This window comes from Streptomonospora nanhaiensis (assembly GCF_013410565.1).
GTDB classification, from domain to species: Bacteria; Actinomycetota; Actinomycetes; order Streptosporangiales; family Streptosporangiaceae; genus Streptomonospora; species Streptomonospora nanhaiensis.
This window is the reverse complement of record NZ_JACCFO010000001.1, coordinates 5069801-5180594: the sequence shown is the minus strand read 5'-3', so window position 1 is coordinate 5180594 and position 110794 is coordinate 5069801. Positions and strand designations below refer to the sequence as shown.

General features: G+C 72.8%; 114 protein-coding genes, 1 tRNA gene, 5 pseudogenes and 1 CRISPR repeat array (1 of these 121 only partly in view). Of the genes and pseudogenes, 38 read left to right on the top strand and 82 right to left on the bottom strand.

Going from position 1 to position 110794, the window contains the following annotated elements:
• Nucleotides 1–52: 52 nt before the first annotated feature.
• Nucleotides 53–2680 carry an FtsX-like permease family protein gene (locus tag HNR12_RS23040; RefSeq protein WP_179769520.1) on the bottom strand — a complete coding sequence of 876 codons (2628 nt, stop codon included), beginning with the start codon at nucleotides 2678–2680 and terminating at the stop codon, nucleotides 53–55.
• A 4-nt stretch (nucleotides 2681–2684) separates the two neighbouring features.
• Nucleotides 2685–3461 (bottom strand): ABC transporter ATP-binding protein, encoded by a 777-nt coding sequence (locus HNR12_RS23035; RefSeq protein ID WP_394353922.1) that lies wholly within the window; start codon nucleotides 3459–3461, stop codon nucleotides 2685–2687.
• Between the two features lie 419 nt (nucleotides 3462–3880).
• Here HNR12_RS23035 and HNR12_RS23030 point away from each other — a divergent pair, with 419 nt between their 5' ends.
• Nucleotides 3881–5404: a histidine kinase gene (locus tag HNR12_RS23030; RefSeq protein ID WP_179769519.1), complete on the top strand. Its 1524-nt coding sequence runs from the start codon at nucleotides 3881–3883 to the stop codon at nucleotides 5402–5404.
• On the top strand, nucleotides 5401–6060 hold the full coding sequence (locus HNR12_RS23025) for a response regulator (RefSeq protein WP_179770847.1): 660 nt from the start codon (nucleotides 5401–5403) through the stop codon (nucleotides 6058–6060). Before HNR12_RS23030 ends, HNR12_RS23025 begins: the two co-directional genes overlap by 4 nt.
• 17 nt (nucleotides 6061–6077) lie before the next feature.
• Here HNR12_RS23025 and HNR12_RS23020 read toward each other — a convergent pair whose 3' ends face one another.
• On the bottom strand, nucleotides 6078–7358 hold the full coding sequence (locus tag HNR12_RS23020; protein WP_179769518.1) for a nucleotide disphospho-sugar-binding domain-containing protein: 1281 nt from the start codon (nucleotides 7356–7358) through the stop codon (nucleotides 6078–6080).
• On the bottom strand, nucleotides 7355–7612 hold the full coding sequence (locus HNR12_RS28725; protein WP_179769517.1) for a hypothetical protein: 258 nt from the start codon (nucleotides 7610–7612) through the stop codon (nucleotides 7355–7357). The genes HNR12_RS23020 and HNR12_RS28725 overlap by 4 nt, the downstream gene beginning before the upstream one ends.
• Nucleotides 7613–7644: 32 nt before the next feature.
• On the opposite strand from HNR12_RS28725, the gene HNR12_RS23010 reads away from it, so the two are divergent.
• The 4 genes from HNR12_RS23010 to HNR12_RS22995 all read left to right on the top strand — a co-directional run bounded on the left by HNR12_RS23010 (nucleotide 7645) and on the right by HNR12_RS22995 (nucleotide 10675).
• Complete coding sequence (locus tag HNR12_RS23010) at nucleotides 7645–8202, top strand: MFS transporter (RefSeq protein ID WP_179770846.1); 558 nt, start codon at nucleotides 7645–7647, stop codon at nucleotides 8200–8202.
• A 73-nt stretch (nucleotides 8203–8275) separates the two neighbouring features.
• Entirely contained in the window at nucleotides 8276–9652 is a 1377-nt protein-coding gene (locus tag HNR12_RS23005) for an acyclic terpene utilization AtuA family protein (protein ID WP_179769516.1), read from the top strand.
• Nucleotides 9645–10007 (top strand): DUF4387 domain-containing protein, encoded by a 363-nt coding sequence (locus HNR12_RS23000; protein WP_179769515.1) that lies wholly within the window; start codon nucleotides 9645–9647, stop codon nucleotides 10005–10007. Before HNR12_RS23005 ends, HNR12_RS23000 begins: the two co-directional genes overlap by 8 nt.
• Nucleotides 10004–10675: an RraA family protein gene (locus HNR12_RS22995; RefSeq protein WP_179769514.1), complete on the top strand. Its 672-nt coding sequence runs from the start codon at nucleotides 10004–10006 to the stop codon at nucleotides 10673–10675. The genes HNR12_RS23000 and HNR12_RS22995 overlap by 4 nt, the downstream gene beginning before the upstream one ends.
• 65 nt (nucleotides 10676–10740) lie before the next feature.
• Here HNR12_RS22995 and HNR12_RS22990 read toward each other — a convergent pair whose 3' ends face one another.
• The 6 genes from HNR12_RS22990 to HNR12_RS22965 form a co-directional block, all read right to left on the bottom strand.
• Entirely contained in the window at nucleotides 10741–11709 is a 969-nt protein-coding gene (locus HNR12_RS22990) for a formylglycine-generating enzyme family protein (RefSeq protein WP_179769513.1), read from the bottom strand.
• Nucleotides 11710–11861: 152 nt separating this feature from the next.
• Nucleotides 11862–12461 (bottom strand): DUF7691 family protein, encoded by a 600-nt coding sequence (locus HNR12_RS22985; protein ID WP_179769512.1) that lies wholly within the window; start codon nucleotides 12459–12461, stop codon nucleotides 11862–11864.
• Nucleotides 12462–12502: 41 nt separating this feature from the next.
• Nucleotides 12503–13300 (bottom strand): alpha/beta fold hydrolase, encoded by a 798-nt coding sequence (locus HNR12_RS22980; RefSeq protein WP_179769511.1) that lies wholly within the window; start codon nucleotides 13298–13300, stop codon nucleotides 12503–12505.
• Between the two features lie 145 nt (nucleotides 13301–13445).
• Nucleotides 13446–14741 (bottom strand): erythromycin esterase family protein, encoded by a 1296-nt coding sequence (locus HNR12_RS22975; RefSeq protein WP_179769510.1) that lies wholly within the window; start codon nucleotides 14739–14741, stop codon nucleotides 13446–13448.
• Nucleotides 14742–14888: 147 nt separating this feature from the next.
• Nucleotides 14889–15548, bottom strand: a complete 660-nt coding sequence (locus tag HNR12_RS22970) for a CatB-related O-acetyltransferase (protein WP_179769509.1) — start codon at nucleotides 15546–15548, stop codon at nucleotides 14889–14891.
• Nucleotides 15549–15589: 41 nt separating this feature from the next.
• Complete coding sequence (locus tag HNR12_RS22965) at nucleotides 15590–17209, bottom strand: ABC-F family ATP-binding cassette domain-containing protein (protein WP_179769508.1); 1620 nt, start codon at nucleotides 17207–17209, stop codon at nucleotides 15590–15592.
• A gap of 153 nt (nucleotides 17210–17362) precedes the next feature.
• On the opposite strand from HNR12_RS22965, the gene HNR12_RS22960 reads away from it, so the two are divergent.
• The 4 genes from HNR12_RS22960 (at nucleotide 17363) to HNR12_RS22945 (ending at nucleotide 21010) form a co-directional block, all read left to right on the top strand.
• Nucleotides 17363–18007 (top strand): TetR/AcrR family transcriptional regulator, encoded by a 645-nt coding sequence (locus HNR12_RS22960; protein WP_179769507.1) that lies wholly within the window; start codon nucleotides 17363–17365, stop codon nucleotides 18005–18007.
• Nucleotides 18008–18134: 127 nt separating this feature from the next.
• Nucleotides 18135–18731: a dihydrofolate reductase family protein gene (locus HNR12_RS22955; protein ID WP_179769506.1), complete on the top strand. Its 597-nt coding sequence runs from the start codon at nucleotides 18135–18137 to the stop codon at nucleotides 18729–18731.
• A gap of 103 nt (nucleotides 18732–18834) precedes the next feature.
• Nucleotides 18835–19593 carry a hypothetical protein gene (locus tag HNR12_RS22950; protein WP_179769505.1) on the top strand — a complete coding sequence of 253 codons (759 nt, stop codon included), beginning with the start codon at nucleotides 18835–18837 and terminating at the stop codon, nucleotides 19591–19593.
• Between the two features lie 406 nt (nucleotides 19594–19999).
• Nucleotides 20000–21010, top strand: coding sequence for a hypothetical protein (locus HNR12_RS22945; RefSeq protein WP_218902022.1), 1011 nt, complete (start codon nucleotides 20000–20002; stop codon nucleotides 21008–21010).
• 37 nt (nucleotides 21011–21047) lie between these two features.
• Here the strand turns inward: HNR12_RS22945 and HNR12_RS22940 are convergent, their stop codons facing one another.
• Nucleotides 21048–21890, bottom strand: coding sequence for a TetR/AcrR family transcriptional regulator (locus HNR12_RS22940; protein ID WP_308251341.1), 843 nt, complete (start codon nucleotides 21888–21890; stop codon nucleotides 21048–21050).
• A gap of 195 nt (nucleotides 21891–22085) precedes the next feature.
• Between HNR12_RS22940 and HNR12_RS22935 the strand changes: the two genes are divergently transcribed.
• Genes HNR12_RS22935 through HNR12_RS22925 form a run of 3 tightly spaced genes read left to right on the top strand, consistent with a single transcriptional unit; the run spans nucleotide 22086 to nucleotide 24059 of the window.
• Nucleotides 22086–22580, top strand: coding sequence for a MarR family transcriptional regulator (locus HNR12_RS22935; RefSeq protein WP_179769504.1), 495 nt, complete (start codon nucleotides 22086–22088; stop codon nucleotides 22578–22580).
• Nucleotides 22581–22622: 42 nt separating this feature from the next.
• Nucleotides 22623–23861 (top strand): cytochrome P450, encoded by a 1239-nt coding sequence (locus HNR12_RS22930; protein ID WP_179769503.1) that lies wholly within the window; start codon nucleotides 22623–22625, stop codon nucleotides 23859–23861.
• A gap of 6 nt (nucleotides 23862–23867) precedes the next feature.
• Complete coding sequence (locus tag HNR12_RS22925) at nucleotides 23868–24059, top strand: ferredoxin (RefSeq protein WP_179770843.1); 192 nt, start codon at nucleotides 23868–23870, stop codon at nucleotides 24057–24059.
• A gap of 54 nt (nucleotides 24060–24113) precedes the next feature.
• Here the strand turns inward: HNR12_RS22925 and HNR12_RS22920 are convergent, their stop codons facing one another.
• The gene (locus tag HNR12_RS22920) at nucleotides 24114–25637 is read right to left on the bottom strand and encodes a peptide ligase PGM1-related protein (protein ID WP_218902021.1); all 1524 of its coding nucleotides are present in this window, start codon (nucleotides 25635–25637) and stop codon (nucleotides 24114–24116) included.
• 381 nt (nucleotides 25638–26018) lie between these two features.
• Between HNR12_RS22920 and HNR12_RS29245 the strand changes: the two genes are divergently transcribed.
• From HNR12_RS29245 to HNR12_RS22905, 3 genes are all read left to right on the top strand, one after another.
• Nucleotides 26019–26504, top strand: coding sequence for a MarR family winged helix-turn-helix transcriptional regulator (locus HNR12_RS29245; protein WP_308118970.1), 486 nt, complete (start codon nucleotides 26019–26021; stop codon nucleotides 26502–26504).
• Nucleotides 26505–26567: 63 nt separating this feature from the next.
• Nucleotides 26568–27212 (top strand): LysE family translocator, encoded by a 645-nt coding sequence (locus HNR12_RS22910; RefSeq protein ID WP_179769501.1) that lies wholly within the window; start codon nucleotides 26568–26570, stop codon nucleotides 27210–27212.
• Nucleotides 27213–27216: 4 nt separating this feature from the next.
• The gene (locus HNR12_RS22905; protein ID WP_179769500.1) at nucleotides 27217–27858 is read left to right on the top strand and encodes a hypothetical protein; all 642 of its coding nucleotides are present in this window, start codon (nucleotides 27217–27219) and stop codon (nucleotides 27856–27858) included.
• 43 nt (nucleotides 27859–27901) lie between these two features.
• On the opposite strand, the gene HNR12_RS22900 is transcribed toward HNR12_RS22905, so the two are convergent.
• Entirely contained in the window at nucleotides 27902–29104 is a 1203-nt protein-coding gene (locus tag HNR12_RS22900) for an FAD-dependent oxidoreductase (protein WP_179769499.1), read from the bottom strand.
• Nucleotides 29105–29250: 146 nt separating this feature from the next.
• Nucleotides 29251–30315, bottom strand: a complete 1065-nt coding sequence (locus tag HNR12_RS27930; RefSeq protein ID WP_218903188.1) for a serine hydrolase domain-containing protein — start codon at nucleotides 30313–30315, stop codon at nucleotides 29251–29253.
• A 299-nt stretch (nucleotides 30316–30614) separates the two neighbouring features.
• Here HNR12_RS27930 and HNR12_RS22890 point away from each other — a divergent pair, with 299 nt between their 5' ends.
• From HNR12_RS22890 to HNR12_RS22865, 6 genes are all read left to right on the top strand, one after another.
• Complete coding sequence (locus tag HNR12_RS22890; RefSeq protein ID WP_179769498.1) at nucleotides 30615–31220, top strand: helix-turn-helix domain-containing protein; 606 nt, start codon at nucleotides 30615–30617, stop codon at nucleotides 31218–31220.
• A 130-nt stretch (nucleotides 31221–31350) separates the two neighbouring features.
• The gene (locus tag HNR12_RS22885) at nucleotides 31351–32208 is read left to right on the top strand and encodes a class I SAM-dependent methyltransferase (protein ID WP_179769497.1); all 858 of its coding nucleotides are present in this window, start codon (nucleotides 31351–31353) and stop codon (nucleotides 32206–32208) included.
• A gap of 65 nt (nucleotides 32209–32273) precedes the next feature.
• The gene (locus tag HNR12_RS22880) at nucleotides 32274–33080 is read left to right on the top strand and encodes a DUF1684 domain-containing protein (protein WP_179769496.1); all 807 of its coding nucleotides are present in this window, start codon (nucleotides 32274–32276) and stop codon (nucleotides 33078–33080) included.
• Nucleotides 33081–33134: 54 nt separating this feature from the next.
• Nucleotides 33135–33509 carry a nuclear transport factor 2 family protein gene (locus tag HNR12_RS22875; RefSeq protein WP_179769495.1) on the top strand — a complete coding sequence of 125 codons (375 nt, stop codon included), beginning with the start codon at nucleotides 33135–33137 and terminating at the stop codon, nucleotides 33507–33509.
• Nucleotides 33510–34085: 576 nt separating this feature from the next.
• Nucleotides 34086–35177 carry a fatty acid desaturase family protein gene (locus HNR12_RS22870; RefSeq protein ID WP_179769494.1) on the top strand — a complete coding sequence of 364 codons (1092 nt, stop codon included), beginning with the start codon at nucleotides 34086–34088 and terminating at the stop codon, nucleotides 35175–35177.
• Nucleotides 35178–35732: 555 nt separating this feature from the next.
• Nucleotides 35733–35805, top strand: a tRNA-Arg gene (locus tag HNR12_RS22865).
• 260 nt (nucleotides 35806–36065) lie between these two features.
• Here HNR12_RS22865 and HNR12_RS22860 read toward each other — a convergent pair.
• From HNR12_RS22860 to HNR12_RS22750, 24 genes and pseudogenes are all read right to left on the bottom strand, one after another.
• Nucleotides 36066–37550 (bottom strand): tyrosine-type recombinase/integrase, encoded by a 1485-nt coding sequence (locus HNR12_RS22860; protein ID WP_179769493.1) that lies wholly within the window; start codon nucleotides 37548–37550, stop codon nucleotides 36066–36068.
• 5 nt (nucleotides 37551–37555) lie between these two features.
• Nucleotides 37556–37837: a helix-turn-helix domain-containing protein gene (locus HNR12_RS22855; protein WP_338119818.1), complete on the bottom strand. Its 282-nt coding sequence runs from the start codon at nucleotides 37835–37837 to the stop codon at nucleotides 37556–37558.
• 286 nt (nucleotides 37838–38123) lie between these two features.
• The gene (locus HNR12_RS22850) at nucleotides 38124–38453 is read right to left on the bottom strand and encodes a hypothetical protein (protein ID WP_179769492.1); all 330 of its coding nucleotides are present in this window, start codon (nucleotides 38451–38453) and stop codon (nucleotides 38124–38126) included.
• On the bottom strand, nucleotides 38450–39442 hold the full coding sequence (locus tag HNR12_RS22845; protein ID WP_338119817.1) for a DNA cytosine methyltransferase: 993 nt from the start codon (nucleotides 39440–39442) through the stop codon (nucleotides 38450–38452). Before HNR12_RS22845 ends, HNR12_RS22850 begins: the two co-directional genes overlap by 4 nt.
• Entirely contained in the window at nucleotides 39439–40302 is an 864-nt protein-coding gene (locus HNR12_RS22840) for a TRM11 family SAM-dependent methyltransferase (RefSeq protein WP_179769491.1), read from the bottom strand. The genes HNR12_RS22845 and HNR12_RS22840 overlap by 4 nt, the downstream gene beginning before the upstream one ends.
• Nucleotides 40299–41120 carry a site-specific DNA-methyltransferase gene (locus HNR12_RS22835; RefSeq protein WP_179769490.1) on the bottom strand — a complete coding sequence of 274 codons (822 nt, stop codon included), beginning with the start codon at nucleotides 41118–41120 and terminating at the stop codon, nucleotides 40299–40301. The genes HNR12_RS22840 and HNR12_RS22835 overlap by 4 nt, the downstream gene beginning before the upstream one ends.
• 182 nt (nucleotides 41121–41302) lie before the next feature.
• On the bottom strand, nucleotides 41303–42007 hold the full coding sequence (locus HNR12_RS22830) for a MarR family transcriptional regulator (RefSeq protein WP_179769489.1): 705 nt from the start codon (nucleotides 42005–42007) through the stop codon (nucleotides 41303–41305).
• 94 nt (nucleotides 42008–42101) lie between these two features.
• A complete protein-coding gene (locus HNR12_RS22825) occupies nucleotides 42102–42737 on the bottom strand; it encodes a hypothetical protein (RefSeq protein WP_179769488.1) in 636 nt (211 codons plus the stop codon).
• Nucleotides 42738–42815: 78 nt separating this feature from the next.
• Nucleotides 42816–43436 (bottom strand): hypothetical protein, encoded by a 621-nt coding sequence (locus HNR12_RS22820; RefSeq protein WP_179769487.1) that lies wholly within the window; start codon nucleotides 43434–43436, stop codon nucleotides 42816–42818.
• Between the two features lie 129 nt (nucleotides 43437–43565).
• Entirely contained in the window at nucleotides 43566–43757 is a 192-nt protein-coding gene (locus tag HNR12_RS22815; protein ID WP_179769486.1) for a hypothetical protein, read from the bottom strand.
• A gap of 658 nt (nucleotides 43758–44415) precedes the next feature.
• Nucleotides 44416–46914: an OmpA family protein gene (locus HNR12_RS22810; RefSeq protein ID WP_179769485.1), complete on the bottom strand. Its 2499-nt coding sequence runs from the start codon at nucleotides 46912–46914 to the stop codon at nucleotides 44416–44418.
• Between the two features lie 25 nt (nucleotides 46915–46939).
• The gene (locus HNR12_RS22805; protein WP_179769484.1) at nucleotides 46940–47347 is read right to left on the bottom strand and encodes a pilus assembly protein TadG-related protein; all 408 of its coding nucleotides are present in this window, start codon (nucleotides 47345–47347) and stop codon (nucleotides 46940–46942) included.
• The gene (locus HNR12_RS22800) at nucleotides 47344–47769 is read right to left on the bottom strand and encodes a TadE/TadG family type IV pilus assembly protein (protein WP_179769483.1); all 426 of its coding nucleotides are present in this window, start codon (nucleotides 47767–47769) and stop codon (nucleotides 47344–47346) included. Before HNR12_RS22800 ends, HNR12_RS22805 begins: the two co-directional genes overlap by 4 nt.
• Nucleotides 47769–48101, bottom strand: a complete 333-nt coding sequence (locus HNR12_RS22795; protein WP_179769482.1) for a TadE family protein — start codon at nucleotides 48099–48101, stop codon at nucleotides 47769–47771. The genes HNR12_RS22800 and HNR12_RS22795 overlap by 1 nt, the downstream gene beginning before the upstream one ends.
• A gap of 38 nt (nucleotides 48102–48139) precedes the next feature.
• Entirely contained in the window at nucleotides 48140–48331 is a 192-nt protein-coding gene (locus tag HNR12_RS22790; protein ID WP_179769481.1) for a hypothetical protein, read from the bottom strand.
• A 30-nt stretch (nucleotides 48332–48361) separates the two neighbouring features.
• A complete protein-coding gene (locus HNR12_RS22785; RefSeq protein ID WP_179769480.1) occupies nucleotides 48362–49237 on the bottom strand; it encodes a type II secretion system F family protein in 876 nt (291 codons plus the stop codon).
• Entirely contained in the window at nucleotides 49234–50076 is an 843-nt protein-coding gene (locus HNR12_RS22780) for a type II secretion system F family protein (RefSeq protein WP_179769479.1), read from the bottom strand. Before HNR12_RS22780 ends, HNR12_RS22785 begins: the two co-directional genes overlap by 4 nt.
• Nucleotides 50073–51419, bottom strand: a complete 1347-nt coding sequence (locus HNR12_RS22775) for a CpaF family protein (RefSeq protein WP_179769478.1) — start codon at nucleotides 51417–51419, stop codon at nucleotides 50073–50075. The genes HNR12_RS22780 and HNR12_RS22775 overlap by 4 nt, the downstream gene beginning before the upstream one ends.
• Nucleotides 51416–52321 carry a hypothetical protein gene (locus tag HNR12_RS29605; protein WP_179769477.1) on the bottom strand — a complete coding sequence of 302 codons (906 nt, stop codon included), beginning with the start codon at nucleotides 52319–52321 and terminating at the stop codon, nucleotides 51416–51418. The genes HNR12_RS22775 and HNR12_RS29605 overlap by 4 nt, the downstream gene beginning before the upstream one ends.
• Before the next feature lie 35 nt (nucleotides 52322–52356).
• Nucleotides 52357–52509 (bottom strand): hypothetical protein, encoded by a 153-nt coding sequence (locus HNR12_RS29600; RefSeq protein ID WP_246425848.1) that lies wholly within the window; start codon nucleotides 52507–52509, stop codon nucleotides 52357–52359.
• 236 nt (nucleotides 52510–52745) lie between these two features.
• A pseudogene (locus HNR12_RS29595) lies at nucleotides 52746–52925 on the bottom strand (SAF domain-containing protein); the annotation flags it as partial.
• 153 nt (nucleotides 52926–53078) lie between these two features.
• Nucleotides 53079–53492, bottom strand: a complete 414-nt coding sequence (locus HNR12_RS22760; RefSeq protein WP_218902019.1) for a hypothetical protein — start codon at nucleotides 53490–53492, stop codon at nucleotides 53079–53081.
• 373 nt (nucleotides 53493–53865) lie between these two features.
• Nucleotides 53866–54225: a hypothetical protein gene (locus tag HNR12_RS22755; protein ID WP_246425154.1), complete on the bottom strand. Its 360-nt coding sequence runs from the start codon at nucleotides 54223–54225 to the stop codon at nucleotides 53866–53868.
• A 349-nt stretch (nucleotides 54226–54574) separates the two neighbouring features.
• Nucleotides 54575–55684 (bottom strand): serine hydrolase, encoded by a 1110-nt coding sequence (locus tag HNR12_RS22750; protein ID WP_218902018.1) that lies wholly within the window; start codon nucleotides 55682–55684, stop codon nucleotides 54575–54577.
• Between the two features lie 183 nt (nucleotides 55685–55867).
• Between HNR12_RS22750 and HNR12_RS22745 the strand changes: the two genes are divergently transcribed.
• From HNR12_RS22745 to HNR12_RS22705, 9 genes are all read left to right on the top strand, one after another.
• Nucleotides 55868–56386 carry a flavoprotein gene (locus HNR12_RS22745; RefSeq protein ID WP_179769475.1) on the top strand — a complete coding sequence of 173 codons (519 nt, stop codon included), beginning with the start codon at nucleotides 55868–55870 and terminating at the stop codon, nucleotides 56384–56386.
• A gap of 14 nt (nucleotides 56387–56400) precedes the next feature.
• Nucleotides 56401–57612 (top strand): helix-turn-helix domain-containing protein, encoded by a 1212-nt coding sequence (locus tag HNR12_RS22740; protein ID WP_179769474.1) that lies wholly within the window; start codon nucleotides 56401–56403, stop codon nucleotides 57610–57612.
• 150 nt (nucleotides 57613–57762) lie between these two features.
• The gene (locus HNR12_RS22735) at nucleotides 57763–57996 is read left to right on the top strand and encodes a hypothetical protein (RefSeq protein ID WP_179769473.1); all 234 of its coding nucleotides are present in this window, start codon (nucleotides 57763–57765) and stop codon (nucleotides 57994–57996) included.
• Between the two features lie 244 nt (nucleotides 57997–58240).
• Nucleotides 58241–58798 carry an ATP-binding protein gene (locus HNR12_RS22730; protein WP_308118557.1) on the top strand — a complete coding sequence of 186 codons (558 nt, stop codon included), beginning with the start codon at nucleotides 58241–58243 and terminating at the stop codon, nucleotides 58796–58798.
• A 187-nt stretch (nucleotides 58799–58985) separates the two neighbouring features.
• Nucleotides 58986–59777 (top strand): DNA-3-methyladenine glycosylase family protein, encoded by a 792-nt coding sequence (locus tag HNR12_RS22725; RefSeq protein ID WP_179769472.1) that lies wholly within the window; start codon nucleotides 58986–58988, stop codon nucleotides 59775–59777.
• On the top strand, nucleotides 59743–61218 hold the full coding sequence (locus tag HNR12_RS22720; protein WP_179769471.1) for a B12-binding domain-containing radical SAM protein: 1476 nt from the start codon (nucleotides 59743–59745) through the stop codon (nucleotides 61216–61218). Before HNR12_RS22725 ends, HNR12_RS22720 begins: the two co-directional genes overlap by 35 nt.
• The gene (gene tmk, locus HNR12_RS22715) at nucleotides 61215–61850 is read left to right on the top strand and encodes a dTMP kinase (RefSeq protein WP_179769470.1); all 636 of its coding nucleotides are present in this window, start codon (nucleotides 61215–61217) and stop codon (nucleotides 61848–61850) included. The genes HNR12_RS22720 and tmk overlap by 4 nt, the downstream gene beginning before the upstream one ends.
• 12 nt (nucleotides 61851–61862) lie before the next feature.
• Nucleotides 61863–62309 carry an NUDIX hydrolase gene (locus HNR12_RS22710; RefSeq protein ID WP_179769469.1) on the top strand — a complete coding sequence of 149 codons (447 nt, stop codon included), beginning with the start codon at nucleotides 61863–61865 and terminating at the stop codon, nucleotides 62307–62309.
• A 78-nt stretch (nucleotides 62310–62387) separates the two neighbouring features.
• A complete protein-coding gene (locus tag HNR12_RS22705; protein WP_218901818.1) occupies nucleotides 62388–63620 on the top strand; it encodes an IS30 family transposase in 1233 nt (410 codons plus the stop codon).
• Between the two features lie 311 nt (nucleotides 63621–63931).
• Here HNR12_RS22705 and HNR12_RS22700 read toward each other — a convergent pair whose 3' ends face one another.
• The 7 genes from HNR12_RS22700 to HNR12_RS22670 form a co-directional block, all read right to left on the bottom strand.
• Entirely contained in the window at nucleotides 63932–64813 is an 882-nt protein-coding gene (locus HNR12_RS22700) for an endonuclease/exonuclease/phosphatase family protein (protein WP_179769468.1), read from the bottom strand.
• A gap of 566 nt (nucleotides 64814–65379) precedes the next feature.
• On the bottom strand, nucleotides 65380–65664 hold the full coding sequence (locus HNR12_RS22695; protein WP_179769467.1) for a hypothetical protein: 285 nt from the start codon (nucleotides 65662–65664) through the stop codon (nucleotides 65380–65382).
• On the bottom strand, nucleotides 65664–65921 hold the full coding sequence (locus tag HNR12_RS22690) for a hypothetical protein (RefSeq protein WP_179769466.1): 258 nt from the start codon (nucleotides 65919–65921) through the stop codon (nucleotides 65664–65666). Before HNR12_RS22690 ends, HNR12_RS22695 begins: the two co-directional genes overlap by 1 nt.
• The gene (locus HNR12_RS22685; RefSeq protein WP_179769465.1) at nucleotides 65918–66268 is read right to left on the bottom strand and encodes a hypothetical protein; all 351 of its coding nucleotides are present in this window, start codon (nucleotides 66266–66268) and stop codon (nucleotides 65918–65920) included. Before HNR12_RS22685 ends, HNR12_RS22690 begins: the two co-directional genes overlap by 4 nt.
• Nucleotides 66269–66350: 82 nt before the next feature.
• Complete coding sequence (locus tag HNR12_RS22680) at nucleotides 66351–66563, bottom strand: hypothetical protein (protein ID WP_179769464.1); 213 nt, start codon at nucleotides 66561–66563, stop codon at nucleotides 66351–66353.
• A gap of 139 nt (nucleotides 66564–66702) precedes the next feature.
• Nucleotides 66703–67959, bottom strand: a complete 1257-nt coding sequence (locus HNR12_RS22675; protein WP_179769463.1) for a helix-turn-helix domain-containing protein — start codon at nucleotides 67957–67959, stop codon at nucleotides 66703–66705.
• Between the two features lie 58 nt (nucleotides 67960–68017).
• Nucleotides 68018–69190 (bottom strand): methyltransferase domain-containing protein, encoded by a 1173-nt coding sequence (locus HNR12_RS22670; RefSeq protein WP_179769462.1) that lies wholly within the window; start codon nucleotides 69188–69190, stop codon nucleotides 68018–68020.
• A 505-nt stretch (nucleotides 69191–69695) separates the two neighbouring features.
• Between HNR12_RS22670 and HNR12_RS22665 the strand changes: the two genes are divergently transcribed.
• Nucleotides 69696–70385 (top strand): hypothetical protein, encoded by a 690-nt coding sequence (locus tag HNR12_RS22665; protein WP_179769461.1) that lies wholly within the window; start codon nucleotides 69696–69698, stop codon nucleotides 70383–70385.
• A 263-nt stretch (nucleotides 70386–70648) separates the two neighbouring features.
• Here HNR12_RS22665 and HNR12_RS22660 read toward each other — a convergent pair whose 3' ends face one another.
• From HNR12_RS22660 to HNR12_RS22625, 8 genes are read right to left on the bottom strand one after another with little or no spacing between them, the layout of a single operon-like run.
• Nucleotides 70649–71116, bottom strand: a complete 468-nt coding sequence (locus HNR12_RS22660; protein ID WP_179769460.1) for an NUDIX hydrolase — start codon at nucleotides 71114–71116, stop codon at nucleotides 70649–70651.
• A complete protein-coding gene (locus HNR12_RS22655) occupies nucleotides 71103–72761 on the bottom strand; it encodes a carbamoyltransferase C-terminal domain-containing protein (protein ID WP_179769459.1) in 1659 nt (552 codons plus the stop codon). Before HNR12_RS22655 ends, HNR12_RS22660 begins: the two co-directional genes overlap by 14 nt.
• On the bottom strand, nucleotides 72758–73609 hold the full coding sequence (locus HNR12_RS22650) for a hypothetical protein (RefSeq protein ID WP_179769458.1): 852 nt from the start codon (nucleotides 73607–73609) through the stop codon (nucleotides 72758–72760). Before HNR12_RS22650 ends, HNR12_RS22655 begins: the two co-directional genes overlap by 4 nt.
• A gap of 11 nt (nucleotides 73610–73620) precedes the next feature.
• Nucleotides 73621–74571, bottom strand: a complete 951-nt coding sequence (locus tag HNR12_RS22645; RefSeq protein WP_217782709.1) for a Gfo/Idh/MocA family oxidoreductase — start codon at nucleotides 74569–74571, stop codon at nucleotides 73621–73623.
• Nucleotides 74568–75446 carry a sugar phosphate isomerase/epimerase family protein gene (locus HNR12_RS22640; protein ID WP_179769457.1) on the bottom strand — a complete coding sequence of 293 codons (879 nt, stop codon included), beginning with the start codon at nucleotides 75444–75446 and terminating at the stop codon, nucleotides 74568–74570. Before HNR12_RS22640 ends, HNR12_RS22645 begins: the two co-directional genes overlap by 4 nt.
• Nucleotides 75443–76681 (bottom strand): methionine adenosyltransferase, encoded by a 1239-nt coding sequence (locus HNR12_RS22635; RefSeq protein WP_179769456.1) that lies wholly within the window; start codon nucleotides 76679–76681, stop codon nucleotides 75443–75445. Before HNR12_RS22635 ends, HNR12_RS22640 begins: the two co-directional genes overlap by 4 nt.
• Before the next feature lie 2 nt (nucleotides 76682–76683).
• Nucleotides 76684–77658 (bottom strand): glycosyltransferase family 2 protein, encoded by a 975-nt coding sequence (locus HNR12_RS22630; protein ID WP_179769455.1) that lies wholly within the window; start codon nucleotides 77656–77658, stop codon nucleotides 76684–76686.
• A complete protein-coding gene (locus tag HNR12_RS22625) occupies nucleotides 77655–78089 on the bottom strand; it encodes an ATP-binding protein (RefSeq protein WP_179769454.1) in 435 nt (144 codons plus the stop codon). Before HNR12_RS22625 ends, HNR12_RS22630 begins: the two co-directional genes overlap by 4 nt.
• A 382-nt stretch (nucleotides 78090–78471) precedes the next feature.
• On the opposite strand from HNR12_RS22625, the gene HNR12_RS22620 reads away from it, so the two are divergent.
• Together HNR12_RS22620 and HNR12_RS22615 are read left to right on the top strand one after the other, a co-directional pair.
• Nucleotides 78472–79698 carry a hypothetical protein gene (locus HNR12_RS22620; RefSeq protein WP_179769453.1) on the top strand — a complete coding sequence of 409 codons (1227 nt, stop codon included), beginning with the start codon at nucleotides 78472–78474 and terminating at the stop codon, nucleotides 79696–79698.
• Nucleotides 79695–80201: a GNAT family N-acetyltransferase gene (locus HNR12_RS22615; protein ID WP_179769452.1), complete on the top strand. Its 507-nt coding sequence runs from the start codon at nucleotides 79695–79697 to the stop codon at nucleotides 80199–80201. The genes HNR12_RS22620 and HNR12_RS22615 overlap by 4 nt, the downstream gene beginning before the upstream one ends.
• Before the next feature lie 42 nt (nucleotides 80202–80243).
• Here HNR12_RS22615 and HNR12_RS22610 read toward each other — a convergent pair whose 3' ends face one another.
• Nucleotides 80244–80936, bottom strand: a complete 693-nt coding sequence (locus HNR12_RS22610; RefSeq protein ID WP_179769451.1) for a hypothetical protein — start codon at nucleotides 80934–80936, stop codon at nucleotides 80244–80246.
• Between the two features lie 601 nt (nucleotides 80937–81537).
• Here HNR12_RS22610 and HNR12_RS29825 point away from each other — a divergent pair.
• Nucleotides 81538–81867: pseudogene (locus tag HNR12_RS29825) on the top strand (methyltransferase, FxLD system); the annotation flags it as partial.
• Here the strand turns inward: HNR12_RS29825 and HNR12_RS29820 are convergent.
• From HNR12_RS29820 to HNR12_RS29585, 4 genes and pseudogenes are all read right to left on the bottom strand, one after another.
• Nucleotides 81844–82560: pseudogene (locus tag HNR12_RS29820) on the bottom strand (serine hydrolase domain-containing protein); the annotation flags it as partial. The pseudogenes HNR12_RS29825 and HNR12_RS29820 sit on opposite strands and share 24 nt — an antisense overlap.
• A gap of 6 nt (nucleotides 82561–82566) precedes the next feature.
• Nucleotides 82567–83394: an aminoglycoside phosphotransferase family protein gene (locus HNR12_RS28700; RefSeq protein WP_246425153.1), complete on the bottom strand. Its 828-nt coding sequence runs from the start codon at nucleotides 83392–83394 to the stop codon at nucleotides 82567–82569.
• Nucleotides 83395–83398: 4 nt separating this feature from the next.
• Complete coding sequence (locus tag HNR12_RS29590) at nucleotides 83399–83647, bottom strand: hypothetical protein (protein ID WP_218903487.1); 249 nt, start codon at nucleotides 83645–83647, stop codon at nucleotides 83399–83401.
• A gap of 172 nt (nucleotides 83648–83819) precedes the next feature.
• Nucleotides 83820–83999, bottom strand: a pseudogene (locus HNR12_RS29585) (JmjC domain-containing protein); the annotation flags it as partial.
• A gap of 85 nt (nucleotides 84000–84084) precedes the next feature.
• On the opposite strand from HNR12_RS29585, the gene HNR12_RS22590 reads away from it, so the two are divergent.
• A complete protein-coding gene (locus tag HNR12_RS22590) occupies nucleotides 84085–84561 on the top strand; it encodes an NUDIX hydrolase (protein ID WP_179769447.1) in 477 nt (158 codons plus the stop codon).
• A 38-nt stretch (nucleotides 84562–84599) separates the two neighbouring features.
• Here HNR12_RS22590 and HNR12_RS29815 read toward each other — a convergent pair whose 3' ends face one another.
• From HNR12_RS29815 to HNR12_RS22540, 10 genes are all read right to left on the bottom strand, one after another.
• Nucleotides 84600–85199, bottom strand: coding sequence for a histidine phosphatase family protein (locus HNR12_RS29815; RefSeq protein WP_394353928.1), 600 nt, complete (start codon nucleotides 85197–85199; stop codon nucleotides 84600–84602).
• A 17-nt stretch (nucleotides 85200–85216) separates the two neighbouring features.
• On the bottom strand, nucleotides 85217–85963 hold the full coding sequence (locus HNR12_RS22580; protein ID WP_179769445.1) for an SDR family NAD(P)-dependent oxidoreductase: 747 nt from the start codon (nucleotides 85961–85963) through the stop codon (nucleotides 85217–85219).
• Nucleotide 85964: 1 nt separating this feature from the next.
• Nucleotides 85965–87104: a hypothetical protein gene (locus HNR12_RS22575; protein ID WP_179769444.1), complete on the bottom strand. Its 1140-nt coding sequence runs from the start codon at nucleotides 87102–87104 to the stop codon at nucleotides 85965–85967.
• A 4-nt stretch (nucleotides 87105–87108) separates the two neighbouring features.
• Nucleotides 87109–88152: a glycosyltransferase family 9 protein gene (locus HNR12_RS29580; RefSeq protein ID WP_218902017.1), complete on the bottom strand. Its 1044-nt coding sequence runs from the start codon at nucleotides 88150–88152 to the stop codon at nucleotides 87109–87111.
• Nucleotides 88153–88172: 20 nt separating this feature from the next.
• Nucleotides 88173–88733 carry a phosphoribosyltransferase gene (locus tag HNR12_RS22565; RefSeq protein ID WP_179769442.1) on the bottom strand — a complete coding sequence of 187 codons (561 nt, stop codon included), beginning with the start codon at nucleotides 88731–88733 and terminating at the stop codon, nucleotides 88173–88175.
• Nucleotides 88730–90610, bottom strand: a complete 1881-nt coding sequence (locus HNR12_RS22560; RefSeq protein ID WP_218902016.1) for a hypothetical protein — start codon at nucleotides 90608–90610, stop codon at nucleotides 88730–88732. Before HNR12_RS22560 ends, HNR12_RS22565 begins: the two co-directional genes overlap by 4 nt.
• Complete coding sequence (locus HNR12_RS22555; RefSeq protein WP_179769441.1) at nucleotides 90610–91167, bottom strand: DUF4254 domain-containing protein; 558 nt, start codon at nucleotides 91165–91167, stop codon at nucleotides 90610–90612. Before HNR12_RS22555 ends, HNR12_RS22560 begins: the two co-directional genes overlap by 1 nt.
• 610 nt (nucleotides 91168–91777) lie before the next feature.
• Complete coding sequence (locus HNR12_RS22550) at nucleotides 91778–92107, bottom strand: hypothetical protein (RefSeq protein ID WP_179769440.1); 330 nt, start codon at nucleotides 92105–92107, stop codon at nucleotides 91778–91780.
• A 16-nt stretch (nucleotides 92108–92123) separates the two neighbouring features.
• Nucleotides 92124–92390, bottom strand: coding sequence for a hypothetical protein (locus HNR12_RS22545; protein ID WP_179769439.1), 267 nt, complete (start codon nucleotides 92388–92390; stop codon nucleotides 92124–92126).
• Between the two features lie 15 nt (nucleotides 92391–92405).
• Entirely contained in the window at nucleotides 92406–92948 is a 543-nt protein-coding gene (locus HNR12_RS22540; RefSeq protein WP_308118385.1) for an ATP-binding protein, read from the bottom strand.
• A gap of 226 nt (nucleotides 92949–93174) precedes the next feature.
• On the opposite strand from HNR12_RS22540, the gene HNR12_RS22535 reads away from it, so the two are divergent.
• Both HNR12_RS22535 and HNR12_RS22530 read left to right on the top strand, forming a co-directional pair.
• Nucleotides 93175–93993, top strand: a complete 819-nt coding sequence (locus HNR12_RS22535; protein ID WP_179769438.1) for a helix-turn-helix domain-containing protein — start codon at nucleotides 93175–93177, stop codon at nucleotides 93991–93993.
• The gene (locus HNR12_RS22530) at nucleotides 93990–94187 is read left to right on the top strand and encodes a DUF397 domain-containing protein (RefSeq protein ID WP_372451139.1); all 198 of its coding nucleotides are present in this window, start codon (nucleotides 93990–93992) and stop codon (nucleotides 94185–94187) included. The genes HNR12_RS22535 and HNR12_RS22530 overlap by 4 nt, the downstream gene beginning before the upstream one ends.
• A 95-nt stretch (nucleotides 94188–94282) precedes the next feature.
• On the opposite strand, the gene HNR12_RS22525 is transcribed toward HNR12_RS22530, so the two are convergent.
• The 14 genes and pseudogenes from HNR12_RS22525 to cas8c all read right to left on the bottom strand — a co-directional run.
• Nucleotides 94283–94744 (bottom strand): C40 family peptidase, encoded by a 462-nt coding sequence (locus tag HNR12_RS22525; protein WP_246425152.1) that lies wholly within the window; start codon nucleotides 94742–94744, stop codon nucleotides 94283–94285.
• 68 nt (nucleotides 94745–94812) lie between these two features.
• On the bottom strand, nucleotides 94813–95649 hold the full coding sequence (locus tag HNR12_RS22520; RefSeq protein WP_179769437.1) for a replication-relaxation family protein: 837 nt from the start codon (nucleotides 95647–95649) through the stop codon (nucleotides 94813–94815).
• Nucleotides 95646–97961 carry a type IV secretory system conjugative DNA transfer family protein gene (locus HNR12_RS22515; RefSeq protein ID WP_179769436.1) on the bottom strand — a complete coding sequence of 772 codons (2316 nt, stop codon included), beginning with the start codon at nucleotides 97959–97961 and terminating at the stop codon, nucleotides 95646–95648. The genes HNR12_RS22520 and HNR12_RS22515 overlap by 4 nt, the downstream gene beginning before the upstream one ends.
• A gap of 239 nt (nucleotides 97962–98200) precedes the next feature.
• A pseudogene (locus tag HNR12_RS29810) lies at nucleotides 98201–98704 on the bottom strand (TraG/VirB4 family ATPase); the annotation flags it as partial.
• A gap of 1085 nt (nucleotides 98705–99789) precedes the next feature.
• On the bottom strand, nucleotides 99790–100713 hold the full coding sequence (locus HNR12_RS22505; protein WP_338119815.1) for a PrgI family protein: 924 nt from the start codon (nucleotides 100711–100713) through the stop codon (nucleotides 99790–99792).
• Nucleotides 100703–102385: a hypothetical protein gene (locus tag HNR12_RS22500; protein WP_179769435.1), complete on the bottom strand. Its 1683-nt coding sequence runs from the start codon at nucleotides 102383–102385 to the stop codon at nucleotides 100703–100705. The genes HNR12_RS22505 and HNR12_RS22500 overlap by 11 nt, the downstream gene beginning before the upstream one ends.
• A 151-nt stretch (nucleotides 102386–102536) precedes the next feature.
• Nucleotides 102537–102854 carry a pilin gene (locus tag HNR12_RS22495; protein WP_308251350.1) on the bottom strand — a complete coding sequence of 106 codons (318 nt, stop codon included), beginning with the start codon at nucleotides 102852–102854 and terminating at the stop codon, nucleotides 102537–102539.
• A gap of 242 nt (nucleotides 102855–103096) precedes the next feature.
• Nucleotides 103097–103945 carry a sigma-70 family RNA polymerase sigma factor gene (locus HNR12_RS22490; protein WP_179769434.1) on the bottom strand — a complete coding sequence of 283 codons (849 nt, stop codon included), beginning with the start codon at nucleotides 103943–103945 and terminating at the stop codon, nucleotides 103097–103099.
• 334 nt (nucleotides 103946–104279) lie between these two features.
• Entirely contained in the window at nucleotides 104280–104441 is a 162-nt protein-coding gene (locus HNR12_RS28685; protein ID WP_246425151.1) for a hypothetical protein, read from the bottom strand.
• A gap of 487 nt (nucleotides 104442–104928) precedes the next feature.
• Nucleotides 104929–106498: a CRISPR direct-repeat array (repeat unit 37 nt; unit sequence GTTGCGATCCTCGGCCGCCACAGACGGCGGCCGCCAC).
• 130 nt (nucleotides 106499–106628) lie between these two features.
• Nucleotides 106629–106919, bottom strand: coding sequence for a CRISPR-associated endonuclease Cas2 (cas2, locus tag HNR12_RS22480; RefSeq protein ID WP_179769433.1), 291 nt, complete (start codon nucleotides 106917–106919; stop codon nucleotides 106629–106631).
• The gene (gene cas1c, locus HNR12_RS22475; protein ID WP_179769432.1) at nucleotides 106920–107945 is read right to left on the bottom strand and encodes a type I-C CRISPR-associated endonuclease Cas1c; all 1026 of its coding nucleotides are present in this window, start codon (nucleotides 107943–107945) and stop codon (nucleotides 106920–106922) included.
• The gene (gene cas4 / locus HNR12_RS22470) at nucleotides 107938–108558 is read right to left on the bottom strand and encodes a CRISPR-associated protein Cas4 (RefSeq protein ID WP_338119813.1); all 621 of its coding nucleotides are present in this window, start codon (nucleotides 108556–108558) and stop codon (nucleotides 107938–107940) included. Before cas4 ends, cas1c begins: the two co-directional genes overlap by 8 nt.
• 29 nt (nucleotides 108559–108587) lie before the next feature.
• The gene (gene cas7c / locus HNR12_RS22465) at nucleotides 108588–109475 is read right to left on the bottom strand and encodes a type I-C CRISPR-associated protein Cas7/Csd2 (protein ID WP_179769430.1); all 888 of its coding nucleotides are present in this window, start codon (nucleotides 109473–109475) and stop codon (nucleotides 108588–108590) included.
• Nucleotides 109472–110794, bottom strand: partial view of a type I-C CRISPR-associated protein Cas8c/Csd1 gene (gene cas8c, locus HNR12_RS22460; RefSeq protein WP_179769429.1) — the 3' portion only. 498 nt of this gene lie beyond the right edge of the window; 1323 of the gene's 1821 nt are visible here — the last part of the coding sequence; its start codon lies off the right edge, out of view; the stop codon is at nucleotides 109472–109474. The genes cas7c and cas8c overlap by 4 nt, the downstream gene beginning before the upstream one ends.

Sequence of the window (110794 nt, the reverse complement as noted above, 5' to 3'; positions counted from 1 at the left end):
GCCGCCCGGCGGCCCGCCGCGCTCGGCCCGCGACCGCCGGGCGCGCCCGGCGCTACCCCCCTCCCCCGCCGGCCGAGGTCAGCGACGACACGCGGATACGCGACGCCGACCGGGCGGGCGGCAGCGCCGCGAGCAGGCCGGCGGGGACCGCCGCGGCGAGGAGCAGCGCCACCCGCCCCAGCGGGATGTCGGGCACCATGTCCGGCATGGCCGCGTCCGCCGCGGCCAGGCCGAACGCCGTGCCCAGGCCCGCGCCGACGGCCGTGCCCAGCACCGCGACCAGCAGCGCCTCCGCCGCCAGCGTCAGCAGCAGCCCGCCGCGGGTCAGGCCCAGGGCCCGCAGCAGCGCGATCTCGCGCCCGCGCTCCAGCACCGACAGCGCCAGCGTGTTGCCGACACCCACCACCGCGATCGCGACCGCCACCCCCAGCAGCGCGGCCACCACCAGGAAGACGCCGTCGAACATCCGCCCGTACTGGTCCCGCTGCGCGGCCGCGCTGGAGACCTCCACTCCCGGGTGGTCGGCCGCCACCCGCTCCACCGCCGCGCGCACCTCCGCGGCGTCCGCGTCCTCGGCGCCGGTGACCAGCAGTGAACTGTCGCCTACCGCGTCGGGGAACAGCCGGGCGAAGTCGGCGGGGTCGAGGGTGAGGCCCGCGGGGAAGTCCACCGCCACCGCCGCCACCCGCAACTGGGCCCGGGCCGGCGCGCCCGGTCCGTCCCCGCCGAGGGCGACGGAGTCGCCGACGCCCAGGCCCAGCCGCCGGGCGGTGTCCTCGGCGACCGCCACCCGGCCCGGCGCGACGTCGGCCAGGTCTCCCGCCGCCGTGTCCGCGGCGAGGTCGACACCCAGCCGCGCGCCGGGATAGGCGGTCACCGCCACCGTGCCGCCCGGACCGGTTCCCGCGGCCGCCGCACCGCCCCCTGCGCCCTCCGCGCCGCCGGGGCCCGCCCCGAGCCGGGCCTGCGCCCGGCGCACCCGCACGACCTCGCCGACCGCCGGGCTCTCCCGGAGTTCGGCGGCCAGCCCGGGGGGAAGCCGCCGATCGCCGGCCAGCCCGGCGCCCGACCCGGCGGGCACGAGGGCGTAGTCCGCCGGCATCTCGCGGGCCATCACGTGGGCGAGCGTGGCCTGCACCGACGCGCTCACCACCGTGTATCCGGTGATCAGCCCGGCGCCCACGGCCAGGGCGACCACGGCGGCCGCGGTCCGGCGCGGTGCGCGCCGCGCGTTCTCCGCGCCCAGGCGCGCGGCCGTACCCAGGCCGCCGAGCGCCGCCGCCGCCAGGCGGGCGGCCGCCGACACCAGCAACGGCGCCACCGGAAGCACCGCGCCGAACGCCACCAGGCCCCCGCCCGCGACCACCGCCATCGCGGCGGGGCCGGGCTCGGCGGCCGTTCCCACCGCTGTGACGGCCGCCGCCACCGCCGCGAGAGCCCCGGAGGCCGCCAGACGGCCGCGAGCGCCCCGGCGGCTCCCCACCGCGTCGGCGTCGGCTGTGGCGGCCTCGCGCAGCGCGGCCAGCGGTGCGGTGCGGGTGGCCAGGTAGGCGGGCCGCAGGGCGGCGGCGAGCGTTGCCACCACGCCCGCCGCCAGCCCGAGCAGCACCGCGCCGGGCCGCACGACCGGGACCAGTGCGCCCGCGCCCGGCCCGAACACCGCGGCGGCGCCGGGCAGGGCCGCGCCGATGCGCACCGCGCCCACGGCCGCGCCGATCCCCGCGAGCACGCCGGCGCCCGCCGACACCGCGCCCACCACCAGGGCCTCGGCCACCACGCCCGCGAACACCTGCCCGCGGGTCGCCCCCAGGCAGCGCAGCAGCGCCGTCTCGGCCCGCCCGCGGCTCACCAGCACCGCGAAGGTGTTGCCGATGACGAGCGCCGCGACGAACAGCGCCACCGCGGCGAAGAGCAGCAGCGCGGTGCCGATGGTGCGCGTCCGCACCCCGGCGTCCTCGGCGGTGGCCCGGCCGAACTCCGCGCCGGTCATCGTCTCGGCCCGCGCGCCGAGCGCGTGGGCGAGAGCCGCGCGCGCCCGCTCCGGCGCGACCCCCTCCGCTGCGCGCACGGAGATCTCACCGAACCCCTCGGCACCGGTGACCCGGCGCGCGGTCGGCGGCGCGAACACCACCGCGCCGCGCTGGGCCACCTCCAAGTCCAGGCCGAAGTCCACCAGCCCGGTGACGGTGAAGTCGTGTTCGGCGCCGTCGTGGCCGACCACGGTCACCGTGTCGCCGACGGCGTACCCGGCGGCCTCTGCGCTGGTGGTGGCCAGCGCCGCCTCAGCGGGCGCGGCCGGCAGCCGGCCCTCGTCGGCGACCAGGCGCGACGCCGCGCCGCCGGCCGACAGCGCCAGCGCGGGCACGCCGCCCAGCGCCCGGCCGCCGCGGTCGAGCAGCACGGCCTCGCCCCGCACGGTGCCGGCGGCCGCGGCCACCTCCGGCAGTTCCCGCACCTTCGCCAGTCCGTCGGCGGGCAGGGGCCGGGCGGGGTCGGCGGGCAGGGCCACGGCGTCCACCCGGTCGGCGCGGCCCTCGGCCTGGGCCGCGAAGCGCGCGTCGAGGCTGTCGGTGAACACCAGGGTCGCCGTCACGAAGGCGACGCCGAGGACGATGGCCAGGGCCGTCGCCGCGAAGCGGCCCGCGCGCGGCCGCGGACGGGCCTGTGTGATGCGCCGCATCGGCTCAGCCCTCCAGTCCCAGAAGGCGGGCGGACACGGCCTCGGCCGTTGGCGCGGCCACGTCGTCGGCCACGCGGCCGTCCCGCAGGAAGACGACGCGGTCGGCGTAGGAGGCGGCGACGGGGTCGTGGGTCACCATGACGACCGTCTGGCCGAGTCCGCGCGCGGACTCGGCGAGGAAGTCCAGCACCTCCGCTCCCGAACGGGAGTCGAGGTTGCCGGTCGGCTCGTCGGCGTAGACGACGTCCGGCGCGCCCAGCAGGGCGCGGGCGACGGCCACGCGCTGCTGCTGCCCCCCGGAGAGCTTGGCGGGCAGGTGGTGCAGCCGGTCGGCCAGGCCGGTGACCGCCACGATGTGGTCGAACCGGGCGCGGTCGACCGGCCGCCGCGCGATCTGGGCGGGCAGCAGGATGTTCTGCTCGGCGGTGAGCGTGGGCAGCAGATTGAACGCCTGGAAGACGAAGCCGACCCGGTCGCGCCGCAGCAGGGTGAGCCGCCGGTCGTCCAGTCGGGTGATGTCCGTGCCGCCCAGGTGGACGCTGCCGGAGGTGGGCGTGTCGAGCCCCGCCAGGCAGTGCAGCAGCGTGGACTTCCCCGAGCCGGAGGGGCCCATGATGGCGGTGAAGGCCCCGCGGGCGAAGTCCACGCTGACGCCGTCCAGCGCGCGTACGGACGAGGTGCCGGTGCCGTGGGTCTTGACCACCCCGCGGGCGGCGACGGCGGCCGGGCCGCCCGGACGGTCGGGCGGCGTAGGCGCCGGGAACTGCGTGGTGTCCTGCACGTCGGTCCTCTGCTCCCTGTCGTGGTGTCACGGACGCGCGCGGTCGCGGCGCCGCGGTGCGGGCGTCCGGCACCGGCCCCGGCGCCGCGGCTCCCGTGCCGGGGCCGTACGCGTCGCCGCCGTCCGCGCGCCCGCTCGGAGCCCGCCGCCCGCCGGTCGGCGACGGTCCGACGCTAGGGAGCCGGGTGCGCCCGCGGCATCGCCCAAGCGGACCGGAGCCACTGCCGCTTTCGGGTGGTCCCGGACCGCTGACCGGCACTTTCGGGTGAGGGGCGACGCCCCGGCGCTGGCTAGAGTGCGGAGTGTGCGAGGAAGAGGACGATTCCCCCGCGCCGCCGGCACAGGGGCGGGGGCGCCGCCGCGCCGGTGGCCGTCGCGGGTCCGCGACGCCGGGCTGGCGGCCGCGCTGGCCGCCTGCGGTGGCGACGACCGGGCCCACCGGCCCCGTCTCGGTCTTCCTGCCGCTGCTGGCGCTGCGGTCGGTGGCGGCGGGCCGCCTGTCGGCGGAGGCGCGCACGGCGCCGCTGTGGCTCGGCGGCACCGTCGCCTGGTGCTTGGCGGGTGCGGTGCTGGGGGCCGAGCCCTGGTCGGGCATGGCCGATGCCATCGTCACCGTGCTGTTCGGGGTGCTGCCCTGGCTGGTCGGCCGCCACCTGCGCCAGCGCGGCGCCCTGCTGCGCGCCGGCTGGCAGCGGGCGGAGTCGCTGGAGCGGGAGCTGGCCGCCGTTTCCGAGCAGGAGCGGCTGCGCGAGCGCGCGCGGATCGCCGAGGAGATGCACGACTCCCTCGGCCACGAGCTGAGCCTGATGGCGGTACGCGCCGGCGCGCTGGAGGTCGCCCCCGGTCTGACCGAGGCGGAGTTCCGCAGCGCGGCGGGCGACCTGCGCGAGGGCGCGATGTCGGCCATCGACCGGCTGCAGCGGATCATCGGCGTCCTCGACGCCGACGCGGGCGCTGCGGGCGCTGCGGACGGCGGGACCGGGGATGCCTCCGCGTCCGGCCCGGGCCGCTCCGCCCCCGACGGGATCGGCGGCCTGGTGCGGCGGGCGGCCGCCGCCGGGATGGCGGTGGAGTGGGACGGCCGCGAGGTGGCGGGACCGGATCCGGTGGCGCGGCTGGCCGAGGCCGTGGTGCGCGAGGCCCTGACCAACGCCGCCAAGCACGCGCCGGGCGCCCGGGTGGTGGTCGCGGTCGAGACCCGGCGGCGGGGGCGCGCGGGCGCGCCGCCGACCTGGCCGGCCCTCCGCGCGGGGGCGACGACGGTCGCGGTGTCCAACGGGCCGCCCGGCGGCACCGCCCGGGAGGGGGCCTCCGGCGGCGGACGCGGCCTGGCCGCGCTGGCCGAGCGCGTGCGCGCGGCGGGCGGCTCGCTGGCCGCCGGGCCGCGCCCCGGCGGCGGCTTCCGCCTTGCCGCGGTCCTTCCGCACCGGGCCGCCGGCGCCCTTCCCCGCCAGGGGGTTGAGGGCCGCCGCCCGCGGCGCGTCCCCGCCGAACTCGCGCAGATCGCGGGGGTGTGCGTCGGGCTGCTGCTGCCCCTGGTGGTCGCCTGGTACGCCTACGCCGCCCACCTCGACCGCGACGCCGCGCTCAGCGCCGCGGAGTACGCCCGCGTCACCGTGGGACAGGAGCGGGGCGCGGCCGATGCCGTGCTGCCGGAGGCGTCGCTGCCGGACACCGCCCTCGTCCCCGAGGAGCTGCGCCGGGCCGCCGTGACCGGACCCTCCGCGGACTGCGCCTACTACCGGTCCCGGCCGGGGCCCCCGTGGTCGCCCGCCTTCGTCTACGGCGTGTGCTTCCAGGACGACCGCGTGGTCCGCACGTGCCGCTACGACCTGGCGCGCAGGTCCGCCGGGGACGCGCTGCGCTGCGAGAGCGCCGAGGGGGCCGCTCCCCGGGGCGGGCTGGACACCGCGGGCGCGGAAGGCGGGGCGGGGCGATGGTGATCAGGGTGGTCCTCGCCGACGACGAGGCGCTGATCCGCGTCGGGGTGCGCACGATCCTGTCAGCCGACCCCGGCATCGCCGTCGTGGGCGAGGCCGCGACCGGCGCCGCGCTCGTCGACCTGGCCGCCGCCGAGCGGCCCGACGTGGCGCTGGTGGACATCCAGATGCCCGGCGGCGACGGTCTCAGCGCCATCGCCGGGCTGCGCCGCGCCTCCCCCGGCACCGCCGTGGCCGTGCTGACCACGTTCGGCAGGGACGAGTACGTGGTCCGCGCGCTGGGCGAGGGCGCCAACGGGTTCCTGCTCAAGGCGGGCGACCCGCGCGAACTGATCGCCGGCGTCCACACCGTTGCGGCCGGAGGGGCGTGCCTGTCGCCCCGGCTGGCCCGGCGTCTGGCCGAGCGCTTCCGCTCCGAGCCCGAGCGCCCCGAACCCGCCGCCGACGCGGCCCGGCGCCTGGCGGCGCTGAGCCCTCGGGAGCGCGACGTGCTCGCGCTGCTCGGCGAGGGCCTGTCCAACGCCGCCATCGCCCGCCGCCTGCACCTGGCCGAGGACACGGTCAAGACCCACGTCAGCTCGGTGCTGGCCCGCCTGGACGTCGGCAACCGGGTCCAGGCGGCGATCGTCGCCTACCAGTCGGGCCTGGTGCGCGGCTGACCCCGCCGGGCACCGGCTCAGGCCGGGAGTCCGGATCGGACGCGCTCCAGGACGGCGACGGCGCCCTCGGCGCCGGGCTCGGCGCGGGCGAGGGCGCCCCGGTCGCGGGCGCGCTCGGCCAGCGCGGTGGTGGTCGCGGCCTCGGCGACCGCCGCCGCCAGGCGTTCGGCGGTCAACTCCTGACCCCGCAGCGGGCGGACGGCGATGCCCGAGGCGTGGGCGCGCTCGGCCCAGAACGGCTGGTCCCCCCAGAAGGGGCAGACCACCTGCGGGCGCCCGGCCGCCAGGGCGGCGCCCGTGGTCCCGTCTCCCCCGTGGTGCACGACCGCCGCGCAGCGGGGGAACAGCAGTTCGTGGGGGGCCTTGTCGATGACCAGCACGTCGTCGCCGCTGTGCGCGGAGGCGTCGATGCCGCCCCAGCCCGAGGCGATGACCGCCCGCACCCCCGCCGCCCGCGCGGCGCCCGCCATCACCTGGCCGCTGCGCGCCGGGTCGGTGCCGGGCATGCTGCTGAACCCGATGAACACCGGCGGCGGGCCGGCCGCCAGGAACTCCTCGACGCGCGGCTCCAGGGCCGCCCCGGGTGCGGCCAGGAACCAGAAGCCAGTGGTGTGCACGCGGTCGGGGTAGCCGGTGTGGGCGGGCAGCAGGTGGCGGCTGAAGCCCTGCAGGACGGTGGAGGGCGCGCCGTCGGCCTGGCGCAGGATGTCGTCGCGGCCCGGGCGGCGGGGCAGGCCCAGGCGCTCGGCGCGCAGCCGGTCGGCCACCGGCGCCAGGGCGCGCACCGACAGCGCCAGCAGGCGGTAGGTCGTCCGGTTCAGCGCGGCCGGGACCCGGGTGGCGGGGAACCCGGCCGCGGGGAAGGCGGAGGTGGGCACCCACGTGGGCTGGAGCAGGGCGGGCACCGCGGGCACCCCGAGGCGCTCGGCGATGTGGCCGCCGGGCATGCCGGGGTGGTGCACCACCAGGTCGGCGCCGCCCTCCGCCGCGTCGGCCATGTCGGAGTACACGCGGTACATGAGCGGCTTGATGCGGCGCATAACCTTCACGGCCTCGGCGGTGCCGCGCAGCCCCCGCAGCCCGGTGTCCATGGCGCCGTCCAGGTCGGGGTCGCCCATCAGGGCGTTGGGGCCGTCGTCGACGGGGTGGTAGTCGACGCCGTACTCGGCGGCCAGGGGTGCGCTCGCGGCGGGGCCGGCGACCAGCGCGCCGTGCCCGGCCCCGCGCAGGGCGCGGGCCAGGGCCAGGAAGGGCTGCACGTCGCCGCGGGTGCCGTGGGTCAGCAGAAGGGCCTTCACGTGTTCTCCTCGGGGGCGGTGGTGCCGGTGCGGCGCTCGCGGACCCGGTCCCAGGCGCGCAGCCAGCGGTCGTCGGCGAACAGGCCGTGTGTGAGCATGTCCAGGCCGATGCGCGAGAAGCGCAGGGTGGTGTCCAGGCCGGTGATGTCGGCACCCATGGCGCGGGACACGTGGTCGCCGAAGGCCATGGGCGCCAGGAGCCAGGCGACGTAGACGGCCGCCCGCGCCCGGGGGTCCTCGTCGGAGGGGCGCACCCAGCCGCGACCCCCGCCGCGAGCGGCTCCTCATCATCCTGGCCATCCTGCTGTTCGGCTGCGCCTGGGCGGCCTCGCGGGCCCTGGTCACGCCCTACGGGATGGAGGCGCTGGGGCTGTCGCGCGGCGCCGCCGGCGGCCTCACCCTGCCCAGCGGGGTGGTCTTCATCGTCGCCGCGCTCCCCGCGGCGCTGCTGTCCGAGCGCGTGGGGCGGCTGCGCGTCATGGCCCTCGGCATGGCGCTGTTCGCCGCCTCGCTCACGGCCGGGGCGCTGGTGAACTCCCCCGCCGCGGCCGCCGTCGCCCTGAGCGTGGGCGCGGTCGGCGCCTCGGGCTTTTTGGTCAACGGGGCGGTGATCCTGTGGAACCTCGCCCCCTCGGCCCGCGTGTTCGGCACCTACACCGGCCTGTACACGGTCGGGTGGGCCTCGGGCGGCTTCCTCGGTCCGGCCCTGGTCGGAGCCATGGTCGAGGTGACCGGGTGGCGCTTCATGCTCGCCGACGCCGCCCTGCTCGCCGCGCTGGCGGTCGGCGTGGTGCTGCGCGTGATCGCGCTGCGCCGCCGCGCCGGGGCGGCGCGGGCGCTGTGATTGCCACGGCCGGCGCCAGAGGCCCGCCGCCCCCGCCGAACCCGCCGCTCCGCCACCACCAAGGAAGGACCACATGGACGACACCGCAGTGCGGATCCTCGTACCGGCCGGCATGCTCGGAGCCGGGTTCCCCCCGGAGACGGTCGAGCGCGGCATCGCCCTGGGCGCCGACGTCATCGCGATCGACGGCGGCTCCACCGACTCCGGCCCGTTCTACCTCGGATCGGCCTCGCCCAAGACCACCCGCGCCCAGGTCGAGTGCGACCTGCGCGTCCTGCTCCGGGCGGCGTCCGCCGCGCGCATCCCGCTCGTCGTCGGCTCCTGCGGCACCGGCGGCACCGACGCCGGGGTGGACTGGGTCGCCGGCATCGCCGGGGACATCATCGCCGCCGAAGGGCTGGGGCTGACCGTCGCCGCGGTCTACAGCGAGCAGAAGGCGTCCGCGCTGGCCGGGCGCCTCGCGGCCGGCGCCGTCCACCCGCTGCCGCCGCTCGGCCCGCTCGACGCCCGAACCCTGGAGGACTGCACCCACATCGTCGGCATGATGGGCCACGAGCCCATCGAGGCGGCGCTGCGCGGCGGCGCCCAGGTCGTGCTGGCCGGGCGCGCCACCGACACCGCCGTGGCCGCCGCCTACCCCCTGATGCGCGGCATGCCCCCGGGCCCGACCTGGCACGCCGCCAAGATCGTGGAGTGCGGCGGCCAGTGCACGACCAACCCGCGCGCCGGCGGGGTGCTGGCCACCATCGACCGGGACGGCTTCACCGTCGAACCGCTCGACCCGGCCGCGGCCTGCACCCCCGCCTCCGTGGCGGCGCACATGCTCTACGAGACCGCCGACCCGTTCCGGATGCGCGAGCCGGCGGGCACGATCGACGTCACCCGGGCGACCTACCGCGCCCTGGACGAGCGGACCGTCCGGGTGGAGGGGTCGGAGTTCGAGCCCGCGGCCCAGCACACCGTCAAGCTGGAGGGGGCGCGCATCAGCGGGTACGAGACGATGTCCTTCACCGCGATCCGCGACCCCCGCATCACGGCCGGGATCGAGGAGTGGGCCGCGCTCCTGCTCCGGGTCCTCGGCGACCGGGTGCGGGCGACCCTGGACCTGGGGCCCGACGACTACGCCGTGGACATCCGGCTCTACGGCCACAACGCCGTCCTGAAGGAGCGCGAACCCGACACCGGACCCGCCCGCGAGGTCGGGGTCATGCTGCTGGTCCACGCGGCGGACCAGGCCACGGCCACCGCCGTCGCCAAGGTCGCCAACCCGCTCCTGCTGCACCTGCCCGCGGCCGGCATGTCCTACCTGCCCAGCACCGCCTTCCCCTTCTCGCCGGCCGAGACCGAGCGCGGCCCCGCGTACGAGTTCGTCCTCAACCACGTCGTGGACGTCGCGGACCCCGCCGAACTGTTCCGCACCGAGTACCGAAAGGCCCCCGCCGATGCCTGAGACCCCCGCGGCCCGGGAGACCCTGCACGACCTCGCCCTGGAGGTCCGCTCCAAGAACGCGGGCCCGTTCTGGACCACCCTGGAGCTGTTCATGCGCGACGAGGCCGGCTACGCGGCGGCCGCCGACCCCGCGTTCCTCAACGAGGAGGTGGTGGCCCGGCTGTACCGCGTCCCCGCCGACCAGGTCCGCGTCTTCCGCATCCCCGCGCTCAACGTCGTGAAGATCGCCTTCCCCCGGCCGGTGGCCCAGGGCGGGCTGGGTGACCGCGACGTCCACTCGGGCCAGCAGCACGTGCCCCTGGCGCTGCTCGTGCCGCCCGCCGCCGGCGCGCGCTCCCCGAAGGCCGGCGCGTGAGCCCGGCGGCGCCCGACCTCGCGGCCCTGGCCCGGTGGGACACGCCCGCGCTGAGCAACGCGCTGCGCCGCACCGACGCGGGGGCCGACGGCCAGGAGTACACCGACGGCTCGATCCACCGGGTCGCCGGGCCGACGATGGCGGGCATCGCCGTCACCGCCACGATGCGGGCCCGCCGGCCGGGCGGCGACGCGGTCCCCGTCGCGGAGCTGCACCGCGCCGTCCTCGCGGTCGGCGGACCGGCCGTCGTGGTGGTGCAGGACCTCGACGAGGAGCCCGGCGCCGGCGCGTTCCTCGGCGAGGTCAACGGGACCCTGCTGGCCGCGCTGCGGATCTCGGGCTTCGTCACCAACGGCCGGGTGCGCGACGTGCCCGACCTCCAGGGGATGGGGTTCGCCGTCCACGCCGCCGGCGCGTGCGTGGCCCGCGCCCACATGCGGCTGACGGCGGTCGGGGTGCCCGTGCGGGTGGCCGGACTCGACGTGGCGCCGGGCGACCTGCTGCACGGCGACGGCCACGGCGTGCTCAAGATCCCGGCCGCCGCCGCACCCGCCCTGCCCGCCCTGGCCGAGGCGGTCCGCGCGGAGGAGCAGGAGGTCGTGTCCTGGGCCCGGTCCGCCGACTTCACCCCCGAACGCCTGCTCGCCCTCAAGCGGGTACGCCACTGAGCGGGCGGCCGCGGCCGCCCGGTGGCGCCGCGCCGGGCTCCGGCGGCGGCGGAAGAGGACGGGGGTCAGCGCGCCACGCGGAAACCCGTGTTGCCGCTGGAACTGTCGGGCGTGTTGCCCATCCGCGCCGAGGTGCGGTAGCGGAAGCAGTAGGACTCGTGGCACATGTGCGAACCGCCCCGGAGCACCCGGGCCTGCCCGTAGCGCGGACCCGTGGGATCCACCCGCGGGCCCGCGCGGTGGTAGCGCGGGTTGAACCAGTCGGCGCACCACTCCCACACGTTGCCCGTCATGTTGTACAGGCCGTGGCCGTTGGGCGGGAACGCGTCGACCGGGCAGGTACCGGAGTAGCCGTCGGCGGCGGTGTCGCGGTCGGGGAACGGGCCCTGCCAGACGTTCATGCGGTGCTCACCGCCGGGCTCGCGCTCCGCGCCCCAGGGGTAGGGCATGCCGGCCAGGCCGCCGCGTGCCGCGTACTCCCACTCGGCCTCGGTCGGCAGCCGGACCCCGGCCCAGCGGCAGTAGGCCAGCGCGTCGTCGTGGGAGACGTGCACGACCGGGTGGTCCCAGCGGCCGCGCAGCCCGGATCCGGGCCCCTCGGGGTGGCGCCAGTCGCCGCCGTGCACCTGCCGCCACCACGGCGCGCCGGCCGCCCCGGCGGTGGTCGGGAAGCGGCGCGGCAGGAACCCCGCGAAGACGAAGGTCCAGCCGAAGCGCTCGGCGTCGGTGGTGTACCCCGTCGCGTCCGCGAACGCCGCGAACTCGGTGTTGGTGACGGCGGTGGCGGCGATCTCGAACGGGCTGAGCACGACCTCGCGGACGGGCCCCTCGCCGTCCTCGGGATAGGGGCCGTCGTCGCAGCCCATGAGGAACGCGCCGCCCGCCAGCGCCCGCCAGCCGCCGTGCGGCTCGGGGGCCGGCGCCGCCCCGGCGGCCGGCGCCGCGGCCGGCGCGGGCGCCCCGGAGGCCCGCGCGCCGTCCCGCGCCGGGGCGCAGCACGCGCGGGGCTGCGGGGAGGAGGGGGGTGCGCTCATGGGCTGCTTCTTGCGCGGGGCGGGCCAAAGACGATCGTCGGGACCCTCATTCTCCCGCGGCGGGCACCGGGGCGGGAGGTACGAGGTCCCCGGGGCGCCGGGTCCGCGCGCCGCCGGACTCGCGGTTCGGCGGGCGCGGATCCGGCCCCGTGTCAGCTGAAGAAGCCGGCGACACCCCGCCCGGCCGCCACCGCGTTGGCGCACCACTCCATGCAGGACTCGGCGGCCTCGCGGACCTCGCGGTCGAGGGCGGCCTTGGCGTCGTCGGTGGCGGCCGCCCACTGCTCGTGGGCCTTGCGGCGCTCCTCCGCGCTCCACTCGCCGTAGCACGGCACGAAGTCGGGCGCCGGGATCGGCGCCGGAGGCCGGTCCATGCTGAACTCGTCGACCCTGACCGCGGTCACGCCCACGGCGGCCAGGCCCTCGTCGACCGTCTCCAGCCACCCCGACCGCATCGGGGAGAAGTCGTTGTTGTACTGGGCGCGGCCGTGGAACTCGCAGATCCACTTGTAGGCGTAGCCGTACATGCTGCCGTGGCCGGCGTCGAACGGCCCGCCGTCGATGACGGCGCGGATCGCGTCGTGGATGCCCGGACCGCCCTCGTCGGCCACGTGGCTGAACTGCTGGTCGAACGCCGCCAGATGCCTCTTGAACCGGCCGCCGATCATCCGGCGCAGCTTGTCGTCCTTCGACCCGACGGCCCCGTGCAGCGTGTCGAGGTCGACCACATACGTCGTCAGCGCGTAACTCATGGCGCGACGCTATCGGCGGCCTGCGACGTTCACCAACCGGCTCATGCGAGGAACGCCGCGACCAGTCCACCGGCCTCGGCCCGGTGCTCCTCGAAGTAGGCGTGCCGGGCCCCGGGGAGCAGGTGCGCGCGGGTGTCGGGGATTCGGTCGGCCAGCAGGGCGAGGTTGTCGGGCGGGGTGAGGCGGTCGTCGCCGCCGTGCAGGAGCAGGGTGGGGGCGCCGATGTGCGCGAGGGCGTCCCAGGCGTCGTGCCCGCTGCTCGCCCGCAGGTGGGCGCGCCGGGCGTGCGGGGGCATGTCCGCATCGCCCAGGGTCGTGTAGGGGCCGGGGTGGGCGGCGCGCCAGGCGGGGGTGTACATCAGGTCGGCCAGGGCCTCCCGCGCCCTGGCGGGGTCGGGCTGGGCCAGGGCGCGGCGCACCGAGGCGTCGCGCTCCACGGCGTGCGGCCCGCCCGGCGAGGTGCAGCCCAGCACCAGCCGCCGGACGCGCCCGGGGTAGCGGGCGGCGAGCCACTGCGCGACCCGGCCGCCCATGGAGGTCCCGTAGACGTCGGCGCGCTCGACGCCGAGGTGGTCCAGGACCGCCACCACGTCGTCGGCGAACAGCGGCGTGGAGTAGGGCCCGGCGGGCGCGCCGCTGCCGCCGGTGCCCCGGTAGTCGAGGGTGATCGTGGTGTGGGCGCCGTGGAAGTCCGCGCGCACGGGGTCCCACCAGTGGTGGTTGTTCGCCTGCCCGGCGAGGAGGACGAGCGGGTGCCCCCGGCCCTCGTGCTGGTAGGCCAGTGCCGTGCCGTCGGCGGCGCGGGCGACGGCGTGGACGCGGTGCTCGGTGTCGGTCATGGGCGGTCCCGGGGCTGGGGCGGGCGGGTGGGAGCCGGGCGGGGGCGCGCGGCGGCGCCCCGGCCCGCGCGGGGGCGCCGCCCAGCCTACGGGGGCCGCGCGCGGCGCCGCGGCGGCCGGGGCGCGGCGCGGGCGCCGGAGTGCTTCACCCGGCGCCGAGGACGTCGGCGGCGGTGGACTCCGGGGTGCACAGGATGCCGTCGAACGCCTCGAGGACGGGTGTGCGCAGGTGGGTGCTCTGCATCCGGACGCGGTCGGGCCCCGGGGCCGGATCAGCGCCCTCCCCCGCCGACGCGTGTATCCGGCGCAGATCGGCGACGCCGGGCCCGAGGCCGGCCTCGGCGAAGGCGGCCTCGACGCCGCCCGGCTCGGGCGGACCCAGCGGGGTGGTGTCGAGGACGAAGCCGAAGCGGGCGTTCTCGTCGCGGCGCATCTCGGGGGTGTGGCCGGTGACGCTGGTCAGGCCCAGGGCGAAGTAGCCGTCGCCGAGGGCCTCGCGCAGGTGCCGGCCCATGGGGAACCCGGTGAGGCGGCCGTCGAAGGAGATCGGCGCCTTCTGGATGTGGGCGTTGTGGGCCATCAGCACCACGCGGGTGCCGGGCGCGCCGCGCTCCAGGTGCCACAGCAGCGACTCGGCCATGTAGCGGTCGCGGGCGGAGGTGTCGGCCGTGAGCCCCTTCCCGGCGAAGAGGCCGGCCAGCGCGCGGAAGGTGTAGTCGGCGTGGCAGGCGCCCTCCAGGCGGCGCAGCGCGACGTCGTAGTCGTGCCGGGTGCCGCGCGAGGTGTACAGCGGCTCGACCGCGCGGAACCGGATCAGCAGCCGCGCCAGGGCCGCGCTGAGGGCGTCCTGCTCTGCGGTCGCCAGCCGGGCCCAGGCGGGGGCGGCCACGGCACCGGAGTCGCCCGCGAAGGAGGCGGCGATGCGGATCGCCGCCTCGGCCTCGGGGACCGCCTCGGGGTCGACCCGGCGCAGGTAGTCGGCGACCGGGGACAGCGCGGGCAGCAGGGAGCCGCCCGCGGCGGGGACGTCGACGCCGGCGAACCCCACCGGCCGCGCGGCGGTGCGGTTGTATCGGCGCAGCCGGCGCAGGGGGGCCTCGACCCCCACGGGGACCGCCCCGGCGAGGAGGGCCGCGAGGTCGGTGTCGGCGCCCTCGCCCCGGGCCCAGGCGTCGAGGCCGAACCCCTCGCTGAAGCCGTACTCGAAGGCCAGGACGGTGAACCCGCGGCGTTCGACCAGGTACCGCAGGAGGCGGTCGCGCAGCAGCGCGAACTCGCGGACGAAGTGGGAGTGCTCGCCGATCGCGACGACGCGGGCGTCGCCGATGACGCCGTCCAGCGGCTCCAGGTCGTCGAGCGGCGCGTCGGGGTCGAGGTGGGTGAGCGGGACGGTGTGGGCGCGCAGCAGGTCGGCGAACGGCGCGTGCGGGGTCGTGGGCATGGGGTTCCTCGGTTCCGGGCGCGGGGAGACTGGGTGGGGGCGGGTCGGGCCGCCGGCACGGGGGCACGGCGGCGGGCGTGGTGCGGGCGCGGAGGGAGAGCGGCGCCGGGATCGCTCACCGGACGGGCCCGGCGCCGCGCCGTCACCTCACGCGGTGCCGGCCTTTGCGTTGCCGGGCGCCGCGCGCTCCAGATCGTCGACGCTGCCGGACATGATCGTGCGGACGTGCTCGGTGATGTGCTCGATCGGCCAGTCCCACCAGGCCAGGGCCAGCAGGCGGTCGATGTCGGCCGGGCTGTGGCGGCGGCGGATGAGGCGGGCGGGGTTGCCGCCGACAACGCCGTAGTCGGGGACGTCGTCGACGACGACGGAGCCCGAGGCCACGATCGCGCCGTGCCCGATGCGCACGCCGGGCATCACCATGGCCCGGTAGCCGAGCCAGACGTCGTGGCCGAGCACGGTGTCGCCCCGGCCGGGCAGGCCGGTGATGAGGTCGAAGTGGTCGGCCCACGAGCCGCCCATGATCGGGAACGGGAACGTGGAGGGGCCGTCCATGCGGTGGTTGGCGCCGTTCATGATGAACCGCACGCCCTCCCCCAGCGCGCAGAACCGGCCGATCACCAGCTTCTCGGGGCCGTAGTGGTACAGCACGTTGCGGGTCTCGAAGGCGGTGGGGTCGTCGGGGTCGTCGTAGTAGGAGAACTCCCCGACCTCGATCAGCGGGGAGGTGACCAGCGGTTTGAGCAGCACCAGGCGCGGCTGGCCGGGCATCGGGTGGACCGCTGTCGGGTCGGCGGGCACGGGCATGGCAAAACGCTTTCTTCCGGGAACGGTGTGTGCGGAGCGGGTCAGGCCGTGGCGGCGGGCGCCTGGGCCGGCCCCAGGGCCAGGTGGTGGCCCCGCCACCGCCGGCGCAGCCGGCGGTCGTGGCTGACGACCACGACCGCGCCGCCGTACCCGGAGAGCGCGGCCTCCAGGTCCTCCACGAGGGCGGGCGAGAGGTGGTTGGTGGGCTCGTCCAGCAGCAGGACGTCGGCCGGGGTGCTGAGCAGCCGCGCCAGGGCGAGGCGCTGCCGCTGCCCGGTGGACAGCCGCCCGACCGGCACCGTGAGGTGCGCGGGGGCGAACAGGCCCAGCGCCAGCAGCCGGTCGGCGTGGTCGCCGGGGTCTCCCTCGCGGCCGCGGGCGAAGGCGGCCAGGAGGGTGTCGTCGGGTCGGCCGGGCACCGGGTCCTGGGGGAGGTGGGCGGTGCGGCCGCGCCGGGTGAGGCTCCCGCCGTCGGGGGCGAGGACGCCGGCCAGGACGCGGAGCAGGGTGCTCTTGCCCGTGCCGTTGGGCCCGGTGACCAGCAGGCGCCCGCCCGCCTCGACGGTGATGTCCACGGGCGCGAGCCGGCCCGCGACGGTGATCCCGGCGGCGTCGAGCACGGTGCCCTCCCGCCGGCCGGCGCGCAGGGCGGGGGTGAACCGCAGCGGCTCGGGCGGGGGCGGCACGGGGTCGGCGAGCAGCCGCCGCAGGCGCTCCTCGGCGTTGCGCACCCGGCCGGCCAGCGCCTGCTGGACGCGGCCGCCGGCCCGGTCGTAGGCCATCTTGTTGCCGTCCCGCATCGCGCGCCCGGGCGCCACCCGGCGGGCGGTGGTGGCGGCGGTCTCGCGCAGCCGGTCGACGTCGTCGCGCCACCGGGCGTGCGCCTGGGCCCACCGCCGCCGCGCCGCGGCCTTCTCGGCGAGGTAGCCCGGGTAGCCGCCGCCGTACCGGACGACGCGGCGGGTGTCGGCGTCGACCTCCAGCAGGGTGGTGGCGACGCGTTCGAGGAAGACCCGGTCGTGGGAGACCGCCACCGTGGTGCCGCGCCGGGTGCGCAGGTGGTCCTCCAGCCAGGTCAGCGCGGAGTCGTCGAGGTGGTTGGTGGGTTCGTCGAGCAGCAGGACCTCGGGCGAGGCCGCCAGCAGGGCCGCCAGCCGCAGCCGGACCCGCTCGCCGCCGGACAGGCCGCCAACGGCGCGGTCGCGGTCGACCAGCCCCAGGCCGAGGCCGTGCAGGGCGCGCTCCACGCGGGAGTCGGCGTCGTAGCCGCCGCGCAGTTCGAACGCGGTGGCCAGCTCGCCGTACTCGGCCAGGGCGGAGGTGTCGCCGCCGGCCATCGCCGCCTCCAGGCGGCGCATCCGCGCCTCGATCGCGCGCAGTCCGCTCAGCGCGCGGTCGACCACCTGCTGGACGGTGGCCTCGGGCGGCAGGGACTCGTGCTGGGCGAGGTAGCCGACACCGCCGTCGGCGTGGACCACCACCTCGCCCTGGTCGGGCCGCTCGCGCCCGGCGAACAGGCGCAGCAGCGTGGTCTTTCCGGAACCGTTCTCGCCGACGATCCCGGTGCGCTCGCCCGCGGCGAGCGAGCAGGTGACCGAGTCAAGGACGGGCCTGCCGTCGAACGCCTTGCTGACGGCGCGCGCGGTGATCTGAGTGGGCATGCGTGTTCTCCCAAGCATTCGAGGACGGGGCGGCGGTCGGGTACCGCGCGGCCGGGTGAACGCTTCGGAGGAACATCGCGGACTCCACTAATGCGACAACTGATGTATTAAGATGGTGCCACAACCCCGCCCCTCCGAGCAACCGGACGGCCAGTGACCACTCCCGCAGACCCCGATCCCCAGCCCGCCGGGCCGCCCACCCGGCGCCGCCCCGGCGGCCGCACCGCCCGCGTCCGCGCCCAGGTGCTCGACGCCGTCCGCGCCGAACTGGGCGAACACGGCTACGACGGGCTCACCGTCGAGTCCGTCGCCGCCCGCGCCGGCGTGCACCGGGCGACGGTGTACCGCCGCTGGGGCGACGTCGGCGGCCTGCTCGCCGACGTCCTCGACGCCGCGGGCGACGACGACTGGCGGCCGCCCGACACCGCCTCGCTGGAGGACGACCTGACGGCGCTGAACCAGGAGATCCAGGACGCCATGTCCGCGCGGCCGTCGGTCATGGCCGCGCTGATCGCGGCGTCGTTCCGCTCCGAGAAGGCCGCCGAGGCCCAGCAGCGGCTCTGGGAGGACCGCTACACCCGCTGCGAGATCGTCGTCGCGCGGGCCGTCGCGCGCGGCGAACTCCCGCCGCGCACCGACGCGCGGCGGCTGCTCATCGCCGCCACCGCGCCGCTGTACCACCAGCTGGTCCTCCTGCGCACGCCGCCCGACCCCCATCTGCCCCGGAGCGCCGCCCGGACCGCGGCCCTCGCCGGGGCGGCCGGCGCCTTCACCGAGCCGCCCCCGTCCGGCCCCTGAGCCCTCACGCCCGCCCGACACGGCGCGCGCCCCGGGATGCGCCGCCGGTGTCTGACCCGCCGTCTAAGCTGCGGGCAACCGGCCGGCGGACCGGCCGGCCCGTGGACGATCCCGGAGGGCGGCACCCGTGAGCAAGGTCGTGTGCGACGTATCGGTCTCGGTCGACGGATACGTCGCCGGCCCCAACCAGTCCCGCGAGAACCCCCTCGGCGAGGGAGCCGGCGAGGACCTGCACGCCTGGATGTTCCAGACCCCCGACGAGAACCGGGCCGAGGTCGACGCCATCACCTCGGCGGGGGCCTACGTCATGGGCCGCAACATGTTCGGGCCCGTCCGCGGCGCGTGGGACGAGGACTGGCGCGGCTGGTGGGGCGAGGAGCCCCCCTACCACGCGCCGGTGTTCGTGCTCACCCACCATCCCCGCGATCCCGTCGAGATGCGCGGGGGCACCACCTTCAACTTCGTCACCGAGGGCATCGGGGCCGCGCTGGACCGCGCCCGCGCGGCCGCCGGCGACCGGCCGGTCGCGGTCTGCGGCGGGGCGGCGACCATCAACCAGTACCTGGCCGCCGGCCTGCTCGACGAACTGCGCCTGCACATCGCGCCGGTGGTGCTGGGCGCCGGCGAGCGCCTGTTCGCGGGCGTGTCGGGGGTGGACCTGGAGCAGGTCTCCGGGCGCTCGGCGTCGCTGGTCACGCACATCACCTACCGCCCCCGGCGCTGAGCCCCAGGACGCGGCCGGTCTGGCGGACCGCCTGCTCAACGGCGCCGACCGCGCCCTCGACCGGCCCACGACCGTCCTCGCCCACCCCGAGGGGCGCGGCCCGGTGGAGCGGCGCGCGGCACTGCGCCCGGTGTACGCGGCGATCATCGCGCGCCTCGGCCCGCCCACGCTCCTCGGCGGCACCGACCACGGGCCGAGCGTGCGGTGGGTCCGCCCGACGCGCACCCTGCTGCTCTCGGGCGACCACGGCGCGGCGGTCCTCTCCGTCCACGACTCCGCGCGGTTCGCCGAGCGCGAGTACGCGGAGTTCGTCGAGGGCGGGCTGCCCTACGCCTGGGCGCTGGACCGGGGCGGCCCCGGCGGCGGCCGCGACCGGTGGCTCAACGACTCCTCCGTCGCCCGCACCTGCACCTGGCAGGACGCCGAGGAGCGGCCGGCGCTGCTGCTCGCGTCCTGGGCCGAGCACCTTCCGGTGCAGGCACCGGGAGACTGGGCGGGCATGCGGCTGCGCGCCCGGTGGAACCCGCCGGTGGACCTGGTCGTGACGTACGACCCGGGGACGCCCGGCCGCGAACCGTGCGCCGTCGTGCCCGGTCCGCCGCCGACCCCCGAAACCGCGGAGCGGATGCGCGGGCGGGGGTGGCAGGGCACCGACCCGCACAACCGGTGGCACATCAGGCTCCCGGAGACCGATCCCCGGGCGCCCGCCGAGGTCGCCCGCGTGGTGACCGCGGAGCTGCGCGCGGGGCCGTTCGACTACCCCAACGAGGTCTTCGCCTCCGACATCAGCGCCGGCGACGACGGCACGCTGGTGGTACCGGGCCTGGGGTTCGAGGTGACCCTGCGCCGCGAGCCCTTCTAGGAGCGGACCCTGGCCGCCCCCGGCCGGACGCGCTGCCACGGCGGCCGGGGGGTGCGCCGGTGGGGTGGCGCGGCGCCGCCTCCGCCTGGTGCTCGCAGAGCGAACAGCACAGGACACCGCGGCTTCCGCTCATGTGACAGGCGGTCGGCGTATCCCGCCGCCCTCCACAGCACGCTGACCAGGTAGAACATGGCGCTCCACCCGCCGGAGGCCGTCCCCCGCGCCCTCCAGCGGGGTGCCGCACACCCGACTTGATACATGAATCACGTTGCCCTGTGAACGTGCGTCACGATACGAAAGGCGGAAGAAGCGGGCCGCGCCGTCCACGAGGCACGCCCCATCCCGCCGCAGCCCTGCCGCCGCCCCTGCCCGGCGGCTCGGCGGCGCCGAAGGAGACACGATCGCCATGTCCGCAACCCCCGCCCCCCAGCCGCCGAGCGCGGCCTCGGGGCCCGCAGCGGCCGCGCGCCTGGTGGGCGCCGTGCTCGGCCTCGCCGCCCTGGTGGTCCTGATGCTGGGCGCGTTCGCCCTGCCCGGGGTCCACGGCGGCCCCCACGAGGTGCCGATCGGGCTGACCGGCCCGCGGGCCGCGACCGAGCCGCTGCAGGAGCGGCTCGACGGCGACGAGTGGGACGTCACCCTCTACGAGGACGCCGGCGCCCTCGCCGACGCGGTCGAGGACCGCGAGATCACGGGCGGCCTGGCGCTGGCCGCCGACGGGATCGACGTCTACACCGCCACCGCCGGCGCGCCGCTGGCCGCCGGCGCGCTCACGGCCATGGCCGACTCCGCCGCCGCCCGGCAGCAGGCGGCGGCCACCGTCCACGACCTCGCGCCCTTCCCCGAGGACGATCCGCGCGGTTCCGGATTCGCCGCGGCCGGGCTCCCGCTCATCTTCGGCGGGATCCTCCCGGCCGCCGTCCTCTCCCGCGTGTTCCCCGGCCGCGCCAACGTGCGCCTGCGGCTGGCCGGTGCCGTGCTGTTCTCCCTGGTCGCCGGGGCCGCGGCCACTGCGGTCCTGCAGTACGCGACCGGCTCGCTGGCCGGCGACTACTGGGTGAGCGCGCTGGGGCTGGGCCTGGGCGTGGCGGCCCTGTCGGTGGCGTTCGTCGGCCTGGAGGCCCTGCTGGGCCTGGGCGGGCCGGCCACGGGGGCGGCCGTGATGATGCTGCTGGGCAACCCGCTCTCCGGCCTGGCCACCGGACCCCACTGGCTGCCGCCTGGCTGGGCGGCCCTCGGACAACTCCTGCCGCCCGGCGCCGCCGGCAGCCTGCTGCGCGCCAACGCGTTCTTCGACGGCACCGGGGCCGCCGAGCCCTCCCTCGTCCTGGTGGCGTGGGTGGTGTTCGGGCTCGTCCTGGGCTTCGCCGCCCACCTCCGGCGGCCCGCGGCCGCCCGACCGCCGGCCCGGCGCTGACCGCCTTCGGACCCGCGCCGCGGGGGCGCCGGGGACCTCAGTCCCGGTCGCCGCCCGGCGCGGGCAGCGCGACGGCGCGCACGAACGCCGCCGCGAACTCCTCGCACGCCTCCTCGGGATCGGGCAGGTCGACCTGCCGGACGCCGCCCAGCGCGGGGCGGGTGAGGAAGTGCATGAGCATGGGCCCGACCAACTGCTGGAGCAGCAGGGTGACCGGCATGGGGCGGATGCGGCCGGCGGCGACCTCGTCGGCGAGCCACCGCCCGAGCACCGCCAGGACGCGGGGCACGAAGTGCCGTACCAGCGCCTGGGAGGCCGGCGCCGCCGGGCGGGCGAACGCCTCGGCGAGCATGGCCGGCAGCACGCGCGGCTCCCGGTCGAGGGCCTGGGCCAGCCGCCGGTAGATCAGGCGGACGGTCTCCGGCAGCCCCCGGGGCGGACCGTCCAGGATCTGCTCGACGTCCAGAATCGGGCTGTAGCGCTCGAAGACCGCCTCAAGCAGGTCGTTGCGCCCGCCGAACGCCGCGTACACGCTGTGCACCGAGCAGTCGGCCCTGGCCGCGACCGCCTCCAGGGTCAGCCCGGCCAGGCCGTGCTCGCCGATCAGGTGGGCGCAGGCCGTGATGGCGCGGTCGCGGACCGGCGGCTGCCCGCCCGGGTCGACCCCGGCGGCGCGCACCGCCTCGTCCAGCGCCTCGCGAGGGCCGCCCAGGCGCCGCAGCAGGGTGCTGCGCGAGATCCCCGCCTCCAGCGCGATCTCCCGGGTGGGGACGTCGGCGACGTCCTTGCCCAGCCGCCGCGCGACACGCAGGGCCGCGTCCACCACCTCGCGCGGCACACGAGCGGCTCCGGCGGAGCCCCGCGATCCGGTGTCCGGCACGTTCCCGACTCCCCTGGTCCGTCAGGCCGACAGCTGAAGCACGCATCAAGCTAGCATGCACCGCTGTCCGCCGCCGGGGCCGCACCCGCCCGGGACACGGACGCGCGTTGACCCGGCCGCACGCCGTCCCGTTTCCGCGAACCGCGCCCCGGCGACAGCTGTTGACTTTCCAGGAATTACTGGAATTATCGGAGCATGAGTAAGGATGACGAGGTGGCCTTCGCCGACCATGTCGGCCGCTGGTTCGCCCAGCAGTTCGGGATGGCGCCGATCACCGGACGCGTACTGGGCTGGCTGATGGTCTGCGATCCCCCGGCGCAGACCCCGGCGCAGCTCAGTGCGGCGCTGAGCGCCAGCCGCAGCTCGATCGGCACCGCCGTCGCGGTACTGGAGCGGCTGTCCTACATCCAGCGCTACCGGCCCGCCGGCGAGCGGGTCGACCGGATCCGGCTGGACCCGGAGTTCGGGCCCCGCGACCTCGACGCCGCGCAGCAGTACCGGGAGCACGCGGCCATGACGCGCCAGGGGCTGTCCGCCCTGGCCGACACCTCCCCCCGGCGCCGCGCGCGCCTGCTGGAGCTGGCCGCCTTCTACGACTTCCTCGCCGACCGCCTGCCGCAGGTCGCGGCCGAGTGGCGGTCCCACCGCGACGCCCTGCGCGCGTCCGGAGAGCTGCCCACCCCCGACTGAGGCGCCGGGCCGTCCCGCCCACGACACCAGGAGGACACCGCCATGACCCCCCAGCCCCCCACGTCCCCGACCCCCGAGACGGCGGCGGCGCCCCCTCCGCTGCCCGGGCTCCCCACCGAGCGGCCCGCCGGCTGCCCCTTCGATCCCCCCGCCGAACTCGGCCGCGTGCGCCGGGAGCGGCCGCTGGCCCCGATGGCCTACCCCGACGGGCACGTCGGCTGGCTGGCGACCGGGCACGCCGTGGTGCGCACGGTGCTCGGCGACCCCCGGTTCAGCTCCCGCTACGAGCTGATGCGCCTCCCGGTACCCGGGATGCCGCCCGGCGGCCTGCCCCCGGCGCCCCCGGGCGACCTGACCGGCATCGACCCGCCGGAGCACACCCGCTACCGGAGGCTGCTGGCCGGCCGGTTCACCGTCCGCCGGATGCGCCTGCTCACCGAGCGGGTCACCCGGATCTGCGCGGAGCACCTGGACGCCATGGAGCGGCAGGGCCCGCCCGCGGACCTCGTCGCCGCCTACGCCCGGCCCGTCCCGGCGATGGTCATCTGCGAACTGCTCGGAGTGCCCTACGCCGACCGCGACCGCTTCCAGAGGCACGCCGAGGTCCTCACCGGCGGGGCCCTCGACGAGGACACCGGCGCGGCCGCGGCGGCGCTCTCCGCCTATCTGGGCGACCTCGTCCGGGCCAAGCGCGCCGAGCCCACCGACGACCTGCTCTCGGAGCTGGCCGCAACCGACCTGACCGACGACGAGCTGACCACCCTGGGGGTCGTGCTGCTGGGCGCCGGGCTGGACACCACCGCCAACATGATCGCCCTGGGCACGTTCGCCCTGCTGCGCAACCCCGACCGGCTCGCCGAGCTGCGCGCCGACCCCCAACTGGTCGCCCCGGCCGCCGAGGAGCTGCTGCGCTACCTCAGCATCGCCCACACCGGCGCCCGGGTGGCGCTGGAGGACGTCGAGCTCGCCGGGCACACGATCCGGGCCGGCGACACCGTCGCCGTCTCCCTCCAGGCCGCCAACCGCGACCCGCTGCGGTTCGCGGGCCCCGACACCCTCGACCCGCACCGGTCCCCCACCGGGCACCTGGCCTTCGGCCACGGGGTCCACGCCTGCGTGGGCCAGCAGCTCGCGCGGGTGGAGCTGCGGATCGCCTACCGGGCGCTGCTCTCGCGGTTGCCGGGCCTGCGCCTGGCGGTCGCTCCCGAGGAGGTCCCGGTGCGCGTCGACGCCACCGTCCACGGGGTCGTGGAGCTTCCGGTGACCTGGGACGAGGGGTAGGCCGTGATGCGACCGCGAATCGACCGCGACCGCTGCGTCGGCGCCGGCATGTGCGTCCTGCGCGCCCCCGACACCTTCGACCAGGACCCCGACGACGGCCGCGTGGTCCTCCTCGACCCCGCGCCGCCGCCGCACCGCCACGCGTCGGTCCGGGAGGCCGCCCAGACGTGCCCCTCCGGTGCGGTCGCCCTCGGCTGAGGCCGGCCGCCGGGCCGCCCGCCGCGCCGTCGGCCGGCCGGGCGGCGGCACGGGTCACCCCGCGGCCTGCCCCGGCGGGCGGGCCGCGGCGGCGTCCAGGGCCGCCACCACGGCGCGGTACCGGTCGTGGGCGGCGGCCGTGGTGCGGTCCACGACGACCGCCCCCATCTTCCCGAAGCCCGGCAGCGCGCCGAGCATGTGGAAGACCGCGCCCGAGCCCGCCCGCTCGTCGTAGAGCAGGCCGCCGCGGTAGGCGGTGTCCAGCACCCGCTCCGGGGTCAGGTCGCGGTAGGCCTCGCTCTCCAGGCGGTCGGTGGCCAGGTAGCAGAGGGGGCGCCCGTCGGGGGTGCGAAAGCTTCCGGTCTCCTCGTCGAGGCGGGCGTCGGCGACGCCTTCGAGGAACATGCGCGGTGCGGTGCCGCCGCCCATGCGGAGGTTGATCTCGGCCGCGAAGAGCCGCCGGACACCGCCCACGAGGGCCGAGACGAAGTCCACGCTGGCGATGCCGACCATGCCCTTGCGGGCCAGCGCCCGCCCGGTGCGCAGGGCCAGGCCGTGCACGTCGCGGCGGTAGTCCTCGTGCGCGGGCGCGGTGCAGCCGGCGTAGGTCTGCCGCCCGGCGCCGACGAAGAACTGGTCCTGGGTGGACAGCACCCGGGCCTCGCCCGTGGGCGCGACGCTGACCTGGGCCGACGGTGACCTGCTGTCGGCGCCCTCCACGAACTCCTCGACGACCCCGCCCATCTCGGCGAACCTGGCGCGGTAGCGCTCCCAGCTCTCCGGAGCCGTGGCGAAGGTGACGCGCCGGGGCAGGGCCGCGCGGATCCAGGTCTCCAGCCCGCCGGCGGCCGGGGCTCCCCGGAAGTCGAACAGCGCGTTGCCGCCCGCGCCGAAGCCGTCGTTGACCTTGATCATCGCCCGTGTGGACGCGGGCGCCCGGGCGCGCAGCGCGGCCAGCGCCTTGACGAGGTCGTCCTCGTCGCGCAGGTGCCCGAACCCGGCCGGGGAGGGCACGCCCGCCTCGGCGAACACCTCCCGCGCCCCGCTCTTGGAGCCCAGGTGGGCGAGGTCCGGCCCGCAGGCGAACAGCGGCATGCCGAGCCGCAGGGCGAGTTCGCGCTCGTGGGGTGAGCCGTTGAAGGCGAGGATGCAGGCGTCCCGGGGGTCGCCGACGGCCCGCCGCAGCCGTTCGACCACGTCGGGGCGGGCGAGGATCTTGCGGGTGAGCGGCCGGGGGCTCGCGTCGGCGCAGTCGACCAGGGTGAGCCGGCGGCGGGCGTGCCAGGCGGGCAGGGACCGCACCAGGCCGAGCGCGTAGTCGACGGCGATCGGCGGGATCGGCGTGCTCGTGACGTACACCAGGCGGCGGTCCTGGGCGCGCAGCAGGTGGAGGAAGGACAGCAGCCGCTCCTCGTAGTGCATGACTCCGGGGATCTTGGCCATGCCGGCCGGGTCCAGGGTGAAGCTGGGCAGGACCAGGACGGTGCGCGGGTGCGGGGATCCGTCGAGCGGTGAGGCCAGCCGCTCCTGCAGAGCGGTGAACGCGGCCTGGTGGTTATGACCGGTCTGCAGTGTCACGGGTCCGGGCCCTCCCGATGGTGTACACGAACGTCAGCGTTCCCCGCCGCTGACGTGCCACAACCTCCGCGGCGGCGCCGGTCTCCTTACCCCCGCGCCGAACACCTGTGTCGCCGGAGGCGGTGGGGGCCGCCCGCGCGGGGCCGCCGGGCTCCGCGCCAGGAAGTGGGGCCGCCGCGTCGGCCGCGCGGCGCCGCCGAGCGCCGCGCGCGGGCGTCCCGCGCCCTTGTGGCCGGTTCCGGTTAGGGGAATCCGCTCGGGCGGGTTTCGCGGCGGCACCCGCTCGCCGAGCAGGCATCCCCCGGGGAAGCGCGCCCCGCCGGCCCGGCATAGCCGATACCGTATGATCGGCGAACTATCCGGTGGCCGAAGGAGATGTGGGTGGACACCTCGCGCCGCGCCGCCGCTGAGGCGTTCGGACGGGCGATCCAGCGCTACCAGAGGTCGGTTCAGAACTTCGACGACGAGGTCGGGCGGGCCCTGGACCTCGGCGCGGCGGAGCTGCGCTGCCTGGACTGGCTGTCCGAGGCGGCGATGCCGGCGGGCGAACTGGCCCGGGCGGTCGGCCTGCGGCCCGCGGCGACCACCGCGCTGGTGGACCGGCTGAGCCGGCGCGGCCTGGTTCGGCGCGAGGCGTCGGCGGCCGACCGGCGCAAGGTCCTGGTCGCGCTGACCGACGAGGGGCGCCGGCTGCTGTGGGAGATGTACGGTCCCGTGGTGCGCGACGGGCAGCGCCTGCTGGAGGGGTTCGGCGCCGAGGAGATCGCCGCGATGGAGCGGCTCATCAGCCGCATGGCGCGCAACGCCGAGGAGCACACCCGCCGCGTGGCGGAACGCTCCCGCGCGCCCCGCGGACGGCGGGGGTAGCGTGGGCGGGGCCGCGGACGGCGGGCGCGCCGGGCGCGCGGCCGGGTGACGAAGGAGACACGGGTGTTGGAAGCGCAGGCGCTGATCGGGTTCGCGGTGATGTCACTGGCGCTGATCGTGATCCCCGGACCGAGTGTGCTGTTCGTGATCGGGCGGACGCTGGCGCTGGGCCGGCGGGGAGGCCTGCTCAGCGTGGTGGGCAACGAACTGGGCGGGCTGCCGCTCGTGCTGCTCGTGTCCATCGGCCTCGGCGGCGTGGTGGCGCATTCGGCGCCGCTGTTCCTGGCGGTGAAACTGCTGGGCGCGGCCTACCTCGTGTACCTGGGGCTGCAGGCGATCCGCCACCGGCGCGCGGGAGCGGATCCGGCGGCGGTCGCGGGGGCCGGGGAGCCGGAGTCGCCGTGGCGCACCCTGGCGCAGGGCTTCACGGTGGGGGTGACCAACCCCAAGACCATCGTCTTCTTCGTCGCGGTTCTGCCGCAGTTCGTGGACCCCGCCGCCGGCGGTGTGCCGCTGCAGATGGCGGTCCTGGGGGTCGTGTTCACGCTGATCGCCCTGGCGTGCGACGCGTGCTGGGCGCTCATGGCCTCGGCGGCCCGCGCGTGGTTCGCGACGTCGCCGCGCCGGCTGTCCTCGATGCGCGCCACCGGCGGCGGCCTGCTGATCGGCATGGGCGCGACCCTGGCGCTCGCGCCCGCCAAGAGCTGACCCGATGCGGCAGGACGGCGGCGCGGCGCCGGAGGCGCGCGCGGACCTTTTGGAACGCGAGGCGCGCCTGGAGCGCGAGGCCCTGGCGGTGGGCGCGCGGCTCGGGCTTCGGCGCCGCCTCGAACGGATCGGTGAACCCCGGCTCGTCGGGGCGGCCGCCCTGCGGGTGCTCCACCGGCGCGACATCGACGTGACGACGTCCTGCGCGCGCCTGGACCCCGACACCGTGGGGCGCATCGCGCGGCTGGGCGCCCGCCTCGCCGAGCACGAGGACGTCCGCGAGGTCACCATCCGCGACGACACCGGCCCCTGGAATTGCGATCCGCGCTATCCGGACGGCTTCTACCTCGGCCTCGACTGCCGGTCGCCGCTGGGCAACCGGTGGACGGTGGACCTGTGGTTCGTCGACCGGCCCGACCGCCAGCCCGACCTCGCCCACGTGCGGCGCTTCGGTCCGTCGATGACCGACGAGGTGCGCGCCGCCGTCCTGGCGCTCAAGGCGGCCACCCGCGAGGCCGACGGCGGCGAGGGGCCGGTCCCGGGGCACCTCGTCTACCAGGCGGTGGCCGAAGCCGGCGTGCGGACCGCCGGTCAGCTCCGCGCGTGGCTGGACGCGGCGGGCGGGCGGTCCGCGCCGCCCGCGTGAGAGGGCGGGCCGCCCCTCACCCGGTCTCCGCCGCGCGGGGCGCTCACGCGGGCCGGTCGGCCTGGAGGCCGGGGAGCGCGACACGGTGGTCGGTGATCCACGCCTGCGTCCGCCGCGCCGCGATCCGGTGGAACACGGCGCGCAGGACGGCGTCCCGGATGACGCGGCCCACCGGACCGGCGGTCTTGAAGCCGCTCGACCGCGCCCCTTCGGCGACGATGCCCTCGACCCGTTCGCGCCGTCGCCCCTCGAAGGCCGCGAAGGCGGCCTCGGGCGTGGCAGCCGCGTGCAGGCACGACGCCAGGACGACCGCGTCCTCCAGCGCCATCGACGCGCCCTGGCCCGAACTCGGCGCCGGGGCGTGGATCGCGTCGCCGACCAGACCGAGCCGCCCGCGGTGCCACACCGGCACATGGGGGAGGTCGAACGTGTTGTCGCCCGCCAGGTCAAGGCGGCCGGCGGCGATCAGGTCGCGGAACGGGCCGGCGTCCGCGGCGGCGAGGTCCACCAGCGTCCGCCGCCACGCCTCCAACGGCGTGCCCGCCCGCTCCTGGCGCGAGACCGGGGGGCGGGGGACGTTGGCGAACCACACCACGTCGCCGGAGGGGGTGGGGAGCGCCCCGAAGAAGGCCCGCCTGCCGAAGACGAGCCGCCAGGCCCCCGGGTCGAGGGCTGCGGCGAGCGGGGTGTGCTCGGTGACCCCGCCGAAGTTGGCCAGCCCCGTGTAGCGCCGCTCGGGGGCCCGCGGGTCGACGGCCGCACGCACCACCGAGTTGATGCCGTCGGCGCCGATCACCAGGTCCCCGGCGATGACCTCGCCCGAGTCCAGGGTGACGCGAGCGCCGCGGTCGCCGGTGGCCGCGCCCGTCACGCGGGCGCCCGTCCGCACCTCGATCCCGCGCCGCCGCGCGAGGTCCGTCAGCGCCGCGGCCAGCCGGGTGCGGTGGAACGACAGCGCGACGGTGCCGTCCGGGCGCGCCGATCCCAGCGGGACGGTGCCGAGCGTGCGCCCGGAGGCGCTCACCATGACGTTCCGGTCGGTGGGGACCCCCAGCCCGCGCACCTGCTCCAACGCGTCGATCGCCGCCAGCGCCGCGACGCCGTTGGCCGCGACCGTGAACCACGACCCCACCTCGCCCCGGTCGGCCGGGTTCGCGTCCACCACCAGCGAATCGATCCCGACCGCCCGCAGCGCCATCGCCGTCGCTGGGCCCGCGATACCACCGCCCACGATCACCGCACGCATCCGCCCATCTCCGTTCGTTTGTCAAAATATTCGATGAACGAAACAATGCACCGCGGAGCGGCCGGTGTCAAGCGGGCCGCCGCGCGCGCGGCCCGCGGGCCCGGGCCGTTCGAGCGCCGCCGCCGAGGCGCGCGGCGGCCCCGGCCTCACAGCCGGGCACGCGGGCGCACGGCCGCCACGGCGACGCCGATCCGCACCGCGCCCAGGGCGGCGCAGGCCGCCGCCACGCAGCCGGCCAGCCACCCCGCGTCGGGCGCCCACAGCAGCACGTCCGCCAGGTCGAACCCGGCCGCGGCCGGCAGCCCCACCGCCGCCGCCCCGCCCACCGCCGCGCACCCCGCCAGCCACAGCGCCGCACCGGCGGCCGCGCGGGCGGGCGCGGCCGGGCGCACCCGCCCCGTCCACATCCGCGCCGCGTCCCGGACGCCGAGCACCAGGGCCGCGGCGGCCACCGCGCCGAGGCCGGCCAGCAGGGCGGGGTAGCCGGCGCCGCCCCGGTCGGGCGCGGGCTCCCCGCCGGCGAGGATGCGCGCCGCCCCCAGGCCGGTGCCCACCACGAGGTCGTCCTGGAAGGGGCCGTGGGCGTTCTGCACCAGCACCAGTCCGCGCTCGCGCTCGGGCAGCAGCACCACGATGGCGTGGTATCCGCTCACCGCGCCGCCGTGCCACACGGTGGTGGTGCCCAGGTCGGCGTTGCGCTCGTCGACGCGCCACCCGAGCCCGTAGGCGGCGGTGGGGCTCACCGGCGCCTGGGGGGTGTGCGTCCGCGCCAAGGCGCCCGGCTCCAGCGGCGGTGTCTGGCCGCCGACACGGTCGTTGAGGTGCAGGGCGGCGAAGCGCGCCAGGTCGGTGACCGGGCCGCCGATGTAGCCGTAGCTGGGACCGGCGGGATCGTAGGGCGCGTCGGCGAAGGCGAGGGGGCGGCCGAAGACGTAGCGGTGGCCGGGCGGGACGGCGGCCGCCTGCGCGGGAGTGGCCACGGTGTCGACCGCGCCGATGGGGTCGAGCAGGCGCTCGGCGAGGACGTCGGTAAAAGGCCGCCCGGTGGCGGCCTCCACCACCGCTCCCAGCAGCAGGTAGTTGGCGCTGCTGTACTGGTGGCGGGCGCCGGGCGCGGCGACGGGCCGCACCCGGTCGAGGTCGGCGACCGCCTGGGCGTAGGCGGAGCCGGGCGGCGCGGTGCGGTCGGTGACGCCGGTGTCCTCGGGCAGGCCGCCGAACGCGCGCGTCCTCGTCCAGGGCGGTGCCGTTGGTGCTCTCCAGGATCTCCGTTGGCGGGGTGCCGTCCAGGACGATGAAGCCGTGCATCGCCGCGGCGGGGGCGTTGCGCGGGGCGCCGCCGCCGATCACGGCGACGTCCACGGTCTCGGTGGGCAGGGTGTCGCTCTCGTAGCGGGAGGTCGGGGTGGACATGTCGCGTTCCTTCTCCTCCGCGGTCTCGGTCTCCGGACTGGACCGTCTTCTCGGCGACGCTACGCACCTTTTGCGTTCAGGGCATAGCATGTTGCCCATGAAGCAAGAAGACGGGCAGTTGGACAGCCTCGTACGCAAACGCATCCGCGCCCTGCGGGTCGCCCAGGGCTGGTCCCTGGAGGAACTGGCCGGCCGCGCCAACCTGAGCCAGTCCTCGCTCAGCCGCATCGAGAACGGTCAGCGCCGCCTCGCCCTCGACCAGCTCGTCACCCTGGCCCGCGCTCTGGACACCACGCTGGACCAGCTCGTCGAGAACGCCGCCGACGACGTCGTCATCAGCCCGATGATCGACGGCACCCACGGCCTGATGCGCTGGCCCATCAAGGGCGACCCCGGAATGACCGTCATGCGCCAGCGGATGACCGCGCCGCCGCCCGACAACCCCGCCCGGATGCGCGCCCACCCCGGCCGCGAATGGCTGGTGGTCCTGTCGGGTACCGCGGTTCTCCTGCTCGGCCACCGCCGGTTCCGCGTCGAGACCAACCAGGCCGCCGAGTTCCCCACCATGCTGCCGCACGCCATCGGCGCCGAGGGCGGGCCGTGCGAGATCCTGGGCATCTTCGACCGCGACGCCCGCCGCGGGCACCAGCGCGGCGCCGACGGCCCCGGCGACCACGACGGTTCCGGGGGTACCGGCGAGTAGCGCCCCCGGAGTCCAGGCGGCGCCGCGGAAAACAGGAGGCGGTTGCGCGCCGGGCAGCGCACCGGTCGACCTCTTTGCGTAGTACGCAAGAATTCGTGCGGAAGACGCATGGGGTGCCTACGGTGGTGCCATGAGCACAGCGCACGACCACACCCATCACCACAGCGGCCCGCACGGCCCCCACCAGCCGGACGGCGACACCGGCCTGGCCGAGATCCTCGACCTGGACGCCGAGGTGCTCGCCGAGCACATCGCGTCCATCGTCTCCTCGCTCCCGCTGGAGTCCGAGCCGCGCCACATCGTGGACCTGGGCTGCGGCACCGGCGCGGGCACGTTCGCCCTCCTCGAACGCTTCCCCGGGGCGCGGGTCACCGCCGTCGACACCGCGGCCGACCACCTGCGGCTCGTGCGCGAGAAGGCGGGCGCCCGCGTGCGCACCGTGCGGGCCGACCTCGACACCGCCCCCTGGCCCGACCTGGGCACACCGGATCTGGTGTGGGCCTCCGCCTCCCTGCACCACCTGGCCCGCCCCGACCGCGCGCTGGCCGACGTCCGCGGGCTGCTGGCGCCGGGCGGCCTGATCGCCGTCGTGGAACTGGGCGGCTTCCCCCGCTTCCTGCCCGCCGACGTGCCCGAGGACCGGCCCGGACTCGAAGAGCGCGCCCATGCCGCGGTCGACCGCCACCACACCGAACACCTCCCCCACCGCGGTGCCGACTGGGGCCCGATGCTGGCCGCCGCGGGGTTCACCGTCGAGGACACGCGCACCATCACCGTGGAGATCGAAGACGACGGCGGTGGGGCCGTCGGCCGCTACGCCCACGCCGCCCTGCGGCGCCTCCGCGGCGCCGCCGCGCCCGCGCTCGGCCCCGAGGACCTCGCCGCGCTCGACGAACTCCTGGCCGCCGACAGCCCGCGGGGCGTCCTGCGCCGCGGCGACCTCGCGCTCCGCACCGAGCGCACCGTCTGGGCCGCCCGCCGCCCCTGACCGCCGGCCGCCGTACCGGCCGGCGGCCGCTCATCCACCCCACCCGCGAGAAAGGGAGCACCGCCATGACCCAACCCCGAATTCCCGCCGACTACCACGCCTGGCGCCAGAGCCGGTGGGAGGAGATCGCCGGAACCAACGGGAAGGGCGCGGTCATCGCCAAGGCCGCGGTCAACGGCCGGGGGGCACACACCCTGCCCGGCCTGCCCGGCGAGTGGACCACCACCGGGACAGGAGCGCTGACCGTGACGGCCAAGGCCGAGGACGGCGTGCGGGTCAACGGCGCGACCGTCGACGGAACCGCGGACGTGCCCTCCGGCAGCGCCCTGGAGTTCCCCGGCGGCCTGAACGGCTTCGCGGGCGGGGCCGACGGCTTCTACGGTGTCGTCGTCATGGACCAGAGCCGGGTCGCGCGCTCAGGCCTCAGCGGCATCGACCGCTTCCCCTACGACCCGGACTGGGTCTTCCACGGGCACTACCGGGCCGCTCCCGCGGGTCGGCGGATCGAGGTGGAACGGCTGACCGCCCCGCGGAGCACGGACGCCATCCCGGCTCCCGTCGACCTGGTCGCGACCGTGCACGGCGCCGAGTACGTCCTCGCCGTCCTGGAGGAGTCCCCCGGGCAGCGCCTGGTGGTCTTCACCGACGAGACCAACGGCGACTCCACCCCGCGGATCGGCCGCTGGCTGGTCCTGCCACTGCTGGAGCCCGGCAGCGCGGTGGACGTGGACTTCAACCGGGCCACGCTCTCCCACCACCACCTGAGCCCGGAGGTCTTCGTGTGCCCGCTCGCGCCGCCCGGCAACCACCTGCCCCTGCGCGTCGAGGCCGGCGAGCGCGCCTTGATCCGCTCCGCCACCGGCGGCGACTGACCCGCCCCGCCCCCGTCTGCCCGTTACCGCGGCCCGCCACAGAAAGAGGACAGCATGAGTCAGGACCTGAAGGACACGGCCACCGCCTACCTGCGCGCCCTGGAGTCGCGCGACTGGGCGGCCGCCCGCGCGCTGTGCGCCGACACCGCCACCGTGTGGCACAACGACGGCAAGGGCGAGGAGTCCATCGAGGAGAACGTCGCCGGGATGCAGGGCCGGATCGAGTCCATCGAGTCGATGCGCTATGAGATCCTCCGCCAACTCTCCCGGCCCGGCGAGGTCCTCCAGCAGCACGTGGTGCACGTCGCCACCCGGGACGGAACGCGCGGCGAGGTGCACGCCGCCGTCTTCTTCGGATTCAACGACACCGGGGAGATCACCCGCATCGAGGAGTACGCCAACTTCATCCCCGCCGGTCGGGGCGGGTGAGGCGGGAGGGCGGCCCGGGTCTCGGGCGGCCGCGAGCGCCGGCGGCGGGGGGCGCGGGGAGTCGGCGACGGCCCGGCCGGACGGCTCCGGGCCGCGCGCGGAGTCCGGGGCGCGGCCGCCGCCGCTTCGGCCGCCGGGCACGGGCACGCGCGGGAATGGCGGGTCGGCCGCACGCCCGTGTCCGGCGCGGTTGTCGCAACCACCGGGCGGGGCGCCGGAACAGCCGGGGAACACCGACCCGCCCGATCGCGTTAGCACAAGGGAGCTGCAAAGGGCCCACCACGGGCGGGTTTTCGCCCGTGGTCCCGAGCACGCCTGCCCAAGGTGGTTCACTTTTCCGGGTGCTCCTGGAACGGCGGACGTTCAGCACGCCACGGCCGCGCCTCCTTCCCGACCGGCCGCCATCCGCCCCGAACAGGAGTGACACCCCCGAATGCGCGATGCAGCCGTGAACCGGTCCGGCCCCGGCGCGGGCACCGGCCCGGTGCCGGTCCGGCCCCCCGCGGGCCCGAACCCGCCCGCCCCTTCGCCCGCGGCCTCGGCGCCGCGCCGGAGCTCGCGCCGCGAGCGGGCGATATGGCGCTAGAGGCCCCGACTCCCGACGAGGAGTCCCGCCCCCGCCCCCTCGACCCGGCCCTGCCGGCCCCGGCCCGCCGAGGCAGCGACTACGCCGTCCTTTCGCGCGAGGTCCAGGCGGCCGGGCTGCTGAGGCGGCGTCCGGTGTCCTACGCGGTCCGCATCAGCCTGAACCTGGCGCTGCTGGCCGCGGGGTGGACCGCCTTCGCGCTCATCGGCCCCTCGTGGTGGCAGCTGCCGGTCGCCGCCTACCTGGCGGTGGTGTTCACCCAGACCGCGTTCATCGGCCACGACGCCGGGCACCAGCAGATCTCGCGCCACAGGCGCGTCAACGACCTGGTCGGGCGGCTGCACGGCAACCTGCTGACCGGAATCGGCTACGAGTGGTGGGTGTCCAAGCACAACCGGCACCACGCCCACCCCAACCACGTCGACCGCGATCCCGACATCGGCGGCAACGCCATCGCCTTCACCCGCGAGCAGTCACAGGCCCGCCGGGGCGTGGGGGTCCTGCTGGCGCGCAGCCAGGCGTGGCTGTTCTTCCCGATGCTCCTCCTGGAGGGGCTGCACCTGCACTACGCGAGCGTGCGGCCGCTGTTCGACCGCACCGGCGCCGCGCGCCTGGGCGCCCGCCTGCGCGACGGCGCGCTGCTGCTGGCGCACTTCGGCGCCTACCTGGCCGCCGTACTCCTGGTGCTCACACCACTACAGGCGGTATGCTTTGTCGCGGTGCACCAGGGACTGTTCGGGCTGTACATGGGGTGCGCGTTCGCGCCCAACCACAAGGGGATGCCGATCATCGCCAAGGGCGACAAGGTCGACTTCCTCCGCCGCCAGGTCCTGACCTCGCGCAACATCCGGGGCGGGCGCTTCACCGACGTTCTCCTCGGCGGGCTCAACTACCAGGTCGAACACCACCTGTTCCCATCCATGCCGCGTTCGGCGCTACCCCGCGTCCAGCCCCTGGTCCGGGCGTTCTGCGCGCGGCACGGCATCGCCTACCACGAGACCGGCCTGCTCGACTCCTACGCCCAGGTCCTCCGCCACCTCCACACGGTGGGCGGCCCGCTGCGGCCGGAGTTGGAGTACTGAGGGGCCGCACCGGCCCGGCCGCCGGCGGAGTGCGGTCGCAAGGCGCCCTCGGCACGGCGAGACCCGGCCGGACTGCGGCGGCCGCCACCGTGGAGGCGGACCCGGCCCACGTCGCCGCCCCCGGTCGGCGTTCCCCCAGCCCACCCGCCCCACCCGGGGACGCGGAGAACCGGGGGAACCGGCGGAAGCGGGGGCAGCGGCCGCCGGGACCGGGCCGAGTTGGCGAAACACCCGCGGTAGGCACCCCACCTGCGGTTAATCACGGGTAACGTGTTCCAGGAGGCCGGTAGCGACCGATTTGGTGGAGCGCGCGTGCTAACGAGGCGCAACTACGAATGTCCGTAGTTGTTATTATTTTGCCCGGTGATGGGTGACATCTTCCGAATACCCTAGAATGTCATCGCAGCCCAGGCGCCACGCCCCGGCACAGCCCGCCACGCTGACCACAGGCACCCGGCCCAGCAGCCCACCCGCATCACCCCAGGCCAACGTGCCCGCGAACCCGCAGGTCACAATGTCCTCACCGGACCCCGGGCACGGCGACAATTGAATCGAGCACCTGTAGCTCAGTGGATAGAGCATCGGACTTCTAATCCGACGGTCGCAGGTTCGAATCCTGCCAGGTGCGCCGCGTTTCCGCAGGTCAAACCATGCGGGCGACAAACCGGGCGGCGGCGATACGCCCCTTTCGCCCGTTCCTCGTGCTCCGTGCTGGCTCCTGGACACCCACCCGGACACCCCGGCCCCCCATCGGACCGGCGTAACACCCACCACACGCCGCTGTAGTGCGCCGCCCGGCACCGCAAGGATAGGCCCCGCGACACCCCCGGACGGGGCCGTCACGGGGCCATGGGCGCCCCCTGCCGGGCCGGGCCGCCCGGCAGGGGCTCAGCCCCGGCTGCGGGGCGCCGATGGGGCGCGGCGCAGGGGGACCAACGCGGCGGTGGCCTCGGCGGCAGCCCGCGCGACCTCCGGGAACACGGTCTGGTAGGTGTCCTGGGTGAAGTAGGTGGTGGAGTGGCCGAGTTCGGCCGAGACCACCTTCACGTCGACCCCGGCGGCCAGGCTGAGTGAGGCGGCGCCGTGGCGCAGGCCGTGCAGGGTGATGGGCGGCAGGTCGGCCTCGGCGGCGAGGCGGGTGAACTGGTCGCTCACCCATGAGGGCTGCAGGGCGGTGCCGTCGGGGTGGGTGAAGACCAGACCGGTGTCACTCCAGCAGTCACCTGCCGCGAGCCGCTCGCGGTGGTGGCGGTTGCGCCAGGCTTTGAGCACCTTCACGGTTTCGGTGTCCAGGGTGATGGTGCGGATTCCGGCGGCGGTCTTGGGCTGGGTGGTGATGGTCTTCCAGCCGAGTTGGACGGTCTGGCGGGAGATGTCGGCGGTGCCGGCGGACAGGTCGAGATCGTCATAGCCCAAGGCGACGGCTTCTCCGCGGCGGAGCCCTTTGAACGCGACGAGGTGGAACAGGGCGTAGAGCCGGTGGCGCAGCGCGCGCTCCAAGAAGGCGGCGGTCTGCTCGGGGGTCCACACCATCACCCGTGCGGGCACGGTCCCGGTTGCGCGGTAGCGCTTGAGGCGCTCGGGCGTCCACACCACCGGTTTGGGGCGCGGGGCGGCGTCCAGTTCCAGGTGGGAGGCCACGTTGAACTGCACTGGAAGGTCGGGGCGGGCCAGCGCGGTGCTCAGGGCGCTGCGCAACGTGGCGCGGATGCGGTGCTGGGTGGACAGGGAGACAACGCGCCTGCCCCGCACCGAGGCCCGCAGGCGGGGATCGGACGAGGCACGGCAGGCGCGTATGTGGGCGTTGGTCTCCTCAATGGCGTCGAACATGGCCTGCAGGTGGCCCACCGCGAGTTTGTCCAGGCGCACCCACCCGATGTGGGGGGCGAGGTGGTTGGTGATGTGGCCCTGGTAGGACAGGCGGGTGGAGTCGGCGAGTTTCCTTTTTCCCGCGAGCCATTCGTCCAGCCATTCGGCGACGGTGGGGATGCGGTCGCGGTGGGCGGCGCCCGCGCTGGTGCGGGCGCGCACCTCCTCCGTCCCGGGCAGGGGCCGATGGCGGTTCAGTGCTTCTTTGATGAGGTCGGCGATGCGGGCGGCGGTGTGCTCTTCGCCGTGAGCCAGGCCGAGGAGGTCTTTGATGTGGTCCAGTTCCTGGCGTGCGGCGTCTTGGGAGCCCAGCCCGGTGCGGCGGGCCTGCCTGCGCCTGCCGGTCGTGGTGGGCGGCAGTTCGATCTGGTAGCCCCAACTGCCGTGGCCGGGGTTCCACCGCCCGTCGGGCCTTTTGAGTTTGGGGCAGGCGGTGCCGAGCGGTTTGCCGGTCTGGGGGTGGCGGCAGGAGCAGCGTTTGAAGGTCGATCCTTCGCGGGCCATGGTTGTCACTTTTCACAGTCGGGTGTTGTGTCGGCCCGGCCGCAACCTGGTTTGTCGTCCGGCGGTGGGTAAGGGATGCCGAGCAGGGCGCATATTCCGGCGGTGGGGATGCGCCACTGCTTTCCCGCGCGAAATGCCGGTGCGGGGAACTCCCCGGTTTCCAGCAATCGGTAGGTGCTGGTGCGTCCGATGCCGAGCATGCGCCCGGCGGTGACCGGGTCCAGCACGATCGGCAGCGCGGCAATGTCGCTACCCGTGACATGCCGTCGTTTGGCGGTGCTTCCCACGGCGGTTCCTCCTTTCGCGCGGTACGGCGGGCTGCGGCGGTGGGCCGCCCCGGGGGCGGGTGCCCCGGGGCGGGCCTATTGCCGCTCGCCTTGGCGCCGCGCGGCAAGCGGATCTGGCGAGGTTCCCATCGGATTTCAAAAGAACCTCGGCGACGGCGCGCGAAATGACGGGTATCGTCTGATTAATGTTTTCCTGATGGCGACATTCTGGGAAAACAGTGGGGCGAGAAGTCAGTAGGAATCTCCTGCGATGTATTGACGCTTGGTGGTGCGTTCGTGTGTGTTGTCAGTCGAGGCGGATGGCGCCGGCGTAGGACATGAGCGCGCGGTGGCGGGCGCGGACGTGGGCGGGAATCGCGACGGCGCGGTAGGCGGCGCGGCCGAAGGAGTGCTCGCAGGCGTAGTGCTGGCCCTCCCGATGGCCTTCGGTGCCCAGCAAGGCGGCGATGCGGTCGATCCCCTCGGTCTGCTCTCGGTCGCTTCCGCGGGGGAAGTAGACGACCTCCACTCGGGTGTGCGGGCTGAGCGGCAGGTCGGGGTGGGCCTCCAGGAAGTCGGCCAGCGCGCGCATGTGGGCGGCGAGGGCGCGGCGGGTGAGGCCGTCGGCGGGCATCATGAAGCGCTCCTCGAAGGATCGGTCCAATTGAGGACGGAGCCGGTCAGCAGAAGCCGCACAGCGGTTTCGGCCTGGTAAGGGACCACCGCGTTTCCCAGCACCCGCAGTTGAGCCCGTCGCGACAGCCCTAGCTGGGGGCAGGTGACCCAACCGGGCTCAAGGCCCATCAGCCACTCGACGAAGCCAGGTGCCAAGCGGCGGGCTCCTGTTGCCGCGTATTCATGCATGAGGGGGGCCGCATGCCCGGTGATCATCTGCCATCGCTGGATGGCGGGTTCGTAGTCTTCCCAGCGAGGTGGTGCGCCCCGGTCTGGTGAAGGTCGCGGCGGTCCAGGCCGAGGTGGGCGAGGTCGGTGAGGTTGGGGCGGACGCGACCGCGGCGTGGGGCGAGGCGAGACGGCCCCCGGGTGGCGTCGCTGGCCACGGGGGTAGGCAACAACGAACATGCGCTCGCGGCGGCGAGGTGCGCCGAGAGTGTCTGCGCGTAGGCTGCACCACTTCGCGTCATACCGTGCGCGGGCCAGGTCGCCCAAAACGGTGGCGAGGCCCCTGTTTCGCCAACGCAGCGCGGCGACGTTTTCCACGATGAGCAGGCGAGGTCGTAGTAAGCGAACGGCGAGGATGATGTGTTTCCAGACAGAGCTGCGGGTTCCTTTCTCGATGCCGCCGCCTGGGCCGGAGGAACTGATGTCCTGACATGGCACGCCTGCGGTGATGATGTCGACGGGCTGGAGGCGGTCCCAGGCAACGCCAGCCATGTCGCCGAGGTTGGGCGCGCCGGGGAATCGGTGGGCCAGGAAGCGGGTCGCGTCGGGGTCGGTGTCCGCCACCCAGGAAAGTCGGGCGCCACCCACAGCGGCGGCCACGCCGAGGTCGAGGCCCGCGATGCCGGTGCACAGCGATCCGATGATGGGCGGTGGCGTGGTGGGCGTCGTCTTATTAGCGGGTGGTCGGCTGCGTGTGGTGTGGGGTGTCGCGGTGGTGGTCACGGCGCCTCCCCGGTGGGGTTGCGCAGGATCAGCACGTCTTCGTGCTGGATGATGTGGGCGGCGATGCCCTTGCTCCGCAGCCGGGTGGCTTCGAGGCTGGCGAAGAAGGAGCTGCGGGCCACCACCCGGCCCTGTCGCAGGGCGCACAGCAGGGCGGCGCACCGGCCCACCGGTTCCAGTCCGGCGTTTTGGGCTGCGGCCATCACCTTGCCGGGGAAGTCGATCAGCCGGCCTTGGGCCCGGAACGGGCGGACGGTGATCACCACGTGGGCACCGGGCAAAAGCAGCGGGCGGCAGGCGCTCAGGATCGCGGTGAAGGAGTCGAGCAGGTCGGCGATGGGTTGGTGGGCGAGTTGTGCGCGGTCGCGGGTGGTGCTGTAGCGGTGCGCCCACTTGTCCAGCGCTTCGGCGCCGTCGCGCCGTGAGCGCACCCGGCCGTGGGTCATCGCACCGTAGGGAGGCGAGGTCACCAGCAGCGCGGCCCCGGCCTCTGCGGGGTCGATGCAGGCGGCGGTGCGGGCGGCCTCACCCGTGCGCACCCGCCCCTGCCCTTGGGCGCCTTGGGTCTGGGCGAGGTCGAGGTTGAGGCGGGCGATGGAGGCCCACTTGGGTTCGAGTTCAAAGCCCAGGGCGTCGCGGCCGAGGTGGACGGCCTCCACCAGGGTGGTGCCGATACCGCACAGCGGGTCCAGCACCAGGTGCCCGGGGCGGGTGAACTCGCTGATGGCGCGACGGGCGATGGCGGGAAGCATCTTGGCCGGGTGCTCCAGCGACAGCCGTGAGTAGCGCCGTCCGCGCTGGGCCGGGGCCTGCTGCTGCCCGGTAACCCACACCGAGGCCACGGTGCGCTGTGCGCTCATCGGCCCACCGCCGTTGCGGGTCCTGCGGCGGGTTTGTGCAGGAGGACCACGTCGTGATGGCACGGGCTGATCAGCGTGACGGCGGCCTCGGCGTGGGCGGCGCCAAGCACCTGTTCGCCGGGCGCGCCGCTGCCTTCCTCCGCACGCTCGGCCGCGTCACCGCTGATGGGCCGGGTCAGGGCGATGATGTGCTGGACATAGGCCAGCCCGGCGGCGTGGGCGGCGTGGGCGCACACCGTCACCCGGTCGACCTGGCCGCCGGTCTGCTCGTGGCCGGGGCAGATGACGGCGAGGTGGCCGCCGGGCCGCAGCAAGCCGGCGGCGGCGGTAATCAGCGCCTGCGCAGCGTCGGCGTAGGCGGAGCCGGTGAGCCGGCCGAGGTGGTCGGCATGGAGGTGGTGCGTGTCGCGGCGATGCGCCGCGGAGCGGGGAAGGGTGGCCGCCACAAGGCGGGTGCGGCCCCAAATGGGGGCGAGTAGGACCTCGGCGGCGCGCGCGTCGGCCTGCCAGTGCACCACCTCGCGGCGACGCTCGGCCGAAAGGTGGTCGCGCAGGCGCCGCTGGGCGGCGCGGAACCGCTGCGGGTTCACCTCGATGCCGTGGGCGCGCCGCTCCATGACCGCTGCCTGCACCAGGGGCGTGCCCTCGCCGTGGCACAGGGCCGCGACGGTGTCGCCGGGTGCGCTGAGGTCGGCGATCAGCCGCCGCGTCAGTTCGGCTTTGGGCGCTAGGCCCCCGTCTTGCGCGCACGGCCAGACGGCCAGCGGCGGTCGCGGCCGCTGCCCTGCCGTGGTGGTGCCGTTGTCGTGTGGCGCCATGTGGTGTGCGCCCGCCCGCCTCCGTCTGACTTCGCCCTGACGCCCCCGAATAGAGCCGGGCGCCGGGCGGGATTGGACATGGAGGGCGGGGGCGGCTGCGGCGGCGACGGCGCCAGCCCCGAAGGGCGGTGGCCCTTCGGGGCTGAGGCGGCCGCCACCGGAGAACGCGGCCGGGCTGCCGGTTAGGCGGCGCTGTAGCGGCGCGGCGCCTCGCACGTCAGGACCGCCTGCCCGTCGTTGACGAGGCGGGCCAGGGCGTTTTGGATCGCACCGACGCTGCGCCCGCGCAGCAGGTGACTGATCTCGGTGGGCGAGAACTCCTCCTGCGGGGAATCGCGGAGGATGGCGTGCACCATCAGGCGCAGCGCGCCCGGCTCCAACCGCGCGGTCTTGGTGACGGGGTTGATGGCCACGGGCGCCTCGGGCGCGGGCACGGTTTCGTTGGCAGTCTTCGGTGTCGAGGCCACCCCGGGTGCCACCGCAGGATGCTGGACCGAAGCCGCCTCCGCGCCGTCTCCCGGGCCGGTGTCGCTGTGGCGCCCAGGGGCAGCGGGCGGGTGGTCGACTGCCCCGGCGGGGGCGGAGCCGCTGGCGTCGGTCGCCTCCCCCTCGGCGGACCGGAAAGACTCCTCATCGGTGCGCGGCTGCTCGGGTGCCTCGGCCGGGGCGTCGGCCGGGGCGGCGGTCCACAGGTCGGGTTGGCGGCGCCCGCTGTCGCGTCCGCCCGGGGTACGCACAGCGTGCCCGGCCTGTTCGAGGTCGCGCAGGGCGGCGGTGACGGTGGAGCGGGCCTTGCCCAGGGCGGTCGCGATCTCGGCGGCGCTGGCCGGGGCGGTGATGGTGCGCAGGTGGGCGGTGATGTCGGCGCGCACAGCGGTGCTGGACATGAGATATCCCTTCAACGGAAAAGGCGGGCGCATAGGCCGGTGCAGAGGGCGGCCCGTGCGGGCGCGGTGTGTCCGCGCCCGCACGGGCGCAATGTCAGTGGCCGAGGTAGCGGTGGGCGGCGGCGCTGATCTCACACGCCCGGCCGCACGCGGTGTCGGGACGGGTGGTGCCGTTCCAGGCGGCGATCTCGGTGGTGCCGTCGAGCAGCCGCACCCGGGTGACTCGGGTGGTGGTCGCGCCCGCCGTGGCCAGGTGGTCGATGACCACCGTGAGGTGGTGGGCCTCGCTGTGGATGAAGTGGTCGGTGGTAGTCAGCGCCCCCTCCTCGGTTCGGCCCAGGTCGCTGCGCCGGTCGGTGTAGAAGCCGTGGTGGTTCATGGCGCGGCGCAGAGTTGTGATCGGCGCCAGCCCGGCCAGGCGCTCGGTGTGTGCCCATGCCGTGAGGTGGCGCAGGGCGTCTGCGGCGACGTCCTTGGTGAGGTCATCGACCGGGTCGTCGCCGGGGTAGTCGGCCAGGAGGCGCTGGATGTCGCCGTAACCGCAGACGATGACCTGCTCGGGCTCGCTGATGTGGTACCGGTCGCCGGGGGCGACGGTGCGGTAGCGCCGCTGGGGGCTGTCATAGACGATGACCGCACCGGGTCCGTTGAAGTGCGCGGCGGCGACATGGACGGTCTTCAAAGGCGCCTCGGCCGCACGGGACAGGTAGTTCTCCGGGAAATCAGACATGGGTGTACTCCTGAATGAGGGCATGCGGGTGGTCTGGCCCGGGGTGCCGCCTTGGCGGCACCCCGGGGAACGCGCGGGTCAGCGCTTAGGCAGGGCCTCGATCGCGGCCTCAACGGCACCGGCGACGGCGTAGGCGGCCAGGCTGGGACGGGCGCCGGAGGGTTGGATGTCGAACCGGGCCAGGTCACGGCCCGTTTTGGTGCGCGTCAGGTGGATCCGCGCGGGCGTGGTGTGCATGAACGTGCTGGTCACCGAGACCGTCACATCAGGCCGGTCGATGTTGCGGTAGACGTCGGTAAGGAAATGCGTCCGCGCGCACTCCCGGTAGGACGGGGCACCGGTCAGGTAGAAGAACCGACGCGCCATGTCGGTGCGCAACTCCAGGACTCCGGCCGTCAGCGCCTTGACCGCAGGCCACTCCTCCAGCAGGTCCCCTGCCATGTCGCGCAGGGTCGCGGCGGCGTAGGTATCGGTGAACCCTTCACCTTCCTCGGCGGCCTCCTCAGCGATCCGCTCGAGGTCGTCGGCACCGGCCAGGATCATCGCTTCCTCGCCCGGAACGTGGCCGGGTTGGACCGCCTCGACCTTGTCGGCAGCCTCGTTCCAGATGAGGAGGTGGCCGACGCCGCCCTGCATGATCGGGGTGATGTCACGGGGTTCGATGATGAGCGGCCCGCTGTAGGGCATACTGGTGCTCACAGCACACTCCTTGCTACTCGCAGTGGTGGTGTGGGGCCCGCGCCCACCCCGGTCTGGGCTGGAATCCGTGCCGGGTGTTGGGGCGCGGGCCGTCTTCATCGCGGGGCAGTGCCCCGCTGCGCCGTAGCGCTATTCGCCGTTGGGTCGCCGGGAGGTCGGCGTGGCCGGGCGGTAGCCCTCCTCGGTCATGACCGCGCACAGCGGCTCACCGTCGAGGTGGCTGTGCTCAGGGCGCGGGCTTCCGGTGTTCCACACGCGCGGCGGCACGTTGGCCACTTCTTCGCCGCATTCCGGGCAATAAAGCGCCGTCGCCTTTTCCATGGTTTCCTTTCCATTCCCCGGCGTTTTCCGGGGCCGGTTTCCCGGGGCCTCAAGTTCCCTTGGGTGGCCCCGCCGTGTCAAGCCGGTTGTGCCGGTTTGCGTTTCCGCTTTTCCGGCGGCCGTCCGGCCCGCACGCCAAGGTGAACTTGGGGCGGGGGTGTTTGTCAAACGGTTCGCGGAAAATTTTTAGCGCGGGTTCCCTGTAGAGGAACCGCGCCCACGCGCGCGTAGGAGCCGAGACTCGTCCGACGATTAGAGAAAGGCGGCGGACTGGGCGATCATCGGGGCCGCCGGTCAGCCCTATAGGGAAGAATGAAAAAGATGAAAGGAATTGAACAGAGAATGGAGGATAGGGGGTGAGGGAAGGCCGCTGGATGGACAAGGCGGCTGGAGCGGGAAAGAGAGCGCATCGTGTGACCGAGGACGGCCGCCCCGGCCCTACGTGAGAGGACACCACCTGTGGTGTACCAGCCACACGCCGGGGCGGGCGCCCTGAATGCACGCTGACCTGCGCTGATAGCGCTTCGCGGGGGGCGCGGTTTAAGCGCGCCCTAAAGTGTGCGCCCAACGCGCGGCCAGCGTGCGCCCAACGCGCGGCAAAGAGAGCGGGAAAGCGTGCGGCAAAGCGCGCGTCCCCCGAAGGCGCCTCCCCGTCGGCTTACCGGAGGGACCTGTGGCCTGCTCGCGCCGCAGCGGTAGCGCGAAGTGGTGTGACGGAGGTGAGGCGCTCCACGAATTCTCGTAGTTGCCTTCCGGGCCGCTCTCCGATTTCTCGCAGGTTCTGGGCCAGGCGCTGGTAGGCGCGGTGAGCGGCGTCGGCGTCACCCGTTTCGGCGTGGGCCTCGATCAGGTATCGGTGCACGACCTCGTTGTAGGGGTCGATAGCACAGGCCCGCTCGAACCACTCCGTCTTCGCTTCACCATGGTGGGCGTGGGCGAGTTTCACGCACAATTGGGCAGCGGTGGTGCGGCACCTTTGGCGCTCGCATTCCACCCACGGCTCCGATACGTCGGAGAGCAATTCGTGGGTGTAGTGGGAAACGGCGTTTTCTCGCTGAGGCAGCGCTGTGCGGCCGGTGGAGTTCTTCGCGGCGGTCGCCGCGTCGTTGAAGTCCCACAGGTCCGCGGTGAAGAGGCCGGGTTGGAGGCGGTAGCGGCCGGCGTGGAACTCGATGACGGGCAGGTCGGGGCTCTCCACAGCACTGCGGATGACGGCGCGGGCGCTGCTGAGGGCGTTGTTGCGGGCCGCGCGGGCTTGGGCGGGTCGGGCCTCGGGCGCGAGGAGTTCGGCGATCTCCTCGCCGGTGGCCCCGGAGGGCCGGATGGCCAGCAGCGCCAGCAGGCTGCGGGCCGAGGACCGCATCTGCTCGGCGACGTCAGTGCCGCCGATCTGGACGCCAAGGCGCGGTGCGAACAGCCGCAGCCGCACCCGATCGCCGGGAGGCTCAGCCGGGACTCCCGACGCGGGCTCGGACTCGCGGACGGCTTCGGCGCCGTCCATGGGGACGCTCTCGCCCCTGTGCTCGGCAGGGGTGTGAAGTGCGTCCGCCGAAGGTTCCTCGGCGGGCGGAGCGCTGCTGTCGGAGGCGAGGCCGCTGGGCACCTCCCGCACCGTCCCCTCGGGGTCGGTGATGCGCAGCAGGTCGGCCTCGGCGTGCACGTGCACACCGCACCCCAGGTCGCCCAGGGCGATGACGGTGGGCTTGGGGTCCAGGTCGCTGGCGAGGAGGGCGTGCAGCCGTTCGCGGTCCTCGTCGGGTCCTGGTGCTTCCACCACGATGGTCGGGGGAGGCAGGGCGTCACCGGGCGAGGGGCGGTCGGTCTCGCGGTGGGCGGCGATGATGCGTGCCTCTGCCCGCACCAGGGCCGCCTGGAGGCTAGGGGTCACCGTTGCGCCGACAGGGCGGGCATGGTCGGCGATACTGAGTGCAGAGAGAACAGCGCGGGTGGCGATGACGTTGCCCGGTGCCTCGGCTGCGAGCCGTGTGATGAGTTCGGTGAGCAGGTCGGCGGCGGCAGGGCCGGTGATGCTGACGCCGGCTGAGGCGTTGACCGCTGCGTCGGGCGTCAGGCGCAGCGAGTCGCCGTTGGGCGACGGTGGCGGTGCGTCGTGGCCGGTGTTCTCGCCTTCCCGGGGGGAGGCTTCGTCCTCGGGCTCGCTGCTGGCCTCCGGCGTCTCCTCCTCGACGGCGTTGCGGGCAGGGCGCCGTGTGCGTCGTCCCAGGGTGTAGCCGCCCAGGAGGCTGGCGGCCAGGGCTGTGCCCACGGTCATGGTGGTCGCGGCGGGGTCGGCGGTGGCCGCCAGGGCGGAGTGTTCCTCGACGGCGGGCTGCTCCGCCCGGGGTGTCGGCTGTTCACTCTTCTCAGGTGTGGGTGTCTGAGGCGGGGCAGAGGGCGGGAGGAGTTGGTAGTCGACCTCGACGCGGCGCATGGCGGCGTAGTCCTGGACTCCGTTTGCGGGCGCGGCGGGGCCGTGGCCTTCGGCGGTGATGGTGAAGCCTTCACCCACCGCCTTTTGGAGGTAGGAGGCTGCGGTCTGGGCGCGGCGCTGGGAGAGGTCGGCGTTGTGGGCCGCTGGTCCGGTGGGGTCGGTGTGGCCGGTGACGGTGATGGCGGAACCGGGGTCGCCGTAGGTGCTGATGAGTTCGGCGGTGGAGGCCAGGGCTGCGCGCATGTCGGGGGTCAGGTGCGCGGAGTCCACGGCGAAGCCCTCAACGGATCGGTGGCGCTCGATCGGGTCGGCCGGGCCGGGGGCGTCGGTGGAAGCGGGGGCATCGGACTGGTTCTGAGGCAGCGCCGGTGCGGGGGCTGTCGCCTCGTCGGTCGCCGCATGGGCGGTGGGGCTGGCGGCGAGCGCGGCGAGGAGAGCCGCGACCAGTCGGGCCACCGCCAGGCGCGGGGTCTGCCCGCGGGTCAGGCGCACGAGGTCGGCCAGGGTGGCGGCGGCGTAGGCGGCCCAGGCGAGGGCGGCCACGGCCGCCAGCCCGCTCAGCACCATGGAGGTGGGCAGGGTGAAGGCGCGCAGGTGCATGAGCACCTCCGCCGGGCTGACCTGCGCACCGGCCGGTGGCAACCCGAGGAAGGCCACCGCCGGAGGGGCCGCGAAGAGGAAGAGCGCGCCGGCGGCACCGGCGGCGGCATCGGCTCGTGAGGACATGGTGGCGGCCTCCTCGCGTGTTCGGTCAGTTCTGGAGTGCGTCGGCGCTGGCGCGGGCTTGGGCGATGCCCTCGCCCAGGGGCAGGACGCGGGTGGTGTAGGGGACTTCGGCGACCACGCTCACCTGCTGCCTTTCGACGTGGACGCTTCCCTGTGCCCCGGCCGCCTTGAGGTAGGCGCGGGCCTGCTCGCGGGCGGCACCGGCGTCCAGGCGGATGCGGCCCGTCTGGGCCAGGTGGGCGGTGTCGAGTTCGCGGGCTCCGGCGCGGGCGGCCTCGTGGGCCAGCGTGGTGGCCCGAGTCTTGTCGAGGAGCATGCGCCCGCCGTCGACCACCAGGCCGAAGCATGCGCCGATGGCCGCGGCCAGGACCACGACCAGGACCAGGACGCGGCCCTCGTCGCCGCGCCGGCGGTTCCTGCGGTGCGGACTCACGGGGCGGCCTCGGTATCGCGGTAGGGGTCGACGGGGGCGCTTGCCTCCCCCTCGACCACGGTGTGGCCGGGCAGGCTCAGCGGCGCGAGGTCGCCCAGGGCGATACGGCAGCCCACATGGGCGTGCACCGACTGGCGGCGGTCAGAACCGAGAATTCCAAAGTTCACGGTGTGCTCATCGCAGGACAGGCCCGCGTGGGCCAGGGCGGCTTTGGCCTGGTGGCGGGCGGCGGTGCGGGCGTGGGCGGGGTCGGCGTGCAGGGAGGCCGCTCGGGCGGCACTGTGGGCTGCGGCGGTGGCCTCCAAGGCGGCGTCGGCATAGCGACCTGCGGCCACCATGAGCAGCGCCGCCAGCAGCAGGACGGGTGCGGCCAGCATCAACTCCACCGCCGCGCTGCCCTGCTCAGCCCGCCTTCGGCGCATCACGGGGCTCCCAGGCGTTCGACGGGGCCGTGGCGTACAGCGGCAACGCTGGGCTGCCAACCGGGGACCAGGCTGGGAACCCCAGCCTCCACGCGGGCGGTGGCCCGTCCGGAGGCCCGTTCGACATGCAGGCGGGGCTGCTTGAGCAGCGCACCGCCGAGCTGGTCCAGCGCCTGCTCCCCGGTGCGCCGCCCGGTGGCGGCATCAGCGCCGTAGGCGCGGGCGGCGGAGACAGCCTGGTGGGCCACCGCATCCGCGCGCTGCTGGGCGTGCGCCCACAGCCCGAGCTGAAGCACCGCAGCGATCATGGTGAACGCCAGGGGCAGTACCATGACCAGCTCTGTCGAGCCCCGATCACTCTGCTCTCGCTTCACTTGGTGATGCCCAGGTCGATGTCGCGAGCGGCTTGGGCGAAGGTGTCGGTGAGGATCGGGCCGACCACTGCGGTGATGGCCACCACGATGGTGATGCCGATGACGATCTCGGTGGTGTAGGAACCCCGGTCGCCACGAAGTGCGGCATGGCGTGCGCGGAGCGTGGCGGCGAGTCGGCGGGCGAACACGGTTCGGGTCCTCCTCAAGGATGGGCGCGGTCAGAAGCCGGTAACGACGTGGACGAGCGCGGGATAGCCGATCAGCACCATGAACCCCAGGACCAGGACGGTCACCGGCAGCGTCATGCGCTCGGTCTGAGCGGCGGCGCGGGCTTCGGCCTCGGCCAGTTCAGCGGTGCGCAGGGCCTGGGCCTTGGCCGTCAACGAGGCGCGGACGCGGGCGCCGTCGGTCCCGGCCAGGTGCAGGGACGCCGCCAGTTCACCCAGATCGCTGACGGCGGTGCGGTCGGCCAGGTCGCTCAGGGCGCTCCAGGCGGGTTGGCGCCTGAGTGCGGCGGCGTGCAGCGCGGTGCGGATCTGCTCGGGCGCCCAGCCGTGGCCGTGGCGGGCGGCCTGGGCGAGGGCTCCGGCCACACCGGCGCCGCCCGCAAGAGCGATCACCGCCAGGTCTGCCAGCAGGCAGGCGGCCGAGCGCAACTGGGCGCGGCGGGCGCGCGCCTGGGAGCGAAGGGCCAGGTCGGGCGCCATCCAGCAGGAGGCCGCGCACGCCGCCGCAGCAACCAGCGTCAGCGGCGAGGCGGGCCGCCCGGTGGCCAGGGTCGCGGCGATCACGAACACGGCCAGCGCCGAGGCCGCCGCAGCGGCGCACGCCTTCTCCGCCAGGTACTGCTCGGGCGCGGTACCGGTGACCGCCAGATCCGCGCGCACCCGCCGCGAAGGCAGCCCGGCTCGCCCCACGACCTTGGCACCGGAGCGTCCCAAGCGCGCGGCCGGACGCGCCTTCGCCGCAGAGGGCGGTGCAGCAGCGGGAAGAGCGAGCAGGTCGGCCAGCGAGGGGCGGCGCGCCGCGCGGGCAAGCATCCACAGACCGGCGCCGGCCGCTGCCCCGGCCACCCCGGCGACCAGAACGCTCACCGCGCACGTCCCAGCAGGCGCACAGCCGCCACCGGCGCGGCCAGACGCCCCAGCCAGACGAACGCCCCCGCCCACATCGCGCCGACGAGGGCGAGCACGAACTGGCCGGTGGCGGTGTCCAGCGGCTCCAGGTAGGTGCGGTTGAACGCCACCATCGCCGCCACCATGCCCAGTGTCATCGCGGCGATGATGCGCACCGAGGAGCGCACCCTCGCGCGTCCGGCCGAGGTGCGCACCAGCAGGCTCGCCCGGTCGCGCGAGGACTCGGCCAAACGGCCCAGCAGGGCGCCCAGGTCGGAGGCGTGCCGGCCCTCGGCCGAGGACAGGGCCACGGCGACCAGGTCGGCGGTGGGGTTGTCGACGCGCTCGGCGAAGGAGCGCATCGCCGCCTCCATTGGGACTCCCGTGTGGAGGCTGCGCGCCAGTTCGGCCACCTCCGGGCGGATCGGCGTGGGGGCCACCGGGGCGGTGGCGGTGATGGCTTGGACCAGCCCGGCCGAGCCGGCCATCAGGTCGCGCAGGTGACTCGCCCAGGCGGCTACGGCCTCAGCCCGCTTCGCCTCCTGCGCACCGGCCCGGTCCGGTCCCAGCAGCCGGGGCAGCCACCATGCCGCAGCAGCGGCCAGCACCGCCCCCACTGGCCACCCTGTGGCCAGCCCCACGAGAACCCCCGTGACCGCCGCTCCCGCCCCGCGCGCCGGTGCCTGGCTGGTGCGCAGGCGCGCCACCACGGTCCGCAGGTCGATGCGCTGATGGCGGGCCGCATAGGCGCAGCAGGCCAGCCCGGCGCCCGCCAGACCGCCGGCAGCGGCGGCCACCAGGAGGACATTGGTGTTCACCAGGCACCTCCCGTCGAGAACGCGGCGGCGGCGTCGAATCCGTGGGCCGTGAGCACGTCGGCCCGCTCGCTGCTGGGCGCCCCCAGCAGGCGCCCCGCCTCCTGGGGGCGGGGGCGGTGGTAGACCTCGTTGGAGACCACGTGGGCTCCCTCCGCCCCCACCACTTCGCGGATGCTGGACACCCAGCGCCGTCCCCGCGGGTCGACCGCGATGTGGGCCACCAGGTGCACCGCTGAGGCCGCCAGCAGGTTGGCGGCTTCCAGGCTGAGGCGCTCGGGGGCCTGGGCCGTGTAGGCGGCGATCTTGGTGAACACCTGGGCCGAGCTGCCGGCGTGGATGGTGGCCATCGACCCGTCAGTGCCCATCGACATCGCGTTGAGCAGGGCGATGGTCTCCGGCCCGCGCGTCTCTCCCACGATCACCCGGTCGGGGGACAGACGCAGCGCGTGGCGCACCAGCTCGGCGAGCGTGATCTCCCCGACGCCCTCGACGTTGGCCGGGCGGGCCTGCAACGCCACGCAGTCGCAGCGCGCTTCCAAGCTGCGGTCCAGGTTCAGCTCCAGGCTGTCCTCGACGGTGACCACGCGCTCCCACGGAGCCACCGCCGCCACGGCCAGCGCGCGCAGCAGCGTGGTCTTACCGGCTCCGGTGGCGCCGGAGATCAGCAGGTTCATCCGGGCCGAGGCCGCCGCCTCCAGCAGCCCGCGCGCCAGCCCGTCGAGCATGTCCGACGATTGCAGGGCGTTCAGGTCCAGCGCGTGGCGGGGGTGGCGGATGGCCACCGACACCCGCCGGGACACCTCCATCACCGCCGACAGCCGCGACCCGTCGGGCAGTTCCATCGACAACAGCGGGCTGGAGGCGTCGAAGCGCCGCTCGCCCGAAGGCGAGGAAGCGGCGATGCGCCGCACCAGTGCGGCCAGCTCGGCGTCGTCGGCGGCCACCGGTGGGCGCGGTTCGCGGCGCCCGCCGCCGAAATCCACAATCACCTTCTCGCCGGTGATGAGGATGTTGTGCGCCCCGGGCTCGGCCAGCAGCGGCTCCAGTCCGCCCATTCCGCAGATCCGGGCCACCGCCAGCGTGCGGACCTGCTGCTCCTGGGCCGCATCCAGCGGTGCGCGCCCCTGGGCCAGGGCGTCAGCGGCCATGGCGTCCAACACCTCGTCAACCACCGAGGCCACGCGTCGCCGGGCCTCCTCACCACCGACCGCACCCGCCTCAAGCCTGCCTTCGGCAAGCAGCCGGGAGGTCACCCGCTCCGCGACCGCCCGCGCCACCGCCTCGACGGGTGTCGGCGAAGGGGCGGGCGGGGTCTCCACGGAGGGGTGGGGGATGAGCGTCATGCCGCCCTCCCCGCGCCGGCCCCGGCGCCGGTCACCGCCAGGGAGCCGGTGCGCGGCGGAGGCGGAGCAGCGGTCGCGGTCGGCTGCGGGTACCTCGGCGCCGGGGCCTCGATCGGGGATGGAGCCGGACGGGCATTTGTGCCGGAGGGTGTGCGCCTGCCGTAGGCTTCCACGCGCTCGGCGAGGTCGCGGGCGGTGCGCATCAGCGCCAGCCCCTCCACCTCAGCCTCACCGCGCCGTTCACGCGCCCATTCCCGCAACCGCGCCCATACTCCGCTGCCCGCCCGCACACCTTCACCGCGGACGAAGGCTGCCCCCGCAGGGTCCTGGGGTAGCCGCGCCCACACCGGCGCCTGCGTCTGCTCGGCGACCTCGCGGTCGGCGAAGCGGCGCGGCCCTTCCACCAGAGCCACCCCCACCGGCACCCCGGCTTCCTCCAACGCCGAGACCACCGCTGATGAGGCGGCCAGCCGGGCCAGTTGCGCGGGGTCCTCGCGTACCACCACCACGACCGCGTCCGAACACAGCAGCAGCCGCGCCCCGGCCGAGCGCGGACTGATGCGTCCCACATCGACCACCGCAGCCCGCCCCGCCCTCAGCAGCCACGGATGCTGCGCCAACTCCTCCACCGCTGCGGTGCACTGATGCGGCGCCGACGGCGCCGTCACCACATGGAGCCCGCCGGCCACTTCCTCGGAGTGCTCCAGCAGGGGGTTGTCTCCCGCCCCCTGGGCGGGGTGCGGGCGCCGACTGGCCGCCGCGAGCGTGCCCAAGCCCCGCTCACCGCCCCGCCGATGCCACAACCGCATGTCCCCGCCCGAAGCGTCGGCCTCCACCATCACCGGCACACACAGCGGCGAAGGAGGCCAGCACATGGCCAGCGCCGCCGCCAGCGTGGTCACCCCCGGCGCCCCTGCCAGCGAGCACACTGAGACGATCACCGGTCTCCCCCCTCCGCGCCTGCGGCGACCAGCACCATGCGCATCTCCTGGCGCGCGGCCGCACGCGCCACGGCCGCCGCCTCCTCCTCGGGCACCTCCAGGTGCACCAGCGACTCCTCACCCGCCGACGCCGCCTCCACCGAATGCACCCGACCCGACACCACGGGCTCTTCGGCATCCGCAGCCCCTCGGCCGAAGCTGCCGCGCCGGTCAGCACCACGGCGACCGGAGCCCTCATGCCGGCGCCTTCGGGCACTGCCGAGTGAGGCAGCGACGCGGCCACCACCGCCCGCCCCGGTCCCGGCCAGGCCGCGGCGTCACTCAGCGCGCTGAGCGGGATCGGCGTGCCTTCCTTCAGCGGCACCGCGGCCCGCCGGCCCACGACCTCCTCGGCCCCGGTCCCCGGGAAGTCAGCCCCCGCCAACCCCGAAGTCTCGACCAGCCGCAGGTCGCCGGGCTCGATGACCGTGCCCACGGGCACATCGCGCGCCGCCACAGCGACCGGAGCGCGGTCTGTGGCCGCTGCCGTGGTGCCCACCGCCAGCAGCGCCCCCAGCGCCACCATCCCGACCCCGGCCGCCGCCCACTTCCGCTCCCGGCTCCGCGAAGCCTCGATTCCTCCGATCACCGGATGCCTGTCTCCGGTGGTGCTGGTGGGCATACTCCGTCCCCTCTTCTTCTCCGTTGCTCCTTGGCTGCCCGGCCGCCTGCTGCGGCCTCAGCCTTCGACCACCACCGAGTGGACCTCGACCACCTCGATCGAGCGACTTGTGCTCGTCTCCATCGGCTCCAACTGCCCGCCCTGGCCTGCGGAGGACTCCCAGGAGACGTCCCACACCACCGTCGCCGTGACCGTGTCGCGCCCGCCTGGCCGGTTCTTCGAGGACAACCGGTAGACGTGTCCGCAGTCGGGGGAATCCGAGCCCGGGGTGTGCACCGCCGGGTCGAAGACCGTTCCCGGCCCCGAGCACGCGATGACCGAGCCGTCGCCCATGTCCCAGGAGACCTCGCGCGGTACGGCCGTCACCGAGGCCGAACCTCCCCGCACCGACACCCGCGCGCTGCGGGGCTGCCACTGCTCGGCGTCGATCCACAGCCAGAGGGGAAACCCCACCACCGCGGTGCCGCCCATCGGCGGAGCCGAGTCGATCTCGGGGGCTCGGGCAACTCCAACCGCGCCCGCGCCCGCTCGGCCAGGGCCGCCACGTCCACCCCGCCGCCTGCCTGCGGAGCGCTCAACGTGGCCGTGCAGCGGACCGCCCCGCCGACCGGTTCAGAGCAACTCGGCTCCGGCTCGACCGGTCGGTGAGGCAGTGGAGCCGGCAGGGCGGGTGCATTGGCTGAGCCCGTATCGGGAGCGGGTTCCCGAGCGTTCGCGGTCACCTCGCACGAAGACTCCGAGCACGCCGACGTCGACCAGAATGCCGCTTCCGCGTGTGCCGGCCCGGCTAGTGCCGTTGCGCCCGCGGCCGATGCCGCAGAGACGAGAAGCACCCGCGCCATTCCTAGCGCTCGCATTCGCCGTACTCGCCCAGCCACAGCTCGGAGACCTGCCAGGTTCCGTTGTTTTCCGTGACAGTTGCGATGACGGGGCGAAACCCTTCCCCGTGCAGCGAACCGAGCCCTTCGAGATCTTCCTCGATGATGTTCCAATCCGAATCGTCCACGCAGTCCTCCACGGTGACTTCCGGAGGGTTCGAGGCGAGATCGGCCGAGGTTACCCGAGGGTCCATATCAGGCCGCCCAGTGGCACGAATCCCGTTGAGCATGTCGTCCGAAAACTCCAGTGCTTGCCCCGTTGCGTACCAGGCCAGGTCAGGATGACGGGTCGCACCATCATGTGAACCTTCGACAACCGCATCCATTAGGCCCCGGTATGCCTCCAGTGCCCGCTCCTCGTGGGAGGCCGCCGGCGCTTCGGTGGCAGGAGTGGTCGGTTCCGCAGACCCACCACGGGAAGCACAACCACTCGTCGCCAACGCACCGACCAGGACTGCTCCGAGGACGTACCGCATGAGCCACCTTCGATTCGAACGGAGACCATCCAGTTACTCTCCGAAATCGTGGATGACTCTAGCTATCGAAACCTCGCTTCGACAACCGAAATCGAGCAACGATGCGCGGCCAAAACTGCTGTTAACACCACAGGGGAGCGATGTCCAACGGACACAACACCCAAATCGGAATCGGCAAAACAAGTGCGTCACTTGGTGTTCAAAGTGGGAATATAAACGGGAAACGAATGTCGGTTTTCCCGCAAATCGCCTCGCCCGGAGATCCCGAAGGCCAGATGACGACTGCTTCAGAATGCGGCCGACCGCACGGAGTCGCGTAGTTGCCGGATGGGCTCCCGGTCGCGGCTGTAATAGATCTTGTTGGTGAGAAGGAGCGCCCACGTGCGCCGATCGGGGGCGATCCAGGCTGCGGTACGGTGAATCCGTAATGCGCCCACACCCCGTCATCGGCGTCGGTAGCAGGGTGCCAGAACAGGCCGCGGGATGGTTGAAGGTCCCCGGTCTGAGTCTGGAGGCTTTCGCGCACCCACTTCTCGCTGAAGGCCGCAGGCCCGGGGGCGACCATGTGGGTGAGGAAGCGGGCGAGATCGTCCAGGGAGCCGAAGGCTCCGGCGATCCCGCAGGCTCCGCCCAGGAGGCGTGCGGAGAAATCGTGGGGTCGGCCTCGCAGCCGGTTCCCGGTCTCGGCATCGACTTCGGTGGGGGCGGCTCGGACCGCCAGATCATCGGGCAGGGGGCCGCACCGGGTGTCGTCCATGCCCAAAGGCGCCCATACCCGCTCGGTTGCCAAGTTGGGCAATGGCGCACCGCCCAGGTGTTCGGCGAGGTAACCCAGGATGAGCGCGGCCCGGTCGGTGCAGTCGACCGCTTGGCCGGGCGGACGGTTCAGGGCTTCGCGAAGGCTTCCGCGGCGGATGCGCTCCGGCTCGGTGCCATAAAGCTCCCGCAGACGTGAGCGCCACGGCAACCCCGCAGTGTGCGTCAGGAGTTGCCGCACGGTAACCGGGGACAGTGGCGCTCCGTCGACTCTGTCGGGCATGAGGCGGCCGAGGGGCTCGTCCAAGTCCAGGGCACCCGTCTGCCACCAGGTGCCGATGAGTGCCCATACCGCGATGACCTTTGTGAGCGAGGCCAGGTCCCACAGGGTGTCGGCACGCACGGGAGTCGGGTCGTCCGGATCGAGCACGCCCGCTGTGCCCTGATGGACCAAGCCGGTGTCATCGCCCAGTGCCCACACGCCTCCGGGGGTGATCCGGTCGGTGACGGCCTGATCCACAAGTGCCTGGATGCGCTCGGGCGGGGACGTCACGGATTACCTCCGCTCGTGGCCTCGGATACTCCGGCAGTGAGCCTATCGGCGTTGGAGCAGGCTGCCAGTGATCTTGATGAAAGCGCGTCGAGTGGCTGAGAGCGGGAGGCGTTGGCGAATCCTGCCCGGCGGAGGTCGTCCTGCGCGGTGAGTTCGCGCTGAAGCGGCTTCTACACTTCTTTCATGGCCCGCATGCTCTACCTCGTCATCTCCGCCGCTCCAGCCCCCGAAGGGCTAGCGGGACTGATCGAATCGCTGCACAGCACGGGCTGGCGAGTGGCCGTGTTCTCGACGCCCACAGGAGCCGGTTTCCATGACCTCGCTCGTATCGCGGACCTGACTGGTGAATCGGTGCGGGTCGATTACCGCAGGCCGGGGACCGGAACTCCCTTGGCTCCTGCCGATGCTGTACTCGCGTGCCCACTCACCTTCAACTCCACCAACAAATTTGCGAACGGAATCGCAGACAACTTCGCAATTAGCCTTTTATGCGAAATGGTCGGTTATCGGGTGCCCACCGTCGTGGTCCCGCACTTCAAGCCCCAACTTGCCGATCACCCGGCCTTTCAACGTGCCTTGCAGACGCTGCGGACGATGCCGGCCGTAACCCTGCTGCACGACCCGGACGCTCCCTACGAGAAGCGTCTTCCCGCCTGGCGCGACGTAGTCGACGCAGTGCACACTGCCACTACGGGCAAGTAGAAGGGAGGCGGGCCGTGGACGCAGCCACGCAAGGCCAGATCATCCGCCGGGCCCGCACTCGACGCGGACTCTCCCAAGCAGTTCTCGCCGGGCTCATCGGCCGGTCGGAGTCATGGCTTTCCCAGGTGGAGCGCGGCAAGCACAAGGTCAACTCCCACGACGTCCTCACCCGCCTGGCCGAAGTGCTGCCGGTCTCCGTCGCCGATCTCACCGGCGGAGAGGACGAGGCGCCCGTTGATCGCCGCTTTGCCGGAGCCACCCAGATCGAGCGCGCCATGCTGCGCTACACCAGTCTGGAGTCCATCATCGCCGAGACGGGCGAAGAGCGGACGATGGACGTAGCGCGGTTGCAAGCCGAAGCTGACCGTGCCTACGCCGACTACCAGGCGACCCGCTACGCCGAAGTCGCTCGGCGCCTGCCGCGCCTCATCCGCGACGTCGAGGCCGCCGCCCGCGGGCGCCGGGGCGATCGCCCGGTGGCGTGCTCGGCGCGCGCGCAGGTGTACAACACGGCTGCCGCTGTGCTGAAGAGAGTGGGTCGGCACGACTTGGCGTGGCAGGCCGCCGACCGCGCCATGTCCGCGGCGGAATGGGCTGATGACACGCTGCTCGCGGCCGTGGGCGCCTACCGCCTTGCCTACGTCCTGGTGTCGCGTAAGCGCCCAGCCGAAGCCGCTGACCTCGCGATGGGCGCAGCCTATGCGCTCGAACGTCGTATGCGCCCCGGAACGGCAGAAGAACTGTCGGTCTATGGCGGCCTCCACTTGGCCGCCGCCACAGCCGCCGCCGCCGAATACGACCGGGCCGCGATTCCACGGTTCCTCGCCGCGGCTGGTCGCGCTGCGGACCGCCTCGGTGGCGACTTCAACCATCACGGCACCGCCTTCGGACCGACGAACGTTGAGATGCACCGCATCAGTACGGCTGTGGCGGTAGGTGATGCCCAGACAGCGATCGACGCCGGAGAAGTGCTGGACCCGTCGTCAATCCCGGTCGGGCTGATCGGTCGCCGCGTTCAGGTGAAGCTCGACATCGCCCGCGGCTATACCCAGCGGCGCATGGACTCCGCAGCCGTGAACTCCCTGCTGGAGGCCGAAGCCATGGCGCCCCAGCTCGTCCGGCACGACCCCGCCACCTTCGAAGTGCTCACGGAGCTGCTGCGCAGGGAGCACCGTCCGTCGACTCCAGAACTCCGGCCGCTGTGCCAGCGCGCTGGGGTGGCCTGACCCGCAAGAAACTGCGGTTCTTTTACCTTCGCAGCAGTACAGGTCTAGGCGTGAGGTGCGTCATACGGTCACCCCATGCTTAGCGACGCATCCCCTGATCAGGCAGATTGGCATCCGGTAGAGGGCCGGGCCCCGGGTCCTAGGGGCACGGTGGCCGCCGTCCAGACCCGCGAGTACACGCCGCGCCCGCTGGACCACGATACCTACAGCAGGTTCGTCGACATCACCTTGGCATACCCCGGTTGGTGCACCCGGTACTCCGCGGACGAATCTGGCGACACCTATTACCAGGCGGTCCATTACGACACGGGCGACACCGTGGGGTCCTACGACTTGGACAGGTTCGCCCGTCTCCTGGCCACTGCCGACGGGGCGGTGCGGTGATGCTCGCCGGGGTCATTACCCGGTCGTGCCGGACAGAGTCCCTCTGCCTTGAAGCGTCGCCTCCCGCCTACGGAGCTGGGCTGCCGTTCGGACTCCGGATGATCCATCCCCACCGGCATGTCCGGGTTGCGGGCGGACCGCCTGAGGCATCCGCCAGGCCCTCGAGCGCGTTGAACAGCCTGCTCTCCACCCGGGAAATCCACCGGTGGGCCGAGTCGGCGACCGCCTTGCGGAGGTGTGCGCCGTGAGTCACCCTCGGGGTCCTTCGCGGTTGTGTGCGGAGTACGGAAACCCGCAGGAGCTGAACGGCGGAAACGCCGATCAGCGTCGCCTGCTGACACTGCCGCGCCGCATCCCCTCCACTGTCGCGGACGTTCACAGCGTCCTCTTCGGTCCCGAGCCCGACCAGATCAGGACCGCGAGGAGCTGGGCGTGGCGATCGAGCGGGCTGGGCTATGACCACGCGGACTCGCTGCTGCTGGTGCTGTCGGAGCTGCACACCAACGCCCTTCGCCACACGGCGTCCGGCCTGCCCGGCGGCACGGTCCGCGTCGACTTGGAGCGGCTGCCGGACCGCGGCTTCCGGGTGAGCGTCACCGATCAAGGGCCTCGGCCCGGCGCCGCGACCACCGTCCCCACGCCGGCCAGCGCCGACCTCTTCGCCGGCCTCGTCACGGAGGAGTCGGGGCGCGGGCTCGACCTCGTTGCCGCGCTGAGCCGCGACTGGGGTTGGCACCGCGACGACAGCGGCCCCGGGGTCACGGTGTGGGCCGAGGTCGACCGGCCGGGGCGGTGGGGGTGACCCGTGGCCTGGAGCGCTCAGGAGGACAGCCACCTGTACGAAGACGCCCGCCACCTCCAGCAGGTGGTCGGGGACCGCACCGCGCTCCGCTGGCGCAGCAGGGGCGCCCGGTGCACGTGGCTGTCGCCGGGCGCCCCTCCCCTTCACCGTGTTCGCCCCTCGTCTCATGGGAGGGTGCAATCCCCTGATGAATCGGAGTGACACCATGCGCATCCTGTGCGAACACCCCGCCTGGAACAACGGCCGCCGCCTCGTCCGCACGGCCAACGGCGTCTCGCTGGCATCAGCGAGCGCCGCCGGGATCGAACTGTCTACGCCTGGCCCCGCCATCGATGTCTACGACCCCGCCGATCTCTCCGACCGCGCCCCCGAACCACTGCGCCGAGGGCTCGAAGCCCATGGCCCCGTCGCCCGGCTCCGCACCCCCGACCTGTGGGAAGCCGTCGCGACCGCGATCATCCGGCAGGTCATCCGCGCCGACCAGGCCCGCCTCATGTACCAGCGCTTCACCAGTACCTACGGCGAACCCGCCGAGGCCAGCCGGGTCTTCCCCGCTCCCAAGGTGGTGCTGGCCCTTGCCGACGAGGCGTTCACCGGGCTCGGGATGGCGTTCAAACGCGACCCGCTCCGCGCGGCCGCCCAGGCGGTGCTCGACCACGGCGAAAAGTGGGAGCAGGCGCCCCCCTCCGACCTCGTCGGCGAACTACAAGCCGTTCCCCGGATCGGCCCGTGGACGGCCGGCGCCGCCGTCGCCGACTTCACCGGCGACTTCTCCCTCTACCCCTACGGCGACATGGCCGTGCGCAAGTACGCCCGGCAGACCTTCCCCGACCTCGATCTTCCCGACCAGGAAGCCGCGTTCGCGGCTCGCTGGTCCTCCTACAGCAATTCCTCCTACGAACTGTCCGTTGTGACCGCACTCACTCTCGCCCTGGGAGGCGAACGTGCCCAACCCCTCGACCAGAACGAACCCTCATGACCTGATCACGGGCCACGACCCCGCCCGTCCCCTCGAACTGCTCCTGGTCAACGCCCCGTTGCGCGACTACGCCGAGCGGCCGCGCGTCAACGACTTCACGTTGCCCGTCCTGGGGATGGGTTACATCGCCACCTATGCCGCTCACCGCGGATTCAACGCCGGCGTACTCGACGGCGAGGCGCTCGGTCTGCCGGTCGCCGCCGTCGCCCAGGCCGTGAACGCCGTCCACCCGCGCTGGGTCGGGTTCAACCTGCTCGCCCCGACCTACGAGATCTCCGCGAACATCGCCGCCGCCCTCGACCCGGAGATCAAGGTCCTGCTCGGCGGCCACCAGGCCACGGCCATGCCGACCGAGATCCTCACCGATCCGCGCATGGCCCGGTGCGAGGCCCTGGTGATCGGCGAGGGTGAGACCCGCGTCGCCGAACTGCTGGCCGACCACCGCAACCGGGGCGACCTGCCCGGGGTGATGTGGCTCGACCCCGTCATGCGGCAGCCGGTGACCGGCGGCCGCCCTGGCCAGAACCACCACCTCGCCCCGCCAATCAACGAACTGCCGTTCGTCGACCGCCGGTACCTCACCCAAGACCCCCACCACGACGCCGGCCGGTGGGAAGCGAACATGGTCGGCGCGAGGGGTTGCCCGTACGACTGTAGTTTCTGCGGCGCCGCCGTCTCGGCGAACCCGGATGTGACGATCCGCGTGCGCTCGGCCGAGAACGTGGTGGCCGAGATGGAGCAGCTCCGCACCGCCTACGGAGTCACTGCGTTCCGGTTCGTTGACGACCTGTTCTTGGGCGCCCGCCGCGTCATCAAGCAGATGATGGACGGCTTCGCCGCGCACAAGGTCGGTGACTGGGCGGTCTGGGACGCCACGGGGCGGATCAACGTACTCGCCCGCGAAGGCGACGACGTCTTGGACCGGCTCGTGAAGAACGGGCTACGCGAGGTCGCCCTGGGGATCGAGTCCGGGTCCGAGCGGATGCTGTCCTACATCGACAAGCGGATCACCCAGGACATGATCCGCTCGACCGTGACCCGGCTCGTCGAGCGCGGGATCTCAGTGAAGGGGTACTTCATCCTGGGGTTCCCCAGCGAGAGCCGCGCCGAGATGCGCGAGACCGTCAATCTCGTGCGCGAACTGTGGGACATCACCGACCGAGCCCCGGGCCGGTTCCGCTCCTCGGTGTTCGAGTTCCGCCCCTACCCCGGCACCCCCGAATGGGCACGGCTCATGGCCACCGGCTACTACACTCCCGACCAGCTGCTCGACTACACGGCGGTGGACCTCACCGACCAAGGCGTAGACGAGGCCATGCGGGGCCGCGACGAGTTCAACTTCTCCAGCGGTATCCAGTTCGGCGAGGCCACCGTGGACGAGGTCCGCGCCGCCCTGGTCGAACTGTCCCACGGCGAGCACGGGCGGAGGGCCGCCGCATGAGCCGAGGCTTGTTCGTCGCGATCGACGGCCCCGGCGCCGCCGGGAAGTCCACCCTGCTCCGCAACCTCACCGAACGGCTCACCGGCGCCGGGGTGCCCGTGCTGTCGACCACCGAGCCCTCACGCGGCGAGATCGGGCAGCTCGCGCGCTCGCGCACCCACGAGTACACGGGCATGGCCTTGGCGTGCCTGGTCGGCGCTGACCGCTACCACCACCTCGAAACCGAGATCCGCCCGGCCGTCAACGCCGGGAAGGTGGTGCTGTGCGACCGCTACACCCTGTCCTCGCTGGTCCTGCAAGCCGGGATCGACGGCGTGCCCGAACCGGTGGTGCGCTGCATCAACGCCCTCGCCGACCCGCCGGACCTGCAAATCGTCCTCACCGCCCCGCCCGAGGTGCTGCGCGAACGGCTCGCCGTGCGCGGCTCGCACGGACGGTTCGAGGACGACCCGGCCCTTCCCAGCCGTGAGGTCGAGCTGTACCGAGGGGCCGCCGCGGCATCCGAACGCGCCGGCGTGCGCACCATCGTCGCCGACACCTCGCGCGGACCGGAAACGATCGAGTCGCTGCTTTCAGGGCTCACCAGCACCATCGGGGGGCTATGGTCGCAACGACACCGTGAATCCGCCTGATGAGGTGACCCCGTGCCGGAGCGCTACCGCAGCATCATCGACGTACACGTGATCCTGCCAAGGGGAGACGAGATTCTCCTGCTGGAGCGGCAGGGAACGGGCTACTGCGACGGGATGCTGCACCTACCCTCGGGCCACCTCGACGAGGGCGAGCCGATCCCGCACGGCGCGGCCAGGGAAGCCCGAGAAGAGGTCGGCGTCACCATCGACCCGGCCGACCTGTCCCTGGTCGCCGTCGTGCATCACCGACAGAACCCGGACCTCGCCCGCGTCGGCATGTTCTTCCTTGCCGAGAAATGGTCGGGGGAACCGGTCGTCGCCGAGCCGGACAAGGCTGGCAAGCTTGTGTGGGCCGACCCGCGCGTGCTGCCGTGGAACACGATCCCCTACCCGGCCGAAGGCATCCAGGCATGGGTATCCGGGGACCGGTTCGCGCTGCATGGGTGGCCGACTGCCTGAACTCGAACAGAGGAAGGCGCCCCGCCGCCATGCCTCACCTTCTAGCGGTCGTCGCAACCCCCTGAGCCAGGGGATGCGATGGGGTTCGAGATCCGCAAGGACAGAGGGCCACAGGGCCGCAAGAAGCTAGAGCGGGAGCGGGCGGAATACTTCCGGCTCATGGAGTCGGGGTACAGCAGTCAGGCAGCTTGCCGGATCGTCGGCGTCAATCGGCGAACCGGCAAGCGGTGGAGGAACGGGACCAACCCGACCAGCGGCCGTCCAGGGGCGCCTCCGGTTACGGAGGCGCCCCGACCTTCGCTTTTGTCGGGGCGGTACCTGAACGAGTCCGACCGAATCCACATCGCCGACCGACTCCGCGAGGGCGCGTCGTTGCGGACGATCGCTGCTGAACTGGGCCGCAGTCCCTCGACGATCAGCCGGGAGGTTCGCCGCAACCGCACCGAGGGCGCCCGCAACGACTGGCACTACCGGCCGCACGCCGCCCAGGCCCGCGCCAACCAGCGTCGAGCCCGGCCCAAGCCCGGCAAGCTGGTGGCCAACCCCGAACTGCGCGGCATAGTCCAGTCCTGGCTGGAGATGAAATGGAGCCCAGAGCAGATCAGCCAGATGCTGCGGCGCCGCTTCCCCGACCGACCGGACCTGCGCGTGTGCCACGAGACCATCTACCAAGCCCTCTACGTCCAGGGCCGCGGTGAGCTGCGCCGCGAACTCATCCGAGCGCTGCGCACCGGCCGCGCCTACCGCAAGCCGCGCCGCCAGGCGCAACAGCGGCAACCGCGCTATGCCACCCCGATGGTAATGATCAGCGAGCGGCCGGCCGAAGTCGCCGACCGCGCCGTCCCGGGCCACTGGGAGGGCGACTTGATCATCGGCAAGAACCATCTGTCGCAGATAGGCACCCTGGTAGAGCGCACCACCCGCTACGTCTTGCTGGTCCACCTGCCCACCGACCGGACCGCCGAGACCGTCCGCGACGCCCTGGTCACCACCATGCGCACCCTGCCCACCCAGCTGAAACGTTCGCTCACCTGGGACCAGGGGTCAGAGCTGGGCCTGCACTACGAGTTCACCATGGCCACCGACATGCCCGTCTACTTCTGCGATCCTCACTCGCCTTGGCAGCGCGGCAGCAACGAGAACACCAACGGCCTGCTGCGCCAGTACTTCCCACGCGGCACCGACCTGTCCGTCCTCACCCGCGATGACCTGGACACCGTTGCTGCCGAACTCAACGCCAGACCGCGAAAAACGCTCGGCTGGGAGACCCCGGCCGAGCGTCTCGCTAGGCTCCTAGCGACAGCCAATTGATCAACCGGTGTTGCGACGACCGGTCGAATACGCCTCGGGAGGGGCGGGGCGCTTTTCGCGTTCCGGGGAGTCACACCTCCACGTGGGCCCGCCGCCGCCCGGCGGGTCCGCAGCAGGCGGCGGCGGGGAGATGCGCCCGGACAGCAGGCGCTTCAGCAGCGGCGCGGGCCCCGCTGGCACACGACCCGCACCGGAGAGCCCGCCCCGTGTCCTCCACGGGGCGGGCGGCCCGGCGCCCAGTAGGACGGGCGCCGGGTGCTCACCCCCAGACCGCTCCGTGCTGGGGGCGCCTCCCGGCCTACGCCGGGGGGTCACATCGCGGCGCGCACCTCCGCCTCGCGCGCCTCCTCCTCCGCCGGGGTCACCGGCGCGTCAGCCCTCCCCGCCGCCGCCGGATCCACCGTGACCACGAACCCGTCGTGGTCGCTCGCGTCCCCGGTGTCGATCCGCTCGTACCCGACCAGCATCGGCACCAGGGCGCGGGTGACATGAGCCTGGTCCACCCGGATCCCGCCATGCCCGGTCGCCGCGTAGTGGGCCTGGTTGCCGGTGCGGCGGGCGATGTAGTCGGCGACGTCCACCAGGCCGGCGCGGTAGAGCCCCGTGGCCACCCGCCGGTCCGGCTCACCGTCGGCCGTCCACCTGGCGGCGTAGTCCAGCGGCTTCACCGTGCTTGGGTCCGGCGCCTGTCCGCCGTCGCACAGCGGGTGCACGTTGATGTCGCCTGCCAGGACCCCGTAGGGGCTGTACCTGACCACCCGGTCGGCCGCCCGCATCGCCTCGGGGACCGCGGCCTCGGGGCCGACCGTCGTGAGGTGCGTGTTGACCACGGTCAGGCGCTCCGGCAACCCGGGCACGGCGAACAGGGCCACGCCGAGACCGGCGTACAGCTCCCGGCTGAACTTGTCGGCCCACCCCACTTGGGTGACCGTGTCGGGCCGGTAGAAGGTGCCGCCACCGCCGCCCGCCCGTCCCCACGTCAGGCCGGCCGCCATCATCGCGAGGTCGGCCTGGGCGCGGTAGAGCTGGGCGTAGAGGTGGCGGTCCCAATCCATGAGCTCCTGGAGGAGGAGGATGTCGGGGCGCTGCCGGTTGATGATCTTCGCGAGGTCGGGCCACCGGTCGTCCGGGTTTCCCGCCGGGTCGAGGATGCCGCCGTGCTGGATGTTGAGGGACATGATCTTCAAGGCCAAAAGGGGGGCTCCTGTCTGAGAGAGGAAGGGGTGCCCCGCCCCCAAGGTCCCGGGGGCGGGGCGTCCCGGCGCAGCCCGGGAGGGTGGGCCGCGCCGGGCTGCCCCCGCACGGGCACGATTCCGCGGGGGCGCCGGCCGCTGGGAGGGACGGTGCGGCCGGTTGACCCGCGCGCCGGGGTGCCTCATCAGGACTGGTCCTGTCCCGGCGCGCGGGCGCTCAGAGGGGGCCGTCAGGTTTGCGGCCCGGGGTAGCGCCACGCCTTGATGCGGTCCTCGACGCCGGGGTGTTCGAGGTCGCCGTCCGGTCCGAGCGGCGGACCGTTCGGCCGCCGTGGGGATCGGCGCCGGGGCGGGCGGGGCGGCGTGCCACCGGTCCACCTTCGCGGCGTATTCCTCCGCGAGGGTGGCCGCCGTGTCGGGGTCGGGGGCGGTGGCGACACCGAATACCCCGATGGCGTAGTACACGCCGGAGCACGCCGGAGTAGGCGCCGAAGGCGAACGCGGTGAGCGGCCTCCGTGCCGCTGCTGGAGGTGGGCGACGACGGCCGCCGGGTCGATGTCGGCGGTCACCGGCACCACCTCCGCACGGCGGTCGCGGACTCCACCCACCGCAACACCCCCTGGTAGACGAGTTCGGCGTGGAGGGCGGCGGGGGTGGGGGCGGACACCACGACCAGGATCCCGGCGCGGTGGCGCTGCTCGTCGGCCTGGTCGCCCCGGTGGGTGGCGACGTACTGTCCGCACTCGGGGCGGATCCACCAGTCCGGGTGCTCCGCGCGGAGTTTCGCCAGCACGTCCGGGTCGAGGCCGGCGGGCTGTCCCTGGCGTAGGGGCAGGACCTTCGCGGGCATCACGGGGTCCCCCTGTCGGCGAGGTCGAGGAGCTGGGCGAATCGGTCGAGGCCGTAGGCGCCCACGGTGTCGCCGGTGTCGTGGTGCACCGCCTGGAAAAAGATGTCGCCGGTCGCGTCGGCGGAGTACCTGGCGCACCAGCCCCGGTGTGTCAGGGTGAGGGCGACGAACCGGTCGTAGGTGTCGTGGTCGAGCGGGCGGGGCGTGTACTCGCGGGCCGGGGCCGGGGCCGGGGCGGGGGTGGGGTTAGGGGTCACCGCGCCCCCCGCTGCCGCTCGGCCAGCACCCGCACCCCCGGCAGGAGCGCCGCGCGCAGATCGTCCAGGCCGTCACCCCGCACCAGCGGGCGCGGGGCGGACTCGCGGGCGCGCTCCAGCTCCAACCGGCGGTCGCGCTCCCACTCCCACCGGGCGCGGGCGGCCGGGTCAAGCCACGGCCCCACGCGGGGAGCGACCATGCGCACCTCGGCGGCCGGGGTGGCGAGGGCGGCGAGGACTTCGAGGGCTGTCGTGGGGTCCGTGCCGCGCACCCGGCCGGTGCAGCCCTCAGCGCGGTGGCGGGTGCGGTGCCGGCCGCGGTCTTGTCGGCGGCGAACGGGAAGCATAGAATCCTCCACCAGAATCAGGGATTGATTTCAGGTGGCGGGATGTGGTTGGCGCCCTCCCGCCACTTTTTGTGTCACGAGGTCACGGCTGAGCCATCAGTTGCTCGCGGAGGTCGCTGAGGGACGCCGCTTTCAGCGGGGGGTTGCTGCCGAGTTGGGCGCACCAGTCCCCGTGCGTCCCGTCGTCGCGCCGTTCCCGCCAGATCTCCCAGTGCGGAAATTCGCCCGCCAGGATTTCGGCCTCGGTGGGCCACGGCCCGTGCAGGGCGTCGCGCTCGTCGGATCGGGGCCTCAACGCCGTCACCTCCTAGAAAATCCTTGGGTGACGAACGTAACGGCTCCTGGCCTGCGCAAACAGAAGCGGGGCGTGGCACTTTTGCCAACGCCCCGCCGGGAACTATCACGCCACGTGATACCTGGCGCGTCCGCGCGGGTTACAAGGACACCTGGAGGAATTTAGCGAGGTCAACCAGGGTCCGGCTCGGGCGGCGCTTCTTGTCGTTGATCATGTCTTCAACCGCGTCCCGCGCGGACTGCTGGTGCCGCAGCCACTCCGGGGCCTCCACCCGGAGTTCCTGAAGGAGCTGTTCCGCATCGTCGACGTTGCCCAGCTTGAAGTGCGCGCGGGCTTTGTCGATTCCGTGCCGGTGCATATCCGACCGCATCGACACCCCGGCGTTCCACGGAAGCTCTTCCGCCAGCCGCAACGCCAAATCCGGCTTTTCGGACACCAAAGCGTTCTCTGGGCCTTTCAGGGCGACCGTCATTGGCCCAAACGTTTGACCGATGGGGTTCCTCACTTCCCTCCCCACCGCCGCCGCCGCCGACATGGCGTGCCGGTGGAACATGTTCGCCTCGGCCGGCCGGTTGTTGCGGACCGCCGCCGCCGACGCCCGCAGTAGCAGCCACCCCCACGCGGACAGCTCATCGGGGCTGGCCTTCGTGATTTTCGAGGGCTCGATCATGTCGGCCGAAGTGGAGCACAGCGTTTCGACCTCGGCGAATCGCCCCTGCCGCAGCAGCGCCCACGCTTCCGACGAGATAGCGCGAGCCGCGCGCGGGGTGTCGTCCACCGCCAGCGCGTCGGACAGGGCATCCCGCAGCGCCACCAAAGCAAGATCGTGTTCGCGGACCTGGATCAACCACCGGCCGGCCACGCCGAGCACGTCCGACCGCAGACGGCGGGCCGCCGCCTGGTCGTCTCCGTCCAGGAGATTCACGTGGAGATGAGCAGCCCGGACCACGGCCGGGGCCATGCGGGCGACGGTGTCGTACTCGTCACGCTCGTAGTGCTGGGCCAGAATCTTCGTGGCGTCGGCGAGCATGCCGAGGTCCGGGGTGTCCAGGCCGCGCGGCATGATGGGGCCGCGCATCCCAGCGGGCGGGTTGATCGCCGCGCGGATCTCGGCCAGGGCGGTGTCCTGGTGAGTGGACGGCTGCGGTGCCGGGGAGCCGGGGACCGCGAAAACGATCGTCTCCACGCCGAGAGCATCCGCGATCAGGCGGTAGGTCTCCATGCGGGCGCCCCCGCGGGCGTTCTCGATCTTGCGGATGACTCCGACGCTGAGCCCGGTCTGTTCTGCGAGTGCTTCTTGGGTGAGCCCGCGGCGATTTCGGAGTTCGGTCAGGCGGGTTCCGATGGTCTGCGCGTGCTCTGGGGGGGTGGGGTCTGAGGGGGTATCGTGGTGCATGGTTGCCCGTCCTATCCGTCGATTCGCGTCTTCAGGATAGGGCGGGCATCGCTATACGTCAGGGAGTACAGGCCAGAGGGTGCGCGGGGGTGTCCACCCACAGGGTGTGTTCCCCGGTCGCGGTGACGGTGAGCCCGAGCCGGTCCCGGCCTGGCCGCCCGGCCTGGCACCACGCGCCGCGCGCGGCGGTGATCTCGGCCCACAGGTCGCGCGGTCCGGCCCGCCGGGTCTCGTACATCCCGCCGGGAAGTTTGTACTCGGCGACCGCCCAGGAGCGGTCGCGATCGAACACGTAGATGGTGGCCTCGCCGGCCGCCGGGTGGTTGTCGGGGGCGGCCTCGTAGGAGGCGTAGCCGAGGCCGGGCACCGCCCACCCCAGGACCACGCTCCAGCCAGGGTTGCGGTCGGCCACCACGCGCGGGTTGAGCGCGATGAACTCGCTGGTGGCGTCGGGGTCGTCCTCGTCCACCCAGGTCCGCCACTCGTCCACCGGGGGCCGGTCGGAGCGCGCCAGCATGAACGCGGCGTCGCCGACAATCCGGCCCGCCGCCTGGCCGTCGCCGCCCTCCAGCCGGAGGAGCACCGATTCGGCGAACCCCGCGCCCGGTGCCCACGGGACCACCACCATCCCGCCCGGCGCGACCGCCCGCACCCACGCCGGCGGGATCCGGGTGACCGCGACCGTGGCGATCAGGCGGTCGTAGGGCCCTTCGGGCGGGTGGGCGCCGTCGCCGACCACCAGCCGGGGCTTGTACCCGAGCTGGTGCAGCCGCGCGCGGGCGGCCTCGGCGACGTCGGGGTCGATCTCGATCGTGGTGACGTTCTCGTCGCCCAGCCGCTCGCACAGGAGGGCGGTGTTGTAGCCGGTGCCGGTGCCGATCTCCAGCACGGTGTCGCCGTCGCGGGCGCCCATGGCCTCCAGCATCCCGACGACGAGGGAGGGTTGGGAGATGCTGGAGGAGGGGGTGAATCCGCGGCCGTCGGTGCCGGTGGGGTGGCCGTCGTCCACCTGGGTGACGATGCTGACGTCCTCGGTCAGCCACCGCTGGGGGTCGGGGTCGGTGACCGGGATCGGGGTGTACCAGCCGTCGTCGTCCTGCGCCCACACGACCTCGGGGACGAACCGGTCGCGGGGGACGGCCAGGACGGCGCGGTGCCAGGCCGGGTCCTGGATCGCGCCCTTGGCGGTGAGCACGCGCGCGATCGGCGCGCCGGGGTAGCGGGAGGTCACTGGGGTTTGCCGCCCTGCCCGTCGCCGGACTGCGGCGGCACGCCCTCCGAGCCGTGCCGGGACGGTTTGGAGCCGTCTGTGCTGGAGCTGCCGCCCCTGCCGCTGTCGGTGGGTTTGTCCTGGTTGCCGTGGTCGCCCATGGGAGCCTCCCGGGGGTTGGGGTGTCTACCAGGGGGACGGTAGCCCGGCGGACACGGGGTGTCACTGGAGTTGGCCGGTGGCGGCCACCAGGCCACGCCCGACCCCAAGGAGGCCCGCGGGGTGCGGCGGGTGCCGGCCGAAAACTCCGAGCGCGATGAGACTGCTCCCGCACTGCGGAAGCGCATCGCCCACGGCCTGTCGTCGGCCGCCCCCTCATCACCGGACCCCTCACCGCCCACACCCCCAAGGCGCCGCGGCCCGTGCCTCGATCAGGGGCATTGGCTCCGATGAAACGCGGGACGCTGCGGTGGCCCAGCGGTCGACGCGAACAGGCATCATGGCACCACTGAAGACAGGAGCCCCCATGTCCATCACTCCCATCGAGACCCGCTACGCCGGCCACCGGTTCCGGTCCCGCCTCGAAGCCCGCTGGGCCGTGTTCTTCGACCAGCTCGGCATCCCCTGGGAGTACGAGCCCCAGGGCTACCTCGTCGACGGGGCGCCCTACCTACCGGACTTCCTCCTCTATGCCAACAGCGACCAAGCGTTCTGGTTCGAGGTCAAAGGCCAGTTCCCCACGGACAGCGAACTCGAACGCGCGCAAGGACTCGCCACAGGATCGGAACTCCCCGTCTACGTGTACTTCGCCAAGCCCGAGATGCCCGCACCGGACCTGTCGCACATCACGACCATGGACCAGTTCCACGGGCCCGACCAGTGGACATGGGTGGACGAAGACGGGTGGCAGGTGATCTCGGCAGGGCCGGCGTCATGGGAGTACAACCTCAAACCGACGGCGTTTCGACTCAACCCCCCGTTCAAGGGGAAGACGCGCCCGCCCAAGAGCGGATTCTGGTGGTGGACGGACTGCCCCTTCTGCCCGGCGGTGCTCCTCAAGCTTCGAGGGCAGGTCGGGATATGCCCGATCCGCCACCAGGGGGAGGGGTGGGTCGATCCCGGGCTCTACCCGCGTTTCGCCCACAACACCGCTCGTTTGCAGAAGGCGTACTGGGCGGCACGTTCGGCCCGGTTCGAGCACGGCGAACGCGGATGAGCCACAGCGCGAGAAAAGCCCGGCCCCTTCCGGATGCCGGGCCTATCCGGAGCGCTCAAACGCGAGACTCCCACGGCCACACGCGCCCCCGCGCTGGGGCCTGCGGTCAGGGGGCGGGGCGGCTCGGCCGGCGGGCTGGCTAAGGCCTGGCACCCCCATCCGCGAACTCCAGTGGCCCCGGGGCCTGCGCACGGGCCGGTCCTCGGGGCCGCGCAGGCCGCCCGGCGCGGTGCCGCCGGTGGCCAGTGTCCTGCCCACCCTGGCTACCTCGGGAGCTGCACCGGTGAGGCGGGCGCGCCCTGGGTGAGGTACGCCTCGATGAGGTCGGCCAGCCCTACGGGGTAGACCGGCTCGACGCTGGACCCAATGTCCGGCCGCTGCCACCAGCGCCGAGCCGTGATGTTGTCGGTCTGCGTCCCGTGCGAGGCATCGGCCTGCTGGGCGTCTACCCGGGTGAGGTAGTAGGTCTCGACCTGGCGGCGCATCGCGCCGCCGACGAGGTGCTCGGTGGTGCGGTAGGCCAGGGCGGGGGTTAGCGTGATGCCGCTGAGCCCCAGTTCCTCGGCCACCTCCCGCCGCGCTGCGGCCTCCTCGTCCTCGCCGGGCTCCAGGCTGCCGCCCGGTGTCGCCCAGAACACGCGGCCGCGGTCGACGATACGCAGAAGCAGGGTGCGGTCGGCCTCGTCCAGCACGATCACGCGAGCGGCGCGGCGCAGCTCAGGGGCGGTCATGGATCCCATTCTGGCGCGACGGGGCCTTCTCTGCGAGGTAGTCGCCGATGCACAGGGCGTCCAGTTCGGTGGCCTGGAAGGTGGCCAGAGCGTGCGCCGGGGTCTCCACGATCGGCTCGGTGTCGTTGAAGCTGGTGCAGAGCACCATCGGCACACCCGTGAGGCGGTGGAACTCGGTGATCAGCCGGGCGAACAGCGGCTCGTGGTCGGGGTCGACCAGTTGGGCTCGGGCGGTGCCGTCCACGTGGACCACGGCGGGCACGAGGTCAGCCCGGACGGGGTGGAGCCGGGGCGCGCCGAGCATGAACGGCGATAGCAGCGAGGGCGCGCTGAGGGGGGTGAACCAGTCCTCGGCGGCACGGGACAGGACGGCCGGGGCGAACGGGCGAAAACCTTCGCGGTGCTTGACCCTGGTGTTGAGGGTGTCTCGACTGGCCACGGTTCGAGGGTCGGCGAGGATGCACCGGTGCCCGAGCGCGCGCGGGCCCAGCTCGCTGCCGCCCTGGTGCCAGCCGACCAGTTGGCCCTCGGCGACCATTTGGGCGGCCGTGCGGGCGATGTCGGCGTCGCCTCGCCAGGAGAACGCGCACCTGCGCCGCTCCACCAGCCCCGAGGCGGGTTCGCGGCGCAGCGCGGCCTCGATCTCGGCATCGCTGTAGGTGCGGCCGAAGGAGTCGGCGTGCACGGGGCGGCGCGGGATCTCGCCGGTGGCGCGGTGCCAGGCGGCCAGGGCGTTGCCCAGTGCCTGGCCGCGGTCGGAGGCGGGCGGCGGCACGAACAGGTCGCGCGCGCCCGATGCCCGCACCGCCTCGTTGGCGACGCAGTTGAGCGCCACACCCCCGGCCATGGCCAGACGCGGTTCGCCGGTGAGCGCGATCGCGGCCCCGGCGAGCCGGACGAGCGCGGTCTCGGTGTGGTGCTGGAGGTAGGCGGCCGCGTCCGCGCCGGCCAGCCCGCGGCCGCGACCGCCCGCAGGGCCGAAGTCTGCGCCGGTGCGGGCGGCGAACTCCGCGACCCCCTCCTGGTGGGTGAGGTTGAGGCGGCCGCGCACCTGCGCCCCGTCGACGTCGAACAAGGGCTCGGTCGTGGCCGCGTTGGGGCTCCCGTAGGCGGCCAGGGCCATGACCTTTCCCGCTTCCTGCTCGTGCCAGCCCAGGTAGTTGGTGAAGGCTTCGTAGGTGGCGCCGATGCCGCCCGCGCGTGGACGGCCGGCCGGGGCCGCGGCCACGCGGACGATCCCCGCCGGGGTGGCGTGGTAGACGGTTTCGGTGTCGCCGGCGTTGCCCGCCCCGTCGACGACCAGGACGGTGGCCTTCTCGTGGGGGCTGAGGCTGTAGGCGGTGTAGGCGTGGGAGAGGTGGTGATCCACGGCGAGGACGCGGCGCTCGTCGATGCCCAGATGGCGCAGCCCGGTCATGGCGGGGGCCGGCGGGGTGTGGCCCAGTCCGCTGACGCCGATGAGGTCGAGGTCGGCCAGTGTGAGCCCGGCGGCTTGGAGGCAGTAGAGCAGGGCGGCCTGCCAGCCGGGGCTGTAGCGGGTCCGGTTGAGGCGCTCCTCGCCGATGGCGACGATCGTGTGCTCGGTGAGGATTGCTGCGCCGCCGTCGTGGCCGAGGTTGATCCCGGCTACCGCAGGGCGCCTCACGAGGCCGCCCCGTGGTGGGCGCCGGCGGGCTGCCAGACCGACACCTCGCCGCTGGGGGCGCGGTGCAGGGCGCCCAGTTGGAAGAGTTGGGTGAGTCCGCCGCGGTAGGCGAATGCCGCGCTGGCGGGGTGTCCTAGCACGCCCAGGCCGCCGAGGGCGTGGTGCAACGCGGTGAACGCCGGGTCGACACCGGGGCGCTCCGGGGCGGGTCGGGTGGGCAGGGTCGGCAGCCGCAGGTCGGGCCACGTGGCGGCCAGCCTGGCCCAGACCTGGTCGGGCGTGAGGTGTTCGGTGTCGATGACCAGTGGCGGGGTGGGGCACAGTTCGGGGGCGATCTCGGTGTAGAAGGTGTGCAGGCGTTCCAGCAGGCCGCGGTCGAACCACAGCTCCCAGCGGGGCAGTTCGGGGTGGTCGCCGCGCCGTTTGAGGCTGGTGTCGGGGCTGGCGAGCAGGATGGCGGTGCGGGCGTCGGGGGGTAGGCGGGGGGCGATGGTGGCGGCGTAGGCGGTGCGGGCGGTGTCGAAGCTGGTGGCGTTCTCGCCGCGGAAGGCGTAGGTGAAGGCCAGGACGCCGAGGTGGTTGCGGTCGAGCAGGCGCAGGCAGGCGGTGTCGGCGGGGGCGGCCGCCAGGCGGGCGGCCTCGTGGGCCAGGTACCAGTCGGTGAGGTCGGCCGGGCTGTCGCTGGCCGGTGCGGTGGCGTGCGGGTCCTGGGCGGCGAGGGTGGGGTTGGGTTCGCAGAAGTACAGGCAGTCGTGGGTGAGCGCGCGCACGAGTGCGGTGAACAGGGTGGTCTTTCCGCTGCCGGGGACGCCTTCGAGCGCCAGCACGGGGGCGGGGGTGGGGGGCATCGGTGGTCCCTTCACGTGGTGGTGAGCGCGGCCAGGTCGGCGGCGGTCTGCTCGACGTCGGCGGACAGGGTGTCCACGGCGTGGTCGCCGCGGTGGATGCTCTGGGCGATGTCGCCCCACAGGGCGGCCAACGCCGGGTGGGGCGGGTGGCCGTGCCCGGCCGGGTAGGGGCTGGGGAAGGCGGTTTCGGCGGTGTAGGCCGCGGTGATGCGGGCGTGGTCGACGTAGACGCCTGCGGGTCCCGGACCGACGGCCAGGGTCATGAGCTGGCCGTGGGCGTCGGTGAAGGCGGCGTGCACGGTGCGGCCGTCGGCGGTGAGCACGCAGGCGCGGGCGGTGCGGGGCGCTGTTGTGGCCGTGACGGCGAGGGTGAGCAGGTGGTAGCCCTCCCACGCCAGGATCTCCAGGGCCCGGTGCTGGCGGGGGTGCCTCAGCGTCTGCGGGTACAGCGGCGGGGCGGCGGCCGGCGGGTGCGCGGCGGGCACCTGGAACCGGGCGCGCGTTTGGGCATCGGTGCCGTCGAGCTTGGTCAGCACCCCGGACCGGGCTCCCGGTCCGGCGGCGGCCAGCAGGGCGGCTGCAGTTGGGTCGTGGGCGCGCACCGCAGCGACCCGCAGCATCAGGCCCTCGCGGTGGGCCCGGGTGCGCAGGTGGCGGCCCAGCACCGGGTCCAGGCTCAGCGGCTTCTCGCTGACCACGTGGGCTCCGGCGTCCAAGGCGGCGGCGACCAGGTCCTCGTGGGCCAGGGTGAGCACCGCCACCACCTCCACCTGCTCAGCCAGGGCTTGCGCGTCGGGCGCGACGCGGGCGGCGAAGCGGTCGGCGGCCGCGCGGGCGCGCTCGGGGCAGATGTCGGTGACAGCCTCGACCTGGAACTGCGGCAGCGCGGCCAGGGCCGGCAGGTGCAGGCTGGTGGCGGCGGCCCCGCATCCGATGACGCCGACCGTGAGCGGGCGCCTCACCCGGCCACCTCCCGGGCGATGCGGTGGACCGCGGCGGCGGCCCGGTCGGCGATCTCCTGCTCGGGCAGTGCGCGCAGGTGGGGGTTGAACAACTCCACCGACAGCGGGCCGGTGTAGCCGGCCGCGGCGAGCGCTGCGGTGAACGCGGCCCAGTCGAGGGCGCCGTCTCCGGGAAACAGGCGCATCTGGTCCTCCCACCGTCCGCGCGGGATGCGGTGGGGGGCGTCGGCGACCTGCACGTGGGTGATGCGGTGGCCCAGGCGGGTGATGTGGGCGGGGTCGGCCCCAGTGGCGGCCCAGTGGAAGGCGTCCAGGCACACGCCGGCGTTGGGCGCGGCCACGGCGTCCAGGAGCCGGGCGAGGTGGGGCAGGGCGGTCACGAAGGGGTGGCGCCCGCTCAATGCGGGGCCGTGGCCGCGCGGGGCGCCGACGGCCTCGACGGCGAGGGTGATGCCGTGCTCGGCAGCGGCGCGGGTCAGCATCTGGAGGCGGGCGACTGCGCGGTCGTGGGCGGCTGGGTAGGGGGTGTCGGTGGCGGGGTTGAGCAGGACGGTGGCCACCGGGCAGCCGACCGCGGCCATCGCGGCCAGGCGGTCGGTGAGGCCGTCGAAGGTTTGGGGGTCTCGGGTCAGCAGCGGGGCGGGCAGGACCGGGCCGGCCGGCAGGACGCCGGAGGCGGCCGCGATGCCGACGCCGTGCTCGGCGAGGAGGTCGCCCACCCGGGCGGGGCCCAGGGCGAGCACCTGCTGGATGCTCGCCTCGACAAAGTCCAGCCCGCTGCGGGCGGCCAGGGCGATGACCTGGGGCAGGGGCGCTCCGGTGACGGTGGCGGGGTTCAGGCACCCGGCCCACCGCCCGGCGGGGGCGCCGCTCATGCGGTGGCCACCTTCCCCGCCAGCAGCCCAGAGCGGATCTCCTCCAGCCCTTCCCCGAGCATGTGGCCGATCACCTGGCGCACCAGCAGCTCGGGCAGGGCCGGGGCGCTGGTGTGCACCACGGCCTGCCAGGGGTCGTCCAGGTTGCGGCCCGACTGGGAGACCAGCACGACGGCGCAGGCGTGGCCGGTGCGCTCGTGCAGGGCCTCGGCGGCGCGCTGGGCCGCCAGGGAGTAGAGCTTGCCGACGTGGTAGACGGGGTTCTTCCCGCTGACGCCTTCCATGGACATCGGCCGCAGCATGGAGATGAGGCCGGTGGGGCGGTTGCCGCGCCCCACGACGCCTTCGTCGCCGGACTCGATCGAGGACCCGGTCGCCGTCAGGTACAGCTCTCGGCGCTCGTCGTCGTCGCGGGTGTTGAGGGCCACGTGGACCTGGTGGTCCGAGGGCAGCACCTGGTGGGCCAGGGAGGCGATGAGGGCGCGCACCTGGTCGCGGCGCCGTACGTAGGTGTCCAGGTCGGGGGTGTGGTCGGCGATCTGGGGCACGCACGCGGTCAGGTGCACCTGGCGGCCGCTGCGCACCGCCATGACCTTGACGTCGGTGCCGCACCAGGGGTTGGCGCTGGCGAACTCGCCGGTGAGGTACTGCTCGACGGCCAGGACCAACTGTTCGGCCGCGCCCAGCGGCGCATAGCCCACACCGGCCGAGGTGTCGTTGGCGAACGCCCGGTGGCGCTCGGCGAGGTCGTCCAGGGTGCGGGGGTGAAACCAGTGCTTGCGCCCGGCCTGCTGGTCGGCGCTGTCGCCGTGGACGGCGCCGGGGCTGGAGGCGGTGCTGAGCCGCATCTGCACCTGGATGTCGCGGTCGGGATCGAGCCGGGGCAGCCGGGCTGTGAGGAACGCGCGGACGGTGGTGTCGATGATCTCCGCCACCGGGACGCGCTTTGCGCCGAGGGCTTCGGTGAAGCGGCCGTTGACCAGCACGGTCAGCGGCCGCGTCATCTCGCCGCGGCCAAACTCCACATGGGCGGCACCGCCGAGCAGGGCGGTCTTGTCGCTGTTGTGGTGCAGGATCGCGCCGAAGTGGTCCAGGCAGTACCGCGCGTAGGCGCGGGAGACGGCCTCGGCGACCCCGTCGGCGAGGGTGTCGGGGTGCCCGGCGCCCTTGCGTTCGACGACTTCCACCGGCATCTGCCCGCAGGCGAGCAGGCCGGGCGTGATGGACAGGTGCATGATCAGGCTCCCGGAAGAGTGAGGGGGCGGCGCGCGGTGAGCGGCGGCGGTGTGACCCGGCGCGCTCTGGTCAGGCGCAGGCGTAGGCGCTCGGCCCGGTAGGCGCCGATCCGGGCCAGCTCGCGTGCGCCGTCGACGGCCAACTCGGGCCTGAGGAACCCCCACGCCCGTGCGAAGTCGGTCAGCGCGTCGGCGATGTCGCCCGCGCCGGCGCGGATGGCGGCGGGCACCACCCGCACGCTCTGGTGCATGCGTGCCACGCAGATGCCGTGGCCGGCGCCGTTGGCCAGGAAGTAGCCGGCGGTGGTCTCGCGCCGGTAGACGGGGTGGGAGACCACGGCGTCGGGGGTGATGACCACCGTCCGCCCGGCCTGGGAGAGCCGTTCGGCGATCTCCAGGTCCTCGGCATCGAGCTTCCAGCGGCCGCGCCTCCCCAGGTCGGTGCGGAACAGGCCGTGCTCGGCCAGGGCCTCGCGGGTCAGCAGCAAGTTGCAGCCGCACAGCCAGTAGGGCCACCCGAACGGCGCGGTGGCGGTGGGCCAGTCGAGAGGGCCGTGGCATTCGCGCTGGCCCCGGGTCATCTCCCGCACCGCGCCTTGGGGGTAGGTGACCTCGACCCGGCCGCCGACGCAGGCCGCGTCGGTGGAGCGCGCCGCCTCCACCAGCGCTTCCAACCACGTGGGAGCCGGGGTGATGTCGGGGTCGGTGACTGCTATGAAGGCGCCGCGTGCGGCGCGGATTCCGGTGTTGCGGCCGCGGCTGAGCCCGGCCTCGCGCTCGCGCAGGTGGTGCAGGGGGAAGGACCAGCCCCCGCCCGCGTGCTGGCGGGCCCGGGGCGCGGTGCGGGGCGGGTCGTTGTCCACGACCAGCACCTCGAAGGGGGCGCTCGTCGTCTGCTGGTCCAGCCCGCACAGCAGAGTGGGCAGGCGGTGGGCGTTGCCGCGTACGCTCACCACCACAGAGATCTCGGGAGTCATCGCAACCTTCCTTCCGGGCCGGGGGCGGCCGGCACCTCGCACCAGGCGCGCGTGAGCGTGGTGCCGATGTCCAGCCCCCAGCGGGAGCACACCGCGCCGACGAGGCAGAGGCCGCGGCCATCCAGGGCAAGGGGGTGGGGCAGCCGGGCTGCGGGAGCGGCTGCGGGGGCGTCGCTGCCCGGGTCGGTGACCCAGAGCCGCACCGTGCCGGGCGCGCACTGAACGCCCACCACGACGCGGCCACCGCGCGAGTGCCGGACGCAGTTGCTGAAGAACTCCGAGACGGCCAGTTCCAGGTCGGCTCTCACCCCCGCGGGCAGCCGCCTTAGGGCCCGGACCCAGCGGCGCACTTGCGGGGCCTGGTCGCGGCGAATGGCGAAGGTGGCCTCGGCTCTGAACTCCTCACGGCCGGCGGTTGTCGCATTCAGCATTGGGCGGTGCCCCCATCAGGGTGGGATTGGGCCTGCGCCCAGCACAGCGCACCCGCCTCTCGCGCGGCAGTACCTGCGGCCGCGATCGTCGTGGACCTCCGCCCGCGAGTGCGAAAAGCCGCGAAATCGCGCGGAACGCGGGGTGCGCCGGGGTACCGTCCGACCGTGCCGACCCCCCGCACCGCCTCGCCCCGCGCCCCGGCCGGCAGCGCCCCCCCGGGAGGCCAACAGCGCCCTGCGCGCCGCCCTCGACCACGCCGGATGGACGCCCCGCGACCTCATCCGGGCCCTCAACCCGCGCCTGGACGCCATCGGGCAGCCGCGCCTGGACCTGACCGCCGCCCACGCCTGGCTTCGCGGATCCCGGCCCCGCTCTCCGGCAGTGCGGCGCCTGACCGCCGCCGTCCTCTCCGAGGCCACGGGCACCCCCCACACCGCCGCGGCGCTCTGGGGAGCCATCCCCGGCCCCCGCGTCGAAGCCACGGCCACCGACGGGCTCCTCGGCCGGCGCTCGCTCACAGACGTCCTGGCCACCGCCACCGCCTGGACATCCGGCGATGTCTATGACCAGGTCGCCGTGCACCCCGCACCCGAGGACCGCCTCTTCGCCGCAGTCTGGGACGCCACCCGCCAAGCCCCGCACACGCCCGCACCCGCCGCAGCCGGGGCCGACCACGTCCACCCGCCGCTCATGGACCTGCTAGAGCGCCACCTCGCCGAACTCCGCCGACTCGATGACACCGCCGGAGGCGGCGCGCTGTCCCAGCGCTACGTCCGCACCGCCCTGGCCAACGTCCTGGACCTGCTGCGCCACAGCCGCTACACCCCCGCCATCGGCATCCGGCTCCTGCGCAACGCCGCGGGCCTGGCCCAGCTGGCCGGATGGATGGCCTTCGACGCCAGCCTGCCCGCGGCCGCCCAGCGCTACCAGCTGCTCGCCATCCGCCTGGCCCGCGCCGCTGAGGACCACGACGCCGTCGCCAACGTCCTGGGCATGCTCGCCTACCAGCACGCCGCCATCCACCACCCGGCCGCGGCGCTGCGCTTCGCCGAAGCCGCCCTCGACCACACCCACCGCAGCCTGCCGGTGGTGCGCGCACGCGCTCTGGGCCGCCTGGCCACCGCCCACGCCGCAGCCGGCGACATCGACGCCTTCCGCTCCGCCTCCGAGCAGTGCCGCGCCCTCCTCCAGCGGCACCGCGCACACGACGGCCCGCCCTACCTGTACTACTTCACGGCCGAGCAGGTCGCGGCTGAGGCCGGCCAGGCCCTGGTCGACCTCGCCGCCGCCAACGCCGCTTCCCCGCGGCGCCTGCTCACCGAGGCGGTACACCAGCTCGCCCCCCTGGCCGCCTACGGCCCTGCCACCGGGTACCGGCGCTCAGCGCTTCTGCACGGCATCCACCTCGCCCGCGCCACCCTGCAGGCCCGAGACGCCGAGGCCACCGTGCAGGCCCTACTCCGCCTCACTGACCACCTCGGCGACGTGCAGTCCATCCGGTGCCGCCACCTGCTGGCCCAGCTCAGGCGCCGCGCGGGCTCCCAGCTTCGATCCCCCGAGGGCGCCGATGCGCTGCGCCGGCTCGACCAGGCACTATCGGAGCCATGACCAACCTCCACCCTGGACCACTTCCGGCCGCCGCGGTTGTGCTGGCCGCCGTCCCCTATGACCATCCTCAGGCGCGCAGCCTCACACGCGACCTCTACACCGAGCAGGTCGCCACCTACGGATTCGCCGACGACCCCAGCACCACCTCGGACGCCTCCTTCAACCCCGGGTTGTTCGTCGTCGCGCTGCTGGGAGGACGCGCCGTGGGCTGCGGCGGGTGGCGCCTCCTTGGCCCCCGCACCGCCGAGATCAAACGCATGTATGTCCAGCCCCAGTTCCGCGGATTGTCCCTGGGCGCGCGGATTCTCGACCACCTCGAAGCCGACGCCGCCGCCCACGGCGCGTCGCGCCTGGTCCTGGAGACCGGAGCCGCCAACCACGCCGCCCTGGCCCTGTACCGTCTCCGTGGTTACCGCCCCATGCCCTCATACGTTGCTGGTCGAGACCCGGCCATCAACCGCGCACTGGGCAAAACGGTTCCGCGACCTCCCAAGCCTGACTAGTACGCAGCGTTCCGCAATCGCCCTTGGTCTGGGGAAGCAGAGTCACGGAGCGGGAGAGCACCGCTTGCACCTGCGGTAACGGCGCCCGCCCTGAGGCCCGGTATTGGCCGCCATCCACGCCCGCGCTTCAAGGGCCGTCATCGGCTGAAACGGCACCCAGAAGTCCAGGAACGACAGGTCCACCGTGGTTCCATAAGGATCATGGACGTCGAGGTAGTGGGCGAAGACCCGCAGCCCCTCGGTGTCCTCGGCGGCCGGCGGAGCGAACTCCGCGGGCATGCGCTGGCGCACGGCCGCGCAGCCGATCTCATGGAGCCCTTTGGCGTTGCCCGCGGCAAAGGGGTACTGCTCAGGCGAGACCCACCGGTGCCAGCGCCGGGCAGCCGTTTCCACCACGCCAGCAAAGGCCGCACGGCTGTCCTCGCACCGCTGGCACCCGCCAGCACGCCGGCACCGCGCCTTCCGCTCCTCAGCGGATTCCTCGCGGCCGACCTCCCTGCCGAGGCGGGCAGCCGCCTCCCGCAGCAGGTCGCCGGCCTGGCCCGCGCTCAGGGCGCCGCGCTCCACGGCACCGAGCAGGTCTAGGACGGCACAAAGTTCGACCTGGAAACCAAAGCCCTCGGCGACCGGGCGCTCCCAGGCCTGGGGAAAAGACTGTCCGAACGTGAACTCGACATCGTGCAGGATCACCTCGGAGGAGGCCGACCGCAGGGTGATCCGGTGCTCAGTGGGCACGGTGCCTCCTCGCTCACCTTCTAGCGGTCGTCGCAACCCCCTGAGCCAGGGGATGCGATGGGGTTCGAGATCCGCAAGGACAGAGGGCCACAGGGCCGCAAGAAGCTAGAGCGGGAGCGGGGCGCCTTTGCGTTTGCCATAGCCCGGAACGGGAGTTGACCACAGAAGTACCGTGCGCGAGCCCGCTCCGCCGGTAGATCTCGCCTTGGTTCTGCGCGTGCATGCAAGGAAAGGCGAGGACAGAGCGCGCTACCAACAATGCGCACGGCATTCCGTCTATGTCACCTGGGGTCTACGGGCAATTGACGCCTCGCTGTGCCACGGTTGGGCCGATCTCGTCCAGGTCGCCGTTCGCATGGCCGCCGACTCCGTGGACGGGGAGACCTTTGCCGTTTCGAAGCTCGCGGGCCGATTCACCGCCTACCTGGCGCAGTCAGCACCAGCCACCAGCCCGGCGCTGCTGGACGGCCAAGCCGGAATCCAGCTCGCCCAGCTCGCCGCCACGACCGGCAACCCTCCCGATAGCCGCTGGGACGCCAGCTTGTTGCTCGGCGCCTAGCACCGACCCACCGGTATCGACTCCAACCAATGAAGGGACACCATGACCGCCATGACCAGCGACCAGGCCCGCTCGCCCGAGGAGCTGCGCGCCGAGATGGTCGACCGGATCATCACCGACCGGCAAGCCATCGCCGGCCTGCATCCGCTGTCTGAGCGGGTGCTGGAGACGATGCGCCGCGTGCCGCGACACTCGTTCGTCCCCGACGCCGACCTCGTCCAGGCGTACGCCGAGGAGGCCGTCATCACCAAGCGGGCGGCCGATGGCGCAGCTCTGTCCTGTGCGTCGGTGCCGGGGGTCGTGGCGATGATGCTCGACCAGCTCAACGTCCAGCCCGGCGACCACATCTTGGAAATCGGAGCCGGTACCGGCTACAACGCCGCACTGCTGGCGGAGCTGACCGGCCCGACCGGGCAGGTCACGACCGTCGACTTCGGTGGGGGCGGCTCGGACCGCCAGATCATCGGGCAGGGGGCCGAACCGGGTGTCGTCCATGCCCAAAGGCGCCCATACCCGCTCGGTTGCCAAGTTGGGCAATGGCGCACTGCCCAGGTGTTCGGCGAGGTAACCCAGGATGAGCGCGGCCCGGTCGGTGTAGTCGATCGCTTGGCCGGGCGGGCGGTTCAGGGCTTCGCGAAGGCTTCCGCGGCGGATGCGCTCCGGCTCGGTGCCATAAAGCTGGCGGGAGCGCAACGGCAACCCCGCAGTGTGCGTCAGGAGTTGCCGCACGGTAACCGGGGACAGCGGGGCTCCGTCGACTTCGTCGGGCATGAGGCGGCCGAGGGGCTCGTCCAAGTCCAGGGCACCCGTCTGCCACCAGGTGCCGATGAGTGCCCATACCGCGATGACCTTTGTGAGCGAGGCCAGGTCCCACAGGGTGTCGGCGCCCACGGGAGTCGGGTCGTCCGGATCGAGCACGCCCGCTCCGCCGTGGTGAACCAAGCCGGCGCCATCACCCAGCGCCCACACACCTCTGGGGGTGCTCTCGATCGGCGACGGCCTGCTCCACAAGTGCCTGGACGCGCTCGGGCGGGGCGGCGCCTCCAGCACCGCGGCTCCACTCATCTGCGACTACTGCGGCGTCGAAGTAAGCAAATCCCGTGCGGACTTCCTAGCGTAGGGCGCAAGGCGCGCGTGCAGCTCGTCGCGTTCGGCAGCCTGGATGACCTCGGCCGCGCTGACCAACTGGGCGAGGCGGCCTTCCTCGGATGCCAAGACGTCGGCGAAGCTCGTGCGGACCTCGGTGGCCGCTTCCCCCTGGGGAAGGGCATAGGTGAGCAGCGTCGCCGCGTCGTATCCGACGGGAGCCCACCCCCACCCCTCCCAGTCGAGGAATTCGAGGGGATCGCCGAGGTTGGCCCAGTGCAGATCGCCGTGGCTGGCCTCCCACTTCTTCACCGTCAGGTCCACGCCGGCCTCGGCGACCTCGGGAATGAACCTGGCGATACGGCCGACGTATGCCTGCGTGAGCACCTGTCGGCGGGGCGGGAGCGACACGGTGTGGACCGTGTCCAGCGCCGCGCGCAGGTCCGCCCACCACTGCGGGCTCAGTCCGACCGGCCCGGCGAGGTCAGGGGTGGTGGAGATGACCGAGCCCCGCATGCGCTCCCACACGTGCGCGATGAAGCCCGGGTCTGAGCCCCAGGCGTACTCGGAGACGAGGGCCGGGCGCGGAACGGTGGCGGGCAGAAGCGCATCGGCCAGGTGCACGCCCTCGAACGCCTTGCGGCCCGCCTTGGACAGGGCAGCGACGCGCAGCCAAACGGGGCGCTTGTCGGAGTCCAGGCAGGGGCCGCTCAGAGAGCGCCCGCCCAAGCCGATGTGCGTCGGGTCGCCCTCGGGCACGAGCCACAACTGCATGACGGCGTAGCGCCAGGCGTTGAGGAGGTCTTCGGGCAAGTGGTCAGGAGAGGAGGTCACTGATGTCCTTCAGGCGGGTCAGGGGCAAGGGCGCGCGGGCGACGGCTGCGGCTGCCGTGGTCCAGTGCTCCGAACTGGAGACCCCGACCAGAACCCCCGACACGCCGGGGGTCGAGGCGGTGACCATCAACGCCACCTCCGCTCCCGAGGCCCCGGGACAGATGTAGTCGGCCAGGCGCGCGTTGATCCGGGTGACCAGGTCGCCTCCGTGGAGCGGAGCAGAAGCCCACACCTCCCATCCTCGCGCCTGCGCCTCGATGAGGGGACCGGTTCCCGTTACCGCCTGCGCGATGGGCGCGATCTCCACCAGCGAGACCGGGAGTTGGACGGCGCGCAGACCGGTCCGGTCGCCGCCGGCGGCCTCGCGGGGGAGCCGGACGAGGTCGCTGGTCGGAGTACAGCGGCGCGTGGCGGGTGAACCCGTAGATGCGCCAGCGCTTGCGTCCGGATACCTGGACCACGATGACGCCGTGGTCGTCCCAGTGCACGCCGAAACCTTGCACGCTGGTCCAGGAGGCGTAGGCGTTGACCTGGACGCGGGTGCTCAGGTTGCGCGAGGGCGCGACCCTGGTGGTGGACGCCATCGTCAAAGTTGGTGGGGCGACATGCCCGCGGCGACGTTGACGATTATCGCGCCATTGGAATAGGCCATCCCTGTAGGGTGCAGCTATGACGGAACAGTCCTTCGTGGCGGTGCGGCGGCGTGCGGCGCGAGCGATCTTGATCGACAATCAGGCACGCCTAGTGCTGATAAAGCGGACCAAGCCGGGACAGCCGCCGTACTGGACCACCCCGGGCGGGGGAGTTGAAGCAGACGACGACTCCGTTGAGACGGCGCTGCACCGCGAACTCGCCGAGGAGTTGGGGGCGACGGCTGAAAGGGCGTCGCAGGTGTTCCTTTTCAGTTCGTCATCCGATGCCGGTGTGGATGTGCAGCACTTCTTCGTGGCCAGGCTGTCGTCGTTGGACGAGTCCGCCCGCAGCGGACCGGAGTTCAATGACCCAACTCGAGGTGGCTATACGCTGGACCGGGTGCCGCTGCGGAGCGAGGAGTTGGCGTCGATCGATCTGAAGCCGACGGCCTTGAAGGAATTCATCCTAGCCAATGACGCAGCGCTCCTGGCCGAGGCGGCATCCGTGGTTTGAACAGAATGTGACGCGGTGCGCGAGGTGGCACAGCGCAGTTAGAGACGTGGCTGTTCCTCACCGTGCGTGCTTCCCGGTAATGGTTCCCACAGACGTGATGGGTCCAGGCGGAAGCCTTTAGCGGATTCGAAAACTGCTACGGGATCCCGGCTTCCGAGATGCAGGGCGGCGACCGCACCGATAAGCAGCCGGTGGGACACGATAAGGACCGGACCGTGTCCGGACACGAGGTCATCTGCGATGGTTGCAGCGCTTTGTGCCCGCGTGCTGAAGGCGTGCAGGCTTTCCCCGCCCGGGAGCGCACATCGCGTGTCCTGAGCACGCTGGTTGCGCCAGGCGCGATACTCGCCCGGATACTCTTCGGGTGTGCGTCCGAGCACACATGTCGGGGCGGTCCACTCGGTGAAGGCGCCTATGGGCGCGCCCAGGCGGGCGCCGAGCGCGCTCGCAACGATCGCTGCGGTCTGGCGGGCTCGGCGAAGCGGGCTGGGAATGACGAGAACGGGCGGTTCATAGCGGCTGCGCATGCTGTGTGCGGCTGTTTCGGCTTCGATGGCGCCCCTGACACTCAGCGGGCTGTCCGGGTGAGGATGGGCCTGCGGGCGGTTCAGACCGTCTTCGCACGTACCGTGACGCATCCACAACACGGCTGGGCTCATGTCATGCACCAGCCGCCGTCAACGGTGAGGCACTGGCCGGTGATGAAGCCGGCGTCGGGGGACACGAGGAACTCGACAGCGGCGGCGATGTCTTCGGGACGTCCGCGTCTTTTGATGCACTGGCGCTCCAGTTGGCGACCGACCATGGCTTCGGGATCGTCAACGACGGCTCGTTCGGCGGGGACCTCGATGGAGCCAGCCCTAATGCAGTTCACGGTGACCCCATGCAGACCAAGTTCCCGGGCCAAGGCGCGGACAAGTCCTTCTAGTCCGCTTTTGGCCGCAATGTACCCGGCGAGTTCAACGCGGCCGAGTTGGGTCAGCACCGAGGAGACGGCGATGATACGGCCGACGCCGCGTCGGCAGAGTGCGGGAGCGGCGAGCTTGGCGCACGCAGCGTGAGTGATGAGGTTGGTCTCGACCTGGTGGCGGAAGGTAGGGAGATCGAGGTTGTTCCATGGCGTGCGTGGATAGGCGCCGGCGTTGGAGACAAGGATTGCTAAACGTTCGTTGGCCTGGTCTATCTCGCGTTCCAGCGCGCCGATGGTGGCTTCTCGGGTTAGGTCTCCGATGACGCTGACGACGTCAGCTCCCGCCCGTTGCGCCTGGCCGACCACATGACGGAGGTCGTCGTCATTGGCGAGGTGGGTCAGGATCAGATCGTGTCGTACAGCCAGGCGGGCGGCGATCGCTGCCCCGATCCCGGACCCGGCTCCGGTGATGAGAGCGATGGGACGTGGCATGTCAGGTGGCCTCCATTGGTTCCGGGGTCAGTGCGAGGAGATCAGCGAGCCGGGTGGCGGGGTCGAGGGTTTCGGCAAGCAAGGCAACAGAGAGAGCAGTCTCGCGTGGGTTCAGCTCGGCAAGGTTGTAGACGGCCAACAGCCGCATTACCAGGTAGGGGCGCAGCCAGGTCATGAGGTCATCGATGCCAAGAACTCGAGCGAGCGGGAGAACGATCTCGGATAGATAGCGGCGAAGCACATGCCGGCGGGCAGGGCTGGGCGAGTGGCGGTAGTGGATGACAAGCTCGGAGCCGTGGTGATGAATCCGCACTGCGGGCTTGGCAAGCGAGGCTCGGGCGAGAGCTGCGGGGTGGTCGCGAAACGCGGCCGGTGCCTGGTGCGGAGTGAGCCAGGAGCCGTGTAGACGCTGGTATATCAGGAAGCAGGCGAACTCGCCTGGGAGGGCGTTGAGTCCTCCGGTGTCGTAGTCAAACCACACGGGGCCGCCTTCGGATGACCAGCCGATGTTGACATCGGTGGGATCGCCTTGGGTGACGGCAGCCCACACAGGCTTGTGGGGCGCGAAATGTGCTCGTAGCCAGGTCAGCAGTGCATCGAAGTCCATTTGGTAGGTGCGGCCGTTGACGGCGAACTGGGTCTGTGCCCATTGCGAAGGGCGGAGTCCTCGCCGCCCTTCATTCATCACGGACCACGGCGCATCAGGGCGGTAGTAGCAGTCGACCCGTCCGCCAGTTCGAGCACGGTCGCCGTAAAGCTTGCTGATGGTCTCGGCGTTGGTCACGTACTTCAGTGTTCGATCGATGGTGCGCCGGTAGAGGGTCAAGATCTCAGTGAGGCAGATATCCAACCGCCATCGGTTGCCGGTTCGGTCGGCATGGGTTATTTCGTCCAGCAGTAGGCCGTAGTCGGTGGCCAGGTGGTGCCAGCGCTCGTAGAAGAGGATCGTCCACCGGCCGATACGGCTGGTTCCGCGGAGGTTGGGCACCGGGTAGTACGTGCGTAGCCGAGCGTGTCCGGTGCGCTCGGCCCTTGCTTCGTCTCGGTGGGGGTTGGCTTTAACGAACCATCGTTCGTTGCGGTAGTCCAAATGCCAGGTGTGGTTGGCCGTGAAACGTCGATGGTTCGAGATTCGCAGCATCGGCTCACCACCAGCCAGCCACGCTGCCGATGAAGTCGGCAATCAGCGTTTCAGGAATCTGGCCCAGGCCCTCGTAGGACCACAGCGCGTCGTCGAGCTGGTCCCGTACCGGGCAGCGGTCGGCGGCGGCGAGCATCTGCGAAAAAGGGGTGGCGATCGCATGGTGATTGCTGCGTCCCGTGGTCCACTTGGTATGCGAGTGCCGTCCGTAGAGACCAACTACCTGGGGTGCTGTTCCGTCGGAACGTTCGGTCAGTGCGGCCAGATGGGTCAGCCCTGTGTCGTTGCCGATCACGACCTCAGCAGAAGCGAAGACGTCGAGGCAGTCCACGGCATCGATGCCGGCAAGGACGTCGATATCGCCGCATGGTGCCGGTTCGGGGTCCTTTCCGGTGATCAAAGTGAATGACCAAGGTACGGAAAGTCGCGCCGTAAGCAGGCTTGCGAAGTGGGCGAAGCGTCCCCAGTTGTAGTCCTTGCGGGTGGGCCAACTAGTCGCCGTAATGAACACCACGTGAAAACGGCGCACTTGTTGGCCTGAGGCAAACGATGGAAGGGGCGACCGATCAGCGGGTAGGCGGATGCCGAGCCGCTGTTCCACTTCCAAGTAGTAGCGCATGGGCAGGGCATCGTGAACTTCGACGTTTGTGGTGTCCAGGAGGTCAAGCCATGGCTTGGGATCTTCGGGAACAGCACGGAAGACAACATCGTCTCTGTTTCCCGTGCTGTGAACGATGTGCGGCCCTTCGGAGAATTCGGTGGCGAGGGGAAGGCGACAGCGTTGCATCAGGCGGGGCCGTGGCCCCGTGTAATGCGCTTCATCCCCCATTGACGTGCCGTCAAGGAGGCCATTCAGCAACCCCAACGCGAGCAAGGAATCACCGAGCCCACGTTCACCGAGGACAACGGACCATCCACTTCGCTGGATTTCGGATGCGGCGCCGGCTGCTGGTGGATGCTGCCCCTCCGCACGGCGGTACGGCAGGCAGGGAGCCAAAGGTGCGAACGCACGGGGCACGACAACGCGTCCGCCACGGCGTGTGGTCACGGCACCGACCATCCACGGATTCATATCCGGGTGAGAGTGCATAGAGGCACCTCCAGTGAGTCTTCCAGCAGCGATCGAGCGTCGCCTGTGGTGTCCTCGATCAGGCAGACCGCGCCGACCACCTCGACGGCCGCGCCTCGCAGTTCACTCACAAGGTTGGCGAGTGTGTTGCCGGTCGTGGTTTCGTCATCGATCAACAGCACCTTCTTCCCGGTGAGGTCGCCATAGGCGAAGACATCGCTGCGCTGGGCGTGGGGTTCGGTGAAGCGGAGCTTGCTAGGCAGGTCGAGATCGAGTTTCCAGGCCAGCCGGTAGGGCACACCGCTGGCCAGCGCCACGGCGATGGTGGGCAGGATGCCGCCCGCGTCCAGTCCCAGCAGCAACTCCGGGGTAGCGAAGGCCGGATGACGGCGCCAACTCCGCCACAGGGCACTGCCAGCACGCAGCAGTGCTGTCGGCTCCACTTGCTGGTCAATGCCGTCGAGCGGGTGCACGATGCGGACGTCCCGGCTCTGGGCTGCGACGTTCAGACGGCGGACGCGACGCGCGTGATAGCCGAGGTGGTGTGGAGTGGTCGTCATGGGTTCACCCTTGCGGTGTGGTCGAGGCTGTCGATATATGCCAGCATCCGCACCGTCGCCACGGTGAGTCGGCGGCCCACTTCGGGATCGAGGGGGTCGCGGATGAGGTCATCGAGGGAGGGTGGCGCACAGCCCGCTGCTGGGTGATGGTGGGCGAACGCCGCAAGGACGTCTTCGGCGGTGTCGAGGTGGTGGCCGTCAGCGCGCAGCAAGATCTTCGCCAGAAGCACGAGGTGCTTGTACACAGCTCGGACGTCGGTGTGCTCGGTGGCGAGCAGCCGCCGCGTGGTCATTGCCACGAGTCCTAGTTCCCCGCGGCTGAGACGGTCGACATGTGCGCGGGTAGGAACGGGGATCCGGTAATCCACCCGCCGGTAGAGGACACCGAAGCCATCCGCAGCGCGTCGAAGGGATTGCGCGACACGCGGCGGTATCCGAAGCGCCGCGATGTCGCCAATGGTGAAAGCGCTGACGCCGACCTTGACTCCTTGCGGGGCCGGAAGGGTCCCGACCGCGCCGCGCAGCCAGTCCAACGGCAAGGTGTTGCGGACAACGAGCAGGTCAATATCGCTCCACCTTTCGCGCCACTGCGGACTTCCGGTGCTTCCGGTGGCCAGCACGAGAGCGGTCTGCTCATCACGCAAATACTCGGTGGCCTCTTGCAGCCACCTGCCTTGTTTCGCCGGCCAACCGGTAGGCGGTACGGTGTGGCGCAGGCCCGTTGCTGTGACCAACCGCTTCACTCCAAACTTCAACGCACTTAGAGGACCAGAATTTTCAAGTATGTGATCGGCGATATCTGCGACCCGATGGGCGCCTCGCTTGAATTTTATGGTGTCGCGCTCCCGCACTTGTGCCGTCGTTTCCGCCGCACGACTGACGCGAACCGCTAGGTCTGCCGCGACGAAGACAACGCGGCAACGATCGCCCCAGACGCGCTTCAAATGCGCCGTCGCTTTGAAGCGGTGCGCGCTTTCAACGCTGATAGTGCGAGCTTTGCTACTCGCTGCGAAGCGTAGTATTTCCTCGGTGAGGCGTTCGGCTTGCTCGACCTCTGACCACGCCTGGTAGGGGTCGGATACGCCAGCACGAAGCGCGGCTATCTCCAGTAGGTAGCCGATCTTCAGCCGGGTCACACCGTGCTCGCTGCGGAGCAGTTCACCGACCGTGCTCTTACCGCTCTCAGACATGCCGGCTAGCATCCAAAGACGCTCCAGCGAAGCCCTGGGCAAGGACAGGACACACAAACCGTGTTCCTGAAGCCGAGCACGCAGGAGCCTTTGTACGTCGAGGATGGCAGTTTCCGCGATGTCGAGTACCACGTCGTAGTCACCGCGCTCAACCTGGACGAGCATGATCTCGGCGAGTGCTCTCTGGTAGGCGCGGTACCGCTCGCCCACCGGTCCCACTTCACGGTTGAGCGCTTCAGCGGCCTCGTGAGCCGGAACGGCAGACCGTCGCAGCAGCACGTGTACCTCTCGGCGCGGCCCCGGAGGCGGCAGGTGGTCCGCAGCGATTCGGTCCACCAACGCCAACGCTTCATCCAGGGCGAGTCCGTCCTTGATGACGGAGGTCGCTGCGCAGACAGCTCGAAGCATCGGCAATCCGCGGTCCTCCAAGGCGAACGTACCGCTACCGGCACGGCGCGCGGCGTGGCTACGCATCACCAATTCGACGTGTTCGGCAGTGCTGGAGCTGACGAACCACCAATGCGCGAAGTCGTCCGAAGCCACCTCCTGCCAGCGGGAATCCCAGGCATCGATGGTGCCGACCAACTGAGCCCCTGGCATTCCACGATGCAGCCACGTGAGATTGGTCGTCTTGCCGATGTTGTCCACACCGTTCAGCGACACCGAAGTCGGGGTGCTGCTTTTCATCACTGCGCCTCACCGCCGTAGGTCTTCAGCGAGCGCCATACCGGAAGCCGTCGTTGACCGGCTCCGATGTCACGGACAAGATCGTCGTAGGCGTCAGCTAATTGCATAAGCTGGCGAAGGGCAAGGCGGGCACGATTACGGTTCCCAGACTCCCTAATATTTTTGGCGCGGATCCATGCGATAGCCAGGCGATCAACGACGGATCCCAAAGTCTCCGTGTGCAGTGGTGCTTCTTCTGTCTTGCTGGTGACATTGCGATCGGCCCATGTGTCGATCTGTTCCACAAGAGAAACACGGCGCGCATTTAGGGCATCGATACGACGCTTACTCTCGGCGATCTCGTCGACGGATGCACCGGGCCTTCTGCTTGCGTCTTCAGCGTTCCACTGCTGCTGATGTAGACTTGCCAGGGCATATGCGGTCGCCAATACCAAAGATGGATTCGAGTTTTGTTCGGTGGTACCGAAGAATGCCTCGATGATAGACGCGGACCGAGGTAGAAGATCTCTGACGTCCAATGCAACCTGCGATCGTGCGTTGGTCTCGCCACGAGTCATGAACAGCGCTTCCTTAAGTCGATGCCAATGGGCGCGTCTGTGCCGTGCTCAACATGGGATCAGACGAGATCTTCCTCTGTTTCGTTTATCGTTCGACGCGTTTCTGTAGAGGTTGCAGTGGCTTACTGCGCCACACGTTGCTAAAGGGCATGGGCCTAACGAGATAGGGGAGAATAATCCGGATAACTATTACTCTCGGACGGTTGGCATTCCGGCGATGAGGCGTCCCAGTTCGGTCCCGCCACCCGTGGCGCCGATGGCCTGGGCCAGCCGACGCCCTTCGCGCGCGGAGTCGAGCGCGGTATGGATTCGCTGCGTCCGCCGGTGGGCAAGGGCGAGTCCGCACGGGGGCGCACCACCAGGTCGGCAAAGACGAGGCGTGCCTCGCGGTTGCGCTGATCATGTGCAGGTGCCACGCCTCAGCGGTGAGGACGTCCACGGCACGGGGGAACGCCGCGTGGTGTCACTGGTCACCAGGTACAGCGGAAGGAGGGCGGTGATGTAGACGACGAACGAGTGCAGGTCCATGGGGGTCTCATCTAGAGAGGTGAAGAGGAAGGCACGGCGGCGGGCCGAAGGGAGGAGGGTGGTCACCCCGCCGCCGTGCCGGTCAGTGGGGCCGCGCCGCGCGGGGGCAGCTGCGGCGGGCGAGGTCGTCCAGGGTGTCGCTGGCGCGGGCGAGGACCGCCGGCTCCTGGCCGATCGGCCACGAGGCAGGGTCAGCGCCGGGGCTGTGAAACGTCCAGGTGCTCTGGCTCTCAGGGTTGGCGGCGACCAGCTCCACGCTGACGCGGCGGCCGAAGCGCTGGACGGCGAAGTGGCGACCGTTGCCGTCTTCGTCGGGGGTGACCCGCACGCCGTAGGTGCGGGAGAACCGGGTCAGCCGGTCCACGGCTGCGGCGACCGTGGCGATCGGTGCGGAGGGCTTTCTGTGCGGCATCGCTTCTCCCTGCGGGTCAGAACGGGGGGTGGAAGGAAGAGGGCGGACCGGCGGGCCGGTGCACACCGCCGCCGGGAAGCCAGCGCTCCATGTGGTCGATGGCGTCGTGGAGCTGGGGGGCGGTGGGGGCCGAGAGCGGAGGAACCACGACCGGTCCTTGGTGGAAGGCCCAGAAGCCTCGGCTGCCCGGTCCCCACATCACCAGCCAGCGGACCCCGACCACCTGCTTGAGGCGGTAGGCGTCCTCGTACTGGCAGCGGTCCTCCTCGGCGTTCCACGCCACGGGTCACGCCCACCGCTACGGCCGGTCGAACTCGGCCCACACCGTGACCCCGGTACCGCTGTCGTCGCGGTGCCAGCCCCAGTCGCGGCTCAGCGAGGCCACGAGGTCGAGCCCGCGGCCCGACTCCTCCGTGACGAGGTCGGTGAAGAGGTCGGCGCTGGCCGGCGTGGGGACGGTGGTCGCGGCGCCCGGCCGAGGCCCCTGGTCGGTGACGCTCACACGCAAGCCGCGATCGGGCAGCCGCTCCAGGTCGATGCGGACCGTGCCGCCGGGCAGGCCGGACGCTGTGTGGCGGATCGCGTTGGTGTGCAGCTCCGACAGCACCAGCAGAAGCGAGTCTGCGTGGTCGTAGCCAAGCCCGCTCGTTCGCCACGCCCAGCTCCGTGCGGCGCTGATCTGGTCGGGCTCGTGCCCGAAGAGGACGCTGTGCCGCCCCAGGGGCGTGGAGGGAATGCGGCGCGGTAGCGAGAGAGAGCCTTTGGCGACATACGACTCGCCTTCGTCGCTTACTTGCTGAGTCGGAGAAGTCTGCTTGCGGGGCAGCCTGCCAACCGTCACTTCAACCACTCCCTACCTAGCACCTACGTCGGCACGGTCGCGCTCCCGTAGTGGGTGACCAGGACTATCGGCTGGAACAGACAGTGCTATGTGGCGAGGAAGCGTGTCTACACCATTCAGGCTTCCCTCAAGTTGGTTGAACATCTTGACTTGGATTGAAGTGGGGGTGATATAACGCCGAAGGGAGGTCGAAGGAGAACACCCAAACCCCCCAAGGGAATGACAAATGGGTCTAAGGCAGATCAGCCCAGCGTGGAAAAAGTACGGCTCTGACGTGCGGACGTGGCGGAAGGCGGCGCGGCTGACTCTGAAGGAGCTTGCACCGGCGGTTGGACTGTCGGAGTCTTCCCTCTCCTACGTTGAGAACGGCAAGCTGGCTCCCAAGGAGGATCACGCCCAGGCCATCGACAAGGCTCTCCACGCGAATGGGAAGCTCCTGCTGTCTTGGGACAAGTGCGCCAACGAACTGCTTGTACCCAGGAACTTCAGGAAGACGATCGACCTGGAGAAGGACGCTATCGAACTGCGGTACTACCATCCCGTGCTGGTGCCAGGGCTGCTTCAGACTCCGGAGTACGCCCGTGCTCTGTTCGCGGCGCATCATCCGCAAGCAGACGAATCCACCCTCGACCGACTCGTTCAACGGCGAATCGACAGGCAGCAAATCTTCAACCGGGATGAGCGGCCAATCGTCCATGTTGTCCTTGATGAAGCCGTGCTGTACCGAGTCGTGGGAGGCTCCACCGTCATGAAGGCGCAACTGGCTCGAATTGTGGAACTCGTTGAGAAGCGCTGGGTTCAGTGCCAGGTCCTCCCTACCACCGCCCAGACGCAGCCGGGGTTGCCGGGCGCCTTCCGCGTGCTCGTCTTCGAGTTGCAGGTCCTTGTTGCCAGTGAGCACGCCTTTGATGAAGTGATCATCGACGAACGCGAGCAAGACCAACTGCGTAAGGCGCTGAGCGTGTATGGAAGACTTCAAGGGGAGGCGCTGTCTCCCCACGAGAGCTTGGATCTGATCAGGAAGCTGGAGCGATCGCAGGCATGATGAGCCACCGTCCTTGGCACAAGAGCAGCTACAGCGGGGGCAGCGGCGCTGAGTGCGTCGAAGTCGCTGAAGTTGAAGGCGACACCGTGCTGGTGCGTGACACCCAGAACCGACGTCTCGGCCACCTCGACTTCCCGGCCGACGCCTGGACTGACTTCGTCAACGCAGTGAAGGCAAACGCAGAGCGGTTCTAGCAACTGTGTCGGACTTCCACTGTGCGGCTGGTTGTTGTAAGCCGGAGGCGTCGCCTCGGCACTGGGCGGCATAGGCAGCGGCACCCATTGGTCTGTCAGGGGCGGCGGGCTCCCATGAACAGCGGTCCGTAGTAGGCCGATTCCACGGGCTCGACGCGGATGGTCTTGCCGCTGGAGGGGGCGTTGACCATCTGGCCGTCGCCGACGTACATCGTGACGTGGGCGGGGGCGCCGCCGGGTCCGCCGGTGTCGTAGAAGAGGAGATCGCCGGGGCGCAGCCGGTCCAGCGGCACCGGGGTGCCGATGCGGTACTGGTCGGTGGTCACGCGGGGGATGTCGGTTCCGGCGTGCTGCCAGGCGCGCATGACCAGTCCCGAGCAGTCGAACCCGTGCGGCCCGGTGCCGCCCCACACATAGGGCTTGCCCACGTGGCCAAGCGCCCATTGGGCGGCGGTCGCCCCGTGGCCGCCGCCGTGGTGGGCGTCGTCGCCGATGCGGGTCTCGGCGTGGTCGGTCGGCTCGTGTCCGGCGATGGAGGCGGTGACGACGGCGGCCAAGAGTACGGGCAGCGTCAGCGCCCCGGTGACGGCGGCGATGATGGCTTTGATCAGCGTGTTCTCCCTCGTCAGTGGTCGTGTGTGCCGATGGCGCTCAGCCGCAGGTGTTCGCGCGGGCTGGGGGCGGGAGACCAGATGGGGTGTGCGGGACCGTGCTGGTGCAGGAGGGACTCAATGGTGAGGTGGACCTCGACGCGGTCGCCGGTATGGGGGGCGAGTACTTGGGCGAGGTTGGCCAGCCGCACTCGGGTCGCCACCACGAACAGCACGTGGGTGGTGCGCTGGTAGGCGGCGGCGTGGTCGGCGTAGCCGCGGATCTTGCGCAGGAGTTGGGCGTGGCGTTCGGTGCCGGTGTCGTACTCCAGGAACGCCCCCACCTCGCGGCCGCCTTGTGCCCAGAGGAGGTAGGCGTCGGGGCGGATGTGGCGGCCCCATCGGCGGGCGCAGTCGGCTTCGGTGCGCCAGCGCAGCAGCGCGGCTCCGGGGGTGGTGCGTTCGGCGGTGCGGAAGGCGGTGTAGCAGGCCGACAGGCCAAGGGTGTGGGCCAGGCGGGCGGAGTGGGCCAGGCGGATGCGGCTGCCTGGCCGCTGAGCGGGTTCGGGCAGTTCGTGGATGTCGGCGTAGACGTGTTCACCGGCGGCGGCCAGGACCCAGTGCCAGGGGGCCGTGCCCAGTGCCAGACGGGGCCGGAACCGGTCCAAGACGCCGAGGCGGTGCAGGAAGGCCAGGCGGCGCCGTGCGCGCGAGGGGTGGGTGCGGGAAAAGTGCAGGGCGGTGAGGTGGTGGGTGGTCATGACGCGGTGGTCGCCAAGGTCGGCGACGATGGCGCGGTCGCGGTTGGTGAGCAGGCGGGCGAGGTCGGCCAGTCGCGCTTCCTCCACCGGCTCAGTCGGATGAATGCTCATAGGTCGAGGTCCTCCTCGGTGTAGGCGTGGGCGCGGTCGGCGCTGTGGCGGCGGGCCGCGCGGCGCACGTGTGCGGCGCGTCCGGGCACGAGCGGAGGCAGGGGGCGGGTGCGCATGGTGGCGGCGGGCTGCTCGCGGGCGCCGACCAGCGGGCGCACGGCGGTCTGGTAGGCGCCCAGGTGGGCGAGGTCGTGGGCGAGGAGTTCGGGCCGGGTGTGGGCTTCCAGCCGGGCGGCGTCGTCGGGAGAGCTGGTGAAGTAGACCTTGGTGCGGGCGTTGGCTGAAAGCCCCTGGCGCAGCGTGTCGGGGAGCTGGTCGAGGGCCTGGTGGGCCAGGGTCAGGCCCAGGCGGTAGCCCCGCGCCTCGGCGAGCATGTCGGCCAGCGAGCCGGGCAGGTTGAGGAAGTTGTGGCACTCGTCGATGTAGGCGCCCAGGTCGGGCCGCTCAGCCTCGGGCCGGGTGACGCGGGCGGTGACGGCCTGCCAGGTCGCGGCCAGGGCCATGGACCCGATCAGGCTGGCGGTGTCCTCGCCGAGCACGCCTTTGGGCAGGCGCATCAGCACCAGCCCGCCGGAATCAAAGACCCCACCCAGGTCCACGGTGGAGGGGCCTGAGGCGATGACCTGGGAAACCCACGGGCGCAGCAGGGCGGTCCGCAGTTTGTTGAGGACGGGGGCGGTGACCGTGGCCTGGGCGCTGGACAGCAGGGTGTCATACCACCGCCAGAACCCGGCCAGCGCCGGCTGGCGGGGTCCGACGCGCGCCAGGAGCTCGCCGCGGAAGCCGTCATCGGCCAGCAGCATGGGCACCTCGCCCAGGGTGAGGTGGGGGTCGCGGGCGCGGGTCAGTGTGAGCACGGCGGCGCGCAGGATGTCGTCGGTGCGCGGCCCCCAGCTCTGCTGGTAGATGCGGCGGAAGATGCCCACGACCGAGTCGGCGGTGAAGTCGGGGTCGCCTCCCTGGAGCAGGTTGAGCCGGGGCGGTGCGGCCCGGTCGTCGGGGTCGAACAGCACGACACGGTCCGCCGCCTCCTCGGGGAGCCGGGCGAGGATGTCGTTGACGAGGTCGCCGCGCGGGTCGATCACCAGAGCCGCCCGGCCGGCGTCGGCGTCTTGCAGCACGAGGTTGGCCAGCAGGGTGCTCTTGCCCGAGCCGGTCTTGCCGAGGATGTGGGTGTGCTGGCGGGCCTCGGCCACACCCACCGCGATGGGGCGAGGCGTGCCGGCATCAGCGTCGCCCAGGACACGGGTGTTCTCCCCGCCGACGGGAACGGCGGGTGCGGGCGCGATGCGGCGTGCCCCGGCGCGGCGCAGCCCCGGCACGGCGGTGTCGGTGGGCAGGTGAGCGACCGCGCCCAACTCCTCCACCGAGAGCAGGTAGCCGCGGGCGAGGTAGCGGTGCCGGACCCACAGTTCAGGGGCGGCCATGGGACGGCGGTGAAGGTGGTTGGTGCCGGAGGTGAAGGCGGCGAAGGACGCGGCGACGCCGTGGGCGCGCCCGCGCAACTCCTCCCGGGCTTGCGGGGTGGGCCGGTCGGTGGTCAACAGGTAGCTGATCTGGCAGGCCAGGCGCGGCGACTGCGCCTTAGTGAGGATGGCGCGGACGTCGTCGCCGGTGTCGGGCCAGGCCCGGCCGCCGGTGCGGCCCTTGGTGGAGACGACCTCGGCCAGCAAGGTGGTGGCCGCGCCCCGGAGGCGGGCGGCGGTGAGGCGGGCGCGGCGAACCCGCCATCCGGTGGCCGGGCGGGCGCAGACCCGTACGCACACCCGCTGGTCGGCCCCGAGGTCGGTGAGGGCGCCCAGCAGGCCGCGCAGCGGGTCCTCGCCGAACCGGGTGCGCAGGGGGTAGGCGTCGTTGCGGGCCAGGTGCAGCCATCCTCCGGTGGCGTGTGCGCCGGGTGAGATGGCCGGGGCGGGGTGGCGGGTGTGGGTGGTGGCTCCGGGCCAGGCCGCTGCCACCGCCCGCTCGACCACGCCGGGCGGGACGGTGCCCGGCACCCAGATCTGGATGCGGACGCCTGCGGCCGATGCGGTGTACTCCCAGGCCAGGTGCGGTTGGCGGAGCAGGCGCTGCCAGCGGGGTTTGAGCAGGCCCAGGCAGTGAGCCCAGAAGGCGTGGGCGCCCTCCAGCGCGGCCTCGGGGGGCGGCAGCACGTCGATGAGGCGGGCGTCGGGCTGCTGGATGCGGTAGCGCAGCCACCGGGCGGCAAAGACTGCGGCGGTATAGGCACCGGCGCAGGCCAGAGCGCCCGCCCCGGCCAGTGGCGCGGCGGCGACCAGTGCCTCGGCGTCGGGTGGCACGGCGATCACCATCCGCGCGCCTTCGCCGGGTCGTGGCCTTCCTCGTCCCAGGCGCCGCTGCCCGCAGCGTCCTCGTGCCCCTCGGTGAAGTGCTCCTTGTCGGGGCTTTTCCCATACGGTGCCTCTTCGGCTGCTTCGGCGGGGTCGGTGGTGATGAGGCGGTGCTCCCAGGGCGAAGCCAGAGCGCGGACGGCAGCGCGGCGCTGCCCGGACACCAGCAGTGCCTGACCGCGTGCGGCCGTGGCCACGACCTGTTGTTCTCCCTCGGAGAGGCCGAACGCCTCGACCACCATGTCGAGGTTCTGCGGGGCCTGGCGCAGCAGCAGGCAGGTGGCGGCGTTGGCGGCGACGGCCCGGCCCAGGTCGCTGCCGAGCAGGTCGCCGACGTCCTGAGTGATCAGGGTCAGTCCGCACCAGCGTTTGCGGCCCGCTTTGGCGAGCTTGTAGAGGTAGCGGGCCGCGACCGGGTTGTGCAGCAGGACCCACGCCTCGTCGACGGTGATGGTGCGCGGGTGCGGCGGCGCGGTTTCCAGGTGGCGCCAGATGCGGTCCAGGGCCAGCAGCACGCCCACGGTGCGCACTTCCTCGGGCAGGTGCCGCAGCGCGAACACCGTCAGGTGCGTCGTGGTGGGGGCGGTGGTGGGGCCGTTGAAGAGGGCGGCGGCCGACCCGGTGGTGTAGCACCGCAGGCGGGCGGCCAGACCAGGCCCGGCCGGCTCCTCGTCGTCGTCCAGGGCCGCGACCACGTCTTCCATGAGCGGCGGCTCCCGGTCCCACGTGGCGGGGTCGCGGGTGATGCCGTGCTCGGCGTAGGCGCTGATCACGGCGCGGTCCAGGGCGGCGGCGTGGTCGGCGTCGAGGTCGCCCACCATGGCGGCGGCCAGGGTGTGGGCGAACAGGACCCGCTGGGCCAGCGCATTCAGCCCACTGCGGCCCCCTGCCTCCTGGGACAGGTCGAAAGGGTTGAGGCGGCCCTCCTCGGTGCCCAGCGGGATGCGGGCGCCGCCCAGGGCCGTGCACAACGCCGCGTACTCGTCCTCGGGATCGATGACCGCGGCCTCGACGCCGACCATGAGGCAACGCAGCACTTCGAGTTTGGCGAGGTAGGACTTGCCGGCACCGGAGCGGGCCAGCACGACCATGTTGTAGTTGTCCTGGCCGCGGGCGAACCGGTCGAAGTGCACCAGGCCGCCGCTGTGGACGTTTTCGCCGTAGACCACCGAGGTGGCGCCCAGGTCTTCCTCGATGTCGGGGGAGGCGAACGGCATCACGGCGGCGATGGCGTCGGTGTCCATGGTCCGCGCCTGGCCCAGGGCGTCAGTGGCCAGCGGCAGTGTTGACAGCCAGCCGTGCAGGGCGCGGAAGGTGGCCGGGTGGGTGTCGACCAGCAGCCCGGCGGCCAGAGCGCGCAGGTTGGCGACCTCGGCCTCCAGTTCGTCCGGCGTGCGGGCGTGCACGGTCAGATAGAAGGACACCCGGAACAGGCGGGCTTGGCCGATTGCCACCCGGGCGGCGAGTTCGGCGGCATCACCGGCGGCCGCGGCCTGGTGCGGATCCTCGGTGCGGCCGTGCTCGGCGTCCAGCCGCCAGGCCGACTCCAGGCGCGCCCGGCGCCGCCGCAGCCGGGTGGCGGCCACCGGCGCGGGCACCGGGGCGACGTGCAGGGCGGCATCCACGCGCCCCGGGTAGGTCAGCAGCGGCTGCGCCCACCCGGGGCCGACCTCGCGGGGATAACCGGTGACGACCAGCGTCTGGCAGCAGCCGCCCTCCACGTCGAGGCGCCGGGGCAGCACCCGGATGGTCGGGCCGCTGAGCCCGATCGAACCCGTGTGGCGCCGGTTCACCGCTCCTCCCCGTGATGGTCGAGGGCGCCGCCCGCCGCGGGCGCGTCGCGGTAGGGCTCCAGGGCCTCGGCCAGTAGTTGGCGCACCTCCTCGCCGGTGCAGCGGCGCGCCGCGATGCCGATGCCCTCCAGGTGGGTGGCGATCTGCTCGGCGACATGCAGCACCGGCGCTCGTCCCTCGCCGCCGGGGTTGGCCGTGACCACCACCAGCACCTGGCGCTGGGTGAGGTCGCAGTGCCGCCCGAGGCCGTCGAGGAAGTCGGCGTGGGCGCGAGCGGCCTCACCCAGGCCCGGATCGGGCAGGTGGGCGGCGTTGTCGCGCAGCATCGCGGTGTAGGGGGCCAGATCGAGCCGGCGGCCCTGCACCACGATCTGCACCGGGTGAGTCAGCGAGTCCAGCACGGCGGCGAACGCGCCGATCGCAGCTTCCTGCTCGCTGGGGGAGGCCAGGTGGAAGTTCAGACTCGTGCAGGCGATCACCACGGCCTGGCGACCGTCCAAACGCAGGAGGCCGGTGTCCTCGACGGCTGAGACAGGAAGCCGCAGCGGCGCCAGGCTCGGCTCTCTGCGCGCACGGGGTGCCCATCGCGGCAACGCCATCCGGCCAGGTGTGAGGGCGCCGGAGCGGTGCTTGGGCGCCGCCGCCCACGACGCGGCGGCCAGCGCGTAGGCGTCCAAGCCGAGGCCGTCGCGCTGCCCCAGCGCGAGCACCAGCGCAACAGCCGCCAGAGGTATGCCCGCAGACACGAGGGCGCCGGGCGGCACGGTACCTCCCAGGGCGAGGAACCCCGCCCACAGTCCCAGAGCGGTCGGGGCGGTGATCAGCAGTTGTCGCCCGGTCAGCCCGAAGGCCACCGGCTCGGGGCGGTCGATGTCGGCGGGGATGCACACGCGCCACCGACGAGCGTCCTCAATCGTCACGGTCGGCCTTTCCGATGGTGGTGTGAACGGTGGTCATGGGCAGGCGGCGCTGCACCCAGTGCCGGCGCGGAGCAGGGAAGAGCCCGAGCTGGCCGCGCACCCGTACCGGCCGCTGCGGCGCCGGGGCGTCCAGTACCTCGCCCAGGCGCTGGACGGCCCGCCGACCGGTCACCCGCACCGGGGGCGGGGTCGGCAGCACTCCTTGGCGCCAGCGACGCCGCGGCGGGGTTTTCGGCACGGGCGGCGGGCGGAACAGGACTTCCTGCTCGGTGCGTGGGCGGCGCGGGAACCGGCCGTCTCCCACCGCAGCGCGCGGTGACGGGCTCCAACCGGGCCGCGGCGGCGGGATCGGGCCGAGCGCGCGCGGGCCGCCGACCGGCCGCGGGCCGGTGGCCCCCCACGGACTTCCCGAAGCGGGGAACCCCGGGAGTTCTCCGGCGGTAGAGCCGTAGCTGCGGCGCACCCACCACGCGTTGGGGCGCAGCGGCTCCAACCCGCCCGGCCCCGGCGGGGTGGAACCGGCGTCTCCAGCGGTGAGCATGCCGGGACGCCGGCCCGTGAGCATCCGCAGCGGCGCCGGGCCGGAGCGCACCCGGTGGTAGGTGAACGGCTCGCCCTTGGCCAAACGCAGATGGCGCAGCCCCCGGTAGAACAGCATCATCGCCGCGACCTTGGCCAAGGCCACGATGGGCGAGCGGCCCGGGTGCGGCGACCACACCAGCTTCATCACCCAGAACGGGATGCGGACCTGGACGTAGACCAGCACCAGGAACAGGACCAGGTCGTAGAGGATGCCCGCGCCGCCCTGCCCGCCGGTGGGCTCATCGGCCGGAACGGCCGCCGCGACCACCAGGGGGCGCAGTCCCGTCCCGCCGCCCAGGACTCCTCCGGCGGCGGTGTCGAGGTGGCCGAAGTAGGCGAACTGGCCTTCGAAGAACAGCCGCATCATCGCGATGAACGCCAGCGATTGCAGCACCGGCATCGCGCACAGCCCGGCCATGGTCCGCCACCACAGCACTGCGATGTAGTTGGTCTGGGGCAGGGCGTGGAAGGCCAGCAGCAGCGGGGCGGCGATCACCAGCACGATGGACATCACCACCCGCACCACGTCGGTGATGACCCACACCACCAGCATCACCACCAGCGCCACCAGCAGCAGCACGGTGAACACCACGACCTCGGTGAGAATCTCCTCCATGCGCCCGCGCAGGTTGAGCGCGGCCTCCTCGGCGTCGATCCCCAGCGCCCCGATGCTCTCGGCCAGGGCGTCAGCGGCACGGAACAACTCCCGGGCCACCCACAGACTGAAGTTGGCCGCCACGAACGCGAACACCACCCGCCCGGCGACCTCGCCCGCGCTGTAACGGGTCTGGAAGGTCTCCCGGCCCATGACCACCACTCCCCCGGCCACGACGAACAGCACGAAGCAGGTGTTGGTCACGGCCAGCACACCTTCCCAGAGCCCTTCCACGCCCTGGCTGGGCTGGGGGACGCGAAAGGCCATGCCCGCGATCCAGCCGAAGAGGGGGTTCAGCGCGTCGGCCACGAAGTCGGCGAACCATCCGGTGACGTGGCAGGAGACTTCTGCGAACCCGCACTCGGGCGCCTGCGGGTCCACCGGGTCGGGGCCGGCCTCCGGTTCGGACTCGGGACCGCTGTGGTCGGGCTGCATGTCGGGATCGGGCGGCGGCGGGGGCGGGCCGGGAGAAGGCTCGGGCTCGGGGCGCTCCTCGGCCTCGGGCGCCGCCGGAGCCTCCGGCGGGTCCGGGGGCGGCCCCGGCGAAGGCTCGGGCGGTCGCGGGTGAGCGGGGGCGGCCACCGCCTCACCCGCCCTGGACGATGTAGTCCAGCACCGCCATCAGCACGGTGGCCAGAATCGCGATGCCGTACCCGATCCCGGCCCCGCTCATCGCCTTCTTGGCCGCCTCCACCTGGGAGGGGTCACCACCGGCCAGCATCCACCGCAGCCCGGCGATGGTGAGGAACAGCGTGCCCACCGCCGAGGCCAGCGCGACGATGACGTTGCGCAGACGGGTGATGACCTCGCGCAGGTCAGCGGTGGACGCCTCAGCCGAACCCTCGGCCCACGCCAACTCCGCACCGGCCACCGCCCAGACCACGGCGCCTGCGGCAGCCGCCACCCCCACTACGAGGGCTCGCCGCAGGGATATGGAGGGCCGTGGGGCGTGGTGTTCCTCGTGGGCCATGACGCTGCCTCCCGGGACCGGCGCTGCTGGACAGGGAGCCGGGGCGCACCGGCGGCGGGCGGAGCGGACGGACTGCCCCCTCTCCGTTCTTCAACCCGCTACCGATCTCTGCGACGTCAGGGCGAGTGACGAGAGAAACCCGCCCGCCTCGGTGCCGGTGCGCCCGGACTCACCCTCTAAAGAGCCAGCGCCCACCCCGGTTTGGACACCGAAGAAACCCGCAGAGGAGACGAAGCGCGCGGTGCCGGGCCGAGGTCGGGCTTGGCGTGGGCTACGGGTCCCGCCATCGGGTCGAGGTCGCCGCTCTCCAGCGCCGCCAGCAGCCGCTGCTCGGCGCGGGAACGCCGCTTGGCCAGCGCCCAGTAGCCCTCACCCGATGCGGCGGCTACATCCCGAAGCGACGTCTCCTCCAGACGCGTGGCCCCGATCAAATCGGCCTCGGCAAGACTGAGCACGCCGCGTGAGACGGCACGCTCCAGCAGGAGATCAGGGTGCCCGCCAGTGGAGGCGACGCTGTTGGCGGCGGGGGCGTCGTGGTCTCCGGCCTCGGCGCCCGTCTGCTCCAGGAGCCGTCTGCGCGAGCGCAGGCCGGCGCGCTGGGCGCGGCAGCGCAGGTACCAGGCCAGGTTGGCGTAGTCGGTGCGGATCTCCCGCACCGCCGCGATGAACCCGGCCAGGATCTCGGCGTCGACCTCCTCCACCCCGGCAGGCGTGAGGCCGCGGGTGCAGCGCCGAGCACACCCCTTCAGCGCGGGCATGGCCAGGCCGATCGCCCCGCACATCCAGTCCTGCGACATCCGTGCGCGGGCGATGACCACCCGCCACACCGAGTCCTTCACCGCCCGGTCGGTCCCCGGCGCCAGCAGCAGCGTCCGGGCCGCCAGCAGATCCAGCGGCCAAACGACGCCAGGAAGCGCGGCCCGGTCAAAGGCCGGGGCGGCGTCGCCGCGCTCAAGGCGCAGCGGGTCGGGGACCAGGCGCAGGAACTCGCGCTCGGCCACATCCAGCGCGGTATCGGAATACATCAGCGGTCTCCTCGGGTGAGGCGTCATGGACGCCGCCCACCCAAAAGAGCGCTGTCATCAGCGGGTGCTCGCCGCGCTTTCCACCCGCGCTCAGCACGTGCTCATCCCGTACTCAGCCCGAAAAATCTCGGCCCCCAACGAAGAGGTGTGCGGGCGCGGCCCCGCCCAGCCGCACCCGCACACCATCACCACCCCTGAACACACCCCGACCTGGGAAGACGCACCGTGTTCAGCCGGTAGTCGCCTCAGCGCACCACCACGCCCGCCGCACTCACCGCTGCGCGAGGCCGCCGACCACCCGAAATTCTTCACGCCGCCGATACCCATGTCCGGCTCAGGCCGCTACCGCTCCCCCCGCCTCCAGCCCGCGCAGTTCGGCCAGCAGCCGGTACGCCGCCCCCCGCGCGTCGCTCCCCGACCACCGCATCAGGCGGCCCTCGGCGTCGCGCCAGAAGAACACTCCGTCACGGACCCACACGGTGATGCCGCGCGGCAAGGAAACGACCGACACCTTGGCATAGACGGCCCCATAGACCCGACTCAGACCCAGGTGCCGCAGATACCCGAAAAGCGTCTGCGCCGCCGTGGCCGCGTCCCACCGAACCGCTGTCCCGCCCCAGCCTCCCCGGGGAGGCAGCCATGGACCGGCAGCGGCCCGCTGACCACCAAACTGCCGTCCCGGCGCCGTCGAACCCCGTGGAACAGGCCGCACCAGCCCCAACGGCCCCGCCCCCGCCCGGCCCCGCGCCACCGTGGTTGCCCGCATAACCCCACCTCCCTGACCAGCGCCGCCGTACGCGGCGCGACCAGGAACCATGGACGCTCACCTTGACACCGACCTTCAATCGAATCAGCAGAAGAACCTCGAGACCACGCCGCCCAGATCCGACATGTGGCGATACACGTACTTCTGATCTAGTGGCACATGAAGACAGCGGCCGCCACCTCCTGAGACCGGGTCGCGTTCGATTGCTGACCAGCGCGTTGCGATCCTCGGCCGCCGGGGACGGCGGCCGCCACCAGACGCTTGGAGTTCTTCGGGCGCTGCACTTCGGGGTTGCGATCCTCGGCCGCCGGGGACGGCGGCCGCCACTCCTCATAAACCCGCGCGACCCGGTAGGCCATGTCGTTGCGATCCTCGGCCGCCACAGACGGCGGCCGCCACCGCCCCGACTCGCCACGACAGCGGCCTCGCGCGGCGTTGCGATCCTCGGCCGCCACAGACGGCGGCCGCCACAGTGGGCGTCAGTGACGCAGTGGGACGGGATGTGCGGGTTGCGATCCTCGGCCGCCACAGACGGCGGCCGCCACAGTGGGCGTCAGTGACGCAGTGGGACGGGATGTGCGGGTTGCGATCCTCGGCCGCCACAGACGGCGGCCGCCACGCCGCCGCGCACACCGCCTAACCACCGAAGGGAAGGTTGCGATCCTCGGCCGCCACAGACGGCGGCCGCCACTCGGGCATGCCCTCGGTGGTGGGCGGCCGCAGGAAGTCGTTGCGATCCTCGGCCGCCACAGACGGCGGCCGCCACCAGGTTGGCCCGGGCGCGGCCGACGGCTCCTGCAGGGTTGCGATCCTCGGCCGCCACAGACGGCGGCCGCCACCAGGTTGGCCCGGGCGCGGCCGACGGCTCCTGCAGGGTTGCGATCCTCGGCCGCCACAGACGGCGGCCGCCACCTTGATCGCGTAGCGCGCCTTGCGGGCCTCCAGGCGGTTGCGATCCTCGGCCGCCACAGACGGCGGCCGCCACCCCAAGGACATCGCCGAAATCAGTGATGACCTGGAGGTTGCGATCCTCGGCCGCCACAGACGGCGGCCGCCACCATTCACTCCGGTACGGGTAGGTAATGTGCCGAAGGGTTGCGATCCTCGGCCGCCACAGACGGCGGCCGCCACACTGATCGACGCGCTGGCGCTGGGCATCTGGCAGACGAAGTTGCGATCCTCGGCCGCCACAGACGGCGGCCGCCACCTGGGAGTTGGCGACGTAGAGGTCGGCGCCCTGCTGTTGCGATCCTCGGCCGCCACAGACGGCGGCCGCCACCACACCCGGGCGGTCGCCCAGTCCGAGGGCTCGTAGTTGCGATCCTCGGCCGCCACAGACGGCGGCCGCCACACTCCTCGCGGGTGAATCCAGGTGTCGACCAGCTGGTTGCGATCCTCGGCCGCCACAGACGGCGGCCGCCACGCCCAGTCGATCGAGCGCGCGCAGCGGGCGATCCAGTTGCGATCCTCGGCCGCCGCAGACGGCGGCCGCCACGTCAGCCGCTCGGCAATGGTGCTGGGAGTGGCTGATGTTGCGATCCTCGGCCGCCACAGACGGCGGCCGCCACGTCGTAGATGCGGGCCGGGGTGGCGCGGGTGGTGGTGTTGCGATCCTCGGCCGCCACAGACGGCGGCCGCCACGCTGCGCCCGACGCAGTCGCAACGCAAGCTCATCGAGTTGCGATCCTCGGCCGCCACAGACGGCGGCCGCCACTGGTGGCGGCGCTGCAGCGAGCAGTCGCGGGTGGAGGTTGCGATCCTCGGCCGCCACAGACGGCGGCCGCCACAGCGTGCGACCTGGGGAAACGCGTCCATGGTCGATGCTGAATAGCGGTGTGGAAACCGGCATTCCACCCAGGGGTGCCCAAACGTCGTTGGGAACCTCCCGAGGTTTCCATGAGCACTTGGGGTTCCCAACTACAGCACCAGCGCGTCGTCGTGGGGCAGGCGGCGGGCTGTGCCTAGGACTGAGACCGCCTTGAAGGTTCCGGCTTTCAGCCGGTAGACGCGGATGCTGTCCTCGGCGTCGTTGATGATGCGGTGCAGGGTGTGGCTGAGCCGCACCCAGTCGGCGTCGCTGCACACGACCTCGAAGACCGACTTCTGCACCCGCATCCCGTAGCCTTCACAGACCTTGGCGACCTGGCGCAGGCGCTGGGCGCCCTCGGGGGTGGTGGTGGCGACGTCGTAGGTGATCAGCAGTTCCATTCACGCCGTCCAGGGCAGGTAGCCGGGCAGTTCCTGGCGCAGGGTGCGGGCCATCAGCCGGGCCTGGACGAAGGGCAGCAGCCCCAGGGCCACGCGCCGGCCCAGGACCGCGTGGGGCCGTTCCTTCTGGCGGTTGTGCTGCCAGGCGGTCAACACTGTCTTGCGTCCTTCCTCGGTGAGCTGGACGGCGCCGCCTTCCATGGTCTCGAAATCGCCGGGGCCGACCTGGCGCCGGTTGATCAGCGTCAGCGCCAGCCGGTCGGCGACGGCGGGGCGGAACTCCTCCATCAGATCCAGCGCCAGGGCGGGTTTTCCCGGGCGGATGCCGTGGAGGAAGCCCACGTAGGGGTCCAGGCCGACCTGTTCGCAGGCGCCGTGCACGCCGGAGCGCACCAGGCCGTAGAGGAAGGACAGCAGCGCGTTGACGGGGTCGGTGGGCGGGCGCTTGATACGGCCGGGGAACGACAGCCCGGTGTCCTTGCGGATCATCAGCGCCAGGGCTTCGAAGTAGGCGCGCGCGGCCGCGCCCTCCACGCCCATGAGGACCTCGATGTCGGCGGCGGTGCCGGCGGCGGCCAGGGACGCCTCCAGGTCGGCGGCGATGGCGCGCAGGCTGTCCTTGGAGGTGGTGGCGTCGCGGGCGCTTTTGAGGACGAGTTGGCGGCTGTTCTGGATCTTTCCGGCCACGCAGGCACGGGCGATGGGCAGGCGCGTGGCGGGGTCGGCGTGGGCCAGGTGCTGGGCGTGGCGCAGCAGGACATTGCCGCGCAGGGGCCCGGCCAGCCGGCACAGGAAGCGCCCGCCGCGGCTCATCCACACCACGGCGCGGCCGTCTTGGGCGCAGCGCGCCAGGAGCGGGCCCGACACGTTGACGTTGCCCAAAACCACGATGGACTCCAGCCGCAGCAGCGGCAGGGTGCGGCGGGGGCTGTCGGGCTCGGGCAGGGCGATGCGCACGGTGTCGCCGTCCAGGTGCAGGGAGGCGCCCGGGGTCTGCACGTAGAGGGTGTTGAGGAGTTCAGTCATCCCATTCCGTCTCGGGGGCGGGGGTGTAGAGGTCGGCGAGCAGGCGCTCATAGCGCCGGGTCTTGGCCAGGACCTTGGGCATGCAGCCGGTGTTCATGGAGCAGCGGCGGCACCGCTGGTCGGCGGCCGGGGCGGGCAGGCGCCCTTGGGCCATGACGGCGCGCACCGCCTCAGCGGTGGTCCGCACCCGTTCGCGCAGTGCGGCGTCCACGGCCACGGTGTGGCGGCGGCGGTCGGCCATGGTGTAGACGGCGGCGGTGGTGATGGTGGTGTCCATGCGCTGCTCCAGGCACATGGCCTGGGCCCCGACCTGGACGTCGGCGGGTCCGCCGGGTGTGTAGGCGCCCGACTTGTGCTCCACCGGCACCACAGTGCCCTCGGCGTGGACCTCCACGACGTCGCACACCCCCGTCAGGCCGAGCTGGTCGTGCCAGACCGGCAGCGCCCGCAGGGTGCGCACCCGCGGGCGCTGCTCGTGGCCGGGGTCGTGGACCCGGTGGTGGGCCAGGGTGCCGCGGACGGTGGCGGCGTCTTCGGCGAAGGCGTCCTCCAGCAGGATCAGGCCGGCCTGGCGGGGGCAGTAGGCGTAGTGCTCCAGGGCTGACAGCGGCACCGGCCACGGCTCCTGGGGCCCCACGCGCCTCACCCCACCAGGGTGGTCAGGGTGATGCCCGCCGGCAGGCCGGTGTCGGCGACGGTGGTCTTGTAGTCGCCGAAGGAGCGGGCGGGTCCGGACCGGGGGTCGGTGCGTTCGACGGTGACGCGGTCGAAGAGGGTGTGGGCGGGGGCCTTGCCGAAGGCGTCGTCGTGGGTGAACACATACAGTCCGCGCAGGGCCATCTCGCCGCGGGCCGAGGCGCGGTCGTGCTCGAACATCATGGTCATGGACTGCCAGAACGCCTCCAGGTCGGCGGAGGTGACGCCGGTGCGCGCGGCCAGCGGGGCGCTGAAGTGGCCGAACCCCACATAGAGGCCGTAGGGCACGGTGTGCTTGGTGCCCATCTCGGTGGACTCCCCGCGCTCGGTGTCGGCGGTGCGGGTCTGGGTGACGCGGGTGATGCCGTGCTCCTGGTCGGTGACGCGGTCCAGGGAGCGGGCGAAGGTCAGTTGCAGCGGGCCTTGGACCCGTCCGGCCTTCTTGTCGCCGGTGCTCATCACGGCCCCGAACATGCGCACGTCGAAGAACGTCTGGCACATCCAGTCGCGGGCGCGGGCCTGGTGGTCGACGGTGTGCTTCTTGTCGCCGTTGAGGCCCAGGGCGGTGTAGGCGCGCTCGTGCTGGGAGTTCAGCGACACCCCGGCCTCGACGTAGATGTCGAAGCCGGGCTGGCCGGCCTTGAGTAGGGCCACGGTGTTGCGGATCTTGCGTTTGATGGCGACGTCGGTGACCAGCCCGTGGCCGGTGTCGGGGTCGGTGCGCGGGGCGCCGCCGGCGTCGGGGTCGCCGTTGGGGTTGCCGTCGCGCACGTCGAAGCAGAACACGAAGTCGTGCTTGCGGGCGGGGTCCAGATGGGGCGAGGGAGTGGTCACGGCTGGTCCTCCTGGTCGGTGCCCTCGCCGTTGGCGTTGGCGTTGGCGTGGGTGCGGCGCTGGCGCTGGTCGTGGGAGTGCTGCTGGTAGTAGCCCAGGCTGAACAGGGACTGTCCCTGCTGGTCCAAGACCTCGGGCAGGGGGTGCTCCAGCAGGTCGTGCAGTTCGCAGATGGTGCGGAAGTAGGCGTGGTGGGCGGCGCGGTCCTTGGGGGCGCCGCTGGTGCGCAGGCGCCGCAGATGGGCCTGGGACTTGTCCAGGAGGGGTTCCATGCGGGCGCGGGGAGTGGACTTGGCCGAGGACAGCACCTTGTCGGCGATGGTGCTGTTGGGCCCCTGCCCGGTGTCGGGGTCGCGCAGGGCGCGGTACTGCAAGGACTCCAGGACCGCGAACAGGCGCCCGGCCACATAGGCCGGGTCGGTCCGATTCTCGTCGAGCACCGGGGGCACCCTTTCGTTGTCGGTGGCGAAGGCGCGGTTGTAGAACAGGCGCAGCAGGGCGGCGCGGGGGTGGTCGACGCGGCCGTCGGCGCCGATGCGCTGGTTGAGGTGGCTCAGCAACGCCAGCGGCGGCGCCGTGTGGTGCAGGGCGGCGTGCAGCAGGCGGCGGTGGGCGTCGTCGGGCTCGCTGTCCTTGGTGTAGCGCCACCCCTGGGCGGTGGCCGTGCCGCGTCCCAGGCAGCGCGCCAGCAGCCACACCGGCACCGGGCGGGGCTGGTCGCCGCGCCAGTCGGCGATCTGGTGGTCGCCGAACCAGGCGGCGACGCGTTCCAGCGCCTGGGGCAAAGCGATGTCGATCCACTCGCGCACCACCACCCGGCTCTGGTTGGCGGCCAGGGTGGCGGCGTAGAACCGGTTGGCCTCCACCCCGGCGGCGCCGCTGCCCCGGCGCGGACGCTCAAGTTCGGCGAAGACCGCGGCGACGTCGGAGGGCTCTGCGTTGAGCAGGGTGTCCATCAGCCCCAGGTCCAGGGGTTCCTTGAGCCACCACACCAGCACCGAGTCGGGCATGCGGTAGCGGTGGGAGGGGTTGGCCAGCAGGGCGTTGAGCACGGCGGTGGAGCCGGCCCCGCACGCCTCGCACAGCGGGATGTCGGCGAGTTGGATGCGCCCGCCGCGCCCTTGGGCGGAGGTGTTGACCGACACCAGTTGGGCGTCGCGGCCGCGACCGATGGGCACGGGGATCAGGCCGGCTTTGACGGGTTCGGGCAGGGAGTCCAGCAGGGGCCGGTCCTGGTTGCAGGACAGGCACCGGCCGGTTCCGGCCCGGCCGCTCTTGCGGGCGGCCACCGTGGCCCGCCACGTCTGCTGGGCGGCGGG

Excerpts from the sequence above, each read along its gene's own strand:
- HNR12_RS23040 (WP_179769520.1), bottom strand. The coding sequence starts at position 2,680 with ATGCGGCGCATCACACAGGCCCGTCCGCGGCCGCGCGCGGGCCGCTTC.
- HNR12_RS23005 (WP_179769516.1), top strand. The coding sequence starts at position 8,276 with ATGGACGACACCGCAGTGCGGATCCTCGTACCGGCCGGCATGCTCGGA.
- HNR12_RS23000 (WP_179769515.1), top strand. The coding sequence starts at position 9,645 with ATGCCTGAGACCCCCGCGGCCCGGGAGACCCTGCACGACCTCGCCCTG.
- HNR12_RS22990 (WP_179769513.1), bottom strand. The coding sequence starts at position 11,709 with ATGAGCGCACCCCCCTCCTCCCCGCAGCCCCGCGCGTGCTGCGCCCCG.
- HNR12_RS22985 (WP_179769512.1), bottom strand. The coding sequence starts at position 12,461 with ATGAGTTACGCGCTGACGACGTATGTGGTCGACCTCGACACGCTGCAC.
- HNR12_RS22980 (WP_179769511.1), bottom strand. The coding sequence starts at position 13,300 with ATGACCGACACCGAGCACCGCGTCCACGCCGTCGCCCGCGCCGCCGAC.
- HNR12_RS22975 (WP_179769510.1), bottom strand. The coding sequence starts at position 14,741 with ATGCCCACGACCCCGCACGCGCCGTTCGCCGACCTGCTGCGCGCCCAC.
- HNR12_RS22970 (WP_179769509.1), bottom strand. The coding sequence starts at position 15,548 with ATGCCCGTGCCCGCCGACCCGACAGCGGTCCACCCGATGCCCGGCCAG.
- HNR12_RS22965 (WP_179769508.1), bottom strand. The coding sequence starts at position 17,209 with ATGCCCACTCAGATCACCGCGCGCGCCGTCAGCAAGGCGTTCGACGGC.
- HNR12_RS22945 (WP_218902022.1), top strand. The coding sequence starts at position 20,000 with ATGTCCGCAACCCCCGCCCCCCAGCCGCCGAGCGCGGCCTCGGGGCCC.
- HNR12_RS22935 (WP_179769504.1), top strand. The coding sequence starts at position 22,086 with ATGAGTAAGGATGACGAGGTGGCCTTCGCCGACCATGTCGGCCGCTGG.
- HNR12_RS22930 (WP_179769503.1), top strand. The coding sequence starts at position 22,623 with ATGACCCCCCAGCCCCCCACGTCCCCGACCCCCGAGACGGCGGCGGCG.
- HNR12_RS22925 (WP_179770843.1), top strand. The coding sequence starts at position 23,868 with ATGCGACCGCGAATCGACCGCGACCGCTGCGTCGGCGCCGGCATGTGC.
- HNR12_RS22905 (WP_179769500.1), top strand. The coding sequence starts at position 27,217 with ATGCGGCAGGACGGCGGCGCGGCGCCGGAGGCGCGCGCGGACCTTTTG.
- HNR12_RS22900 (WP_179769499.1), bottom strand. The coding sequence starts at position 29,104 with ATGCGTGCGGTGATCGTGGGCGGTGGTATCGCGGGCCCAGCGACGGCG.
- HNR12_RS22890 (WP_179769498.1), top strand. The coding sequence starts at position 30,615 with ATGAAGCAAGAAGACGGGCAGTTGGACAGCCTCGTACGCAAACGCATC.
- HNR12_RS22885 (WP_179769497.1), top strand. The coding sequence starts at position 31,351 with ATGAGCACAGCGCACGACCACACCCATCACCACAGCGGCCCGCACGGC.
- HNR12_RS22880 (WP_179769496.1), top strand. The coding sequence starts at position 32,274 with ATGACCCAACCCCGAATTCCCGCCGACTACCACGCCTGGCGCCAGAGC.
- HNR12_RS22875 (WP_179769495.1), top strand. The coding sequence starts at position 33,135 with ATGAGTCAGGACCTGAAGGACACGGCCACCGCCTACCTGCGCGCCCTG.
- HNR12_RS22870 (WP_179769494.1), top strand. The coding sequence starts at position 34,086 with ATGGCGCTAGAGGCCCCGACTCCCGACGAGGAGTCCCGCCCCCGCCCC.
- HNR12_RS22860 (WP_179769493.1), bottom strand. The coding sequence starts at position 37,550 with ATGGCCCGCGAAGGATCGACCTTCAAACGCTGCTCCTGCCGCCACCCC.
- HNR12_RS22850 (WP_179769492.1), bottom strand. The coding sequence starts at position 38,453 with ATGATGCCCGCCGACGGCCTCACCCGCCGCGCCCTCGCCGCCCACATG.
- HNR12_RS22840 (WP_179769491.1), bottom strand. The coding sequence starts at position 40,302 with ATGAGCGCACAGCGCACCGTGGCCTCGGTGTGGGTTACCGGGCAGCAG.
- HNR12_RS22835 (WP_179769490.1), bottom strand. The coding sequence starts at position 41,120 with ATGGCGCCACACGACAACGGCACCACCACGGCAGGGCAGCGGCCGCGA.
- HNR12_RS22830 (WP_179769489.1), bottom strand. The coding sequence starts at position 42,007 with ATGTCCAGCACCGCTGTGCGCGCCGACATCACCGCCCACCTGCGCACC.
- HNR12_RS22825 (WP_179769488.1), bottom strand. The coding sequence starts at position 42,737 with ATGTCTGATTTCCCGGAGAACTACCTGTCCCGTGCGGCCGAGGCGCCT.
- HNR12_RS22815 (WP_179769486.1), bottom strand. The coding sequence starts at position 43,757 with ATGGAAAAGGCGACGGCGCTTTATTGCCCGGAATGCGGCGAAGAAGTG.
- HNR12_RS22810 (WP_179769485.1), bottom strand. The coding sequence starts at position 46,914 with ATGTCCTCACGAGCCGATGCCGCCGCCGGTGCCGCCGGCGCGCTCTTC.
- HNR12_RS22800 (WP_179769483.1), bottom strand. The coding sequence starts at position 47,769 with ATGCGCCGAAGGCGGGCTGAGCAGGGCAGCGCGGCGGTGGAGTTGATG.
- HNR12_RS22795 (WP_179769482.1), bottom strand. The coding sequence starts at position 48,101 with ATGGTACTGCCCCTGGCGTTCACCATGATCGCTGCGGTGCTTCAGCTC.
- HNR12_RS22775 (WP_179769478.1), bottom strand. The coding sequence starts at position 51,419 with ATGACGCTCATCCCCCACCCCTCCGTGGAGACCCCGCCCGCCCCTTCG.
- HNR12_RS22760 (WP_218902019.1), bottom strand. The coding sequence starts at position 53,492 with ATGGGCGGCACCGCGGTGGTGGGGTTTCCCCTCTGGCTGTGGATCGAC.
- HNR12_RS22755 (WP_246425154.1), bottom strand. The coding sequence starts at position 54,225 with ATGGATGCGGTTGTCGAAGGTTCACATGATGGTGCGACCCGTCATCCT.
- HNR12_RS22745 (WP_179769475.1), top strand. The coding sequence starts at position 55,868 with ATGGCCCGCATGCTCTACCTCGTCATCTCCGCCGCTCCAGCCCCCGAA.
- HNR12_RS22725 (WP_179769472.1), top strand. The coding sequence starts at position 58,986 with ATGAATCGGAGTGACACCATGCGCATCCTGTGCGAACACCCCGCCTGG.
- tmk (WP_179769470.1), top strand. The coding sequence starts at position 61,215 with ATGAGCCGAGGCTTGTTCGTCGCGATCGACGGCCCCGGCGCCGCCGGG.
- HNR12_RS22705 (WP_218901818.1), top strand. The coding sequence starts at position 62,388 with ATGGGGTTCGAGATCCGCAAGGACAGAGGGCCACAGGGCCGCAAGAAG.
- HNR12_RS22695 (WP_179769467.1), bottom strand. The coding sequence starts at position 65,664 with ATGCCCGCGAAGGTCCTGCCCCTACGCCAGGGACAGCCCGCCGGCCTC.
- HNR12_RS22685 (WP_179769465.1), bottom strand. The coding sequence starts at position 66,268 with ATGCTTCCCGTTCGCCGCCGACAAGACCGCGGCCGGCACCGCACCCGC.
- HNR12_RS22675 (WP_179769463.1), bottom strand. The coding sequence starts at position 67,959 with ATGCACCACGATACCCCCTCAGACCCCACCCCCCCAGAGCACGCGCAG.
- HNR12_RS22665 (WP_179769461.1), top strand. The coding sequence starts at position 69,696 with ATGTCCATCACTCCCATCGAGACCCGCTACGCCGGCCACCGGTTCCGG.
- HNR12_RS22660 (WP_179769460.1), bottom strand. The coding sequence starts at position 71,116 with ATGACCGCCCCTGAGCTGCGCCGCGCCGCTCGCGTGATCGTGCTGGAC.
- HNR12_RS22650 (WP_179769458.1), bottom strand. The coding sequence starts at position 73,609 with ATGCCCCCCACCCCCGCCCCCGTGCTGGCGCTCGAAGGCGTCCCCGGC.
- HNR12_RS22640 (WP_179769457.1), bottom strand. The coding sequence starts at position 75,446 with ATGAGCGGCGCCCCCGCCGGGCGGTGGGCCGGGTGCCTGAACCCCGCC.
- HNR12_RS22635 (WP_179769456.1), bottom strand. The coding sequence starts at position 76,681 with ATGCACCTGTCCATCACGCCCGGCCTGCTCGCCTGCGGGCAGATGCCG.
- HNR12_RS22630 (WP_179769455.1), bottom strand. The coding sequence starts at position 77,658 with ATGACTCCCGAGATCTCTGTGGTGGTGAGCGTACGCGGCAACGCCCAC.
- HNR12_RS22625 (WP_179769454.1), bottom strand. The coding sequence starts at position 78,089 with ATGCTGAATGCGACAACCGCCGGCCGTGAGGAGTTCAGAGCCGAGGCC.
- HNR12_RS22615 (WP_179769452.1), top strand. The coding sequence starts at position 79,695 with ATGACCAACCTCCACCCTGGACCACTTCCGGCCGCCGCGGTTGTGCTG.
- HNR12_RS22590 (WP_179769447.1), top strand. The coding sequence starts at position 84,085 with ATGACGGAACAGTCCTTCGTGGCGGTGCGGCGGCGTGCGGCGCGAGCG.
- HNR12_RS29815 (WP_394353928.1), bottom strand. The coding sequence starts at position 85,199 with ATGCGTCACGGTACGTGCGAAGACGGTCTGAACCGCCCGCAGGCCCAT.
- HNR12_RS22580 (WP_179769445.1), bottom strand. The coding sequence starts at position 85,963 with ATGCCACGTCCCATCGCTCTCATCACCGGAGCCGGGTCCGGGATCGGG.
- HNR12_RS22575 (WP_179769444.1), bottom strand. The coding sequence starts at position 87,104 with ATGCTGCGAATCTCGAACCATCGACGTTTCACGGCCAACCACACCTGG.
- HNR12_RS22565 (WP_179769442.1), bottom strand. The coding sequence starts at position 88,733 with ATGACGACCACTCCACACCACCTCGGCTATCACGCGCGTCGCGTCCGC.
- HNR12_RS22560 (WP_218902016.1), bottom strand. The coding sequence starts at position 90,610 with ATGAAAAGCAGCACCCCGACTTCGGTGTCGCTGAACGGTGTGGACAAC.
- HNR12_RS22555 (WP_179769441.1), bottom strand. The coding sequence starts at position 91,167 with ATGACTCGTGGCGAGACCAACGCACGATCGCAGGTTGCATTGGACGTC.
- HNR12_RS22550 (WP_179769440.1), bottom strand. The coding sequence starts at position 92,107 with ATGCCGCACAGAAAGCCCTCCGCACCGATCGCCACGGTCGCCGCAGCC.
- HNR12_RS22535 (WP_179769438.1), top strand. The coding sequence starts at position 93,175 with ATGGGTCTAAGGCAGATCAGCCCAGCGTGGAAAAAGTACGGCTCTGAC.
- HNR12_RS22530 (WP_372451139.1), top strand. The coding sequence starts at position 93,990 with ATGATGAGCCACCGTCCTTGGCACAAGAGCAGCTACAGCGGGGGCAGC.
- HNR12_RS22520 (WP_179769437.1), bottom strand. The coding sequence starts at position 95,649 with ATGAGCATTCATCCGACTGAGCCGGTGGAGGAAGCGCGACTGGCCGAC.
- HNR12_RS22515 (WP_179769436.1), bottom strand. The coding sequence starts at position 97,961 with ATGGTGATCGCCGTGCCACCCGACGCCGAGGCACTGGTCGCCGCCGCG.
- HNR12_RS22500 (WP_179769435.1), bottom strand. The coding sequence starts at position 102,385 with ATGCAGCCCGACCACAGCGGTCCCGAGTCCGAACCGGAGGCCGGCCCC.
- HNR12_RS22490 (WP_179769434.1), bottom strand. The coding sequence starts at position 103,945 with ATGTATTCCGATACCGCGCTGGATGTGGCCGAGCGCGAGTTCCTGCGC.
- cas2 (WP_179769433.1), bottom strand. The coding sequence starts at position 106,919 with ATGGAACTGCTGATCACCTACGACGTCGCCACCACCACCCCCGAGGGC.
- cas1c (WP_179769432.1), bottom strand. The coding sequence starts at position 107,945 with ATGACTGAACTCCTCAACACCCTCTACGTGCAGACCCCGGGCGCCTCC.